At 71.8% G+C, this 99,075-nt stretch carries 79 protein-coding genes (1 of these 79 cut by a window edge); 48 read left to right on the forward strand and 31 right to left on the reverse strand.

What is annotated here, in order from left to right:
* From ABTX78_RS24555 to ABTX78_RS24600, 10 genes are all read left to right on the forward strand, one after another.
* On the forward strand, positions 1–76 hold the 3' end of the coding sequence (locus ABTX78_RS24555; RefSeq protein WP_352208939.1) for an EamA family transporter. The gene continues 875 nt to the left of window position 1, outside the view; 76 of the gene's 951 nt are visible here — the last part of the coding sequence; its start codon lies beyond the left edge, outside the window; the stop codon is at positions 74–76.
* A 503-nt stretch (positions 77–579) separates the two neighbouring features.
* Entirely contained in the window at positions 580–1,371 is a 792-nt protein-coding gene (locus ABTX78_RS24560; RefSeq protein ID WP_352208940.1) for a TIGR03084 family metal-binding protein, read from the forward strand.
* Between the two features lie 80 nt (positions 1,372–1,451).
* Positions 1,452–3,092: an acyclic terpene utilization AtuA family protein gene (locus ABTX78_RS24565; RefSeq protein WP_502993954.1), complete on the forward strand. Its 1,641-nt coding sequence runs from the start codon at positions 1,452–1,454 to the stop codon at positions 3,090–3,092.
* Complete coding sequence (locus tag ABTX78_RS24570) at positions 3,089–4,687, forward strand: acyl-CoA carboxylase subunit beta (protein WP_352208942.1); 1,599 nt, start codon at positions 3,089–3,091, stop codon at positions 4,685–4,687. Before ABTX78_RS24565 ends, ABTX78_RS24570 begins: the two co-directional genes overlap by 4 nt.
* Before the next feature lie 10 nt (positions 4,688–4,697).
* On the forward strand, positions 4,698–6,611 hold the full coding sequence (locus tag ABTX78_RS24575) for an acetyl/propionyl/methylcrotonyl-CoA carboxylase subunit alpha (RefSeq protein ID WP_352208943.1): 1,914 nt from the start codon (positions 4,698–4,700) through the stop codon (positions 6,609–6,611).
* Positions 6,608–7,735, forward strand: coding sequence for an acyl-CoA dehydrogenase family protein (locus ABTX78_RS24580; protein WP_352208944.1), 1,128 nt, complete (start codon positions 6,608–6,610; stop codon positions 7,733–7,735). Before ABTX78_RS24575 ends, ABTX78_RS24580 begins: the two co-directional genes overlap by 4 nt.
* Positions 7,736–7,776: 41 nt before the next feature.
* Entirely contained in the window at positions 7,777–9,366 is a 1,590-nt protein-coding gene (locus ABTX78_RS24585; RefSeq protein WP_352208945.1) for a 4-coumarate--CoA ligase family protein, read from the forward strand.
* A complete protein-coding gene (locus ABTX78_RS24590; RefSeq protein ID WP_352208946.1) occupies positions 9,363–10,097 on the forward strand; it encodes an enoyl-CoA hydratase family protein in 735 nt (244 codons plus the stop codon). Before ABTX78_RS24585 ends, ABTX78_RS24590 begins: the two co-directional genes overlap by 4 nt.
* Positions 10,085–10,672 (forward strand): TetR/AcrR family transcriptional regulator, encoded by a 588-nt coding sequence (locus ABTX78_RS24595; RefSeq protein ID WP_352208947.1) that lies wholly within the window; start codon positions 10,085–10,087, stop codon positions 10,670–10,672. Before ABTX78_RS24590 ends, ABTX78_RS24595 begins: the two co-directional genes overlap by 13 nt.
* A gap of 263 nt (positions 10,673–10,935) precedes the next feature.
* On the forward strand, positions 10,936–11,946 hold the full coding sequence (locus tag ABTX78_RS24600; protein ID WP_352208948.1) for an isopenicillin N synthase family dioxygenase: 1,011 nt from the start codon (positions 10,936–10,938) through the stop codon (positions 11,944–11,946).
* Between the two features lie 39 nt (positions 11,947–11,985).
* On the opposite strand, the gene ABTX78_RS24605 is transcribed toward ABTX78_RS24600, so the two are convergent.
* Complete coding sequence (locus tag ABTX78_RS24605; protein WP_352208949.1) at positions 11,986–13,086, reverse strand: citrate synthase 2; 1,101 nt, start codon at positions 13,084–13,086, stop codon at positions 11,986–11,988.
* A gap of 496 nt (positions 13,087–13,582) precedes the next feature.
* Between ABTX78_RS24605 and pdxH the strand changes: the two genes are divergently transcribed.
* From pdxH to ABTX78_RS24620, 3 genes are all read left to right on the forward strand, one after another.
* Positions 13,583–14,206, forward strand: coding sequence for a pyridoxamine 5'-phosphate oxidase (gene pdxH, locus ABTX78_RS24610; RefSeq protein WP_352209016.1), 624 nt, complete (start codon positions 13,583–13,585; stop codon positions 14,204–14,206).
* A gap of 557 nt (positions 14,207–14,763) precedes the next feature.
* Entirely contained in the window at positions 14,764–16,983 is a 2,220-nt protein-coding gene (locus ABTX78_RS24615) for an NADP-dependent isocitrate dehydrogenase (protein ID WP_352208950.1), read from the forward strand.
* Between the two features lie 232 nt (positions 16,984–17,215).
* A complete protein-coding gene (locus ABTX78_RS24620) occupies positions 17,216–18,607 on the forward strand; it encodes a PAS domain-containing protein (RefSeq protein ID WP_352208951.1) in 1,392 nt (463 codons plus the stop codon).
* An 81-nt stretch (positions 18,608–18,688) separates the two neighbouring features.
* Here ABTX78_RS24620 and ABTX78_RS24625 read toward each other — a convergent pair whose 3' ends face one another.
* The gene (locus ABTX78_RS24625; protein ID WP_352208952.1) at positions 18,689–19,444 is read right to left on the reverse strand and encodes an SIS domain-containing protein; all 756 of its coding nucleotides are present in this window, start codon (positions 19,442–19,444) and stop codon (positions 18,689–18,691) included.
* A gap of 250 nt (positions 19,445–19,694) precedes the next feature.
* On the opposite strand from ABTX78_RS24625, the gene ABTX78_RS24630 reads away from it, so the two are divergent.
* Together ABTX78_RS24630 and ABTX78_RS24635 are read left to right on the forward strand one after the other, a co-directional pair.
* Complete coding sequence (locus tag ABTX78_RS24630) at positions 19,695–20,387, forward strand: iron-dependent transcriptional repressor DtxR (RefSeq protein ID WP_352208953.1); 693 nt, start codon at positions 19,695–19,697, stop codon at positions 20,385–20,387.
* A 1,471-nt stretch (positions 20,388–21,858) separates the two neighbouring features.
* On the forward strand, positions 21,859–22,722 hold the full coding sequence (locus ABTX78_RS24635) for an alpha/beta fold hydrolase (RefSeq protein WP_352208954.1): 864 nt from the start codon (positions 21,859–21,861) through the stop codon (positions 22,720–22,722).
* A 187-nt stretch (positions 22,723–22,909) separates the two neighbouring features.
* On the opposite strand, the gene ABTX78_RS24640 is transcribed toward ABTX78_RS24635, so the two are convergent.
* Positions 22,910–23,365, reverse strand: coding sequence for a subtilase-type protease inhibitor (locus tag ABTX78_RS24640; RefSeq protein ID WP_352208955.1), 456 nt, complete (start codon positions 23,363–23,365; stop codon positions 22,910–22,912).
* 635 nt (positions 23,366–24,000) lie between these two features.
* On the opposite strand from ABTX78_RS24640, the gene ABTX78_RS24645 reads away from it, so the two are divergent.
* On the forward strand, positions 24,001–25,908 hold the full coding sequence (locus tag ABTX78_RS24645) for an NHL repeat-containing protein (protein WP_352208956.1): 1,908 nt from the start codon (positions 24,001–24,003) through the stop codon (positions 25,906–25,908).
* 25 nt (positions 25,909–25,933) lie between these two features.
* Here ABTX78_RS24645 and ABTX78_RS24650 read toward each other — a convergent pair whose 3' ends face one another.
* The 4 genes from ABTX78_RS24650 to ABTX78_RS24665 all read right to left on the reverse strand — a co-directional run bounded on the left by ABTX78_RS24650 (position 25,934) and on the right by ABTX78_RS24665 (position 30,086).
* Complete coding sequence (locus ABTX78_RS24650) at positions 25,934–26,812, reverse strand: hypothetical protein (RefSeq protein ID WP_352208957.1); 879 nt, start codon at positions 26,810–26,812, stop codon at positions 25,934–25,936.
* Positions 26,813–26,860: 48 nt separating this feature from the next.
* Positions 26,861–28,456 carry a transporter gene (locus ABTX78_RS24655; RefSeq protein WP_352208958.1) on the reverse strand — a complete coding sequence of 532 codons (1,596 nt, stop codon included), beginning with the start codon at positions 28,454–28,456 and terminating at the stop codon, positions 26,861–26,863.
* The gene (locus tag ABTX78_RS24660; protein ID WP_352208959.1) at positions 28,453–29,259 is read right to left on the reverse strand and encodes an ABC transporter ATP-binding protein; all 807 of its coding nucleotides are present in this window, start codon (positions 29,257–29,259) and stop codon (positions 28,453–28,455) included. Before ABTX78_RS24660 ends, ABTX78_RS24655 begins: the two co-directional genes overlap by 4 nt.
* A gap of 161 nt (positions 29,260–29,420) precedes the next feature.
* Positions 29,421–30,086, reverse strand: a complete 666-nt coding sequence (locus ABTX78_RS24665) for a bifunctional DNA primase/polymerase (RefSeq protein WP_352208960.1) — start codon at positions 30,084–30,086, stop codon at positions 29,421–29,423.
* A 311-nt stretch (positions 30,087–30,397) separates the two neighbouring features.
* On the opposite strand from ABTX78_RS24665, the gene ABTX78_RS24670 reads away from it, so the two are divergent.
* Positions 30,398–31,780 carry an NsdA family TPR-like regulatory protein gene (locus tag ABTX78_RS24670; RefSeq protein WP_352208961.1) on the forward strand — a complete coding sequence of 461 codons (1,383 nt, stop codon included), beginning with the start codon at positions 30,398–30,400 and terminating at the stop codon, positions 31,778–31,780.
* Positions 31,781–31,911: 131 nt separating this feature from the next.
* A complete protein-coding gene (locus ABTX78_RS24675) occupies positions 31,912–33,588 on the forward strand; it encodes a hypothetical protein (protein ID WP_352208962.1) in 1,677 nt (558 codons plus the stop codon).
* A gap of 234 nt (positions 33,589–33,822) precedes the next feature.
* Here the strand turns inward: ABTX78_RS24675 and ABTX78_RS24680 are convergent, their stop codons facing one another.
* Positions 33,823–35,145 carry an ABC transporter substrate-binding protein gene (locus ABTX78_RS24680; protein WP_352208963.1) on the reverse strand — a complete coding sequence of 441 codons (1,323 nt, stop codon included), beginning with the start codon at positions 35,143–35,145 and terminating at the stop codon, positions 33,823–33,825.
* Between the two features lie 173 nt (positions 35,146–35,318).
* On the opposite strand from ABTX78_RS24680, the gene ABTX78_RS24685 reads away from it, so the two are divergent.
* Positions 35,319–35,765, forward strand: a complete 447-nt coding sequence (locus ABTX78_RS24685) for an SCO4402 family protein (RefSeq protein ID WP_352209017.1) — start codon at positions 35,319–35,321, stop codon at positions 35,763–35,765.
* 77 nt (positions 35,766–35,842) lie between these two features.
* Positions 35,843–36,694 (forward strand): formyltetrahydrofolate deformylase, encoded by an 852-nt coding sequence (gene purU / locus ABTX78_RS24690; protein WP_352208964.1) that lies wholly within the window; start codon positions 35,843–35,845, stop codon positions 36,692–36,694.
* An 88-nt stretch (positions 36,695–36,782) separates the two neighbouring features.
* Here purU and ABTX78_RS24695 read toward each other — a convergent pair whose 3' ends face one another.
* The 3 genes from ABTX78_RS24695 to ABTX78_RS24705 are packed head-to-tail and all read right to left on the reverse strand — an operon-like array spanning position 36,783 to position 42,972.
* The gene (locus ABTX78_RS24695) at positions 36,783–38,069 is read right to left on the reverse strand and encodes an extracellular solute-binding protein (protein ID WP_352208965.1); all 1,287 of its coding nucleotides are present in this window, start codon (positions 38,067–38,069) and stop codon (positions 36,783–36,785) included.
* Positions 38,066–39,265 carry a GlnX family signal transduction membrane protein gene (locus ABTX78_RS24700; RefSeq protein WP_352208966.1) on the reverse strand — a complete coding sequence of 400 codons (1,200 nt, stop codon included), beginning with the start codon at positions 39,263–39,265 and terminating at the stop codon, positions 38,066–38,068. The genes ABTX78_RS24695 and ABTX78_RS24700 overlap by 4 nt, the downstream gene beginning before the upstream one ends.
* Complete coding sequence (locus tag ABTX78_RS24705) at positions 39,262–42,972, reverse strand: tetratricopeptide repeat protein (RefSeq protein WP_352208967.1); 3,711 nt, start codon at positions 42,970–42,972, stop codon at positions 39,262–39,264. The genes ABTX78_RS24700 and ABTX78_RS24705 overlap by 4 nt, the downstream gene beginning before the upstream one ends.
* A 36-nt stretch (positions 42,973–43,008) precedes the next feature.
* Between ABTX78_RS24705 and ABTX78_RS24710 the strand changes: the two genes are divergently transcribed.
* On the forward strand, positions 43,009–43,314 hold the full coding sequence (locus ABTX78_RS24710; protein WP_352208968.1) for a trypco2 family protein: 306 nt from the start codon (positions 43,009–43,011) through the stop codon (positions 43,312–43,314).
* A 34-nt stretch (positions 43,315–43,348) separates the two neighbouring features.
* On the opposite strand, the gene ABTX78_RS24715 is transcribed toward ABTX78_RS24710, so the two are convergent.
* Positions 43,349–44,668 (reverse strand): zf-HC2 domain-containing protein, encoded by a 1,320-nt coding sequence (locus tag ABTX78_RS24715; RefSeq protein ID WP_352208969.1) that lies wholly within the window; start codon positions 44,666–44,668, stop codon positions 43,349–43,351.
* Positions 44,665–45,246: a sigma-70 family RNA polymerase sigma factor gene (locus ABTX78_RS24720; protein ID WP_352208970.1), complete on the reverse strand. Its 582-nt coding sequence runs from the start codon at positions 45,244–45,246 to the stop codon at positions 44,665–44,667. Before ABTX78_RS24720 ends, ABTX78_RS24715 begins: the two co-directional genes overlap by 4 nt.
* 255 nt (positions 45,247–45,501) lie before the next feature.
* Between ABTX78_RS24720 and ABTX78_RS24725 the strand changes: the two genes are divergently transcribed.
* Positions 45,502–45,876 carry an STAS domain-containing protein gene (locus ABTX78_RS24725; protein WP_340477889.1) on the forward strand — a complete coding sequence of 125 codons (375 nt, stop codon included), beginning with the start codon at positions 45,502–45,504 and terminating at the stop codon, positions 45,874–45,876.
* 101 nt (positions 45,877–45,977) lie between these two features.
* Entirely contained in the window at positions 45,978–46,493 is a 516-nt protein-coding gene (locus tag ABTX78_RS24730; protein WP_352208971.1) for an EF-hand domain-containing protein, read from the forward strand.
* A gap of 18 nt (positions 46,494–46,511) precedes the next feature.
* On the opposite strand, the gene ABTX78_RS24735 is transcribed toward ABTX78_RS24730, so the two are convergent.
* Positions 46,512–48,008 carry a class I adenylate-forming enzyme family protein gene (locus ABTX78_RS24735; RefSeq protein ID WP_352208972.1) on the reverse strand — a complete coding sequence of 499 codons (1,497 nt, stop codon included), beginning with the start codon at positions 48,006–48,008 and terminating at the stop codon, positions 46,512–46,514.
* 186 nt (positions 48,009–48,194) lie between these two features.
* On the opposite strand from ABTX78_RS24735, the gene ABTX78_RS24740 reads away from it, so the two are divergent.
* The 4 genes from ABTX78_RS24740 to ABTX78_RS24755 all read left to right on the forward strand — a co-directional run bounded on the left by ABTX78_RS24740 (position 48,195) and on the right by ABTX78_RS24755 (position 52,247).
* Positions 48,195–49,385: an amidohydrolase family protein gene (locus ABTX78_RS24740; protein WP_352208973.1), complete on the forward strand. Its 1,191-nt coding sequence runs from the start codon at positions 48,195–48,197 to the stop codon at positions 49,383–49,385.
* Positions 49,385–50,518 (forward strand): acyl-CoA dehydrogenase family protein, encoded by a 1,134-nt coding sequence (locus tag ABTX78_RS24745; protein WP_352208974.1) that lies wholly within the window; start codon positions 49,385–49,387, stop codon positions 50,516–50,518. Before ABTX78_RS24740 ends, ABTX78_RS24745 begins: the two co-directional genes overlap by 1 nt.
* A gap of 2 nt (positions 50,519–50,520) precedes the next feature.
* Positions 50,521–51,393, forward strand: coding sequence for an acyl-CoA dehydrogenase family protein (locus ABTX78_RS24750; RefSeq protein WP_352209018.1), 873 nt, complete (start codon positions 50,521–50,523; stop codon positions 51,391–51,393).
* Positions 51,394–51,782: 389 nt separating this feature from the next.
* The gene (locus ABTX78_RS24755; protein ID WP_352208975.1) at positions 51,783–52,247 is read left to right on the forward strand and encodes an ATP-binding protein; all 465 of its coding nucleotides are present in this window, start codon (positions 51,783–51,785) and stop codon (positions 52,245–52,247) included.
* 249 nt (positions 52,248–52,496) lie between these two features.
* Here ABTX78_RS24755 and ABTX78_RS24760 read toward each other — a convergent pair whose 3' ends face one another.
* Complete coding sequence (locus tag ABTX78_RS24760; protein WP_352208976.1) at positions 52,497–53,423, reverse strand: cyclase family protein; 927 nt, start codon at positions 53,421–53,423, stop codon at positions 52,497–52,499.
* 82 nt (positions 53,424–53,505) lie between these two features.
* Here ABTX78_RS24760 and ABTX78_RS24765 point away from each other — a divergent pair, with 82 nt between their 5' ends.
* The 3 genes from ABTX78_RS24765 to ABTX78_RS24775 are packed head-to-tail and all read left to right on the forward strand — an operon-like array spanning position 53,506 to position 56,674.
* Entirely contained in the window at positions 53,506–54,417 is a 912-nt protein-coding gene (locus tag ABTX78_RS24765; protein WP_352208977.1) for an SDR family oxidoreductase, read from the forward strand.
* A 56-nt stretch (positions 54,418–54,473) separates the two neighbouring features.
* Positions 54,474–55,628, forward strand: a complete 1,155-nt coding sequence (locus ABTX78_RS24770) for an acyl-CoA dehydrogenase family protein (protein WP_352208978.1) — start codon at positions 54,474–54,476, stop codon at positions 55,626–55,628.
* Positions 55,625–56,674 carry a Zn-dependent alcohol dehydrogenase gene (locus ABTX78_RS24775; RefSeq protein WP_352208979.1) on the forward strand — a complete coding sequence of 350 codons (1,050 nt, stop codon included), beginning with the start codon at positions 55,625–55,627 and terminating at the stop codon, positions 56,672–56,674. Before ABTX78_RS24770 ends, ABTX78_RS24775 begins: the two co-directional genes overlap by 4 nt.
* A 39-nt stretch (positions 56,675–56,713) precedes the next feature.
* On the opposite strand, the gene ABTX78_RS24780 is transcribed toward ABTX78_RS24775, so the two are convergent.
* Complete coding sequence (locus ABTX78_RS24780) at positions 56,714–57,709, reverse strand: GlxA family transcriptional regulator (RefSeq protein WP_502993951.1); 996 nt, start codon at positions 57,707–57,709, stop codon at positions 56,714–56,716.
* A 60-nt stretch (positions 57,710–57,769) separates the two neighbouring features.
* On the opposite strand from ABTX78_RS24780, the gene ABTX78_RS24785 reads away from it, so the two are divergent.
* Entirely contained in the window at positions 57,770–59,116 is a 1,347-nt protein-coding gene (locus ABTX78_RS24785) for an MFS transporter (RefSeq protein ID WP_352208980.1), read from the forward strand.
* On the opposite strand, the gene ABTX78_RS24790 is transcribed toward ABTX78_RS24785, so the two are convergent.
* Complete coding sequence (locus tag ABTX78_RS24790; protein ID WP_352209020.1) at positions 59,106–59,696, reverse strand: flavin reductase family protein; 591 nt, start codon at positions 59,694–59,696, stop codon at positions 59,106–59,108. The two genes, ABTX78_RS24785 and ABTX78_RS24790, sit on opposite strands and share 11 nt — an antisense overlap.
* A gap of 634 nt (positions 59,697–60,330) precedes the next feature.
* On the opposite strand from ABTX78_RS24790, the gene ABTX78_RS24795 reads away from it, so the two are divergent.
* Together ABTX78_RS24795 and ABTX78_RS24800 are read left to right on the forward strand one after the other, a co-directional pair.
* Positions 60,331–62,052, forward strand: a complete 1,722-nt coding sequence (locus tag ABTX78_RS24795) for an acyl-CoA dehydrogenase family protein (protein WP_352208981.1) — start codon at positions 60,331–60,333, stop codon at positions 62,050–62,052.
* A 479-nt stretch (positions 62,053–62,531) separates the two neighbouring features.
* Positions 62,532–63,119, forward strand: coding sequence for a hypothetical protein (locus tag ABTX78_RS24800; RefSeq protein ID WP_352208982.1), 588 nt, complete (start codon positions 62,532–62,534; stop codon positions 63,117–63,119).
* 72 nt (positions 63,120–63,191) lie between these two features.
* Here the strand turns inward: ABTX78_RS24800 and ABTX78_RS24805 are convergent, their stop codons facing one another.
* The 4 genes from ABTX78_RS24805 to ABTX78_RS24820 all read right to left on the reverse strand — a co-directional run bounded on the left by ABTX78_RS24805 (position 63,192) and on the right by ABTX78_RS24820 (position 72,202).
* Complete coding sequence (locus tag ABTX78_RS24805) at positions 63,192–63,914, reverse strand: enoyl-CoA hydratase/isomerase family protein (protein WP_352209021.1); 723 nt, start codon at positions 63,912–63,914, stop codon at positions 63,192–63,194.
* Positions 63,915–63,979: 65 nt separating this feature from the next.
* Complete coding sequence (locus ABTX78_RS24810; protein WP_352208983.1) at positions 63,980–66,211, reverse strand: acetate--CoA ligase family protein; 2,232 nt, start codon at positions 66,209–66,211, stop codon at positions 63,980–63,982.
* 199 nt (positions 66,212–66,410) lie between these two features.
* On the reverse strand, positions 66,411–67,592 hold the full coding sequence (locus ABTX78_RS24815; RefSeq protein ID WP_352208984.1) for a PP2C family protein-serine/threonine phosphatase: 1,182 nt from the start codon (positions 67,590–67,592) through the stop codon (positions 66,411–66,413).
* A gap of 122 nt (positions 67,593–67,714) precedes the next feature.
* Positions 67,715–72,202: an HAD-IC family P-type ATPase gene (locus tag ABTX78_RS24820; RefSeq protein ID WP_352208985.1), complete on the reverse strand. Its 4,488-nt coding sequence runs from the start codon at positions 72,200–72,202 to the stop codon at positions 67,715–67,717.
* Between the two features lie 582 nt (positions 72,203–72,784).
* On the opposite strand from ABTX78_RS24820, the gene ABTX78_RS24825 reads away from it, so the two are divergent.
* Positions 72,785–73,177, forward strand: a complete 393-nt coding sequence (locus tag ABTX78_RS24825) for a CBS domain-containing protein (protein WP_352209022.1) — start codon at positions 72,785–72,787, stop codon at positions 73,175–73,177.
* A gap of 58 nt (positions 73,178–73,235) precedes the next feature.
* Here ABTX78_RS24825 and ABTX78_RS24830 read toward each other — a convergent pair whose 3' ends face one another.
* Positions 73,236–74,387: a flavin-containing monooxygenase gene (locus tag ABTX78_RS24830; protein ID WP_352208986.1), complete on the reverse strand. Its 1,152-nt coding sequence runs from the start codon at positions 74,385–74,387 to the stop codon at positions 73,236–73,238.
* Positions 74,388–74,564: 177 nt separating this feature from the next.
* On the opposite strand from ABTX78_RS24830, the gene ABTX78_RS24835 reads away from it, so the two are divergent.
* Positions 74,565–75,014, forward strand: a complete 450-nt coding sequence (locus tag ABTX78_RS24835) for a DoxX family protein (RefSeq protein WP_352208987.1) — start codon at positions 74,565–74,567, stop codon at positions 75,012–75,014.
* Entirely contained in the window at positions 75,014–75,418 is a 405-nt protein-coding gene (locus tag ABTX78_RS24840; protein ID WP_352208988.1) for a Zn-ribbon domain-containing OB-fold protein, read from the forward strand. Before ABTX78_RS24835 ends, ABTX78_RS24840 begins: the two co-directional genes overlap by 1 nt.
* A gap of 48 nt (positions 75,419–75,466) precedes the next feature.
* On the opposite strand, the gene ABTX78_RS24845 is transcribed toward ABTX78_RS24840, so the two are convergent.
* Positions 75,467–76,135 carry a pyridoxine/pyridoxamine 5'-phosphate oxidase gene (locus ABTX78_RS24845; protein ID WP_352208989.1) on the reverse strand — a complete coding sequence of 223 codons (669 nt, stop codon included), beginning with the start codon at positions 76,133–76,135 and terminating at the stop codon, positions 75,467–75,469.
* Between the two features lie 63 nt (positions 76,136–76,198).
* Here ABTX78_RS24845 and ABTX78_RS24850 point away from each other — a divergent pair, with 63 nt between their 5' ends.
* Positions 76,199–76,780, forward strand: a complete 582-nt coding sequence (locus ABTX78_RS24850; RefSeq protein WP_352208990.1) for a TetR/AcrR family transcriptional regulator — start codon at positions 76,199–76,201, stop codon at positions 76,778–76,780.
* On the opposite strand, the gene ABTX78_RS24855 is transcribed toward ABTX78_RS24850, so the two are convergent.
* Positions 76,777–78,003 (reverse strand): thiolase C-terminal domain-containing protein, encoded by a 1,227-nt coding sequence (locus tag ABTX78_RS24855; RefSeq protein WP_352208991.1) that lies wholly within the window; start codon positions 78,001–78,003, stop codon positions 76,777–76,779. The genes ABTX78_RS24850 and ABTX78_RS24855 overlap by 4 nt on opposite strands.
* Positions 78,004–78,118: 115 nt before the next feature.
* On the opposite strand from ABTX78_RS24855, the gene ABTX78_RS24860 reads away from it, so the two are divergent.
* Positions 78,119–79,312: an acyl-CoA dehydrogenase family protein gene (locus ABTX78_RS24860; RefSeq protein ID WP_352208992.1), complete on the forward strand. Its 1,194-nt coding sequence runs from the start codon at positions 78,119–78,121 to the stop codon at positions 79,310–79,312.
* The gene (locus ABTX78_RS24865) at positions 79,312–79,791 is read left to right on the forward strand and encodes a nitroreductase/quinone reductase family protein (RefSeq protein ID WP_352208993.1); all 480 of its coding nucleotides are present in this window, start codon (positions 79,312–79,314) and stop codon (positions 79,789–79,791) included. Before ABTX78_RS24860 ends, ABTX78_RS24865 begins: the two co-directional genes overlap by 1 nt.
* 217 nt (positions 79,792–80,008) lie before the next feature.
* On the opposite strand, the gene ABTX78_RS24870 is transcribed toward ABTX78_RS24865, so the two are convergent.
* Positions 80,009–80,656, reverse strand: coding sequence for a TetR family transcriptional regulator (locus tag ABTX78_RS24870; protein WP_352208994.1), 648 nt, complete (start codon positions 80,654–80,656; stop codon positions 80,009–80,011).
* A 242-nt stretch (positions 80,657–80,898) separates the two neighbouring features.
* Between ABTX78_RS24870 and kbpA the strand changes: the two genes are divergently transcribed.
* From kbpA to ABTX78_RS24885, 3 genes are all read left to right on the forward strand, one after another.
* A complete protein-coding gene (kbpA, locus tag ABTX78_RS24875; RefSeq protein ID WP_352208995.1) occupies positions 80,899–81,735 on the forward strand; it encodes an AfsK-binding protein KbpA in 837 nt (278 codons plus the stop codon).
* Positions 81,736–81,891: 156 nt separating this feature from the next.
* Complete coding sequence (afsK, locus tag ABTX78_RS24880; RefSeq protein ID WP_352208996.1) at positions 81,892–84,282, forward strand: protein serine/threonine kinase AfsK; 2,391 nt, start codon at positions 81,892–81,894, stop codon at positions 84,280–84,282.
* A 194-nt stretch (positions 84,283–84,476) separates the two neighbouring features.
* Entirely contained in the window at positions 84,477–84,980 is a 504-nt protein-coding gene (locus ABTX78_RS24885; protein WP_352208997.1) for a hypothetical protein, read from the forward strand.
* A gap of 52 nt (positions 84,981–85,032) precedes the next feature.
* Here ABTX78_RS24885 and ABTX78_RS24890 read toward each other — a convergent pair whose 3' ends face one another.
* From ABTX78_RS24890 to ABTX78_RS24900, 3 genes are read right to left on the reverse strand one after another with little or no spacing between them, the layout of a single operon-like run.
* Positions 85,033–85,803, reverse strand: coding sequence for an enoyl-CoA hydratase/isomerase family protein (locus ABTX78_RS24890; protein WP_352208998.1), 771 nt, complete (start codon positions 85,801–85,803; stop codon positions 85,033–85,035).
* The gene (locus tag ABTX78_RS24895) at positions 85,800–86,243 is read right to left on the reverse strand and encodes a Zn-ribbon domain-containing OB-fold protein (RefSeq protein WP_328860956.1); all 444 of its coding nucleotides are present in this window, start codon (positions 86,241–86,243) and stop codon (positions 85,800–85,802) included. The genes ABTX78_RS24890 and ABTX78_RS24895 overlap by 4 nt, the downstream gene beginning before the upstream one ends.
* 1 nt (position 86,244) lies before the next feature.
* Positions 86,245–87,408 carry a lipid-transfer protein gene (locus tag ABTX78_RS24900; protein WP_502993953.1) on the reverse strand — a complete coding sequence of 388 codons (1,164 nt, stop codon included), beginning with the start codon at positions 87,406–87,408 and terminating at the stop codon, positions 86,245–86,247.
* Positions 87,409–87,499: 91 nt separating this feature from the next.
* On the opposite strand from ABTX78_RS24900, the gene ABTX78_RS24905 reads away from it, so the two are divergent.
* A complete protein-coding gene (locus ABTX78_RS24905) occupies positions 87,500–89,104 on the forward strand; it encodes a FadD3 family acyl-CoA ligase (protein WP_352209000.1) in 1,605 nt (534 codons plus the stop codon).
* A gap of 149 nt (positions 89,105–89,253) precedes the next feature.
* Here ABTX78_RS24905 and ABTX78_RS24910 read toward each other — a convergent pair whose 3' ends face one another.
* From ABTX78_RS24910 to ABTX78_RS24920, 3 genes are all read right to left on the reverse strand, one after another.
* Entirely contained in the window at positions 89,254–89,472 is a 219-nt protein-coding gene (locus tag ABTX78_RS24910; RefSeq protein ID WP_352209001.1) for a hypothetical protein, read from the reverse strand.
* Positions 89,473–89,690: 218 nt separating this feature from the next.
* The gene (afsR, locus tag ABTX78_RS24915; RefSeq protein ID WP_352209002.1) at positions 89,691–92,633 is read right to left on the reverse strand and encodes an SARP-family global regulator AfsR; all 2,943 of its coding nucleotides are present in this window, start codon (positions 92,631–92,633) and stop codon (positions 89,691–89,693) included.
* 192 nt (positions 92,634–92,825) lie between these two features.
* Complete coding sequence (locus tag ABTX78_RS24920) at positions 92,826–93,647, reverse strand: polysaccharide deacetylase family protein (RefSeq protein ID WP_352209003.1); 822 nt, start codon at positions 93,645–93,647, stop codon at positions 92,826–92,828.
* A 239-nt stretch (positions 93,648–93,886) separates the two neighbouring features.
* On the opposite strand from ABTX78_RS24920, the gene ABTX78_RS24925 reads away from it, so the two are divergent.
* From ABTX78_RS24925 to ABTX78_RS24945, 5 genes are all read left to right on the forward strand, one after another.
* A complete protein-coding gene (locus ABTX78_RS24925) occupies positions 93,887–95,125 on the forward strand; it encodes an amidohydrolase family protein (RefSeq protein ID WP_352209004.1) in 1,239 nt (412 codons plus the stop codon).
* A 121-nt stretch (positions 95,126–95,246) separates the two neighbouring features.
* Complete coding sequence (locus ABTX78_RS24930) at positions 95,247–95,888, forward strand: pentapeptide repeat-containing protein (RefSeq protein WP_352209005.1); 642 nt, start codon at positions 95,247–95,249, stop codon at positions 95,886–95,888.
* Positions 95,889–96,006: 118 nt separating this feature from the next.
* Complete coding sequence (locus ABTX78_RS24935) at positions 96,007–96,960, forward strand: LLM class F420-dependent oxidoreductase (RefSeq protein WP_352209006.1); 954 nt, start codon at positions 96,007–96,009, stop codon at positions 96,958–96,960.
* Between the two features lie 31 nt (positions 96,961–96,991).
* Complete coding sequence (locus ABTX78_RS24940; protein ID WP_352209007.1) at positions 96,992–97,753, forward strand: SDR family NAD(P)-dependent oxidoreductase; 762 nt, start codon at positions 96,992–96,994, stop codon at positions 97,751–97,753.
* 94 nt (positions 97,754–97,847) lie between these two features.
* On the forward strand, positions 97,848–98,972 hold the full coding sequence (locus tag ABTX78_RS24945) for an LLM class flavin-dependent oxidoreductase (protein WP_352209008.1): 1,125 nt from the start codon (positions 97,848–97,850) through the stop codon (positions 98,970–98,972).
* The last annotated feature ends 103 nt before the right edge of the window (positions 98,973–99,075 follow it).

The following is a 99,075-nucleotide window of genomic DNA, read 5'->3' on the forward strand; positions in this document are numbered from 1 at the left end:
CGCGGTGGCGATCGCGCTGGTCATCGGCGCGAGCATGGGTGCGGTACGGACCCAGATGGCGAAACGGCCCGGGTAGGCCGGTCCCGCCACCGCCAAGGGTAGGCCGGGCCCGCCCCCCATAGGCCGGGCCCGCCTCCACAGGCCAGGCTCACCCCCCCATAGGCCGGGCCCGCCGTGACCCCCGGTAGGACGGGTACGCCCCGGTCCCAGCCCTCGGTAGACCCGCCCCCCACGGCCCCCGTCCCCCGGTAGGCCAAGCCCCCACTGCCCCAGCCCCCAGCAGCCGCCCCGCCCCCCGGGTAGGCCGGGCCTCCACAGGCCGGGCCCGCCGTGACCCCCGGTAGGACGGGTACGCCCCGGTCCCCAGCCCTCGGTAGGCCCCCCCACGGCCCTGCCCCCGGTAGGCCCGGACCCCACGCCCCCAGCAGACCGCCCCGCCCCAGCCCAAGTCGCCGGACCCCGCCCCAGCCGTCACACGGCGGCAGCCCGGCGCAGAATTCAAAGCAAGCACGCTTGATTGTTTCTCTTCGCGCTGCCATGCTCCGGGCACACACCGTCGTGTCCCGAGGGAGCGCCACCGTGTCCGACCCGACCGTCGTCCTGGACGATCTGCGCAACGAGAGCGATGAACTCGACCGGCTCGTCGGGGAGTTGAACGCCGACGACTGGGCGCGGCCCACGCCCGCGCCGCGTTGGAGCATCGCCCACCAGATCGCGCACCTCGCCTGGACCGATGCCGCGGCGCTGCTGGCCGTCACCGACGCCGAGGCCTTCGCCGTCGAGACGGAGAAGGCGTTCGCCGCGCCGTACTCCTTCGTCGACGACGGCGCCGAACAGGGCGCCGCGCAGCCACCCGCCGAGCTGCTCGCCCGCTGGCGCGACGGGCGCGAGCAGTTGCAGAAGGCCCTGCGCGCGGCGCCGGCCGGCAGTCGCTTTCCCTGGTACGGGCCGCCGATGAGCGTCGCTTCCACGGCGACCGGGCGGCTGATGGAGACCTGGGCGCACGGCCAGGACATCGCCGACGCGCTCGGAGCCGTACGCGAGCCGACCGACCGGCTGCGGCACGTCGCGTACATCGGCGTCCGCGCCCGCGACTATGCCTTCTCGGTCCGCTCACTGACTCCGCCCACGGCCGCCATCCTGGTGGAACTGACGTCCCCCGGCGGCCAGTTGTGGACGTACGGCCCGGCGGAGGCGGAGCAGAGGGTCAGCGGGCCCGCGCTGGACTTCTGCCTGCTCGTCACCCAGCGGGCCAACCGCGCCGACCTCGCCGTGCGGGCCGAGGGCGAGGATGCCGACCGGTGGCTCGACATCGCCCAGGCCTTCGCGGGACCGGCGGGAACCGGCCGCGCCCCCAAGGGAGCCCTGTGACCGCCGCCGGCGCCGGTGACGTGCTGCGCATCGGGAACGCGTCCGGCTTCTACGGCGACCGCTTCGACGCCGTACGCGAGATGCTCACCGACGGGCCCCTCGACGTCCTGACCGGCGACTATCTCGCCGAGCTGACCATGCTCATCCTCGGCCGCGACCGGCTCAAGGACCCCGCGCTCGGCTACGCCAAGACCTTCCTCGGGCAGTTGGAGGAGAGCCTCGGCCTCGCCCACGAACGCGGCGTCAGGCTCGTCACCAACGCGGGCGGGCTCAACCCGGCCGGGCTCGCGGACGCCGTCCGCGCCCTCGCCGAGCGCGTCGGCGTGCCCGTGAAGGTCGCCCATGTCGAGGGCGACGATCTGCTCGGCCGCGGCTGGGGCCCGCAGGTGCTCACCGCCAACGCCTACCTCGGCGGCGCGGGGATCGCCGCCTGTCTGCGCGCAGGCGCGGACGTCGTCGTCACCGGCCGGGTCACCGACGCGGCCCTCGTCACCGGCCCGGCCGCCGCCCGCTTCGGCTGGGGCCCCGACGATCTCGACGCACTCGCGGGCGCCGTCGTCGCCGGCCATGTGCTGGAGTGCGGAACCCAGGCAACTGGCGGCAACTACGCCTTCTTCGCCGGTCACGACGCCCGCGTCCTGCGCCGCCCCGGCTTCCCGCTCGCCGAGATCCACGCCGACGGCACGTCCGTCATCACCAAGCACGAGGGCACCGGCGGCCTCGTCGACGTCGGCACCGTCACGGCCCAACTGCTGTACGAGACGGGCGGCGCGCGCTACGCGGGCCCCGATGTCACCGCCCGCCTCGACACCGTACAAGTGGAACAGCAGGGCCCGGACCGGGTGCGGATCTCGGGCGTCCGCGGCGAGGCCCCGCCACCCACGCTCAAGGTCGGGCTCAACCGCATCGGCGGCTGGCGCAACGAGGTCGTGTTCGTGCTGACGGGTCTGGACATCGAGGCCAAGGCCCGGCTGGTGCAGGACCAGTTGGAGGACGCGTTCGGCAAGCACCGGCCGGCCGACGTGCGCTGGGAACTCGCCCGCACCGAGCGGCCGGACGGCGACACCGAGGAGCGCGCCAGCGCCTACTTGCGGCTCGTCGTGCGGGACAGCGACCCCGAGAAGGTCGGCCGCGCCGTCAGCGGCGCCGCGATCGAACTCGCGCTGGGCAGCTATCCGGGCTTCCATGTGACGGCCCCGCCCGGAAAGGGCGCTCCGTACGGGGTGTTCGAGGCGGAGCACGTGGACGCGGCCTCGGTCCCGCACACCGCCGTACTGCCCGACGGGCGGCGCTGCGAGATCCCCCCGGCCGCGTGCACGGCCGGCGTCGAGTCTCCCGGCCCGGCGGCAGACCCCGCAGCCGAGCTCCCCGAACCGCTGCCAGACGGCCCCCGCCGGGCAGCGCCCCTCGGCCTCGTCGCCGGTGCCCGCAGCGGCGACAAGGGCGGGGACGCCAACGTCGGGGTGTGGGCGCGCACCGACGACGCCTGGCGGTGGCTCGCCCACGAACTGACCGTGGACCGCTTCCGGGCCCTGCTCCCCGAGACCGCCGAACTCACCGTCGTACGCCACGTCCTGCCGCGGCTGCGCGCTCTCAACTTCACGGTCGAGGGCATCCTCGGCGAGGGCGTGGCGGCGCAGGCCCGCTTCGACCCCCAGGGCAAAGCGCTCGGCGAGTGGCTGCGCTCCCGGTACATGGACATCCCGGAGGTACTGCTGTGACCGTGCTCTCCTCGGCCGTCGACCCGGCGGCCCCCGAGTTCGCGGCCCGCCGCGAGGCCATGCTCGGCCGACTCGCCGACCTGGACGCCGAGCACGCGAAGGCACTGGCGGGCGGCGGTGAGAAGTACGTCGCCCGGCACCGGTCCCGCGGCAAGCTGCCGGCGCGGGAGCGGATCGAGTTGCTGCTCGACCCCGACACACCGTTCCTGGAGCTGTCCCCGCTCGCCGCGTGGGGGAGCGACTACCCGGTGGGCGCGTCCACGGTGACCGGCATCGGGGTGGTGGAAGGCGTCGAGTGCCTGATCACCGCGAACGACCCGACCGTGCGCGGTGGGGCCTCCAACCCGTGGACCCTGAAGAAGATCCTGCGGGCGAACGAGATCGCGTACGCCAACCGGCTGCCGTGCATCTCGCTGGTCGAGTCCGGCGGGGCGGATCTGCCCTCGCAGAAGGAGATCTTCATTCCGGGCGGGGCGATCTTCCGCGATCTGACCCGGCTGTCGGCGGCCGGCATTCCGACGATCGCGGTGGTGTTCGGAAACTCCACCGCCGGCGGCGCGTACGTCCCCGGCATGTCCGACCACACCGTGATGATCAAGGAACGGTCCAAGGTGTTTCTCGGCGGGCCGCCGCTGGTGAAGATGGCCACCGGCGAGGAGAGCGACGACGAGTCGCTGGGCGGCGCGGAGATGCACGCCCGCACCTCGGGACTCGCGGACTACTTCGCGGTCGACGAGCCGGACGCGCTGCGCCAGGCGCGCAGGATCGTGGCCCGGCTCAACTGGCGCAAGGCGCAGCCCGATCCGGCACCGGCCGAGCCGCCGAAGTACGCCGAGGAGGAGTTGCTCGGGATCGTGCCCGAGGACTTGAAGACGCCCTTCGACCCGCGCGAGGCCGTCGCGCGGATCGTGGACGGCTCCGACTTCGACGAGTTCAAGCCGCTGTACGGGCCGAGCCTGGTGACCGGCTGGGCGTCCCTGCACGGCTATCCCGTTGGCATTCTCGCCAACGCGCAGGGCGTGCTGTTCAGCGCGGAGTCGCAGAAGGCCGCACAGTTCATCCAGCTCGCCAACCAGCGCGACGTACCACTGGTGTTCCTGCACAACACCACCGGCTACATGGTCGGCAAGGAGTACGAGCAGGGCGGCATCATTAAGCACGGCGCGATGATGATCAACGCGGTGTCGAACTCGAAGGTCCCGCATCTGTCCGTGCTGATGGGCGCCTCCTACGGGGCAGGGCACTACGGCATGTGCGGCCGGGCCTACGACCCGCGCTTCCTCTTCGCCTGGCCGAGCGCCAAGTCCGCGGTCATGGGCCCCCAGCAGCTCGCCGGCGTGCTCTCCATCGTCGCGCGCGCCTCCGCGGCGGCGAAGGGACAGCCGTACGACGACGAGGCCGACGCCGGACTGCGGGCGATGGTCGAGCAGCAGATCGAGGCGGAGTCGCTGCCGGTGTTCCTGTCGGGACGCTTGTACGACGACGGGGTGATCGACCCCCGCGACACCCGCACGGTGCTGGGTCTGTGCCTGTCCGCGATCCACACGGCCCCCGTCGAAGGCGCGCGCGGCGGCTTCGGCGTCTTCCGGATGTGAGGGCTTGACGATGATCTCCACTGTCCTGGTCGCCAACCGCGGCGAGATCGCCTGCCGGGTCTTCGGGACCTGCCGTGAACTCGGCATCGCGACGGTCGCCGTGTACTCCGACGCGGACTCCTCCGCCCTGCACGTACGGGAGGCGGACGCCGCCGTACGGCTGCCCGGCGCCGCCCCCGGCGACACCTATCTGCGCGGTGACCTGATCGTGAAGGCGGCGCTCGCCGCGGGCGCCGACGCGGTGCACCCGGGGTACGGATTCCTGTCCGAGAACGCCGCGTTCGCACAGGAGGTGGCGGACGCCGGGCTCGTGTGGATCGGGCCGCCGCCGGCCGCGATCGAGGCGATGGCGTCGAAGACCCGGGCCAAGGAGCTGATGGGCCTCGCGCCCCTGGCCGAGGTCACCGAGGCCGATCTGCCGGTCCTGGTGAAGGCGGCGGCGGGCGGTGGCGGCCGCGGTATGCGGATCGTCCGCTCGCTGGACGCCCTCGCCGGGGAAATGGAGGCGGCACGGGCCGAGGCGCTGAGCGCGTTCGGCGACGGCGAGGTCTTCGTCGAGCCGTACGTCGAGGCCGGCCGCCATGTGGAGGTCCAGATCCTCGCCGACACGCACGGCACGGTCTGGACCCTCGGCACCCGGGACTGCTCGCTCCAGCGTCGCCACCAGAAGGTGATCGAGGAGTCCCCGGCGCCGGGACTCGCGCCCGCTCTGGTGGCCTCGCTCCACGAGGCGTCGGTGACCGCGGCACGCGCCGTGGGATACGTCGGCGCCGGAACGGTGGAGTTCCTCGTCTCCCCGGCGGGCACCGCCCACTTCCTGGAGATGAACACCCGCCTCCAGGTCGAACACCCGGTCACGGAGGCGGTGTTCGGCATCGACCTCGTGGCCCTGCAGATCCGGGTGGCCGAGGGCGAGGCGCTGCCCGCGGACCCGCCGGCCGCGAACGGCCACGCCGTGGAGGCCCGGCTGTACGCGGAGGACCCGGCCCGCGGCTGGGCCCCGCAGACCGGCACCCTGTGGCGGCTCGACGTGGATCCCGGGGTACGCCTGGACACCGGCTACGCGGACGGCGACACCGTCGGCGTCCACTACGACCCCATGATCGCGAAGGTCATCTCCTGGGCGCCCACCAGGCAGCAGGCCGTCCGCCGGCTCGCGCACGCCCTGCGCCGGGCCCGCGTGCACGGGCCGGTCACCAACCGGGAGCTGCTCGTACGCTCCCTGGAAAACCCGGACTTCGTGTCCGGACAGCTCGACACCGGGTTCTACGAGCGGCATCTCGACACCCTCACCCGGCCCGCACCCGACGCCGGGCTCGCCGCCGTCGCCGCGGCGCTCGCGGACGCCGCCGCACGAGGGAGCCGCTTCGGCGGCGCCTGGCGCAATCTCCCGGCGCAGCCACAGACAAAGACCTGGACGGACCGGTCCGGCGAAGAGCACGAGGTCCGCTACCGGCCCGCCCGCGGGGGCGGTTACACCGTCGAGGACATGCCGGGCCTGCGCGTCCTCGACACCGCTCCCGGACGCGTCGTCCTGGAGAGGGACGGCGTCGTACGCGCCTTTGACGTCACCGCGTACGGAGCCACCGTGCACGTCGAGGGCCCCGCCGGGTCCCACACGCTGACCGCGCGGCCCCGTTTCCCCGACCCCGAGGACCGCACCGAACCCGGCTCGCTGCTCGCCCCGATGCCCGGCACCGTCGTCCGCCTCGCCGAGGGCATCGGCGAGGGCTCGTGGGTCGACAAGGGGCAGCCGCTCATCTGGCTGGAGGCCATGAAGATGGAGCACCGCATTGTCTCGCCCGCCTCCGGCACGCTCACCGCGCTCCACGCCGTCACCGGCCGCCAGGTCGACGTCGGCGCCCTGCTCGCCGTCGTCGACGAAGCGCCGGCGGAAGCCACCCAGGAGGTCACCGCGTCATGAACGTCGAAAGCCAGGAGCACAAGGACCTGCGTGCCGCCGTCGCGGCGCTCGGGCGGCGGCACGGCCGCGGATACGACCGGGAACAGCTGTGGGCGGAGGCCGCCAAGCTCGGCTACCTCGGGGTGAACCTGCCCGAGGAGTACGGCGGCGGGGGCGGCGGCATGGCCGAACTCTCCATCGTGCTGGAGGAGTTGGGAGCCGCCGGCTGTCCGCTGCTGATGATGGTCGTCTCGCCCGCGATCTGCGGCACCGTGATAGCCCGCTTCGGCACCGAGGAGCAGAAGCGCACCTGGCTGCCCGGCCTCGCGGACGGTCGCCTGACCATGGCCTTCGGCATCACCGAGCCGGACGCCGGGTCCAACTCGCACCGGATCACCACCACCGCGCACCGCACCGAGGACGGCTGGTCCCTCACCGGGCGCAAGGTCTTCATCTCGGGTGTCGACATCGCCGACGCGACCCTGATCGTGGGGCGGACCGAGGACGCGCGGACCGGCAGCCTCAAGCCGTGCCTGTTCATCGTCCCCCGGGACGCCGACGGCTTCCGCCGCTCACAGATCGACATGGAACTCCAGGCCCACGAGAAGCAGTTCGAGCTGGTCCTGGACGACGTACGGCTGCCGCACGACGCGCTCGTGGGCGAAGAGGACGCCGGTCTGCTCCAGCTGTTCGCCGGCCTCAACCCCGAGCGCATCATGACCGCCGCCTTCGCCATCGGCATGGGCCGCTACGCGCTCGCCACGGCCGTCGCCTACGCCAAGGACCGCCAAGTCTGGAAGGCCCCCATCGGCGCCCATCAGGCCATCGCCCACCCCCTGGCCGCCTCCCACATCGAGCTGGAGCTGGCCCGGCTGATGATGCAGAAGGCCGCCGCCCTCTATGACGCCGGGGACGACATCGGCGCGGGCGAGGCCGCCAACATGGCCAAGTACGCGGCCGGGGAGGCATGTGTGAAGGCGGTCGACCAGTCCGTCCACACGCTCGGCGGCAACGGCCTGACCCGTGAGTACGGCCTCGCCTCGCTGGTCACGGCCTCCCGTGTGGCCAGGATCGCCCCGGTCAGCCGCGAGATGATCCTCAATTACGTATCCCACCAGTCCCTGGGTCTCCCCAAGTCGTACTGACAGAGGCGATTCTGGCCGTCCACACAGCGAGGGGGCCGACCATGCCGGTAACCGTGTTCAGCAGTGAGTACGCAGACGTCCCTGCCGTCAGCGAGCCGATCCACCAGGCGGTGCTCCACCGGGCCGCCGAGTTCGGGGACACCGTCGCGCTGATCGACGGGGTGAACGGCACCACCGTCACCTACACCCAGCTCGACCTCTTCCACCGCCGGATCGCCGCCGCCCTCGCCGAGGCGGGGCTGCGCAAGGGCGACGTCCTCGCCCTGCACAGCCCCAACACGGTCGCGTACCCCGCGGTCTTCTACGGGGCCACCCGCGCCGGCGCATCCGTCACGACCGTCCATCCGCTCGCCACCGCGGAGGAGTTCGCCAAGCAGCTGCGGGACTCCTCCGCGCGCTGGATCTTCACCGTCTCGCCGCTGCTCGAAGTCGCCCGCAGGGCCGCCGAACTGGCCGCCGGCATCGAGGAGATCTTCGTCTGCGACCGCGCCGACGGGCACACCAGCATGCTCGACATGATCGTCTCGGACGCGCCCGACACCGAGGTCGTCATCGATCCCGCCGAGGACGTGGCGGCCCTGCCGTACTCCTCCGGCACCACCGGCATCCCGAAGGGGGTGATGCTCACCCACCGCTCGATAGCGACCAACCTGGCGCAGCTCTCCCCGCTCATCCCCATGAACCCGGGCGAACGCATCCTGGCCGTACTGCCGTTCTTCCACATCTACGGCCTCACCGCGCTGATGAACGCCCCGCTGCGGCAGGGGGCCACCGTCGTCGTCCTGCCCCGCTTCGAGCTGGACACCTTCCTCGCGGCGATCGAGAAGCACCGCATCACCGCTCTGTACGTCGCCCCGCCGGTCGTCCTCGCGCTCGCCAAGCACCCGGCGGTCGCCCAGTACGACCTGTCGTCGCTGGAGTACATCATCTGCTCCGCGGCGCCCCTGGACGCCGAGCTGGCCGCCGCCTGCTCGAAGCGGCTCGGCCTGCCGCCCATCGGGCAGGCGTACGGCATGACCGAGCTGTCGCCCGGCACCCATGTCGTCCCGCTCGGCGCCGAGAACCCGCCGCCCGGCACCGTCGGCAAGCTCATCCCCTCCACCGAGCTGCGTCTCGTCTCCCTCGACGACCCGGGCAAGGACGTCGGACCGGACGAGGAGGGCGAGGTCGCGATCCGCGGACCGCAGGTGATGAAGGGCTACCTCGGCAGGCCGGAGGCGACCGCGGCGATGATCGACGAGCAGGGCTGGCTGCGCACCGGCGACATCGGACGTGTCGACGAGGACGGCTGGCTGTTCGTCGTCGACCGCGTGAAGGAGCTGATCAAGTACAAGGGCTTCCAGGTCCCACCCGCGGAGCTGGAGGCGCTGCTGCTCGGCCACGAGGGGATCGCCGACGCGGCGGTCATCGGCGTGTACGACACTGACGGGAACGAGATCCCGAAGGCGTACGTCGTACGGCAGCCGGGCGCCGAGGAGCTGACGGAGGACGACATCATCGCCTTCGTCGCCGAGCGCGTCGCCCCCTACAAGAAGATCCGCCGTGTCTCGTTCATCGGCGGGGTCCCGCGCGCCGCCTCGGGGAAGATTCTCCGGCGTGAACTGAGGGACCGGGAAAGGGAGAACACGTGACGCTGGTCGCCGTCGCGCACGAGCGCGGCATCACCACCCTGACGCTGGACTCACCCGCGAACCGCAACGCCCTGTCGGCGCGGCTCGTCGGCGAGCTGGCGCAGGCGCTCGCCGACTGTGCCAAGGACGAGGCGGTACGCGCGGTGGTGCTCACCCACACCGGGGGCACCTTCAGCGCGGGCGCCGATCTGAAGGCCCCGCCCAATCCGTACACCTTCGTCGACCTGCTGCGGCAGATCGTCACCCTGCCCAAACCGGTCGTGGCCCGGGTGAGCGGGAAGGCCCGCGCCGGGGGGCTCGGGGTGCTCGGCGCCTGCGACATGGCGGTTGCCTCCAGCGACTCGGACTTCGCCTTCACCGAGGTCCGCATCGGGGTCGCGCCGGCCGTGATCTCGCTGCCGCTGCTGCCGCGTCTGGACCCGCGGGCCGCCGAGCGCTACTACCTGACGGGGGAGCGCTTCGACGCGGCGGAGGCGGCCCGTATCGGACTGCTGACGCTCGCCGCCGACGATGCGGACGAGGCACTCGCGCCGCTGCTCGGCGGGCTGCGCAAGGCCTCCCCGCAGGGGCTGGCCGCGTCGAAGCGGCTGGTCACGGCGCGGGTGCTGGACGCGTTCGAGAGGGACGCGGAGGACCTGGTGCAGCGCTCGGCGTCCCTGTTCGCGTCGGCCGAGGCACGGGAGGGCATGACCGCCTTCATCGAACGCCGGGATCCCGTATGGGAGCTGTAGTCACGCCGAAGGCCCCCAAGCAGGACCGCAGCCGGGCCACCCGGCAGCGCCTGCTGGAGGCCGCCGTCGCCTGCCTGGCCGAGCACGGCTGGGCAGGCTCCACGGTCTCCGTGGTCGCCGAGCGCGCGGGCGTCTCCCGGGGTGCGGCACAGCACCACTTCCCGACCCGCGAGGACCTCTTCACGGCCGCCGTGGAGTACGTCGCCGAGGAGCGGTCCTCGGCCCTGCGCGCGCTGCCGGGCCAGGACCGCGCGGCGGTCGTCGAGGCCCTCGTCGCCCTCTACACCGGGCCGCTGTTCCGTGCCGCGCTGCATCTGTGGGTCGCCGCGTCCAACGAGGAACAGCTGCGCCCCCGGGTCACCGAACTGGAGGCCAGGGTCGGACGCGAGACCCACCGCATCGCGGTCCGGCTCCTCGGTGTGGACGAGTCGCGGCCCGGAGTGCGCGAGACCGTCCAGGGCCTGCTCGACATGGCGCGCGGCCTAGGGCTGGCGAACCTGCTCACCGATGACACCGCCCGCAGGAAACGGGTCGTCGCGCAGTGGGCCGCCCTGCTGGACGAGGCGCTGGGCTGAGGGTGCCGCGCCGGCCCGCGCCCGGTGTGACCCGCGCCACAGGGCTTCGGGGGGCCGCGCAGTATCCTGGGCCCATGCTTCTGCTGGTACGACGCCGTCACGTGGACTACGTCCGCGTCACGAGCATGGGCTGTCGGCGCTCCGCCTGACCTCGGGCCTGTCGCTGCGACAGGCCGCCCATCCCCTTCGCCCCGGCGCACCCGCGGCCCCCGCCACCACCCCCGGCGGCCCCGCGGGCTCCCGTACACCCCGCGGAAGCACTCATGTCCTCTCTTCAGCTCCCCGTCATCGACCTCTCCGCCGCCGACCGCGGTCCCCAGGCCCGCGCGCTGCTGCACGCCCAACTGCACAGCGCCGCCCATGACGTCGGCTTCTTCCAGCTCACCGGTCACGGTGTCACCGAGGCCGAGACGGCCGCGCTCAACAGCACCATGCGCGCCTTCTTCGCCCTGCCCGAGGCCGACCGGCTCGCCATCGACAACGTCAACTCGCCGCACTTCCGCGGCTATACGCGCACCGGCGACGAGCGCACCGGCGGCAGCCAGGACTGGCGCGACCAGCTCGACATCGGCGCCGAGCGGCCCGCCCGCGTCCCCGCGCCCGGCGAGCCCGGGTACTGGTGGCTGGAGGGCCCCAACCAGTGGCCGGCCGCCCTGCCGCAGCTGCGCACCGCCGCGCTCGGCTGGATCGACCGGCTGAGCGCGGTGGCCGAGCGGCTGCTGCACGAGCTGCTCGTCTCCATCGGCGCCCCGGCGGACTTCTACGACCACCTCTTCGGCGACCGTGCCCACATCCACCTCAAGCTGGTGCGCTACCCGGGCAGTCCGGCGGACGGGGGCGGTCAGGGCGTCGGCGCGCACAAGGACTACGGCTTTCTGACTTTGCTCCACCAGGACAGCGTCGGCGGCCTCCAGGTCGAGCGCGAGGACGGCGTGTTCCACGACGTGCCGCCCATGCCGGGGGCCTTCGTGGTCAACCTCGGCGAGCTCCTCGAAGTCGCCACCGACGGCTATCTGAAGGCCACCCACCACCGGGTGGTCAGCCCGCCCGGCGCCACCGAGCGGTTCTCCGTGCCGTTCTTCTACAACCCGCGCCTGGACGCGCGCGTCGAGCCGCTCGCCTTCCCGTACGCGGCGCACGCCCCCGGCGTCACGGCGGACCCCGCGAACCCGCTGTTCGCGGAGTACGGCCGCAACGAACTCAAGGGCAAGCTGCGCGCCCACCCGCTGGTCGCCGCACGTCACCACGCGGAACTGCTGGAGCCGGCGGCCTGACCGCAGGCCGGGGGATCAGCGGGTGATCGGGACGGAAGATCAGCGCGCGATGTCGTCGTAGCCCGTGATCTCCTGCGGGCCGCGCGTGCCCGGGCCCACGTACCGGGCCGAGGGACGGACCAGCCGGCCGGTGCGCTTCTGCTCCAGGATGTGCGCCGACCAGCCGGCGGTGCGCGCGCACGTGAACATCGAGGTGAACATGTGCGCCGGGACCTCGGCGAAGTCCAGCATGATCGCCGCCCAGAACTCCACGTTCGTCGCCAGGACCCGGTCCGGGCGACGGTTGTGCAGCTCCTCCAGCGCGGCCTTCTCCAAGGCCTCCGCGACCTCGAAGCGCGGCGCGTCCAGCTCCTTGGCCGTACGCCGCAGGACGCGGGCGCGCGGGTCCTCGGCCCGGTAGACCCGATGGCCGAAGCCCATCAGCCGCTCGCCGTTGTCGAGGGTCCGCTTGACGTACGCCGTCGCGTCCCCCGTCCGCTCGATCTCCTCGATCATGCCGAGCACACGGGAGGGCGCGCCGCCGTGCAGCGGCCCGGACATCGCGCCGACCGCGCCCGACAGTGCCGCGGCGACGTCGGCGCCGGTGGAGGCGATGACGCGGGCGGTGAAGGTGGAGGCGTTCATGCCGTGCTCGGCGGCCGAGGTCCAGTAGGCGTCGACGGCCTTCACATGCCGCGGGTCCGGCTCACCGCGCCAGCGGATCATGAACCGCTCGACGACGGTCTGCGCCTTGTCGATCTCTTGCTGCGGCACCATCGGCAGGCCCTGGCCACGGGCACTCTGTGCCACGTAGGACAGTGCCATGACGGCGGCCCGTGCGAGATCCTCGCGCGCCTGTTCCGCGTCGATGTCGAGCAGCGGCCGCAGCCCCCACACGGGCGCCAGCATCGCCAGCGCCGACTGCACGTCGACGCGGATGTCGCCGGAGTGGACCGGGATGGGGAACGGCTCGGCGGCCGGCAGCCCCGGGTTGAACGCCCCGTCGACCAGCAGGCCCCACACATTGCCGAACGAGACCTGGCCTACCAGGTCCTCGATGTCGACGCCGCGGTAGCGGAGCGAGCCGCCCTCCTTGTCGGGTTCGGCGATCTCCGTCTCGAACGCGACGACTCCTTCGAGTCCTGGTACGAAGTCGGACATCAGGCGGCTCCTCGGGATGCGTACGGCGGGTGCGGGTCGGCCGGTGCGTGGTCGTGGCCCGGCCACCCCGGTGATGCCCCGGGCGAGGGACGGTCACCCCATCGCCGGGGAGGCAGGCACGATATCCCCTGCTGTCGGGGAGCCACAGTGGCCCGGGCGATATGCCCTTCCCGGCAAGCTCTGCCCCGTCGTGCCACCCTGCACGCACCTCGCCGCGTTGGCCACAAGTCCTGGTAGCTCCGCTACGAGGACTTCCGGCCGCCTTGCGATCGCACGCACCGGACGACACTCCCTGACGGGCAGACATTGCCGGGCACTAGATTTTGGCGGGTCCTGGCGATGCGGGGAAGCGTGACATCCGGCACACTCCCGCGATCCCGGTGCCGGTCCCCTGTCGATTCCGCTGTCAGGATGCCCGGCACCGCGTGCCGGGGAGGAGCGGGCGCTGCGGCAGGATGAGCCCGTGACCGACGACGACTCCCCGAACCCCGCCCTGATGCGCGAGCACTACCGCTCCACGCCGCTGCTGGAGACGGACCTCGCGTCCACGCCCATGGAGCAGTTCGCCCGCTGGTTCGCGCAGGCCGCGTCCGCGGGACTGCACGAGCCGAACGCCATGGTCGTGTCCACCGCCACCCCGGACGGCCGTCCCTCGTCGCGCACGGTGCTGCTGAAGCAGTACGACTCCCGGGGCTTCGTCTTCTACACCAACTACGGCTCCCGCAAGGGCCGCGAGATCGCCTCCAACGCGTATGTCTCGCTGCTCTTCCCCTGGCATCCCATCGCCCGCCAGGTCGTCGTCACGGGCACCGCCGGCCGGATCGGCCGGGACGAGACGGTGGCGTACTTCCGCACCCGCCCGCACGGCTCGCAGCTCGGCGCCTGGGCGAGCGCGCAGTCCTCGGTGATCGGCTCGCGCGAGGAGCTGATCCGTACGTACGAGGAGCTGGCCGCCCGTCATCCCGAGGGTGAGCAGGTGCCCGCGCCGCCGGAGTGGGGCGGCTACCGGGTCGAGCCGGAGACGGTGGAGTTCTGGCAGGGGCACGCGAACCGGCTGCACGACCGGCTACGGTTCACCTCCCGCGCCGGCGGATGGGACATCGAGCGGCTGTCACCCTGACGGGGCGGGCGCACCGCAGGGCGGTCCTCACCGCGGCCGGGATGCCGGTCACCGGGTACGCCACAGGCCGCACCGTGCGCTCCCGGTCCAGCACCGGCACCGCCGGCTTCAGCCGCGGGCCCTGCCCGGCGCGGAACGCCCGGCAGCAGAGCGGGCCGCGCCCGCAGCGTTCTTCCGGGGCGGCCCCGCCGGCGCGTCCGGGCCGCAGGGAACCAGCCGCAGCGGGTCCGGACACGCAGAAACCCGCGGGCTCTGGTTCCTCCTGACGGAGGAGCCGGCCGGATGTACCGGCGAACCCGCGGGTCGGTGACTGCTGGGAATTGCGGCAGGAGGCCTGCCGTCTGTGCACGTCGTGCGACAACGGGCCTCTAGCCCGCAGTCACCTCACGCATCCGAAACGAAACCACTTCCGGATCACCTCCTTTCATCGTGTGCTCCACACCTTAGGAACCGACAGACAGCGGCTCAAGCCATTTAATGAGGGCCCTTCCGGGAACGGCCCGAACCCGGGATATCTTGATGTCGAGCAATGTTGCAGACGTGGAGCGGAGCACCCGGTGACTGACTCGACCATCATCTATACGCACACCGACGAGGCGCCGGCACTGGCGACGTACTCGTTCCTGCCGGTGATCGAGGCCTACGCCTCGACGGCCGGGGTCACTGTGGAGAGCCGTGACATCTCCCTGGCCGGACGCATCATCGCCGGCTTCCCGGAGTTCCTGGAGGAGGGCCAGCGCGTCGACGACGCGCTCGCCGAGCTCGGCGAACTGGCGAAGACCCCCGGGGCCAACATCATCAAGCTGCCGAACATCTCGGCCTCGATCCCGCAGCTGAAGGCGGCCGTCGCCGAGCTCCAGGAGCAGGGCTACGCGCTTCCGGACTACCCGGACGACCCGAAGACCGACGCGGAGAAGGACATCCGCGCCCGGTACGACAAGGTCAAGGGCAGCGCCGTGAACCCGGTCCTGCGCGAGGGCAACTCCGACCGCCGCGCCCCCGCGTCGGTCAAGAACTACGCCAAGGCGCACCCGCACCGCATGGGCGCGTGGACCCCCGAGTCGAAGACGAACGTCGCGCACATGACGGCCGACGACTTCCGCTCCACCGAGAAGTCCGTCGTCGTCCCCGAGGACGGGTCGCTGCGCATCGAGCTGTCGGGCGACGACGGCAGCACCACCGTGCTGCGTGAGTCGGTACCCGTACTGGCCGGTGAGGTCGTGGACGCCTCCGTGCTGCGCGTCGGTGCGCTGCGTGAGTTCCTCACCGCGCAGATCGCCCGCGCCAAGGCCGAGGGCGTGCTGTTCTCCGTGCACCTCAAGGCCACGATGATGAAGGTCTCCGACCCGATCGTCTTCGGCCACGTCGTCCGTGCCTTCTTCCCGAAGACGTTCGCCGAGCACGGCGCCGCGCTCGCCGCGGCCGGCCTGAGCCCGAACGACGGGCTCGGCGGCATCCTCAAGGGCCTGGAGTCGCTGCCCGACGGCGCGAAGATCAAGGAGTCCTTCGAGGCCGAGATCGCCGAGGGCCCCGAGCTCGCGATGGTCGACTCCGACCGCGGCATCACCAACCTGCACGTCCCGAGCGACGTCATCGTCGACGCCTCCATGCCGGCGATGATCCGCACCTCGGGCCACATGTGGGGCCCGGACGGCCAGGAGGCCGACACCCTCGCGGTCATCCCGGACAGCAGCTACGCCGGCATCTACCAGGTCGTCATCGACGACTGCCGCGCGAACGGCGCGTACGACCCGTCCACGATGGGCTCGGTGCCGAACGTCGGTCTCATGGCCCAGAAGGCCGAGGAGTACGGCAGCCACGACAAGACCTTCGAGATCCTTACCACGGGCACCGTGCGGGTCGTCGACGGCAGCGGCAACGCCGTGCTGGAGCAGACGGTGAGCGCCGGCGACATCTTCCGGATGTGCCAGACCAAGGACGCGCCGATCAGGGACTGGGTCAAGCTCGCCGTCACCCGCGCCCGGGCGACCGGCGACCCCGCCGTGTTCTGGCTGGACGCGGGCCGCGCGCACGACGCCAACCTCATCGCCAAGGTCGAGCAGTACCTCCCCGAGCACGACACCGAGGGCCTGCAGATCGAGATCAAGGCGCCCGTCGACGCGATCGCCTTCTCCCTCGACCGGATCCGCCGCGGTGAGAACACCATCTCCGTCACCGGCAACGTCCTGCGCGACTACCTGACGGACCTCTTCCCGATCCTGGAGCTCGGCACCAGCGCGAAGATGCTCTCCGTCGTCCCGCTGATGAACGGCGGCGGCCTCTTCGAGACCGGCGCGGGCGGCTCCGCGCCCAAGCACGTGCAGCAGCTGGTCAAGGAGAACTACCTGCGCTGGGACAGCCTGGGTGAGTTCCTCGCGCTCGCGGTGAGCTTCGAGCACCTCGCGCAGACCACGGACAACGCGCGCGCCCAGATCCTCGCGGACACCCTGGACCGCGCCACGGCGACCTTCCTCGAGCAGGACAAGTCGCCGAGCCGCAAGCTCGGTGGCATCGACAACCGCGGCAGCCACTTCTACCTGGCGCTGTACTGGGCGCAGGAGCTGGCCGGCCAGAGCGAGGACGCGAAGCTCGCCGAGGCCTTCACCCCGCTCGCCGAGACGCTGGCCGCGCAGGAGCAGACCATCGTCGACGAGCTCATCGCGGTGCAGGGCAAGCCGGTCGACATCGGCGGCTACTACCGGCCCGACCCGGCGAAGGCCGCGGCCGTCATGCGGGCGTCCGCGACGCTGAACCAGGCTCTCGCGACCCTGGGCTGACACTCCGCGACACCGTTCCGCCCCGGCCGGCATCCGCCCGGCCGGGGCGGTTTCGTTGTCCGCCGCTCGTGCGCCTCCTGTCCGCCCCGTTGTCGGCCGCCTGTCCGGCATCCGGCGCCCGCATTTCCGGCAGGCAACGATTTGCCGGAACAGCGTGTGTCGTGAGTCACGTTCGAGTTGAATGATCTGACGTGCATCAGCTCGCGCGGACGCGTCCTGCAGGGGGTACAGGATGAGTGCTTCGAAGAGTGAGGCCGCCAACGCGCTCGGGCCCGACGAGCCGGAGCGTGCCGGCACGGGGCCCGAGCCTGTCGCGGTGCCCGGTTCGGAACTGCTCGCGGCACTACTGGACGGGATGGACGCCGCGCTCTGCGCCTTCGACGCGGACGCCACCATCACGCACTGGAACCGCGAGGCGGAACGGATCCTCGGCTGGTCGGCGGAGGAGGCCGTCGGACGGCGCGGCTTCGCCGGCTGGGCGGTGCGGACGGCCGACGCCGGAGAGGTCCAGGGCCGGCTGATGTCCGCCATGGACGCGCCGGGCCGGCAGGTCCACGAGTTCGCCCTGCTGCGCAAGGACGGCGGCCGGGTGCTCGTACGGACCCAGTCGGCGCGGGTGCTCGGCGCCGACGGCGCGCCCGCCGGGGTGTACTGCGCGTTCAGCGAGGTCCATGCGCAGATCGACCTGGAGCGCTCGATCGCGCTGAGCGAGGCGCTGTTCGAGGACGCGTCCTGGGGTGTCGTCCTGGTGGACGTGGACCTGCGGCCGACCGTCGTCAACGGCTACGCGGCACGCGCCCTCGGCGCCGGGCGGACCTCACCGCTCGGCCGGCCGCTGGGCGAGCTGGTCGCGCAGGGCGTGGAGCAGTTGGAGGGCGCGCTGCACCATGTGCTGGCGGAGGGCGCGGCCCGCGGCCTCAGCGAGGTGTGGGTGACGCTGGCCGGCGGCGAGACCGAACGCCGCCGGTGCTGGCGCAGTGGCTTTCTGCGGCTGGCCTCCCCGCTCGCCGAGGAACCGGTCCCGCTGGGCGTGGGCTGGCTGTTCCAGGACGTGACGGAGGCGAAACTGGCGGAACAGGACGCGGACCGCCTCCGCTTCCGCTCCAGCCAGCTGCACCGCGCCGGCCGGGCCGCCGCGGAGTGCGAGGACCCGACGGAGGCGGCGACGGCGTATCTGGACTTCGCGCTCGCCGGGTTCGCCGACCACGCGCTGATCGACCTGATGGAACCGGACGGCCGTCGTCTGGTCCGTACGGCCTCCACACCCTCGGGCGCGCCCGGACCGTGCGTCCCGGTGGCGGGCGGCGGCATCCCGGTCCGCTATCCGCACGGCCACCCGGCGCTCCAGGCGGCCGACCGCAACGGCTCGGTCCGCGCGAGCGCACCGGCGTCGGCGTCGGCGAACTGGTCGACGGACCGCCAGTGGCCGCGCGACATGGTCCACGCCCTGTGCTCGGTGCTGCGCAGCCGGGGCCGCACGCTGGGCGTGGTGACGTTCCTTCGCGGCCCCAGCCGCCCGGCCTTCGAACGCCCGGACGCGGTCTATGCGGAGAGCATGGCGGTCCTGACGGCCGCGGCGCTCGACCTGGCCTCGACGGCGGACGGAGACAAGCCGGGGCACTAGCGCGGCGGGCACCGGCTCACCGGTCCGGCCCGCTCCGGACGACCGGCCCGGTGGACAGCCCTCAGTGCCGGTGGACCGCCCTCAGTGCCGGAAGAAGATCCGGTCGCCGTACTCCGTCATCACACGGCCGTTCCACTCGTGGCCGCCGTCCACGTTCCCCGAACGCAGCAGCGGCGGTTCGATCCCCTTCTCCACCAGTCGTTCCGCCGCCGCCGCCATCGTCGCCTGCATCAGCGCACTGGTCACCACCGTCGACGCGGGGGCGAACGGCGCCTCGATGCCCTCATGGGTGAGCTCCGCGTCCCCGACCGCGATCTTGGAGTCGAGCACGATGTCGCAGTGGTCCTTGAGGAAGCTGTCCGAGGAGTGCCGCGACCTGGTCTCCTGCGCGTACGCGACCGAGGTCACGCCGATGACGGTGAGCCCGAGCGCCCGCGCGTTCATCGCCATCTCGACGGGCAGAGCGTTGCGGCCGGAGAGGGAGATGATCACGAGGACGTCACCCGACCTGGCCGGGCTGGAGTCGAGCACGGCGCCCGCGAGACCGTCCACGCGCTCCAGGGCGGAGCCGAGCGTCGCCGGCATGACGTCGACACCGACGACACCGGGCACGGCCAGCAGGTTCATCAGGGCGAACCCGCCGGCGCGGTAGACGACGTCCTGCGCGGCCAGCGACGAGTGCCCGGCACCGAAGGCGAACAGACGGCCCCCGGCGGCGACGGCGTCGGCGATCGCCTCGCCCGAGGCCGCGATGTTGTCCGCCTCCTCGTCCCGTACCCGCTGCAGCAGACCGATCGCGGCGTCGAAGAACTGACCGGCCAGCTTGCTCTCGCTCATCGCCGAGCCCTTTCCGGGGGTGGAGGTTCCGGGAGTGGGAACAGGCGCGGGAATACCCGCGTCGCGGATCACGTTGCGGTCTGGACCATTGCTGTGTCAATACGGCCTTCCGTACCGACCGGGGACAGGTTTCGCGGAGTTTTTCCACAGGCTCCGCCCGCGGCTTCTCCGCGCACGGCACGGTTGTCAGTGGGATGCGTAAGAATTGACCCGGGGCCGCAGCGCATCACGATTTCATCGAGGGGCACGTATGTCCGGACTGATCGACACGACGGAGATGTATCTCCGCACCATCCTCGAGCTGGAAGAGGAAGGTGTGGTGCCCATGCGCGCCCGTATCGCCGAACGGCTCGACCAGAGCGGACCCACGGTCAGCCAGACCGTGGCCCGCATGGAGCGGGACGGACTGGTGACGGTCGCCGGGGACCGTCACCTGGAGCTGACCGAGGAGGGCAGGCGGCTGGCGACGCGCGTGATGCGCAAGCACCGGCTCGCGGAGTGTCTGCTCGTCGACGTCATCGGGCTGGAGTGGGAGCAGGTCCACGCCGAGGCCTGTCGCTGGGAGCACGTGATGAGCGAGGCGGTCGAGCGGCGTGTGCTCGAACTGCTGCGCCACCCGACGGAGTCGCCGTACGGCAACCCGATCCCGGGCCTGGAGGAGCTGGGCGAGAAGGCGGAGGCGGACCCGTTCCTCGACGAGGGCATGGTCTCGCTCGCGGACCTCGACCCGGGCACGGACGGCAAGACCGTGGTCGTGCGCCGCATCGGCGAGCCGATCCAGACGGACGCCCAGCTGATGTACACGCTGCGTCGGGCGGGCGTGCAGCCCGGCTCGGTGGTGAGTGTGACGGAGTCGGCGGGCGGAGTGCTGGTCGGCAGCAGCGGTGAGGCGGCGGAGCTGAAGGCGGACGTGGCTTCGCACGTGTTCGTGGCCAAGCAGTAGGGCGGTGCGAGGAGAACGGGCCGACCGAGGCGGGTAGTCGGCACGGCCCGCACAAAGGGCGGGCCGGACCCGGTACGACCGATCACAGCGGGGGAAGGCCCAGCAGGGCCACCCGGCCGTCCGAGGGATGGGCGGGCGCGAGCTGTAGTACGGCCGCCCATCGGAGCGTCTGGTCGCGGAAAGCGGTCGGGGCACCGTCATGTCGGCGTGCCGAGTCGCCGGTGCCGGTACGGCCGGTGAGGGCCCGGCAGTCACGGATGGTCGCGCCGGCCGGCGGAGGCGTCCGCTCGGAGAGCGGCTGCGCAGTCGGTCACGACCCAGCGGGCCCGTCAGGGCGGGAGCGTCCGGACGCAGCAGGCGACGCAGCGCGGCCCGGTAGGGCCACCCGGCAGCCGCGGTCAGTCACAGCACGCCGCGCGGGGGCATCCGGCGGCAGCGGGCATGGGGCTACGCGACCGGCGTGCGCGGGGCAGGTCCCGGCGAAGCCGTGCGGGATTCGGACGGCGCTCGCAGCAGCGGCGGCCGGAGTCGGCCGGCTCGGTAGTTGGTGCGTTCGCTCGCAACAGGGGGCGTGTGGTGGCGTGCCGGCGGCACCTGAACGGCTGGGGGCATGGGCGGCACGAGGATGGTCACGTTGACGGCCCCCGAGCGCCGACCAGCGGGGAGGCAGCCGGTCTCGGCCCAGACGCGGAACGCAACAGGCGCGGTCGGTCACGACCTGTCGGTCCGTCAGGGGCGGGGTGACATCGGCGGGGTGACATCGCCAACAGGCCGTACTGCACGGCCCGTTGCGCCCGACTGCTGCACACACGGGGTCCGGCGCGAGCGGTAGAGGCACCGCCCTTGGGGCGCGGCGGGGTACAACAGCGGCCGGCCACCGGCAGCGGCGGCACAGCAGCAGGCCAACGGGCAGGCGTCGGACAGCCGGTGACCGTCGTCAGCCCTCACACGGGGGCGAACCGGGGGCGGACAGGGGCGCGTCCGGCGGCGCGGTGGCGGCCCGTTCACCGCTTCACGGAGACGTTTTCCGCCCGGAATGGCAGCGCCCGGGCGAATCGCGTGCCACGCTGGGGCAGAGGCATATGACCCACGGTCGGGGTGGGGATCCCGCCGGCGAAGGCAGGGGGAGGTCAGGGCGATGCGCCCCTCGTACGTCCCGTGTGCACAACGGCGCAGTCCGTGCGCTCCGGAGCCACAGAGGGGCCCCGGCGCCCGTGAGCGCCGGGGCCTGTCCTCCCCTGTCCTGACCCGGAGCCCCGAGCTCCCAGGGTCAGTCCCCTCGGACCGTCTTCCCCGAGCGGCCCGCCTCCCGCTGAAGATCTCCCCTCGGCGGCGGAAGTCAATCCTTGAGCGTGGTCACTCGAACGAGGGGTGTTGCGCGCCGGAGCGGAATTTTCGAATAGGAGTTCGATAGGCTGGCGGAACTTCGACCGATCTGGACGACCGGGGGAGAGAAGGGGGTGCCAGGCACATGGTGCGACGCATCGATGTGACCGGAGCCGATGGCGTACGCCTGGCTGCCTGGGAGTTCGCGGACCCGCCCAAGGGGAGCGGTGCACCGGAACCCGCGCCGGGGGTCTTACTGCTGCACGGTCTGATGGGCCGCGCGTCCCACTGGGCGTCCACGGCCCGTTGGCTCTCCGACCGGCACCGTGCGGTGGCGCTCGACCAGCGGGGCCACGGACGCAGCGACAAGCCGCCCGAGGGCCCGTTCACCCGCGAGGCGTATGTCGCCGACGCGGAGGCGGCGGTCGAACAGCTGAACCTCGCCCCCGTGACCCTCATCGGTCACTCGATGGGTGCACTCACCGCCTGGCAGCTTGCCGCCAAGCGCCCCGACCTGGTCCAAGCGCTGATCATCTGCGACATGCGGGCGTCGGCGCTCGGGGCGGCTTCGCAGCGGGAGTGGGACGACTGGTTCCGGGCCTGGCCCGTGCCGTTCGCGACGCTCGCGGACGTCCGCAGGTGGTTCGGCGAGGACGATCCGTGGGTGGAGCGGCCGACCCCGTCGCGCGGGGAGTTCTTCGCCGAGGTCATGGCCGAACGGGCGGACGGCTGGCGTCCGGTGTTCTCCCGCCGGCAGATGCTCAAGGCCCGGGAGACCTGGGTCCACGACGCGCACTGGGAGGAACTGGCCCAGGTCCAGTGCCCCACCCTGGTGGTGCGCGGACTCGACGGCGAACTGGGCCGCGCCGAGTCCCAGGAGATGGTCAGGGTGCTGCCGCGCGGGGAGTACGCGGAGGTCGCCGACGCGGGCCACCTGGTGCACTACGACCAGCCGGAGGGCTGGCGCTCGGCGATCGAGCCGTTCCTGGACGGCGTTCGTACGCCCTGATCCGTAGGCCCTGAGCCGTATGCCCTGATCCGTACGGCGCGATCCATACGCCCTGGCCCGTGGGGCCGATTCGTGGGATCGACCGCGCACATGATCCGTCCGGCGTGATCCTGACGCGGCGCCGGCCGCGGCTCCTGGCCGGGCGCCTGGGCGAACGTCCCGCCGCTCGGCGGGATCAGGCGGAGCGTCAGAAGGAGAAGACAGCGCCCTCGGCGAGGCTGCCCTCCATCTCGCAGCGGTTGCCGAACGTCTCCGACCACGACACGTGCTGTCCCTGCCACACGCCGGTCGCCGTGACCACGACCGGGTCCCACTGGCGCGTGCACATCGTGTGCGAAGGCGAAGACTTCAGCGCCGAGAACTCACCGTCCACGGCACGCAGTTCACGGCACGCGGCGGTCGGCGCCGGGTGGCTGCCGTCGGCGCGCGGGGTGCATGTGAGGGTGACCGCACGCTCGATGGTCGCGGTCGCCGCCTGCTCGCCCTTGCCGATGCTCAGCACCAGCGCGGAGGGGGCGTAGAGGCTGTTGGTCCCGGCCGGCTGCGCGGTCGGCCCGGCGGGCGCGGCGTGCGCGGTGGAGAGGGCGGCACCGCTCAGCAGCAGGGCGGCAGTTGTGGCGATCGTGTTGCGGATGTAACGCATCGGTGAATCTCCTGCATTCGGGGGTTGATTGCGGTCGGGAGTCTTGCGCATGCGCACAGTGAACGCACATCCGGCGCTACTTTCCGGCCGCATACGTGCGAACGAGCGTGACCGAATGACCGTTCGGGCAGCTCGCGCCGGGTTCGAGTCCTCGCGCAACGCCGTCCGCCATGTGGATGATCTGTGGTGGTCCAATAGAAAACTACCGCCTGACCTGCTGTTATGTCCTGACGGTACGTTTCTTCGGACAGCAGGCTTTGACTGGAAAGTATTGCCTTCTAAAGACCGTTGACCTCTTTACAAGTGTGGTCATAAGCAGGTGTTTCCCTCGAATACATCAGAAAACGGGATCATTCGTAACCTGTGCCATCCTCCCGCGTTGATCATCCGACGCCCGCAAACGCGAGGCTCGTTCGGCAGCTTCCGCTGTGGAGCCCCGCCAGGCATGGTGTCCCGGTGGTCCGATTCTCTGGGGAGGACGCATGGAACGCAGGCGGTTACTGCAGGCCGGAGCCGGGTTCACCCTGGCATCCGTAGCGGGACAGTTCCTTTTCCCCGCCGAGGCGAGTGCCGAGGCGGCAGACAGAGCAGGCGCATCCGGCACGAGCGAACCCTGCTCGGGCCCCACGATTGCGATGTACGGCGTCGCGTCGCTGACCGCGGCGATCGTCGGCATGACCGTCCTCGGCGACAAGGCGTATGTCGTCGCCCGCGGTCAGAACCCTCCGGTGCTCGGCGAGATCGACCTTCCGTCCAAGACGCTCACCAGGGCCGTGCGGCTCAACCGCGGTGAGGGCGGCTGGGCGACGACGGTCTCGGGCGGGCACGTCTACGCGGGGACGTATCCGTTCCCGGACATCTACCGCTTCGACCCCGCGACCGGCCAGGTCGCGCTCATCGGCACGGTCGGCCCGTCCGGCGGCTTCGTCTGGTGTCTGACGACCGCGCCCGACGGCACCGTCTACGCCGGGACTTCGCCCCGCGGTGAGGTGTGGGAGTACAAGCCCAGCACCGGCACGCTGCGTAATCTCGGTGTGGCCTTCGCCGGCCAGCAGTACGTCCGCGCGATCGCGGCCGACGACCGTTTCGTATACGCGGGAACGCTGCCATCCGGTTACGTCGTCGCCTACGACCGCACCACGGGCGTGAAGACGAACATCACGCCCACCCCGTACGGTGGCGCGGCCGCCATCATCGCCCGTGACGGCCGGGTGATCGCGGCGCTCACCAAGTACCTCGTCGACATGGCCCCCGACGGCAGCGACGCGAAGGTGATCGCCACACCCGCCGGCGAGCGGCTGCTCGACGCGATGACCATGACGGCGGACGGCACGCTGTACTGCGTCGGCCGCCCGACCGGGACCGTCTACCGGCGCGACGGCGACACCCTCGTCCCCGTCGCCGCCCCGACCCCCGGCGACGAACACCGCGCCCTGGTACCGCTGGACGCCACGACACTGCTCGGCGCGGCGGGCAGCGGCCGGCTCTGGTGGCTGAACCTGGAGAGCAAGCAGTCGGAGATAGTGGAACTGATCGACGCCGGTCTGTCCGGGCCCGACCCGGTGCAGTCCATGGCGTACGGATCACGCGGCGTCGTGCACGTCGGCGGGCACTTCTCCGTCACCACCCACCGCACGACCACGCGCGGCACCCGCAGTTCCCGGCGCACCAGCGTCGCGGGGGAGCCCAAACAGCTCCAGGTCGTGGGCAGCAGGCTGTACGCGGCGATGTACCCGAGCACCGAGCTGCTGGAACTCGACCCGGACCGCGGACGGGTCAGGTCGCTCGGCTTCATCGACCACGACCAGCAGCGCCCGACGGACATGGCGCATGTGCGCGACCAGGATCTGCTGCTGGTGGCCTCGGCGCCGGGTGTCGGTCTGCTCAAGGGCGCGCTGACCTCGCTCGACCGGCGACGGCGCACGATCACGGTCTACAAGGACGTGATCACCGACCAGAGCGTGATGTCCCTCGCGCTGGACGACCGGCGGGGCCGCAGGATCGCCTATCTCGCCGGCGACACCTGGGGCGGCGGCAGCGTTCCGCCGACCCGTCCGAGCGCCACGATCGCCGCCTTCGACCTGACGCGGCGTGAAGTGCTGTGGGAGGTCACGCCCATCGAGGGCTACGCGAGCCTCCAGCACGTCGCGGTGTCCGACGGTGTGCTCTACGGGGTCTACAAGCGGCTCGCGGGCGCCTGGTTCGCCATGGACCTGGCCACCCGCACCGTCCTCCAGACGGGCCGGCTGCCGAGCTACGGCGAAATCAGCGTGCACAACGGCCATGTGTTCGCATCGGTCTTCGGCGGTTCCGTCTACCGGCTCGGACCCGATCTGACCGAGGCGCAGTTCATGCTCGGCGGGCTCGGCGACGGCTGGTACAACCCGCCGCAGCTGGCCTGGGAGCGGTACTCCCCGCACGCCTGGGGCGTGGCGGGCCGTGACCTCGCGAGGCTGCGGCTCGACCCGCGCTGCCCGGCGCCGGGCCAGGCCCGCAGGCCCCTTCCGGACACGCGCGTCCTGGAGGGCCTGCTCGCCAACTGACCGGCCGCGTCCGTGCGGAGACCCGTCAGCCGATCGGCCGGCGGGTCTCCTCGCGGACCTTCACCGTCGCCTCGGCGACGGCTTCGAGGTCGATCTCCTCCGGTGACTCGGTGGCCGTCTCGGGGGTGACCAGCGCGACCGACGCGCTGGTGTTGTCGTCCGCCCACGCGCACACCGGAAGCGTGGCCCTGCCGCCGCCGCCCGCCTGCTCGGTCACCACCACCTGGCAGCTCACCGGCACCTCCGACCCCGCCGGAGTGACGTCCTTCGCCGGCACGGCGACGGTGGTGCCGTCGGCGTCCCCGGCACCGGCGAGCAGCTTGTCGCGGGCCGCGTCCGGGTCGGCGATACGGCCGTGCAGACCGGAGATCACCAGCACCCCGGTCCCCGAGGCCGATGTGTACTGAGCCACCGCCGACTTGGCGTCCTTGATGGTCTTCTCGCTCGTGCCCGCCAGCTGGCCCTGCGTCGCGGCGGAGCGGTCGTCGGCGAGCTTGTACTTCCCGTCGAGCAGCGTCGGCGGAACGGTGAGGCGGTACTCCGCGGCCGGGAAGCTCTCGCCGCCGCCGACGACGTTGTTCCCGAACCATGAGAGGCCCAGCACCGCCGCGATGACCGCGAGGGTGATGCCGACGATCAGGCCCGCGTTGTTCTTCTTCTTCGGCGGAGGCGGCGCGCCCCAGCCGCCGGGTCCGCCCGGCCCCGGGTACGGCTGCTGGGCATACGGCGGCTGGAGATGCGCCGGCTGCCCTCCGTAGCCCGGCTGGGGGTGTCCCTGCTGAGGGTGCTGCGGGTACGGAGCCTGCTGCGGGAACTGCGGCTGTCCGTACGGACTTTGCGCCCCGTAGGGGTTCGGGGTCCCGTAACCCCCCTGCTGCGGTGGCTGATGCGGCGGCGTCGACATGGCCGTCACCCTACGTCACGGATGCGAAGCCGCGGCCGTCACCCCCGGTCATCCCTTGCTGACGGCCGACAGGATCTCCGGCAGCCGGTTCGCGGTCTGCGGAGCCGCGACGCGCACGCCTGCCCAGCCGATCAGCAGTCCGTACACCGCCCCGGCGGGGAGCAACACCCACAGGCTCGACTCCCTGTTCGCCGCGTGCATCCAGACCGTCAGGGCGATCACAGGCGCACACAGCACGGCCGCCGAGATCATGCCGCCGAAGATCGAGATCCAGGCCAGCCCTGCCTGTCCGGGCGCCACGTTCTTGTACGCGCTGTCCTGCGGGATGGAGTACGGGAAGCGGGCCGACGACACGGCGCCGGTCGCCAGCATCGCGCCCAGCAGCGCGAAGGACAGGCCCATGACCTCGGGCAGCGCCCGCCAGTTGCCGAGCAGGGCGGCGGTGAGGACGGTGACCAGGGCCGTGTACGGGAGAGTGACCACGAGCAACGCCAGGGCGCGGGCGCGGAGTTCGGCGTACGCGTCCTTCGTGGACGAGATCGTCTGCGCCACCATCCAGAACGCGGAGGTGTCCTGCCCGAACTGGTTGTACATCTGGATGCCGAGCATCCCCGCCGCGAAACAGGCGAAGTACAGGGAGCCGGTGCCCTGGAGGGCGTTGAACACCGGCACGATCAGGCCGATCGCCAGCGCCGTCACCCAGGCCGCCTTCGTCTTCGGGTCCCGCCACACGTAGCGCAGGCTGCGCTGCATCACCGTGCTCGTACGGCCCTCGGGCAGCAGCCGGTGCAGACCGGTCGACGACTCCTTGCGCGTGGGCTCCGAGGCCGCCGCGAGGGTCGAACCGTCCGGCGCCGTCATCAGCTTGGTCAGACTGCGCTGCCAGGACCACAGCAGGACGAACAGGGCCACCACCGACAGGGCGAGCTGTTCCAGCGCCACCGCGTACGAGCCGTCGCTCGCGGAGTCGATCGCCGCGACGGCCGAGGCGGGCGGGATCCACCGGACGATCCCCGCCGCGGGGTCGAGCGCGGAGAGGCCGCCCGACTCGCCCAGCCGCTGGGCGCCGAAGTTGACGACCTGGATGCCGACCGCGATCACCAGTCCGCTCAGCAACGCCAGGTCGCGGCCCTTGCGCGAGGTGAGCAGCCGGATGTTGCCCGCCGCGACCGTACGCGCCAGGGCCACGCACACCAGCAGCGCGAGCGGGACGGCGACGACGGCGACCAGCACGGCGAAGGCGCCGTGGGCGAGCGCGATCGCCGACCCCACCACCAGGCAGACGGTGAACAGCGGGCCGATGCCCACCAGCGAGGCCGCCAGCAGCGCGAAGACCAGCGGCTGCGGCCGCAGCGGCAGCATCACCAGCCGCGTCGGGTCCAGCGTCTCGTCACCGCTCGGGAAGAACAGCGGCATCACGGCCCAGCCGAGGGCCAGGACGGCCGTCAGCAGGACGACCAGCGATGCCGCGTGGTCGGTGCCGCGCAGCAGGATCAGTCCGAGCAGCTGCCCGGCGGCGAGGAGCAGCGTCACCACGAGGGAGGCGACGAAGGCGGCGGTCCGGGTGGAGGACTGGCGCAGGCCGTTGCGCAGCAGCGCCAGCTTCAGCCGGACGAAGATCCGGGAGAGGTGGGCGGTGCTCACCGGGCACCGCCGCCGAGCCAGTCCAGCGACTGCGCGGTGTCGCGGTTGCTCGCCCCGACCAGTTCCAGGAACGCGCTCTGGAGGGAGGGTGCGTCACCGCGTACCTGCGCGAGCGGCCCCTGGGCGACGATGCGGCCGGCGGCCATGACCGCGACCCAGTCGCACAGCGACTCCACGAGCTCCATCACATGGCTGGAGAAGACGACCGTCGCCCCCGAGGCGGTGTACCGCTCCAGCACCCCGCGGATCGTCTGGGCCGAGACCGGGTCGACGCCCTCGAACGGCTCGTCCAGGAACAGCACTTCGGGGTTGTGCAGCAGAGCGGAGGCCAGGCCGATCTTCTTGCGCATACCGGTCGAGTAGTCGACGACCAGCTTGTGCTGCGAACCGGCGAGATCGAGGACGTCGAGCAGCTGGGCGGCACGCTTGTCGACCTCCTCGCCCGGCAGTCCCCGCAACCGTCCGCTGTAGGCCAGCAGTTCACGCCCGGAGAGGCGCTCGAACAGCCGCAGGCCCTCGGGCAGTACCCCGATCCGGGCCTTGACCTCGACGGGATCGCGCCAGACGTCGCTGCCGGCGACCTCGATCCGGCCCTGGTCGGGGCGGAGCAGACCGGTCACCATCGACAGGGTGGTCGTCTTGCCGGCGCCGTTCGGCCCGACCAGGCCGATGAATCTGCCGGCGGGGAGGGTGAGGTCGATGCCGGCGACGGCGATCTGCTCGCCGAACCGTTTCCACAGGCCCTCGACCCGGACGGCGGGCGCCGCCCCGTCGGCGCCTGTTGCCACCTGCTCGTCCGGCATGATCCCCGCCTTTCGGTGTTCCCCGTACGTACGAGGTCCACCATATGTACGGCGGGCAAGGGAGCGGCAGCCGCGCAGCGGCCCCGGTGCCGACGGCCAGGAGGCGGGGCACTGCCGGTTGCTCGTGCCGCTCCGGCACGCTTCGCCGGACGGGACAGCCCTCAGCCGCGGCGGGCGCGCTCCGCGGCCGCCTCGCGTCCGCAGGCGTACGCCAGCGGGCTCAGCAGCTCGTCGACGTCCGGCAGCCAACGGTTCGCGGGGGTGGGGCGGCGGGCCCACTGCACCGCGCCGTGGCCGCCGATCCTGGTCGGCGGGGCCGCGACGTAGTGCCCCTCGCCGCGGGCGACCAGGTCGATGGAGGACGGCGCCCAGCCCAGGGTGCGGACGAGGTCGGGGATCTTGGGGGCCGCGCCCGGCAGGACGAAGAAGAGCATGCGGCGGTCGGGGGTGCAGGTCACCGGGCCGAGGGGCAGATCCATCCGCTCCAGCCGGGCGAGGGCCAGGAAGCCCGCCGACTCCGGGACCTCCAGGGCGTCGAAGGTACGGCCCGTCGGCAGCAGGATCGACGCCCTCGGCGTCTTCGACCACAGCCGGCGCGCGGCGACCGCGCTGCCGGTGGCCTGGTTCGCCCAGTCCGGCCGCGCCGGGTGTGCGCCGGGCGACGGGCAGCCGGTGTCGCCGCACGAGCACTGCTCGCGGCCCTCCACCGCCTCCAGCCAGGTGCCGGGGAACACGTCCCAGTGCCGCTCTTCCGCGTACCGCACGGCATGGTCCAGCAGCTGCTCACCGCGCTGCTGCGGGATCTGGGCGGCTTCGGTGACTCCCATGGTCTCTTCCACGTCACACTCAACTCCCGCCGTCACCTCGGGTTACGGGCGTCCCGCGCCGGGCCGCGGAGCATCGATCCTGCATGCGGGGCGCACGGGTGCACGGACGGGGGCGCGCACGCGGCCGGGCCACGGGGAGCGGGTAGCCACTCGCAGGGGGCCGTCGGCAGGGGGACGCGCCGTCGGCCGGGGGAGCGCGCACCACACGTGTCTTCCGGAAAAAAGAGACCAAGTCGCTCAAGTCTGCATTCTCCGTATATCAGCCGGGCAGTGATCACGGCGTGGATCACCGCGGGCCTCAGGGGGTAGTCATGGCAGCCAGGCCTCTCGTCGCACGACAGCCGAACGAACGCTTGCAGGCACTCATCCAGGAAGCCGGGTGCTCGAATGCGGGGCTGGCACGACGCGTCAACATGGTCGGTACGGAGCGCGGGTTGGACCTGCGCTACGACAAGACGTCGGTGGCGCGCTGGCTGCGGGGCCAGCAGCCGCGCGGCCGGGCGCCCGGGATCATCGCCGAGGCGCTCGGGCGGAAACTGGGACGGACGGTCACGATCGACGAGATCGGCATGGCCAACGGCAAGAACCTCGCCTCGGGTGTCGGACTCCAGTTCTCGCCGACCGTGCTCGGCGCCATCGAGCAGGTCTGCGAGCTGTGGCGCAGCGACGTCGGCCGGCGCGACTTCCTGTCCGGCTCCGCCGTCGCGGCCTCCGCGCTCGTCGAACCGAGCCGTGACTGGCTGATCACCGGAGCGGACACCCAGGTGGCGCGCACCGCCGGCGCCCGTGTCGGTGTCTCGGACGTCGAGGCGGTACGAGCGATGACCGCCGCCCTCACCGACCTGGACCACCGGTTCGGCAGCGGCCATGTCCGTCCGGTCGTCGTGCACTACCTCAACTCCGTGGTGTCCGGGCTGCTGTCGGGGTCGTACCGCGAATCCGTCGGCCGCGAACTGTTCGCGGCCGTCGCGCGGCTGACCGAGCTCGCCGGGTACATGGCCGTCGACACCGGACAGCCCGGGCTCGCCCAGCGCTACTACATCCAGGCGCTGCGGCTCGCCCAGGCGGCCGGTGACCGTGCCTACGGCGGCTATGTGCTGGCCGCCTCCATGAGTCATCTCGCCGCCCAGCTGGGCAACCCGCGGGAGATCGCCCAACTCGCCAGGGCCGCACAGGAAGGCGCCCGGGGCCATGTCACGCCACGGGCCGAGGCGATGTTCCTCGCGGCCGAGGCGCGCGGGCACGCCCTCCTCGGGGACGCCCACACCTGTCACGTGGTGGCCGGCAGGGCGCAGGCGGCGCTGGAGCGCGCCGAACCGCGGTCCGGCGACGACCCGGCGTGGATCGCCCACTTCGACCGTGCCTATCTCGCGGACGAACTGGCGCACTGCTACCGCGATCTGGGCCGGGCCGAAGCGGCCGCGCACCATGCGACGGACGCGCTGGAGGGCCACCCCGAATCGCGGGCGAGGCGGCGGGCCATCGGCCTGGTCCTGCTCGCGACGGCGCAGGTCCAGCAGCGTGAGGTCGAGCAGGCCTGCCACACGGGGACGCGCGCGGTGGAGCTGCTGGGCGGGCTGCGCTCCAGCAGGGGCGCGGAGTATCTGGACGATCTCCAGCAGCGTCTGGAGCCGTACGCGGACGAGCCGGCGGTCCGTGAATTCGGTGCGCGGATGGAGCTACAGGCCGCCTGAGAACCGGAATCAGGGCCTTAACAGCGTCGGGCGGTCGCTTCTTGTTACTGCTTCCACACGTGTGTGCGGGGTGCCTGACGGACCCGGTAGCTTGAACCGACGGTTCCGTAGGTCCACACGTAGGAGTCCCGGTGACGCACAGCGGACAGGGTGACGAGCAGCGGCACACCGCTGCCCGGCCCGCGCACGAAGGCGTCGTGCTGCCCGCCGACGGGTCAGAGCCTTTCATACCAGGTGCCTCCGGCGCCCAGGCGGCTCCGGCCGGCGGGCAGCCGTGGGGCGAGCCCTGGGGTCCGTCGCAGGGGCAGCAGCAGGCGCAGGGCGACGCGTACGGACAGCATGACCACAGGCAGGACCACAGACCCGAGTCGGCCTTCGGGCAGCAGGGCGAGGACCCGTACGGAGCGCAGCGGTACGGACAGGAGCCGCAGGGTCAGGACCCCTACGGAGCCCGGCAGGACCCGCAGTACGGCCGGGACCAGCAGTACGGCCAGGGTCACTACGGGCAGGACCAGTACGGACAGGGCCGGTACGGGGCCGACCAGCACGGCGGTCAGCAGCACGCGCAGGGCCCGTACCGGCCCGACCCGTATGCGCAGCCCGCTCCGCAGCCCTACGACCCTCAGCAGTCCCAGGGGCCCCGGGGCGGCTGGGACGAGGCCCCGGAGGTCACCTACGGCGTCCAGGCACAGCCGCTGCCCCCCGCGCAGCCCTTGCCGGACGCGGTGCCCCCGCAGGCCCTTCCGGCGTCGTCCCCGGGCGTGAGTGCCACGGACGCGACGCAGTTCATCCCGCCCGTCACGGCGGGCGCGCTGCCGCCCGAGACGTCGGCCGAGTCCACCACCTTCCTCGGCACCCGGCCGCTGCCCGGTGCGGGAGCGCGGGCCGGGCAGGGCGGCGCGGGCGAGGCGGCCACCCAGTTCCTGCCGCCGGTACCGGCGGCGCCCAGCGGGGCACCGCTGGGTATCCGGCCCGGAACGCCCGGCGAGCGGCAGCCCCCGGCGGAGTTCGACAGCCTGTTCCGGTCGGACGCCGGGGGCGCCCCGATCGCCGACGCCACACAGCAGTTGCCCCGCTTCGAGAGCGGGCCGCAGCAGCCCTCGTACCAGCAGCAGGCCCCGCAGCAGCGCCGGGCGGCGTCCCACGAGCCGCAGGAGCCGGAGTCGCGGCGGCGCAGGTCCTCACGTGTGCCGGTCATCGCGGCCGTGGTCGTCGGCTGCGCCGTGCTCGGACTCGGCGTCAGCGCGGTGGTGTTCGGCGGTGACGACGAGAAGGGGGCCCCGGACGCTGGCGAGAACGTGGCCGCGTCCTCGTCCGTTCCCGGCGACGACTCCCCGAAGGTCGCGGACGATCCGGCGAAGCCGCAGGCCGAGGCGCTCGACAAGCTCCTCGCCGACAGCAACAACAGCCGTGCGGCGGTGATCCGTTCGGTGGAGAACATCAAGCAGTGCAAGGACCTCGACCAGGCGTCCACGGATCTTCGCGGGGCCGCGGACCAGCGCCGCAGCCTGGTGACCCGGCTGGAAGGGCTGAGCGTCGACAAGCTGCCGCGCCACTCCGAGCTGACGGCCGCGCTCAACGAGGCCTGGAAGTCGTCGGCCTCGGCGGACGACCACTACGCGGTCTGGGCGACGCAGGTCAAGGGCGACAAGGGCTGCAAGGACGGCCGGGCCCGCAACACGGGACAAGCGGCCCAGGGCAACCGGGCCAGCGGTGAGGCCACCAAGGCCAAGCAGGAGGCGTCCCGCCTCTGGAACTCCATCGCGACCAAGTACGAGCTCAGCGAGCGCCGCAGCGACCAGCTGTAGGCCGACCGGCTGTAGGCGAACGGCGGCCCCGGACGGGCGTCCGGCGGGCGGCGGCGAAGGCCGGCGCCGGCCGGATCCGGACGGCCTCGACGATCAGGGCTGTCGGGAGGATCCGTATGGGCCCGGATGACCGGGACACGGGAGCTGTCAGCCGGAGCCGGGCAGGAAAGCCGGACAGGTCTTGATAATTCGGGCAACTCGGTCAGTTCGGGCGGTTCGGGCGGCGAGGCCGCGTCAGCTCGAACGGGTCACGGACGCCGTCAGCGTCTTCGAGACGTCCACGAAGTTGTCCCGCTGCGCCACCAGCCGCCCGTCGCGCACGACCTGGAAGGTCACGCCCCGGTTCACGAGCCGCGGCAAGCCGGAGACGCCCAGCATGTCCTCGTACTCCCAGCGCAGCGCCGGAGTGAGTCCGTCCGTCGACACCCGTACTCCGGTGTCGAGGGCGCGGGAGATCCTCCCGGGCGAGATCTCGTCCGAGTCGAGCGACCGGATGACCGTCTTCAGCACGGTGTAGGCGATCCACGTGGTCTGCACGCCGGCGTCGGCCGGGTCGATGCGGTTGTCGCCGAAGGCGTGCGTGCGGATCACCTTCTTCATCTCGTCCCAGCGCGCGTCGGCCGCGTCCGGGTACCAGCCGGTGAGGAAGGCGCCCTCCAGCGGGCCGTTGCGTCCGCCGGTGCGGTCGATCAGCGACTGGCTGACGCTGCTCAGCACCGAGGAGACCCTGATCTTGCGGTCGTCCTCGGGGAGCCGGCGGAAGGAGTCCATGAAGGTCTCGGTGCGGTCGCCGAGTGCCGCCGTGACGCAGCCGGGGCGGTTGTCGTCGTCCGTCGCGGCTCCCGCGCCCGCCTTGGTGCGGGCTTGTTCGGCCTGCGCGGTGTAGTCGGTCGCGTCCTCCGCCGCCAGGATGTCGGTCGAGGCGCGTCCGCCGGACCCGGCCAGGCCGGCGTTCAGCAGCTCGGGCAGTTCGTCACCGGCCAGCGAGTTGGGCCGTACCAGGGCGACCCGGCGGCACACGTCCGCGAGCTGAAGTCCCTGGCCGGCCAGCAGAGCGGCCTGACCGCCGTTGACGGGATAGGAGAGGTAACTGGTGAACTCCTCCTCCGATATCCCGAAGCCGCCGATGAAGGGGATGCGGGCGGCCTCCAGCGGGGCCATGAAGGCGTCGCCGTGCTGGCTGTAGGAGCCGACGACGGCGTCCACGCCCTCCTTGGCCGCGCGCCGGGCGCAGGTGGCCGCGCCGGTCGGGGTGTTCTGCTCGTTGCAGGAAATGACGCGCAGCTCGTGGCCGTCGATGCCGCCGTGGGAGTTGACCCAGCGGGCGTACGCCTTCGCCATGGCGGGCATGCCGGGCATGTTGGTCGCCTTGGTGTCCTGCGGCGCGAAGGTCATCACCTTGACGGGCTCCCTGGAGCCCCCCGTGCTTCCAGGGAGCACGCCGCACCCGGTGACCAGCAACGTTCCGGCCACCACTGCCACCGCAGGTTTGCGTACGGCGCGAACCCGTGAGGTCCATGAGGGGCGGGGGGAGGAGGAACGTCGCCAACCGGTCATGCTGCGTCACATTTCCGTCTCCCGGGTAACGGAGCAGTGTGCATTGCTCAACGGCGGGTGACCGGGAAGTGAATTACAGGGGCCTGTCGGCCGGGCGGAGAAAGGAACGTACGATCGAAGGCGTGCAGCAAGGTCCTGTCCCCTCTTCCCGTCGCGGGCGTCGCTCCTCCACCATGGGCGACATGCCCCCTACTGACATGCCCTGGTGGCGTTGGCGCAGCAATGTGCGCTCGGCGCTGCACATGCTCTCCGACCCCGTCTTCCATCAGGAGACCTGGCTGGCCGGCCGGGAGGGGTTCGGCGATGTCACCGACGCCGTCTACCGGCTGGTCGAGGACACCTGGCTGGACAACTGGTCCGCCGAGAAGTACGTCGGCACGATCTTCCGCGACTCCAGTGAGGCGGCCCTCGTCGACGTCGCCGTCCTGCGGGTGCTGCGCATCATGCACCAGGTGGGCGCGGACGCCGCCGTCTCCGCCTATATGCAGCACCACGGCTGGCCGGAGGCGGTCCGTGCCGCCCGTGACGCGCATGTACGGCTGGCCGCCAACGACGGCGACGACCCGGACGCGCCGCCGCGCTCGCTGGACGTGCTGCGCATCATGACCCGGTCGGCCTGAGCCGCCCCGCTCGCTCCGGCCGGTCCGTCTGACGGACGGCGTCCGGTGCGCCGTGGCGGATATGGCACCCTACGAGGATGACCGACCAGTACGTCCTGACGCTCTCCTGCCCCGACAAACAGGGCATCGTGCACGCCGTGTCGAGCTATCTCTTCATCACGGGCTGCAACATCGAGGACAGTCAGCAGTTCGGGGACCGGGACACGGGTCTGTTCTTCATGAGGGTCCACTTCTCGGCCGAGGCGCCGGTGACCGTGGAGAAGCTGCGCGCCAGTTTCGCCGCCGTCGGAGACGCCTTCCAGATGGACTGGGAGATCCATCTCGCCGAGGAGCGCATGCGGATCATCCTGATGGTCAGCAAGTTCGGCCACTGCCTCAACGATCTTCTCTTCCGCTCCCGGATCGGCGCGCTGCCGGTGGAGATCGCCGCGGTCGTCTCCAACCACACGGACTTCGCCGAACTCGTCGCCTCCTACGACGTACCGTTCCACCACATTCCGGTCACCAAGGACAACAAGGCGGCCGCCGAGATGCAGCTGCTCACCCTGGTGCACGACGAGAACGTCGAACTGGTCGTGCTCGCCCGCTACATGCAGGTGCTCTCGGACGATCTGTGCAAGCAGCTCAGCGGCCGGATCATCAACATCCACCACTCCTTCCTGCCGAGCTTCAAGGGCGCCAAGCCCTACCACCAGGCGCATGCGCGCGGTGTGAAGCTGATCGGTGCGACCGCGCACTACGTGACGGCCGACCTCGACGAGGGCCCGATCATCGAGCAGGAGGTCGAGCGGGTCGGCCACGAGGTCACCCCGGAACAGCTGGTGGCGATCGGACGCGACGTGGAGTGCCAGGCGCTGGCCCGCGCGGTGAAGTGGCACGCCGAACACCGCATCCTGCTCAACGGCCGCCGTACCGTCGTCTTCGCCTGACGCCTGACGCCTGACGCCTGACGCCTGACGCCTGACGCCTGACGCCCGCCCCTCTGACCTCCGCCCGCGACCCCGGTGCGGCCGGGCCTCACGGTGCCGCCGCCGGGCTGTCGCAGAGGTCGTCCAGGACGAAGGCGTTCTCCTTCTCCTGGAGCTTCCGTTCCGCCTCCAGCTGGTCCAGCAGCCCCGGCAGGACCTTCTCCTTGTCCCCGGCGCCCAGGAACTCCAGGACGGCCCGGTAGAACGCGTCCCGCAGCGTCGGCGGCATGGCGTCCGAGGCGTCCATGCAGATCTGACGGGAGCCGTCGATCAGCCGCTGGACCGCCAGAGTGCTGCCGGACTGCGGGGTGCCGCCGACCGGGGTCCCGGGAAAGAACGGACGCTCGCCCGGCGGCGCTGCCTTCACCCAGTCCTCGCGAGCCTGGCGGGAGGTGAGCCGGCCGAGCAGGTCCCAGGCGGCAGCGCTGGGCCTGAAGACTGCCGCCATGTCGCCCGAGACCTCGTACGCGCCGTCCGCATCCGCCGACTTCATGCCGAGGAACCGGGCGGTCGGGGTGGGCAGCACCGGCGGCACCTCGTCGTCGTAGTGGCGGCGGATGAACGACCCCTGGTGCTCGTAGTCGCACCGGCCGCTCTTCAGCAGCCCGCGGCGGCCGTCCGGAAGCCGCTCGAAGGAGGAGTTGAGCCCCTCCGCGCCGAGGTCCCCCTTGCCGTCCGCGATCAGCTCCGCCCACTTCAGCCAGGCCGGCGCGGTCTTCTTCCACGGCATCCCGCCGGTCGCCCACCGCTCGTACTCCGTCGCGCCCATCTGCTGGAGCAGCAGATCCTCGACCCAGTCGGTGCCCGGCCAGCCCGATGTCGCCCCGGAACCCAGGCCGAGGCACCAGGGGCGCTCCCCGGTCGCCTGCCCGGCCGGCTTCCCGCGGCTCCACACCAGGGACTTGAGGTCGACCCTGACGGGCGCCCAGTAGGCGCGGGTACGGGCCTCGCCCTGCTCGTTCTCGACGGTGACCGTCGGGGCCCACGGCGGGACCGCGGCGCCCGACACCTCCTCCGGCAGCGGGTACGCATCCCCGGCGAGGGCGAACTCGGCCGCGTCCCCCGGGCTGTTGAGGATCGCCATGTCCGGTGGCGCGCCCGCCTGGAGCTGGGCGACGAGCGTCTCGCGCAACGACCGGGTGCCCTTGTACACATAGGTGAGACCCGTCCGCTTCTCCATGCTCCGCAGCACGTCCACGAACGGCTTCTCCTCGCCGTCCGTCCACGAGCCGAGGATGACCAGGGTGCGTTTCTCGGCCGGGTCGGAGCAGCCGCCCGCGGTCACCGCCGCCGCGGTCAGAAGGATGCAGGCGAACAGGGCCCTCAAGCGCTTCATGCGTCCGGGTACTTCCGTCGTGGGCGGGCGGGCGGATAGGGGCGGACGTAGAGGTAGAGGGTCACACCGCAGGCCAGCGCCCCGGTCCCGGCGGCGGCGGACGCGATGCCCGCCGTCAGCGACCAGGTGTCGGGGGTGGCGCCGCGCATCACCGTGTCCGTCCGATGTGCGGTGGCCTCGATCAGACGCGGCGCCTCACGGCCGGCGGTGATCCGCTCCAGTACGCCGAGGTCCCTGCGCACCTGGTCCTGTGCGCCGTGCTCCTCGACCCCGGCCGCCGCGAGCAGGACGGGGGTGACCAGCACGGGCACCGCGGCCGCCGCGAGCTGCACGCTCACCAGCCGCAGCCGGTCGCGCAGGAAGACCGAGGTGCCGACGAGGACGAACGCGAAGAGGGCGGTGGCGAGGGCCGCCGCGGCCGCGGCCGTGAGGGTCAGCGGGCTCCATGCCGCCAGGTCGTCGATCTCGTGGTGCAGGCCCCGCTCCAGCCCGGCTATGCGGTCGAGGATGGAGGTGGGCGGCGACTCGTCACTGTCGGACACCGTGCCCACGCGACCGCGGAGCATGTCGTCGGCGTAGGCGACACCGGCCTTGCGCAGCACGGGTGTCGCGCGGTGCCGCTCGGCCCAGGCGATCTTGTCCCCGTAGCCGACGACCAGGCCGGACACCACCCGCAACTCCTGCTCCTGCGCCTTGCGCAGGGCGCCGGACTGCGCGACGCGGCCGAGGCTCTGGGTGGCTTCCGTGAGCCGGGAGCGGTAGGTCTCGCCGAGCGCGACCATGCCCGGCCGGTCACCGGTGTTCAGCCGGGTACTGGCCTGCTCCTGGGCCAGTTCGAGCGAGGTGCGGGCGCGGGCCAGGTCCACCAGCGCCGGTGCGCACCGGTCCCGCAGCCGTTCCGTACGGTCGTGGATGTCGGTGTACGCGGCGCCCGAGAGCGCGAGGGCGACCACGGCGAGCGCCGGCAGCACCACCATCCGCCGGCGCAGGAATCCGGCGGTGGGGGTGCCGCCGCCCGCCCGTCCCGACGCCCGCAGCCACAGCTCGGGGAACAGCCGCCGCAGCGCGTGCAGCGCACGCACGGCGGCCGGCCGCAGCCGGGCGCGGGCCGCGCGCAGCCGCGGCGCGGCCCGGCTGCCCGGCCGGGACCGGATGGGCGCCTCCTCGGCCGCTTGGGGCGGCCGCAGCGCGGTCATGTCTCCTCCCCGGACGTCCGGGGCCGCCGCACCAGCTGGGGCAACCAGTCACCGGCGGGCCGGCGGGCACGTTCACGGGTGCGCCGGTCCCGCTGATGGCGCACGCCCAGCGGCCGGGTGCGGTACGCGTTGTCCAGCAGCGCCTCGGCCAGCGCGGCGTCCTCCGGGTCGTCGGTGCGGGGCACCTGTTTGGCGAGCCGGCGGTAGCAGGCGGACAGCTGCTCGCGCAGTTCCCGTTCGCTCGCCGGGACCGACGCCGCGGCGGGCAGCGCGGCCCGCAGCTCCGCCAGCGGGTCTACGGCCGTGCCCTTCTCCCGTGCGCCGCGGACCAGTTCGAGCAGCAGCTCCAGCAGTTCCGCGGTGAGCCGTTCGTACGCCTGCCTGTCGGTGAGTCCTTCGTGACTGACCAGCCGGCGCAGGGCGGCGTACGCCCGCACCGCGGACGCGGTGCTCGGCGCGGAGCCGTCCGCGGGCAGGCTCGCGTGGATGCGGACCATCGCGGTGCGGGCCGCGGTGCGGTGCCGGGAGTCCGGCGGGACACCGTCCAGCGAGGCGAGCGCGCGGTCGGGGCTGCGGCGCGCGAGATGGATGCGGGCGAGACCGAACGCGGCGCTGCCGAGAGCGTGGTTGCGCCGCCAGACCGCGTCGTAGAACCGCATGGCCTGCTCCTCGTGGTGGTCGCGCTGCTCCTCGTGCTCGGCGGTGCGCGGTTCGCCGGACCGCCACAGGTCGGCGAGCTTCTCGTGGCAGTAGCCGAGGGCGAGTTTGGGCGCGTACTCGCCGGGGATCGCGCTGTAGACCTCGTCGAAGCAGTTCAGGGCCTGGCGCAGCCGGCCGTGCGCGAGTTCGTTCAGGCCCTGGTGCCAGTCCAGCCGCCAGTCGAAGCGGGCGCGGTCGCCGAGCAGCCGGCGCGCCCGCTCCAGTTCCATCCCGGCGGCGACCAGATGCTTGTCGGGCTGCCGCGCCTGGTCACGGGCGAGCTCCAGATGCAACCGGCAGCGCAGCAGATGCAGTTCGGGCGAGCCCAGCCATTCGTCGCTGAGCTGGAGCAGTCCGGCCGGGTCGGCGTACGAGGTGCGCTGGAGCTCCTTCCAGTTGGGGTCCTCGCGGTCCGCCTTCGGCACCGGGAGCGCGACCGCGACCTCGGCGGGTCCCGGCACGCCCGCGCCGAGCGGCAGGGCGAGGCCGCCGCCGGAGCGCCAGCGCACGAGCGGCGGGGCCTGGCCGAGCTGGCCGTCGAGTGCCGAGGCCCCCGGGTCGAACAGCGGCGACGGCTCGAACGTCTCCTCGCCGAGCCGCAGTGAGCGCAACTCACGCAGGACACCGCGCAGTTGGAGAGACATCTCGTCGGCGGACGCGTAGCGCCGTTTGGGGTCGGGCGCCACCGCGCGGCGCAGGGCCCGCTCCAGCGACTCCGTGCCGAGATCGGCCGGGGGCGCCGGGGCCTTGGTGAGCAGGTCGCCGAGCACGGCGCCGACTCCGTACAGATCGCCCGCGGTGGTCATCTCCCCGCCGGGGCCGGTCTCCGGCGGCCGGTGGCTGACGGGACCCGGATCGCCCGGCTTGCGGACGCCCGCGACATCGATGAGCTTGATGCCGTTGCCGCAGTGCAGCACGTTCGTGAGGGAGAGGTCCCCGTAGACGAGGCCCTCCTGGTCGTGGAGGTAGCTGAGCGCGTCCAGGATCCGCAGCCCGTAGACGACGATGAACTCCCGCAGCCGCGGCCCGGAGAACGGCGGGTCGTGCTGGGCGATGCGTGCCGCGACCCACTCCAGCGGAGCGCCGTCGGCGAACTCCATCACGATGAACTCCGCCGAGGTCGACGGATGCCGGGCGTAGTTGACCACCCGGATGACCGACGGATGGTTGAGGCTGACCAGCCGCAGCCGCTCCCGGTGCGCCTGGAGCACCGCGACGGGATTGCCCGGGTCGAGGATGCCCTTCAGGGCCACCGGGCGATTGTCCAGCAGCAGATCGCGCGCCAGATAGACCTGGCCGTGGCTGCCCTGACCGAGCGGGCCCACCACCTCGTACTGCTGGTGCAGCCGGTCGCCGCCCGTCAGATGGTGTCCGGTGGACGCGATGACGAGCGCGTCCGGGTCGCGCACGGCCACGGACGGCAGATCGGTCAGCCCGTCGCCCGGGAGCTCCACGGCGAAGTCCCGCGGTCCCCGCGGCCCGGCGAGTGCCGCCTCGGCGTTCTCCGCCTCCAGCAGCGCGGTCTCGACGGCGACGGTGAGCTGGAACAGCGCCTGCGGGAGGGCCTTCGTGCCGTGCAGCGGGCCGCCTTCGCGCAGCCGCCGCAGTTCGTCCCGCAGCCGGCGTGACTGTTCCCCGGGAGGACGCGGGTGGGGGAGCGCCGCGGACGGCGGGAGGTGCCGTAAGCGCTGCTCGGTCTCGGCCAGCCTGGTCAGCCGGACCGCCAGCCGCTCGACGCGGGTGCCGGGCCAGCCCGCCTCCAGCAGCTCATCGCGCACCCGCTCCAGCAGCGGGGACTGCGGATCGCTGAAGACGAGGAGCAGCCGGCTGTCGTCCCGGGCGAGCACGGCGCGCAGCAGAGCCACCATCTCCTCGTCCGGCGACGCCGAGCGGTCGACGGCGAGGAACGCGGTGCTCAGCGGCGGGCTCTCCTCGGCGATGCGTTCCAGCAGCGCGGTACGCGAGCCGCCCGGGGACGGAGCCCTGTCGAGGCCGATGCGTTCGGCCGTCAGCCCGGCGAGCTCGTCGGCCGTGCGGTTGGTGGCGTCCACCGCGATGTCGATACCGCCGATCTGCGGCTCCCCCGCCGTGCTCCCGGAGGCGCAGGGCGGGCTCTGCTCCCGGTCGGCGAGGGTGAGGGCGCTGCGGATGGTGAACAGCAGCGCCTGCTCGCCCTCGCCCGCGAACAGCACCTCGACCGGGTCCGTGTCCGGTGCGCCGTCCAGCCAGTGCGTCATCCGGCGGTGCAGCCCCGGCACCCGGCCGGACGCGGTCCGTTCGGGCGCCACGGCGACACCGGCCGAGACGGCCTTGGGCCCGGTGACGGTGATCCCGAGCCGCTCCAGCGGCAGATGCTTGAGCACCGTCTCGGTCGGGATCATGTACGCGTGCTCGCGGCGGACCGGGGCCTTCGGTGTGCCGAACTGATGGGCCAGGATGCCGAGGAGGCGCCGCGACCCGCTGTGGACGACACCGCTGCCGCTGTAACCGTGGCGGACGGTGTAGGGCGCGCCCTCGGGGTCGAGCTGCACCCACTCCGCCCGGTGGCCGGGGCCGCCGCGCCCCATCAGCCGCGCGGTCAGATGCTCGCCGCCCGGCAGGTCCTCCGGGTAGCCGGTCAGATGGACGGGGTTGCCGGGCCCCGGCACCTGGCGGTGCAGCACGGCGTGCGGCACGGCCGGCTCGTGATCGAGCTTGAGCAGCGCGAGATCGCCGGCGAACTCGGTGGTGGGCTCGACCAGATACTCCTGGAGCACCCGCGCCCGCAGCGGCTCGGGCTCCGGTCCCGGGGCGGCCGGCACGTCGACGTACACGGTGTCGAAGGGGATGCGCCTGCCGTCCAGGCCGGGCCGGGACAGCACGGTGTGGGCGCAGGTCAGCACCAGTCCTCCGGGGAGCAGCACCCCCGCACCCAGCGGACGTCCGGAACGGTTCTGCGTACGGAACAGGCAGACCCGCCAACTTTCCTCTTGCGACGATGAGTTGGACGTACGCAACGGCTCCCTCATACTGCTCAACGATAACTACAGCGAACGGGGGGCGCGATGGCTGAGCGTGACGAAGGCGCGGTGGTGGGGCTCGCCGAGGTGATCGGCCAGGTCCGGGACGAGCTGGAGCAGGCACAGCTCGCGGGCGAGGGCCGTGATCTCAAGTTCAGCGTGGAGAGGGTGAACCTGGAGTTCGCGGTGCAGGTGCGGCGCGAGGGCAGTGGCCGCGCGGAACTGCGGATCGGCGTGCTCACCGCGGGCGGCGGTGGATCGGCGGCGCGCGACACCACGCACACGATCCAGATCGAGCTCAAGCCCCAGGGCCGGGGCGGGGACCCGAATCTGATGGTGGGCGGGGAGTAGGGCCCCCCGTCCGCACCTCGCGGTCCGCCGCGACTCAGAGTCTGCTCAGCGAGGCGGCGGCGAACAGGACGTCCCTGATCGCCTCGCGGTCGCCGTCCTGACCCGCGGCGGCCTCCTCCGGTGGCACATGACCGGCCACCAGCCGGCAGAACTCGACCGCGTCGAGCGCGACTTGGGCCACCGCGTGGTCGGGTGAGCCGATGGCGGCGGGGGAGTCCAGGGCGATGTACCAGTTCCCGCCGCCGGCGCCCTCGACCTCCAGATGCAGCGAGCGTCCCGGGGCGCCGGCCGCGACCAGATGTCTGGCCGGCCCGGCGAGACCGGCACGTCTGCGTCCGGCGAGTGCCGCGGGCAGCATCCGGGCCGCGAGGTCGATCATCCGGTTCAGATGGGACCCGCTCGGCGGGTCGTACGGATAGTCCACCGCGTCCGCGATGTCGTCGGCGTGTATCCAGCACTCGAAGGCGCGGTCGAGGAGGGAGTCCCGCAGCGGCAGCGCGAAGTCCCCGTACGACACGGACAGTTCGGCCACGCCGCGGCCCGCGAAGGAAACCGTGCGGATCAGGGTGTGGCTCTGGTCGCGCCACGGTTCGTGGACGGCGCGGGTGGCCGGTTCGTCCGCGCCCCAGAACGCCTCCGTGCGCTCGGTCGGCCCGCCGGCCGGTGTCCACCCCAGCGGATCGTCCAGACCGAGGGCGCCCGCCACCAGGCCGTCGACCGTCATCAGATGCCCGATGACCCCGGCGACGGTCGTCCGCCGGCTCGCCCCGCTCTCGCCCTCGAACCATTTGAGCCGGACCGGCGCATGCCACTCGGACTCGCCGATGTCCCGCAGCAGCGCGTCCAGCCGGGCGGTCTCGGCGTCGTACGGGTTGGCCCACGCCGGCACGGGGATACGGGCGGGCCTGCGGCCCAGGCAGTTCTCCAGCACCCGGAACCGCAGCAGCGGGTCGAGATCGAGGTCGCGGTCGGTGTGCAGCAGTCCGACGGCGTCCCGCAGCCGCAGCGCCTCCTCCGCGCAGGGGGCGCAGTCGCCGAGGTGCTCCTCGACGGCCGCGGTCTCCTCCGCGGAGCAGGCGGACAGTGCCCAGGCACCGAGCAGGGACTTGAGCACGCTGTGGGACAGCCGTTCCTCCGTCTTCTCCCCGCTCTCCCCGCTCTCCCCGCTCTGTCCGTCCTGCCCGGTCTCCGTGGGCGGCTCGGGCCGGGCGTCCTCCTCGGCCGGCGGCACGGTCAGATCCCGCGCCGCGAGGTCGTCCGCGGCCGTCCGGGGCCCGGGTATGCGGGGAGCGCCCCGCACCTCGTCGGGTGCGTCCTCGTCGTCGCCGCGGCCACCGTCCAGGGGCCCGTTCACAGGGAGCGTCCGTATCCGGGCGGGGAAGAGCCCTCCAGAGGGCGGGTGTGGGCGGTCGAGAGCAGTTGCAGGCCGAGCCGCAGCCGGCGCCGGGCCTCGTCCTCGGTGACCCCGAGGTCGGCGGCCGTCTGCCGGTAGTCCCTGCGCTGGAAGTACGCCAGCTCCAGCGCCGCGCGCAGCGGGGCGGGCATGGAGGTGACGATGTAGTCCGCGCGGGCCGCCACGGCCGCCCGGCGCACTTTCTGCTCCAGTTCCTCCGTGGAGCCCTCGCCGGCGTTCACCAGCGCGGCGGCCTCGGTCCGGCGCAGCCGGTGGACGGCCTGATTGTTGGTGAGCTTCGCCACCCAGGACCGCAGAGAGCCCTGTTTGGGGTCGTAGGCCTCCGGGTTCTCCCAGATGTAGCCGAAGACCTCGCGGGTCACCTGGTCGGCGGCGGTGTCGTCGTCCAGCACCCGATGGGCGAGCATGTGCACGAGCGAGGCGAACCTGTCGTAGAGCTCACCGAGCGCGGCGGCCTCGCCCCGCGCCAGCCGCTGCTGCATCCTGCGGTCCCAGCGCGGCGGTGTGTCCTTTGCCATGCGGCCCCCAAGCCTCGCCCCTGCGCACTGCCCCTGTGCCTGTCGCCTCTTCGAATGTAATGCGCCTGCACGAGGACGCACGCCCCTTTGCGTCAAGTGCGCCCCCGACGGGGTCCGCGAATGGTAGGGACTGACACCATCGTGGAACTGCCGCAATCTCGGTGTTTCGGGCCACGGGCGTTGGGAAGGCGGACAGGAAGCTCAGATTCCGGTACCCGCGGTACAGACGCAAGGACACCAGGAGAGGCTCCGATGGTGATGCTGAAGGTGGACGAGGACCGGCAGGGCGCGTGGACCGTGCTGCACGTCAGCGGGGAGCTCGATCTCGTGTCCTCACCGGTGGTCCGTCAGCATGTGCACGAGGCGGTGGCCGAGGGCCACCGGGACGTGGTGCTGGATCTCTCGGGCGTGCAGTTCTGCGATTCCAGCGGAGTGGGCGTACTGATCGCCTCCCGCCGGCTGCTGCACTCCTGCCGCGGCCGGCTGCGGCTGATACTGCCGGCCCGCGGCGCGGAGGAGGGTTCGCACGTCAACCGCGTGCTGGCCGCTCTCGGCGTGCGCCGGCTCTTCGACGTGTACGAGGACACCGAAGCGGCCACCGACGAGAAGGCCGCCCCCCTTTCCGCCTGACCCTCCGCCGACGGCTTCACCCGGGGTCTTTGCGCATGCCGCTTCCACGTAATTGGCCCAGTAGGTGCACACGCCAGCCGTCGGGGCCGTACTCTCCCCGCATGGACAGCGCACAGTACGAGCGCAAGATCGCGTCTCGCTTCGCCGCCTTCGACCAGGACGGCAACGGCTACATCGACCGTGAGGACTTCAGCGGGGCGGCCGCACGGCTGCTCGCCGAGTTCTCCACGACCGCACGCTCGGACAAGGGGCAGGCCTTGTACAGCGGCGCCGAGGCGTTCTGGCAGGGAATGGCGGGAATCGCCGATGTCGACGGGGACCAGCGGGTCACCCGCCAGGAGTTCGTCACCGGAGCGGTCAAGAGACTGCGTGACAATCCGCAGCGGTTCGCGGAGATCGCCCGCCCGTTCCTGCACGCCGTGATCGCCATCGCCGACGAGGACGGTCAGGGAGTCACCCCGTCCGCGGCGGAGCGGGTGATGCGGGTGCTGGGTGTGGACGAGTCGCGTGCCTCGCAGGCCGCGGCCGCGCTGGACGCGGACGCGGACGGACGGATCAGCGAGGAGGAGATCCTCACGGCGTTCGCGGCGTACTACGTCACGCCGGAGCACCCCTAGGGAGCCTGGGGATCCCTCTTACGCGAACCGTTCCCTGAGCTTGTACTTGAGCACCTTGCGCAGGGTCTCGTTCCGGGGGAGGGCGCTCACCACCTCCAGCTGCTCCGGCAGTTTGTACGTGGCCAGACCCTCCCCCCGCAGATACGACGTCACCGCGTCCAGCGTCAGCTCCGGAGCGCCCTCCGCCCGTTCCACGACCGCGCACACCCGCTCGCCGCGGTCCGCGTCCGGCAGCCCGATCACCGCCGCGTCGGCCACGCCCGGATGCCCGTGCAGCAGGTCCTCGATCTCCTGGGCCGAGATGTTCTCGCCCTTGCGGATGATGACGTCCTTCAGTCGTCCGGTGAGCACCAGATGGCCGCTCCCGGTGAGCCGGCCGAGGTCCCCGGTGATCAGGAAACCGTCGTCGTCGAAGACCTGAGCGGTCTGCGCCGGGTCCAGATACCCCTGGCAGACCGCCTCGCCGCGCAGCCGCACCTCGCCGTCGACGATGCGGATCTCCATGCCCTCCGGCGGACGGCCCTCGGTGGTGGCGAGGTTCTCGTCGGTGTCGTCGGGCGAGCCCATGGTGATCATCGGCACCTCGGTCATGCCGTAGCCGTGGGTGAGCCGGCAGCCCAGCTCGCGGACGACGGCGTGGTACAGCTCTGGCGGTTTCGGCGCACCGCCGCCGGCCAGCAGCCGCAGGGTGGGGATCAGCTTCTCGCCCGGCTGTTTGCGCTGCTCGGCGAGGAACATCGAGTAGAACGCCGTCGAGCCGCCCGCCGTCGTCACACCGTGCTTGCGGTAGTCGTCCAGGGCGTCGGGCAGGGCGAACGTCTCGAAGAGCACCGCGGGGAAGCCGTACAGCAGCAGCATCACCAGGTAGTCGGCGCCGCCGATGTGCGCGAAGGGAAAGGCGATGGACCCGACGTCGTCCTCGCTCAGACGCAGTGCGTGGGCCAGGCAGGAGCCGCCCGCGATCAGTGAACGGTCCGTGTGCAGTACGCCCTTGGGGTCGGACGTGGTCCCGGAGGTCCAGTAGATCCAGCGCACCTCACCGCCGTCGGCCGGGGGCGGCGGCAGCACGGCGGGGTCGCCGTCGGGCAGGGTGCCGTAGGCCTCGAAGGCTCCGCGGGCGCCGATCCGTTCCGCCATCGCGGTGTGGTCGAATCCCCGCCACCGGCCCGGTACGGCGAAGTGCTCCGCCTCGGCCGCGTGCAGCGCGAAGGCGACCTCGCGATCCCGGTAGAAGGGGATCACGGGCGACTGCACCGCGCCGAGCCGGGCGAGCGCCATGGAGAGAAGCACCGTCTCGATCCGGGTGGGGAGCTGCCAGGCGACCACGGTGCCGGGCCGCACTCCGCGCTCGGACAGTCCGGCCGCGACCCGTTCGGCCCGGTCGCACAGTCCGCCGAAGGTCAGGGCGCGGTCGCCCTGGATCAGCACCGGCCGGTCGGGGGTGAGTGCGGCCCTTCGCCGCAGGAGGTCCCACAGCGTGCGGGATGCGGCGAGAGCGTGCGCGGTCTCGTTCATGGGGCCGTACGACCTCCAGACCTGACGGGCAGTCAGACAGTGGCGAGAGCGTAGAGCTCTCCGCCTTGTCGGTCCAGGGGTGCGGGGCTAGCCTGCTTTCTGACGAACCATCAGATACGGCATCGGGTACGGCATCGGCTTCCACACCGGACACGGCTTTCTCCCGGGCACGGCGGAGGGGACACCATGGCTGAACTTCCTCGGATCGTCAGCGTCGACGACCATGTGATCGAACCGGCACACCTCTTCGAGACCTGGCTCCCCGCGAAGTACCGCGACCGGGGCCCGAGGCCGCTCACCGCGGGCATCGGCGAACTGGCCTACGTCGCCGGCAAGTACCGGATCACCATGGACCCGGACGGCCCGCCGACCGACTGGTGGATCTACGAGGATCTGAAGTTCCCGTACAAGCGGAACATCGCGGCGGTCGGCTTCGACCGCGACGAGATGACCCTCGACGGCATCACCCGCGCCGAGATGCGCCCCGGCTGCTGGGACCCCAAGGAACGCCTGAAGGACATGGACCTCAACCATGTCGAGGCCTCGCTCTGCTTCCCCACCTTCCCCCGGTTCTGCGGGCAGACGTTCGCTGAGGCGCACGACAAGGAGGTGGCCCTCGCCTGTGTGCGCGCCTACAACGACTGGATGGTGGAGGAGTGGTGCGGCGACAGCGGCGGCCGGCTGATCCCGCTGTGCATCATCCCGCTGTGGGACATCGAGCTCGCCGTCGCGGAGATCAGGCGCAACGCGGCGCGGGGCGTCCGGGCCGTGACGTTCTCCGAGATCCCGACCTACCTCGGGCTGCCCTCGATCCACTCCGGGTACTGGGACCCGTTCTTCGCGGCCTGCCAGGAGACCGGGACGGTCGTGAACATGCACATCGGTTCGTCCTCGCAGATGCCGGCCGCGTCCCCCGACGCACCGCCCGCCGTGCAGGCCTCGCTCAGCTTCAACAACGCCATGGCCTCGATGATGGACTTCCTCTTCAGCGGCGTGCTGGTGAAATTCCCCCGGCTGAAGCTGGCGTACAGCGAGGGCCAGATGGGCTGGATCCCCTACGCGCTGGAGCGCGCGGACGACGTGTGGGAGGAGCACCGGGCTTGGGGCGGGGTGCGCGACCTGATCCCCGAGCCGCCCTCGACCTACTACTACCGGCAGATGTTCTGCTGCTTCTTCCGCGACAAGCACGGCATCGCCTCGCTCGACGTCGTCGGCCGGGACAACGCCACCTTCGAGACCGACTATCCGCACGTCGACTCGACCTTCCCGCACACCAAGGAGGTCGCGCTCGACCACGTCAAGGGCCTCGACGACGAGACCATCCACAAGCTGATGCGGGGCAACGCGATCCGGATGCTGGGCCTGGACCTCGACTGATGGACCTCACGTACACGGCGGAGGAGGAGGCCTTCCGGACCAGGCTGCGTGACTGGCTCGCCACCTCGCTGCCCACCCTGCCGCCCGCGCCGTCCCCGGACGACTGGCCGGGACGGCGGGCGTACGACACCGCATGGCAGCGGCTGCTGTACGACGCGGGCTACGGCGAGGTGCATTGGGACGCGGCCCCGACGCGGCGGCTGATCTTCCTGGAGGAGACGGAACGCGCCGGGGCGCCCTATGTCGGCGCGAACTTCGTGGGTCTGCTGCACGCGGGACCGACGATCGCGGCGGACGGCACGGCCGAGCAGCGGCAGCGCTGGCTGCCGCCGATCCTGCGCGGAGACGAGATCTGGTGCCAGGGCTTCAGCGAGCCGGACGCCGGGTCCGACCTCGCGTCCCTGCGGACGAAGGCCGTCCGCGACGGCGACAGTTACGTCGTCACCGGCTCCAAGATCTGGACCTCGCACGCCGAGGTCGCCGACTGGTGCGAGCTGCTCGTCCGCACCGGCCCCGGCAACCCGAAGCACCGGGGCATCACCTGGCTCGCCATGCCCATGGACGCGCCCGGGATCACCGTACGTCCGCTGCGCACCCTCGCGGGGTCGGCCGAGTTCGCCGAGGTGTTCCTCGACGAGGTCAGGGTGCCCGTCGCGAACCGAATCGGTGAGGAGAACGACGGCTGGCGCGTCACGATGGTCACCCTGTCCTTCGAACGCGGCACCGCCTTCGTCGGCGAGGTCGTGGCCTGCCGCCGCACCCTCGGCGAACTGGCCGCGGCGGCCCGCGGGAACGGCCGCTGGGACGACCCGGCCCTGCGCCGCCGGCTGGGCCGCCTGCACGCCGAGTTCGGGGCGCTGTGGCGGCTGATCCAGTGGAACGTGAGCGAGTCCCAGGCGACGGGCCAAGTGCCGGGCGTCGGCGGGTCCGTCTTCAAACTGCGCTACTCCCATGCGCGTCAGGAGCTCTACGAGGCGGCGGCCGAGGTGCTCGGCCCGGACAGCCTGGATCTGTCCCACGCGTGGACGCAGGAGCGGCTCTCGTCGCTGTCGTACACGATCGCCGCGGGTACCTCCCAGATCCAGCAGAACATCATCGCCGAGCGCATCCTCGGCCTGCCGAAGGGCCGGTGACAGTGGACTTCCAACTCACCTCCGAGCAACGGGCATTGCGGTCGGGCGTACGAGAGGTGCTGTCCCGCCTGCTGCCCGGGGACCCGCTGCCCGCACCCCGGCCGGACCGCGCGCTGTGGCGGGAGCTCGGGCGGGCCGGGTTCTTCTCGCTGCGGCTGGAGGAGAAGGAGGGCGGTGCCGGCTGCGGGCTTCCCGAGGCAGTCCTCGCCTTCGAGGAGGCGGGCCGGACCCTGCTGCCCGGCCCTCTCGTCGCCACCCACCTCGCCGCCGGAACGGTGGAGGGCGCCGCGACCGGCGAGACGGTCGTGACCCGGGTCGACGGAGTTCTGGTTCCGTGGCTGGACGCGGCCGACCAGGTGCTCGGGGACGCCACCGGAGCCGTACCGCTGCGGTCGGTCGATCCGCTCACCCCGCTGCACCGCGTGCCCCGGCCCGCCTCCGCCGCCGAGGGCGCGCACGACGGCGTGGCCGCGCTCCTCACGGCCGCCGAACAGCTCGGCAGCGCCGCGTGCACCACCGATCGTGCCGTACGACACGCCATGCAGCGCGAGCAGTTCGGGCGTCCGGTCGGTGGCTTCCAGGCAGTCAAGCATCTGTGTGCCCAGATGCTCGTACGCACGGAACTCGCGCGCAGCGCCGTCTACGCGGCCGCCGTCACCGGGGACCGGACGGAGATCGCGGGGGCCAAACTCCTCGCGGACGACGCCGCCGTGCGCAATGCCCGCGACTGCGTCCAGGTGCACGGCGGCATGGGCTTCACCTGGGAGGCCGGCCTCCATCTGCATCTCAAGCGGGCGTGGGTCCGGGCGCAGTTGTGGCCGACCGCCGAGGAGGCGGCGGACATCCAGGCGGAGGCGCTCGCCGCGCCGTCGTGATGCGTCACCCAGCGTCGATACCGGGTTGTGTCCTTCGGGTGTCTCGTCACGGGCCGTTGCCGGGCCGGGCCTCCGGTACGCTCCGTCAGATGCGAGTGGTTCCGAGGCGGGGCGGTCACGGTGTTGCCGGTGCGGTGGCTCCGAGCCCGGGAATGTGCGCCGCTCGTCCCCCTGAGGGACGGGTCGCGAGCCTCTGTTCGACTCCCCGCAGCGTGCGTCGCACAGTATGCACCACGGGTACTCCTTCGCGCTGGAATATGCCCGAAGCGCTTGTTGCGGTGACTGTACGTCAACCATGCTGTCTCGTACGTGAGTCACGTTCGGTGACCTGGTCGAGGACCCTGTCGAGGCGCGAGGCGATGTGTCCGCCGGTTCGGATGGTGTGAGCGGTGCAGGTGCTTCAGGTTCAGTTGGAGGTCGGGCCCGATCCCGCGGAGGTGAGCCGGGCCCGTAGATGGGCTCGCTCACGACTCGTCGGATCGGGCATAGGGGACGACGAACCGCTCGCCGACACCCTGATTCTGCTGATCTCCGAGCTGGTCACCAACGCCGTTGTGCACACCGGCTGTCCGGCCGTCCTGCGCATGCTCTTCGGCTCGGGGGTCGCCGAGGCAGGCACGGTGCGGGTGGAGGTCGCCGACATCAGCGCCCGCCCGCCGCAGCCGCGGCGCGCCGAGGGCCAGGACACCGGCGGTCGCGGGCTCGAACTCGTCGACGGGCTCGCCGATCGGTGGGGCTGGCAGCGCGAGGGCACCGGCAAGTCCATCTGGTGCGAGGTCGACCGCTGTGCGGCAGCGGCGCCGGCCGTCCGGTTCGAGCGGGGGGCGCGAGGCTTCGCGACCGCGCAGCAGTAGCGGCCGCTCCGTCGCGGATCGCTTCACGGGCCTCTGTTCACGGGACCTGGTCAACGGGCCTCCGCTCGCGGGGCCCCTGGTTCGCGCAGCTCCCGTCTCCGATGCCCGGTGCGGCATGGCCACGACGCCGGCAGGGGCGCGCTTGCGGCACGGGCGGTGGCTTTCGTACGGCCGCGGGCTCTTTGCACGGTCGCGGTCACCGCACGAACGCCGCCGCCCCCCGGGTCATGAGCACGGTCCCCGGCACGGTCACAGGACGGCGACCGGTGCGACGGGCGTCCCCGTACCGCCGACGAACGGTTCGGGCATCGCGGAGAGCAGGAACGCGTAGCGCTTTTCTTGTGCACAGGCTGTGGACAAACTTTCCAGGTTCCAGTTCTGGCCCTGCAACATGCCCATCTCGACCAGATCGAGGGCGTGCACCGCCAGCCACAGATCCTCGATCTCGGGCGGGAAGATCTCGAAGGTGAGGGTGTCGTTGGCGACGGCCGCGACATCGTGGGCGTGGAACCACTCGGGCGTCCGCACGGACAGCCCCGGTGACGGATACCCGTAGCCGTGCTTGTCTCCGCCGAGGGCGAGCTGGATCTGACCCGTCCGTACGAGCACGATGTCGCCCGCCCGGACGGTGACATCGCCGAAGTCCGCGGCCTCCTCCAGGTCCTCCGGTGTCACGGCGTGGTCGCCGGGCAGCCGGTCAAGCCCCTTCGCGCGGGCGACGTCGAGCAGCACGCCCCGGGAGACGACGTACGGGATCTTGTCGATGCCGCTGAACCGGGCGCGGGTGTGCGCCGTCACGGTGTCGGCGGGCCGGCCGTTGTAGATGCGCCCCGAGTGGGAGGCATGGGTCAGGGCGTCCCAGTGGGTCGCCGCCTGGAGCCCCATCGTCACGACATCGTCGCTGGTCGCGACCGTGCCCGGGCCGAACAGCTCCTGGTTGATCTGGACCATGGCGTGCAGCGGGTTCACCCGGCCCGGGATCAGGCCGGTCTGGATGCCGTCCTGGTGGAGGGGGAGGGCCAGCGGGACGCGACGGCCGGTGCGGACGGTTGCGGCAGCGGCTCTGACGGTCTCGTCGGTGATCAGGTTGAGGGTGCCGATCTCGTCGTCCTCACCCCAACGGCCCCAGTTGTTGACGCGTTTGGCGATCTCGTGGAACTCCGCTGACAGGGACATCGCGCCTCCTGGGGCTTGTGCTCGACCGTCCGGCTGACCGTAGAATCTAACGGACCGTCAGAAACCGCGGGAAGGGGCCGATGTGGGGAACTTCTTGGCAGGCAAGGTCGTCGCCGTGACAGGCGCCGGACGCGGCATCGGGCGCGCTGTCGCACTGGCCGCCGCTACGGAGGGCGCGCGGGTCGTCGTCAACGACCACGGCGTCCCGGTCGGGGGCGGCGAGCCGGAGTCCGAGGTCGCCGCGTCGGTCGTCAAGGAGATCGAAGCGGCGGGCGGTTCGGCCGTCGCCGTGGCCGACGACATCGCCACGATGGCCGGCGGGCAGCGGCTCGTGGACATCGCGCTCGCCGAGTACGGACGGATCGACGGCGTCGTGTGCGTGGCGGGCATCCTGCGCGAGCGGATGCTCTTCAACATGTCCGAGGAGGAGTGGGACCCGGTCGTCGCGACGCATCTGAAAGGCACCTTCACCGTCTTCCGCGCGGCATCGGCCGTGATGCGGAAACAGGGATCGGGCACGCTGATCGGCTTCACCAGCGGGAACCACCAGGGATCGGTGGCGCAGGCGAACTACTCGGCGGCCAAGGGCGGCATCATCTCGCTCGTCCGCAGCGCGGCACTCGGGATGCACAAGTACGGGGTCACGGCCAACGCGGTCGCACCGGTCGCCCGCACCAGGATGTCCGCGAACGTGCCCATGGAACTCAAGGAGATCGGCGAACCGGAGGACGTCGCGGCGCTGGTGGTCTATCTGCTCTCCGAGCGCGCGCGCGAGGAGCGGATCACCGGGCAGGTCTACACGGTCGCCGGCCCCAAGATCGCGGTGTGGGCGCAGCCGAGGGAGCTGCGCGCCGCCTACGCCGACGGGCCGTGGACGCCTGAGCGGATCGCGGACTTCCTGCCGGGGACGGTGGGCGTGGACCCGATGCCGATGCTGGCGCTCCTGGAGGATCAGGCGCGGGCCGCGGCCGAGGGGAAGCGGCCCAACGTGTGAGAGAGCCGGGCCCCTCACCGGCGCCCGGCACGTCGTCGCCACAACGGGAGGTCCGCATGGACGACCAGGCGTTCCGGGAGAAGGCCCGCACCTGGCTGGAGAAGCATCTCGGCGCGGGCCACCCCGAAGGGCGGGCCTGGGAGCGTGAGCTCGGGCGGGACGGCTGGGTCGGGCTCGGATGGACCGAGGACGGGTACGGAAACCGCCGTGCCGGACTCGTCCAGCAGGTCGTCTGGGCCGAGGAGTACGCCCGCTCCCGCGCCCCCTCCCGCGTCGGCCACATCGGCGAGAACCTTCTCGGTCCCACCCTCATCGCCTTCGGCACGAAGGAGCAGAAGGACCGGTTCCTGCCCGCGGTCGCCCGGGGCGAGGAGCTGTGGTGCCAGGGCTACAGCGAGCCCGGCGCCGGGTCCGATCTCGCCGGGGTCCGGACGCGCGCGGTCCGCGAGGGCGGCACGTACCGGATCAGCGGCCAGAAGATCTGGACCTCCCTCGCCCAGGACGCCGACTGGTGCTTCGTCCTCGCGCGGACCGAACCGGGCTCCGCCCGGCACCACGGCCTGTCCTTCCTCCTCGTTCCGATGGACCAGCCGGGCCGCATCCAGGTACGGCCCATCCGGCAGATGACCGGCACGAGCGAGTTCAACGAGGTCTTCTTCGACGGCGCGAGTGCCCGCGCCGAGCATCTCGTCGGCGGCGAGGGCGACGGCTGGCGCGTCGCCATGGGGTTGCTCGCCGTGGAGCGGGGGGTGTCGACGCTCGTCCAGCAGATCGGGTTCGAGGAGGAACTGGGGCGGGTGATCCGGGTCGCCGTGGCGAACGGCGCCGCCTGTGACCCCGTCGTCCGGGACCGTCTCGTACGCCAGTGGGCCGAGCTGCGCACCATGCGGTGGAACGCCCTGCGCACCCTCGGATCGCCGCACGACCGCCCCGGAGCCGCCGCGGCCGTCGGCGCCCCCAGCGTCGCCAAACTGCTGTGGGGCGGCTGGCACCAGCGCCTCGGCGAACTGGCGATGGCGGTACGGGGTGCGGGTGCGGCCATCGGCCCCGGGGACTGGAGCGCCGAGAGCCCCTACGAACTCGACGCGTACCAACGGATGTTCCTCTTCAGCCGGGCCGACACCATCTACGGCGGTTCGGACGAGATCCAGCGCAACATCATCGCCGAGCGTGTACTCGGCCTGCCGAGGGAACCCAGGGAGCCGAGATGAGAGGCGTCGTCTTCGACGGCACACAGCCCCAGGTGGTCGACGATCTGGAGGTACGGGACCCGGGTCCCGGCGAGGTCCTGGTGGCGATCGCCGCCGCCGGGCTGTGCCACAGCGATCTGTCGGTGATCGACGGCACCATCCCCTTCCCCACGCCGGTGGTGCTCGGCCACGAGGGCGCGGGCGTCGTCGAGGCGGTCGGCGCGGGCGTCGCCCACGTCGGGCCGGGGGACCATGTCGCGCTCTCCACGCTCGCCAACTGCGGTGCCTGCACGGACTGCGACCGCGGCCGCCCCACGATGTGCCGCTCGGCGATCGGCCGGCCCGGCAGGCCCTTCAGCCGCGGCGGCGAACCGCTGTTCCAGTTCGCCTCCAACTCCGCCTTCGCGGAACGCACCGTCGTCAAGGCCGTCCAGGCGGTGAAGATCCCCTCCGACATCCCCCTGACGTCCGCGGCCTTGATCGGCTGCGGCGTCCTGACGGGCGTCGGAGCCGTACTGAACCGGGCGAGGGTCGACCGGGGCGAGAGCGTCGTCGTCGTCGGCACCGGCGGTATCGGGCTCAACGTCCTGCAGGGCGCGCGGATCGCGGGGGCGTCCACGGTCGTCGCGGTGGACTCCAACCCGGCGAAGGAGGAGGTGGCACGGCAGTTCGGAGCGACGCACTTCCTAGCGTCGGCCGAGGGCGTACGCCCGATCCTGCCGACCGGCGCCGACCATGTCTTCGAATGCGTCGGCAGCACCGCGCTGATCCGGCAGGCGATCGACCTGCTGGACCGGCACGGACAGGCGATCCTGCTCGGCATGCCGGCGGCGACGGCGGAGGCGTCGTTCGTCCCGGCGGCGATGTTCCTGGACAAGTCCATTCTGGGCTGCCGCTACGGCTCGTCCCGCCCGCAGCACGACATCGCCCTGTACGCCGATCTGTACCGGCAGGGCCGGTTGCTGCTGGACGAACTGGTCACCGAGACCTATCCGGTGGAGGACTTCGCGAAGGCCGCGGACGACGCGCACCACGGACGGGTGGCACGCGGGGTGCTCACCTTCTGAGCGGCGGCGGGCGGTCTCCTTCCGGCCGTCCGCCGTCCCTCAGCCCGCGCCCGTTCCGGCCCGGAACGTCCGCCGGTACACGGTCGGCGCGACGCCGAGAATCGCCTGCAGATGCTGGCGCATCGACTGGGCCGTACGGAACCCGGCGTCCCGGGCCACCTGGTCGACCGAGAGGTCCGTGGACTCCAGCAGATGCCGGGCCCGCTCCACGCGCTGCTGCGTGAGCCACTGGCCCGGACTGACACCGACCTCCTCGCGGAACCGGCGCGTGAAGGTCCGTACGCTCATCGACTCCCTCTCGGCCATGTCCCGCAGCTGGATCGGCTCGTGCAGGCGGCCGAGCGCCCAGCCGCGAGCGGTGGTCGTCGTCGCCGACTGGGCCTCGGGGAGGGGGCGTTCGATGTACTGCGCCTGTCCGCCGTCGCGGTGCGGGGGTACGACGGTCCGGCGCGCGACGTCGTTGGCGACGGCGGTGCCGTGGTCCCGCCGCACGATGTGCAGACACAGGTCGATGCCGGCGGCCACGCCCGCCGAGGTGAGGACGTCGCCGTCGTCGATGAACAGGACGTTCGCGTCGACGCGGACGGACGGGAAGAGCCGCTGGAAGTGCCGGGCGGAGGACCAGTGGGTGGTGGCCGGACGGTTGTCGAGGAAGCCGGCCGCTGCGAGGACGTAGCCGCCGGTGCAGATGGAGACGAGGCGGGTGCCGGGCCGGATGTGCGCGAGGGCGGCGGCGAGTTCCCCGGTGAGCCGGCCCTCCTCGTACACCGGGCCCAGCTCGTACGAGGCGGGGATCACCACGGTGTCGGCGGTGGCGAGTGCCTCGGGGCCGTGCTCGACGTGGATGTCGAAGTCGGCGTCGGTACGGACGGGGCCCGGCCGGACCGAGCAGGTGACGATCTCGTACAGATGACGGCCCTGCGGGTCCTTGGCGCGGCCGAAGATCCGGTGCGGGATACCCAGCTCGAAGGGGAGCAACCCGGTGAGGGCGAGAACGACCACGCGGTGGCGCGGGTGCGCTGCTGCCATGTCCATGGCCCGATCCTATCGAACCCTGTCCTCCGGGCCACTCGTTGCGCCCGGGGCGGCCGTCGGATGCTGTACCGCGTGACCGAGACCTCTCTGCCGCCCACCGGCCCCCGGCTGCTTCGGCCCCGTGTCCACCGCGCCTGGTTCGTGGCCGCCGTCACCTTTGTGACGATCATCGGCGCCGCGGCCTTCGCCTCCCTGCCGGGCCTGCTGATCGACCCGCTGCACGAGGAGTTCGACTGGTCGCGCGGCATGATCGGCTTCGCCGTCTCGGTCAACCTCGCCCTCTACGGGCTGACCGCGCCGTTCGCCGCCGCGCTGATGGACCGGTTCGGCATCCGCCGGGTGGTCGCGGTCGCCCTCACGGTGATCGCGGTCGGCTCCGGGCTCACGGTCTTCATGACGACGTCCTGGCAGCTCGTCCTCTTCTGGGGTGTCCTCGTCGGCCTCGGCAGCGGTTCGATGGCGCTGGCGTTCGCCGCGACGGTCACCAATCGCTGGTTCGTGAAGCGCCGCGGCCTGGTCACCGGCATCCTCACCGCGGCCGGCGCCTCCGGCCAACTCGTCTTCCTTCCGCTGCTGTCCTGGCTGGTGGAGCACCACGGCTGGCGCCCGGCGTCGATCACCGTCGCGCTCTCGGCGCTCGCCGTGGTGCCCTTCGTCTGGCTGCTGCTGCGGGACCACCCGGCGGACGTGGGGACGTCGGCGTACGGCGCGGAGGGCTTCACGCCCAAGCCGGAGCCGGTGCCGGGGGCGGCCCGCCGTGCGGTGACGGTGCTGTTCAAGGCGGCCCGCACCGGGCCGTTCTGGCTGCTGGCGGGGACCTTCGCGATCTGCGGCGCGTCCACGAACGGCCTGGTGAAAACCCACTTCGTGCCCGCGGCCCACGATCACGGCATGCCGATCACGGCCGCCGCGTCCCTGCTCGCGGTGATCGGGGTCTTCGATGTGGTCGGCACGATCGCCTCGGGCTGGTTCACCGACCGCTTCGAGGCACGCCGACTGCTGGCGGTGTACTACGCGCTGCGGGGCGTGAGCCTGCTCTTCCTCCCCATGCTGCTCGCGCCCTCGGTCCAGCCGCCGATGCTGTTCTTCATCGTCTTCTACGGCCTGGACTGGGTGGCGACGGTCCCGCCGACGATCGCGCTGTGCCGGGAGCACTACGGCGAGGACAGCGCCATCGTGTTCGGCTGGGTGCTCGCCTCGCACCAGTTGGGCGCGGCGGTCGTCGCCTTCGCGGGCGGTGTGGCACGGGACGTCTTCGGCTCCTACGACGTGGTCTGGTACGCCTCCGGCGCGCTGTGCGCGGCAGCGGCGCTGATGGCGCTGGTGATCCGGCGCAAGCAACTGCCGGTGCTCACCGCGGTGTCGGTGCCGGCGGAGAAGCCGGCGAGCGACCAGGTCACGGGCTGAACCGGCCGAACCTCCCGCGGTGGAACAACAGCGGCGCGCCGTCCTCGGCCGCGCCGAGCGCCGCGATCCGTCCCACGACGATCAGGTGGTCGCCGCCGGTGTGCACGCTCCGCACGGTGCAGTCGACCCAGGCCGGCACCCCGTCCAGCAGCGGCGACCCGGTCACGGGAGCGGGCCGGTGCGCGACCCCGGCGAACTTGTCCGCACCGCTCACGGCGAACCCGCGGCACAGGAGCCCCTGCTCCTCGCCGAGGATGTTGACGCAGAAGGCCCCGGCCCGGGCGATCCGCGGCCAGGTGGTCGACGTCCGCCCGACCATGAAGACGACGAGCGGCGGATCGAGCGACAGCGAGGCGAACGACTGACACGCGAACCCGGCGGGCCCGTGCTCGTCCCGCGCGGTGACGACGGTGACCCCGGTCGCGAAGTGCCCGAGCACCCGCCGGAACTCCCCGGGCTCTACGGCGAGCCGCTCGTCGTCCCGCACGGCGCGCAGGTCGGGCCGCGGGAGGGCCTCGTACGGCTCGGTGGCTGTGGGCGCGCCGACGGACCGGAGATAACGGACGGCGGTGGCGGCCATGGCTGCGTGTCCCATCACACCTCCATTGAACCTGACGCTCCGTCAGATGTGAACCCTGTCGTCAGGTCGGGCCCGGACGCCTGAGCCTTGGGATCCGGAGCCGAACGCACCTGTTCGGTACGGGTGGGGTGGATGTGTGGAGCTTCGCCCCACGGCCCCGGCCGGCGCGGAGGCTTCGCGCCGCATCCCGTCCTGCTGCCGAACAGGCTCGGCTTCGCGTGTGCCCGCACCGCAACGGGTCTCGTCCTCGACCGCGCGGGAGGGGGCGTGCAGGGTCGGCCCCGCAGGGGATCGGCGGCAACACCCGGGTGCTCAATGCGAGGAACCTGTACGCCGCCGACCCCGAGGAGTCGAGCCCGGAGGGCCCCCGGACCCGACGCCGGACAAGAACCCGAGGCCCAAGCACCTCGCCCGGCCCCCCGGACCCGCCACCGGACAAGCACCCGAGGCCCAAGCACCTCGCCCGGCCCCCCGGACCCGCCACCGGACAAGCACCCGAGGCCCAAGCACCCGCACCCGCCCCCGCATCCCGCGTGACCCGCCTCTCACCCCCGCTTCCCCGCTTGTCTGTGCAACGAGTTGCATAGAAGGATCGGGACACCCTCAATCCCGGAAAGCCCTGGAAGGCGACCCCATGGCCGACGCCCTGCTGTTCAACCCGCGCACGTACGACCCCGCGCACTTCGACCCGGAGACCCGCAGGCTCCTGCGGGCCACCGTCGACTGGTTCGAGGACCGTGGGAAGCGGCGGTTGATCGAGGACTACCGGTCCCGCGCCTGGCTCGCCGACTTCCTCGCGTTCTCCGCCAAGGAAGGGCTGTTCGCCACCTTCCTCACGCCCGCGTCCGCCGCCGGACCCGGGCAGCAGGACCAGCGCTGGGACACCGCCCGGATCGCCGCGCTCAACGAGATCTTCGGGTTCTACGGGCTCGACTACTGGTACGCGTGGCAGGTGACCATCCTCGGTCTCGGACCCGTCTGGCAGAGCGGCAACGCCGCCGCCCGCACCCGCGCCGCCGAGCTCCTCTCCCAGGGCGAGGTCTTCGCCTTCGGGCTGTCCGAGCGGTCCCACGGCGCCGACATCTACTCCACCGACATGCTGCTGACGCCCGACGGCGACGGCTTCCGGGCCAGTGGCTCCAAGTACTACATCGGCAACGGCAACGCCGCCGGACTCGTCTCCGTCTTCGGCCGCCGCACCGACATCGAGGGCCCGGACGGGTACGTCTTCTTCGCCGCCGACAGCCGCCACCCGGCGTACCGGCTCGTCCAGAACGTCGTCGACTCCTCCAAGTACGTCAGCGAGTTCCGGCTGGAGGACTACCCGGTCGGCCCGGACGACGTCCTGCACACCGGACGCGCCGCGTTCGACGCCGCGCTCAACACCGTCAACGTCGGCAAGTTCAACCTGTGCACCGCCTCCATCGGCATCTGCGAGCACGCGATGTACGAGGCCGTCACCCACGCGCACAATCGCATCCTCTACGGCCGTCCCGTCACCGCCTTCCCGCACGTGCGCCGCGAGCTGGCCGACGCCTACGTCCGGCTCGTCGGCATGAAGCTGTTCAGCGACCGCGCCGTCGACTACTTCCGCTCCGCGGGCCCCGACGACCGCCGCTATCTGCTGTTCAACCCGATGACGAAGATGAAGGTGACCACGGAGGGCGAGAAGGTCATCGACCTGATGTGGGACGTCATCGCCGCCAAGGGCTTCGAGAAGGACACGTACTTCGCCCAGGCCGCCGTCGAGATCCGCGGACTGCCCAAGCTGGAGGGCACGGTCCACGTCAACCTCGCGTTGATCCTCAAGTTCATGCGCAACCACCTGCTGGACCCGGCCGCGTACGAGCCCGTCCCCACCCGCCTCGACGCGGCCGACGACGCCTTCCTCTTCCGGCAGGGACCGGCCCGTGGACTGGGTTCCGTCCGCTTCCACGACTGGCGCACCGCCTACGACGCCTACGCCGCGGTGCCGAACGTCGCCCGCTTCCGCGAACAGGCCGACGCGCTCTGCGAGTTCGTCGAGACCGCGGGCCCCGGTGAGGAGCAGAGCCGCGACCTCGACTTCCTGCTCGCCGTCGGCCAGTTGTTCGCGCTGGTCGTGCACGGACAGCTGATCCTGGAGCAGGCGCGTCTGACGGACGTGGACGAGGACGTGCTGGACGAGCTGTTCTCGGTACTCGTACGGGACTTCTCCGCGCACGCCGTCGAGCTGCACGGCAAGGACTCCGCGACGCAGGAGCAGCAGCAGTGGGCGATCGGCGCGGTCCGGCGCCCGGTGGTCGACGAGGCCCGCTCGGCGCGTGTGTGGGCGCGGGTGGAGGCCCTGGCGGGCTCGTACGAGATGGCGCCGTAACGACGTGTCACGCAGGCAAGCCACAGCGGCGCGGGGGGACTGGGAGTGCCGGGCGGGGCGGCGCCCGGCACGGGGCCGCAGCGGCGCGGTGCGCGGATCACCGGCCGGGCAGAGCACCCCGGCCGGCACCGGGACCTGGTACGCCCGGCCCGGGACCCAGCCGGAACGCCGAGCGCTGCGCGACCTCACTCCCGCCCGGCCCGCTGCTCGGCGGGGCGAGGGTCTCGGCCTAGCTCGGCTCGGAGTCCAAGGACGGTGTCCCGCAGGCTGTTCGGCGTCGGTGGCGACCGCAACTCTCACGGCCCTTCCACAACAGACAACTGACGCTCCTTGCGGGGCTACACCTAAAATGCCGTCCACAAGCGGGCACCGCCGGGGAAAGGAAACTCGTGGTGCGGGAGTGCTGGTTCTGCCGGGAGGCCACACCGCCGTCATGGCACGACCGCGTCCTGGGGTTGCACAAGGACCCCGAAACCACCATGACCCCATGGATCGTCGTCCTGCGCACCACCTGGCGTCAGACCATCGTGTCCGTGCCACGCTGTGCCCGCTGCCACACCGGACACCAGCTGGAGCAGACCGCGGCGGTGCTCTCCACAGCCGCGTTGATCGCCTACGCCGCCAGCGGCCGGCTGGACCGGCTGCTCGGCATTCTGTCGGCTTCGGCCGGAGAGCGGACAGTCGCGGCGATCTGGGCGGCCGTGGCCTGCCTGCCGGGGCTCGCATGGATCGCGATCCGGCAGGGCCGGCTGCCGTGGCGGCGCCTGGCGCCCCGCCGTCTGGGCTACGCCCGCCACCACCCGGAGTATCTGCGGCTCCGGGAAGAGGACTGGAAGCCCAGGTCGGGTCCCCTCCACTACTGGGGAAGTCCGCCGAACCCCCATCACCCTCCGCCGCCGAGCCGTTCCAGGCGGCTGGTCGGGGGCTTCATCGAGTTGGTCGGGGCAGCCTGCGCCATCGCCATCCCCATCGCCTACTTCCAGGGCTACGAAGAACTGGCCGGAGGTTTCATCGCGGCAACGGCGGGGCTGTTCCTCGTGTCCTCGAAGATCAAACCCGAGAGCTGATCGCCGTGGTGGAGTCGCCCCCGTCCGGCGAGGTGTGCCGGGGCGGGAGCTGAGTCGAACTCAGAACATGCCCTAGCACCCCCGGAACTCCGCCCCCCGCCGCTCCACGAAGCTCGCCACACCTTCGTTCGCGTCCCGCGTCGTCATGTTGATCTCCTGCGCCGCCGCCTCCGCCGCGAACGCCGTCGCCCGGTCCGCGTCCAGCGAGGCGTTCACCAGCTGCTTGGTGAGCGCGAGCGTCCGCGTCGGGCCCTGTGCCAGGTGCTCCGACCAGGCGCGGGCCGTCTTCGTCAGGTCGTCGGCGGCGACCACCCGGTTGACCAGGCCGAGGCGTTCGGCCTCCCGCGCCGGGAGGGAGTCGCCGAAGAACATCAGCTCCTTCGCCCGCTGCGGGCCGATCAGCCTCGGCAGCAGATAGGCCCCACCGCCGTCCGGGACCAGGCCCCGGCGGACGAACGCCTCGATGAACGTGGCCCCTTCGGCCGCCAGCACCAGATCGCAGGCGAGCGCGAGGTGCGCGCCGAGACCCGCCGCCGTACCGTTGACCGCGGCGATCACCGGCTTCTCGCAGTCCAGCACGGCCGCGATCAGACGCTGTGCCCCCAGCCGTATCGTCCGGGCCACGTCCCCGGGGATCCGGTCCCGGCCCGTCGACGGGGCGCCGCGCAGGTCCGCGCCGGCGCAGAAGCCCTTGCCGGTACCGGTGACGACGACCGCCCGGATCACGGGGTCCTCGGACGCGGCGGCGAGCAGCTCGATGATCCGTTCGCGCTGGTCCCAGGTGACGGCGTTCATGGCGTCGGGACGGTTCAGCGTGATCCACGAGACGCCGTTGTCGACGGAGTGCAGCACGGAGGCGTTCACCGGCACACCGCCAGCGCGTCCAGCGCCACCGCGCCCTGGCCCCGGGGCAGCACCATCAGGGGGTTGATGTCGAGTTCGGACAGTTCGTCGCCCAGTTCCAGCGCCATCCGCTGGACCCGCAGGACGACCTCCACGAGCGCGTCGACGTCGACCGGCGGGCCGCCGCGGATGCCCTCCAGCAAGGCGCGGCCGCGCAGGTCGCCGAGCATCGCGCGCGCCTGGTCCTCGCCGAACGGCGGCACGCGGACCGCGACGTCCTGGAGGACCTCCACCAGGACGCCACCGAGCCCCACCGTCACCGTCGGCCCGAACAGCGCGTCCTGGGTGACGCCGACGACCATCTCCACGCCGCGCTCGACCATCTGGCACACCAGGATGCCGTCCAGGTCGACGCCTTCGTAGCGGGCGATGTCGGTGAGGTCGCGATAGGCGTCACGGACCTGGCTCGCGGAGGTCAGTCCGACCTTGACCAGGCCCAGTTCGGTCTTGTGGGCCAGCTGCGTGCCGGACGCCTTCATGACGACGGGATAGCCCACCAGCCCGGCCGCCCGGACCGCCGCGGCCGCGCTCGTCACCAGCTGCTCGCGGGGCACGCGGATGCCGTACGCCCGCAGCAGCTGCTTCGCCGCGTGCTCGCTCAGCTGCTTGCCCGGCCGCATCAGCGCCTGGGCCTTGCGGAACGACGGGGAGGGCGTGCGCGGTGCCTCGTCGAAGGGGGAGCGGTAGCCGGTGGTGAAGCGGTGGTGGTCCAGGAAGGCGCGGACCGCGGTGATGCAGTTCCCGAAGGTACGGAAGGTGGCCACCCGCGACGACCCGAGCAGCGTCTCGCGGTACGCGGCCTCCGTACCCACCGGCGACCCCCACACCACGCACACCAGCTTGTCGGTGGCCTCGGCAGCGTCCACCAGGTCCTGGGCGAGCCGGTCGCTCATCGGCGGGAAGGGGCCGGTGATCGGGCAGATCAGCACCCCCACGGAGGGATCGGCCAGGATCGCGTCGATGATCTTGCGTCCGCGCCAGTCGCCCACCGGATGACCGCCGTTGTCGACCGGGTTGGCGACGTTCAGGTACTCCGGTATCCAGGTGTGCAGCTCGGCCTGCTTGGCCTCGGACAGCCGTGGCAGCCGCAGCCCCGCCGCACACGCGAGATCGGAGAAGTGCGCGCCCGTGCCGCCGGAGATCGAGTAGACGACCACGCCCTCGGCGGCCGGCGGGCGGGCGCGCGCCAACAGGGCCGCGGTGTCCTGGAGTTCGTCGAGGCCGTCGACGCGGATCACTCCGTACTGCCGCATCGCGGCGTCCACCACCTGGTCCGCGCCGGTCAGTTTGCCGGTGTGCGATGCGGCGGTCCGTGCCCCGGTCTCGGTGCGGCCGACCTTGACCGCGACGACGGGCACCCCGCGCCGGGCGGCCCGGTCGGCGGCGAGCAGGAAGGACCGTCCGTCCTTCAGCCCCTCGACGTAGCAGGCGATGGCGCCGACCTCGGGGCGCTCGGCGAAGTAGGAGATGAAGTCCGCGGTCTCCAGGTCGGCTTCGTTGCCGGTGGGCGCCCAGTGGGAGAGCCGTACGCCCAGGTCCTGGAGGGTGAACACGGGCCGCCCCTGATGTCCCGACTGGGTGATCAGGGCGATCGCGGGGCCCGTCAGGTCGTCGCGGAACCGCTCGAAGGCGTTCAGGTTGGTGTTGGGGCCGAGCAGTCGCAGCCCGGCCCGTTCGACGGCTGCGGCCAGCCTCGTCTGCGCCACCGCGCCCACATCCCCGGTCTCCGCGTACCCGGAGGCGAAGGCGACGGCGAACTTCACCTTGGCCTCGGCCAGTTCCTCGATCACCGGTAGCGGATCGCCGACGAGCAGCACCGCGAGGTCGACCTCCTCGGGCAGGTCGGCGACGGAGGGGAAGCAGCGGAGGCCGAAGACGTGTTCCCGGGTCGGATGCACGGGATGGAGCCGTGCGCCGACCCGCTCGGCCCAGTCGACGAGCTGACGGGTGATGCCGGTGTTGGGCCGTCCCTCACTGTCGGACGCTCCGACGACGGCGACGGACGACGGCCGGAAGAACCGGTCGAGATCCGGCACGGGTGCGTACAACGGCCGTCCGCTGACGTCCATGGCACCGTCGGTCGCGGTGATCGAGGCGGTGTCGTGGACGGCCTGCCGGGGCTGTTCGCCGCAGGCCACCACTCGTGCGCGGAGGTCGGAGGTGAGGGTGCCGTGAGTTGATCCAAGCATCGCTGAGCCCCGCTCTGCTCGTTGCCACCTTAACTGACGCATAGTCAGATTACCGAACTGACTACCTGTCAGGAACAGTCGTGCAGGCAAAGCGTGAGCGCGGACCCCACGGAACGGGCCCCCCGCCGAGCCCCGCGCCCCGCCCGCCGCCGAGCCCCCCCGCCGCGCCCCGCCCCGCCGTCGCGGGGCAGGTCCGTCCTCAGCGGTTGCCGCGCCATTCGCAGAACAGGACCGTCGCGTCGTCCTGGAGCCTGCCGTGGTGATCGAGAACCGTACGGATGAGGCGGCGGAGTGTCTCGGGCACCGGGAGGCCGTCGGCCTGGTGGCGGATGATGAAGTCCACGAAACGCTGACGGCCGAACTGCTCTCCGTCCGCGTTGCGTGCCTCGGTGACACCGTCGGTGTACAGCAGCACCCGGTCGCCGGGCTCCAGGTGTTCGTGGCGCAGGACGACGGGGAGCCCCAGATCCGTCCCCATCGGATGGGTGGGCGGGCTGTCCAGCGTCGCCGCCCAGCGGCCACCCCGGACGAGAACGGGAGGCAGATGGCCGCTGTTGACCCAACTCAGCGTGCCGGTACGCATGTCGAGGTCAGCCATGATGCCGGTGACGTAGGAGTCGTGGTGGAACTGCTCCAGCAGGACGGTTTCGATGGCGGCGCACGCGCGGGCCGGGTCGGCGCCCTGGCGGCGGAGGCTGCGGCTGGTGGCGACCGCCAGATTGGCGGTCAGCCCCGCGGTGGTGTCGTGGCCCATGGCGTCGAAGACGGCGATGTGGGCGGTGTGCTCGGCGATCGCGTAGTCGAAGGCGTCTCCGGCGGTGTCGTAGGCCGGCTCCATGGCACAGGCGATGGTGACCCGGTCGTTGGAGAAGGTCCTCGGAGGAATCAGGGTCCACTGCATCTCCGCGGACACGGACATGGGACTGCTTCTGGTGAGCCGGGCGAAGGAGTCGCTGTTCGGCCGCTTGGAGACCAGCATCAGGCCCATCAGCGAGGCGAGGCCTCGCACGACCTCGGCGGCGTCGGCGGTGTCGTCGGCTTCCGCGTGCATGACGCCGAGACGTTCCGTCCCGTCCAGGAGCGGCAGCCAGTACTGGTGGCCGCCGCCGTTCGACGACGACAGCTCCTGCGTGTGCATGAAGCTGCGGCCCGCGACGGTGGAGTCGACCCGCAGCTCCAGCCCTCCGGCTCCCGCGTCGAGGCCCACGCCGGTCACCTCCCGCAGCACCTCCTGCTGAAGGTCCGCCACGTACAGCCGCGCGTTCCGCACCCCGACACGTGAGGCGCACTTGAGCAGCAGGGCGGGCAGCTCTTCGAACGTCGCCGAGTGGCTGGCCCGCAGGAGTTCACTCAGGACGAGGCCGGACCGGGCGTGTGTCATGTCGGGGCCCGTCGTCGGGGGACACCCGTGTCCGCCCGTCGCGCCCCGCGACAACCGGGGGCACCTGCTTCTCGGCAGACAGAACGGCAGACAAATACGAGAGGCCCAGAGGCAACCTGACTTCACCCTACGCCTGCGGACCCCGCCCGGGTCGTCCCCTCCGAGCCCGCCCTGTCCGCCGTCGCCGCCCGCCACGCGTTTTCGCGGGAGGCGAGCAGCGGCGGCAGGAAGTGGCCGATGACGGTGGCGGCGGTGATCGCGCTCAGGGTGATGCCCCAGGCGATCGGCCCGAGTGGGGTGCAGCCGAAGAACTGGCTGACGCCCGGGGTCTGGATGATGGCGACGAGGACGGCCGCGGAGCCGATTCCGGCCACCAGGACGTTGCGGTCGGCACCGCCGGTGGTGAGGGTCTGCGCCAGCTGGGTGCCGACCACGGCGGCCAGCGAGACGGTGGACGCCCGCCGGCCGCGGCCGGTGACGCGGGCCATCGCCCACGCGAGACCGGCGCCGATGGCCGTGACGATGCCGCGCAGCAGCATCTCCTGCGTCAGCGCGGTGCCCAGCGAGCGGTGCGGGCCCTCCGCGAGAAGGCGCTCGCCGGTCTGGCCCGAGGGCTCGCGCACCGCGATGGCGAGCGAGGGGGCGAGGTCGGTGAGGAGGTTGACGAGCATGATCTGGCGGGCGTTCAGCGGCGTCGTGCCGGTGACGGCGGAGGTGAGGACGCTGAAGGTGACCTCGCCGAGATTGCCTCCGATGAGGATGGCGAGCGCGGCGCGGACCGAGGTCCACATGGCCCGGCCCTCCATGAGCGCGGAGACGATGGTCTCCAGCCGGTCGTCCGTGACGACGAGGTCCGCCGCGGCGGTCGCGGCCGGAGTGCCGCGGCGCCCCAGGGCGATGCCGACGTCGGCGAGGCGGATGGCCGGAGCGTCGTTCGCCCCGTCGCCGGTCATGGCCACGACCCGGCCGATGCGCTGGTAGGCCTGGACGATCCGGACCTTGTGGCTCGGGCTGCAACGGGCGATGACGTCGACGGTGGGCAGCAGTTCGTCCAGGGCGTCGTCGTCCAGTTCATCGATCTCCGGTCCGGTGCACACGGTCGGCTGCTCCACGTCACTGATCGTGGAGGCGATGGCGTCGGCGGTCGCCGGGTGGTCGCCGGTGAGCATGACGGTGTGCACGCCCGCCTCGCGCAGCCGGGCGGTGGCGGGGGCGGCACTGTCCCGTACGGGGTCGGCCAGCGTGACGAAACCGAGGAAGACGAGGTCGTGGACGGCTTCGTCGGTGAGTTCCTCGCCCTTCTTCATACGTCGTTCGGCGACGGCCAGGACCCTGCGGCCCGCTGCGGCGAGTTCTTCCGCCGCGCCCGCGAGAGTGCTCCTCGCCGCGTCGTCCAGATCCACCGAGCCGTCCTGCCGCCGGCGCCGGCCGCAGCGCTCGATGACGTTCTCCGGCGCTCCCTTGACGCTGAGCAGGACACCGCCGCCGGTGTGCCCGACGGTCGCGTGGTACGCCCGGGCGGGCTCGAAGGGGAGGGCGTCCGTGCGCCGCCACCGGGGGGCTCCGGTGTGGGTGGTGACGTTCGCGCGGCGTGCGCCCTCGACGATCGCCCGGTCGGTCTGATGGACCATCGGTTCGGCCTGCCGCGCGGGCGGCGTGGCGCGCAGCGCGGCGGCGAGGATCTCCTTGCGGCGGGTGTCGAGCCGGTCCAGGGCCGAGACGCTGTCGCCGTCGCTGACGCCGGACAGCTCCAGGGTTCCTTCGGTGAGGGTGCCGGTCTTGTCGAAGCAGAGGATGTCGGCGCGGCCGAGCGCCTCGATGGTGCGGGGGTTGCGGACGAGGGCACCGATGTCCGCCAGCCGGCGCGCGGCGGCGAGCTGAGCGGCGTTGACCAGGAAGGGCAGTCCCTCGGGGACGGAGGCGACGGCCAGATTGACGGCCGAGGCGAGGTTGTCCGTGAGGGGCCGGCCGTGGAGCAGGCCGGAGAGGGCGACCGCGACGGCGGACCCCAGGGCGATGGGCATGCTGGCGCGGGTCAGTGAGGTCAGCCGGGCCTCGACGCCCGTTTCCGGTGCGGCCTGCCGGGCGGTGGCGAGACTGCGCCCGGCTTCGGTGGCCGAGCCGGTCGCCACGACGACGGCGACGGCTCGTCCGGCCGAGATCGTGGTGCCCTCGTAGAGCATCGAGCGGCGGTCCGTGAGGTGGGCGGCGACCACGGGCGCCGGGTCCTTGCTCACGGCCAGGGACTCGCCGGTGAGGGAGGACTCGTCGACTTCGAGGCCTTCGGCCTCCAGGAGGCGGCAGTCCGCGGGCACCACGTCCTCGGGGCCCAGGGCGACGACGTCGCCGGGGACCAGGTCGCCCGAGGTGACCAGATGCTCCCGGCCGTCGCGCCGCACCCGCGCCCCGATCGCCGACTCGGCGAACAACTCGGCCAGCGCGTGATCCGTCCGCACCCGCTGGAAGCCCCCGACCAGTGCGGAGACACCGGTGATGACGGCGACCAGAGCGGCGTCGGTCCGTGATCCCACAGCGGCGGCGAGAGCGGCTCCCGCGGCAAGGATCGGGGTCAGGGGATTCGACAGCTCCTCGATGAAGGCGTACGGGAGGGTCAGCTTCGCCGGCTGCCCGGTGTGCGCTTCGGCGCCGCGGGAAGCCGCCTCCTGCGCGGTGAGGCCGTCCTCGCGGGTACGCAGCCGTTCCATGACCCGGTCCGCCGGCATGAGGTGCCAGGGAATGCTGGTCGCCGGTGGTGTGAGGGGGCGGCTCAGCAGTTGCCGGGCGCGCCAGGCTCCGAGACAGAAGGCCATGGCGCCGGCCGTGTTGCTCACCGCCAGCACCCGCGCGGTGGCCCGTCCGGCGGGCCCCTGGAGCGCGGCGACCGCGCCGATCCCGCTGCCGCCGGCGGCCAGGTGGTGGCTGTCGCGGTCCACCACCGCGGCGGTTCCCACGGCGTCGACGATCAGGCCGGCCGCCTCCAGGTCCGTTCCGACCAGGACGTGCGCTCCCCAGGGTGTGTGCTCCGCCTCGCCGTGCACCCCGATCGCGCAGTCCGCCGCGCCCAGCGCCGTACGGTTCCCGGAGATCAGCAGGACGACGGCCCCGTCCGCCTGGAGGTCGCGCACCGAGGCAGCGAGACGGTCGCCCGCCGGGACCACGGCGTCGGCGAAGGCGGGAGCGGGTCCTTTCCGGTCGGAGGCGACGACCACCCGCGCTCCGGCCCGTCGCGCCGCGGCCGCCACGGCCTCGGACCCCGGAGCCGACTGGGTGCCGAGCCCCGCGACCGCCAGGAGCCGGTGCCCCCGGGCCAGTCCGAGGAACTTCTCGGCGCCGTGCTTGCGCAGCCGTTTGACGGCCTTGCCGCCGCTCCGCCCTTTCAGGTGGAGCTCGTCCAGCGGTCCGAGTGACCAGTCGCCGTCCCGTTCGAGGGACAGGGGCTCATGGGAGTCGAAGAGCGCGAAGAGACGTTCGGACAGCTGCTCGTGGTCGGTGTCCTCGAACAGCTCCAGATCCACCAGCTCGTACTGGTCGCCCCGCAGGGCCTCTTCGTCGAGGAGGATCGTGTCGACCTGCCCCAGGCGCCTCAGTGCGGTTCGGTCCATCGTCACCACACCGCGCCGGGCCAGGTCCCGTCCGAGACTGGTGGCGAAGCCCTCGCGTCCCGCGCCGGGAGCCTTCGGCACCGAGGCGACCGCCACGGCGATCGCCTTGCGGACGCCGGCGAACGGCAGGGTGGCCACACCGGCCGCGAGGCCCGCCGCCATCGACCGCTCGGTGTACCGGTCGGCCGCGTCCTGGGGCGTACGCCCGGGCCGTGGCACGGTGACCGCGTCGGCCGAGGCCTCCTCGGGACCGCGGACGAGCTTCGTCTCGCGCTCGCTCCATGCCGCGCCCTCCGCACTCGCCTCCCGCCACACCGCCAGACGCTGCAGCACGTCGAGGGCAAGGCCCCCGCCCCCGGTGGCCACGCCCTGCACGAGCGCTGTGACGACCGGGAGCAGCGAGTCGGCATGTCCGTTCGGGCCGACGTCCCCCACCAGATGCCGAAGCCGGGGATGGTGACGGATCGCGTCGATGGCGCCGGCGACCTCCGGCGGCAGCCCGAACCACGGAGCGATCCGCCGGACGGTCACCAGGGCCAGGCCCAGCGTGTCCGCCACCAGGGCCGGCACGGCGGGGAACGGCGGTCCCTCCGCGGGGTGATGCGGCTCCGGCTGCCACTCGTCGTAAGCGGCAACCTCCGCGGCATGGTCGCCCTCGGCCCGTTCCACCAGCGCGACCAGCTCGTCCTGCGGCGGAGCGGACGGGCCGACCGCGATGATCACCCGTTCCATGGGCGCGTTCACCCGCGCCCACAGCACTCCCGGGTGCTCCTCCAGGGCCTGTTCCACCCGGCGGGCGACGGCCTCGCCCCCGGGACCGTGCACACCGGACACCGCGATGTAGCACCGCCCGGCCGTCCACGACACCTCACGGCCGGGCCCGTGCAGAAGACTCTCCGCCGCCTCCCGGACCAGCCGGGCACCGGCCGCGGTCTGCGCGGCGACGCCGGAGACGAGGGAACTCAGGAAGGGAGGAAGCCCGAGGGCGGAGGCCTGTTCCGGCGGCATGCTGCGTGCCTCCTTGCATCAGGACGAGCGGTTCGGGTGCGTCGTCAGAGGCAGTCTGGTCGAAACTCATAAATGCGGCTATTTCGGATAGACCTATCGGTGAGACAGAAAGCTCGTGACCGATCAGGCGAGGCGATAGCCATGGCATCCACGCCGCGAACGCACTTCCCCTCCAGCACCGGGACGGAACCGGGTGAGCCCCGCGCCGAGGGCACCCCGCGGACGGAACCGGCCGAGCCCCGCGCCGAGGGCACCCCGCAGTCGTCGCGGGGCAAGCACGCCCCCACGATGCCCTCCGCCGGACAGATCGCCGGCGGGGTGCTGAACGCGGCCATGCTCCCCGTCGCCGTCGCCCGGCAGGTGCTGCCCGCCAAGAAGGGTCTCCCGCTCTACCTGGGCCTCGGAGCTCTCGGCGCCGCGGAGGTCCTGGAGTGGCCCGTCGCCCTCGGCATCGGTGTCGGCTACGCCGTTCTGCGCCGCGGGGACGGGGCTTTCGGCACTCCGCCGGCCTCCGCCGCCGTCGGGCGGCCCGCCACCTCCGCCGGGGCCGGTGAGGAGACCGCCGTGACCGCGCGGGAGATCATGACCCCCGATGTCACATGCGTCCGCTCCAAGGAAACGGCACTGGACGCCGCGAAGAAGATGAAGGATCTCGGCGTCGGGGCCCTGCCCGTCTGCGGAACCGACGAACGGCTCAAGGGCATGCTCACCGACCGCGACATCGTCGTGAAGGTCCTCGCGACGGGCAGGGATCCGGCGAAGGTGACGGCCGGTGACCTCGCCCAGGGCGAGGTGGTGACCATCGGCGCGGACGACGACGCCGAGGAGATCCTGCAGACGATGAGCCGGCACCAGGTCCGCCGGCTCCCCGTGATCGACGGCCACATCCTGGTGGGCGTCGTCGCCCAGGCCGACGTGGCGCGCGCCCTGCCGGACCCGAAGGTCGGCGACCTCCTGGAAGCGATCAGCGCCTGAACCGCCGGCGCCGGCGTCGGCAGCCCGGCGCCGGCCGCCGGGAGCCCGGTGCCGGGCCCTAACTCTTCGCCAGCGACCGCGTGATCTTCTGCGCGTCGATCGCCATCTCCCGGAACATCCCGCTGATCGGGTTCGTGAACCCGGTGAAGTACAGCCCCGGTGCCTGCGGCAGCGTCCGGCCGCCGTGGGTGAGCGGCCTGCCGCGCTCGTCCAGTACGCCGAGATGGCCGACGAGGTCCTCCAGCGCGCGGTGGTAGCCGGTCGCCGCGATCACCGTGTCCGGGGAGACGCGGGTGCCGTCCGCGAGGACCACCTTCTCCGCCTCGAACGAGTCCACGGCGGCGACCGGTTCGACCGTGCCCTTGCGCACCGCGTCGATCAGGCCCACGTCCTGGACCGGGATGGCGCCCTCCTTGACCCGTGAGTACAGGCCGGTGTCCGGGCGGGGCAGGCCCTGCGCCGCGAGGTCGGGAACGGCGATACGGGACATGGCCCTGCCTGCCCTGTCCACCAGGCCCACGGGCAGCCTGCGCACGAGGATGCCGGTGCGCTGGGCGGGCCACCCGGCGGTGGAGCGGCGGACGATGTGCGGGACCGTACGGACGGCGAGGCGCACCCGGGCGGCGCCGCCCTCCACCAGGTCCACCGCGATCTCCGCACCCGTGTTGCCGACGCCGACGACGAGGACGTCCTTGCCGTGGTACGGCTCGGCGTTGCGGTAGTCGCTCGCGTGCAGCAGTTCGCCGGTGTACGCCTCGTGGCCGGGCCAGGAGGGCTGCCGCGGGGTGTGATTGAAACCGGTGGCCACGACCACCGCGCGTCCGGTGAGCCGGCGGCCGCCCGTGGCGTGCAGCAGCCAGTCGGAGCCCGACGCCTCGATCTTGGAGACCTCGACCCCGGTCACGATCTCCAACTCGTGGAACTCCGCGTACTTCTCCAGATAGCGGACCACGTTGTCGCGGGAGACCCAGCGCCCGAACGAGCGCGGCATGGCGAGCCCGGGCAGCCCGGACAGCTTGCGGGTGGTGTGCAGATGGAGCCGGTCGTAGTGGCGGCGCCAGGAGGCGCCGACCGCGTCGGACTTCTCCAGCACCACGGCCCGTACGCCCCGCTCGCGCAGCGCGGCGGCAGCGGCGAGCCCGCCCGGACCGCCGCCGATGACGTAGGCGGGTCTGTCGTCCGTGCGGTCGATGTCCTTTTCGTCGGCCATATCGCGTGAGCGTAATCGCGCGTTCACTTGATGGGTCTCAGTCAAGACGGGAATCGGTTGCGAATTGATCACGTCCGCAGACCCCTTGCGCACGGGTAGTGACATCCGCTGAACTGACATGCCGTCAGAAATCCTGTGCGGAAGGCCTGGGGACCGCCCGGGGAGAAGGAGGTCCGGATGGAGACCGTCTGGCTCACCGGCGCCGAATGGCTCGCCGTTCTGCGCATCGGCCTCGGTCTGTGGTGGCTGGAGAGCTGGCGTCACAAGGACAAGAAGGGCTGGTTCGAGCGCGGCACCGGCATCGCGTGGGCGGCGGACGTGGCCGGCCGGCACCGCTGGCCCTTCGTGACGAAAAGCTTCCGCGCGGTGGTCGAGCCCCGCCCGCGGGCGATGGCCCACCTCGTCGTCTACGCCGAACTCGCCCTCGGTCTCGGCCTGGTCGTCGGTTTCCTGACGCCGATCGCCCTCGTCGGCGGACTGCTGCTCAATCTGCTCTACCTGGTGCTGATGATCCATGACTGGGCCGAGCAGGGGCAGAACGCCCTTATGGCGCTCATCTCCCTGGTCGCCCTGTTCGCCATGTCCTGGCAGACCTGGTCCCTCGACAGCGCGATCGGACTCTTCTGATGACCGCGACCCCGGAGGCCGACGCCTTCACCCGCCCGTTCTGGGAGGCGGCCGCCGAGGGCAGGCTGCTCATCCGCCGGTGCGGTGCCTGCGGCCGGGCTCATCACTACCCGCGGGAGTTCTGCCCGTTCTGCTGGAGCGAGGACGTCCACTGGGAGCAGGCGTCCGGGCGCGCCACGCTCTACACATGGTCCGTCGTGCACCGCAACGATCTGCCGCCCTTCGGTGACCGGGTGCCGTACACCGCGGCCGTCGTGGACCTTGCCGAAGGGCCACGCATGATGACCGAAGTCGTCGGCTGCTCGCAGGAGTTGCTGCGCATCGGCATGCCGCTGCGGGCCGCCTTCCGGGCCGACGGCGAGATCGCCGTACCCGTGTTCCGTCCGGAGCCGCCGTCCTGCTGATCGAGGCCGGTACCTCCGTCCCGCACTCCATCCCGCACTCCGTCCCGATCAGGGCCAGAGCAGCTCGGTCCGCCATCCCTCCTGGGCGCGGCGGTAGCGCAGCCGTACGTGCTGCCGTTCACCGTCGCCCTGGAAGAACTCGACCTCCCCGGGGGCGAGTACGTACCGCGTCCAGGTCGGCACGGGCGCTTCGGGCTCCGCCTGTGCACGCTCCCACGCGGCCCGCGACGCGTCCGCCAACTCCTCACGTGAGCCGAGGACTTCGCTCTGCCGCCCGGTGAGCGCCGCCGCCAGCGCACCCGTCGAGCGGGCGTGCAGAGAGGCCTGGCTCTCCGCCGGACCGGCCGCGGTGACCCGGCCCCGGACCCGGACCTGCCGGCCCTGCGCGGCCCAGTAGAAGCCGAGCGCCGCGTCGGGGTGCGCCGCCAGCTGCCGCCCCTTCGCGCTGGTGACGTGCGAGGCGAAGTGCCAGCCCCGCTCGTCCGCGTCGTGCAGCATCAGCGTCCGTACGTCCGGGCGCCCCTGGTCGTCCACCGTGGCCAGCGTCATGGTGTGCGGCTCGCTCTGGCCGGCCGCCACCGCCTCGCCGAACCACCGGTGGAAGAGCGGGAGGGGCGCCGGGGGCGCGTCCCCGGGGTCGAAGGCCGGGAGGGTGATGTCCCAGACCCGCTGCGCGTGGAGCAGAGCGCGGAAGGTCTCCTGCTGTTCGTTGCCCATGGTCGCAAAGTACTACACTCGCAGTGGTATCGCTGGCGGACAGGGTGAGCGGAAGGATCGCGGATGAGGCAGAACCTGGCCCGGCGCGCGGCGCTGGTGGACGCCGCCATCGAGGTGCTGGCCCGGGACGGCGCGCGAGGGCTGACCTTCCGGGCCGTGGACGCCGAGGCGGACGTGCCCAAGGGCACCGCGTCCAACTACTTCAGCAACCGCGACGACCTCCTCAACCAGGCCGGCGGCCGCATCTACGAGCGCATGCGGCCCGACGACGCCACGATGGAGGCCATGCTCACCGGCCCCACCACCCGGGCCCGTACGGCGGAGCTGGTACGGGAGGTCGTGGAGCGGGTCACCGCCTTCCGCACCGGTTACCTCGCCCTGCTCGAACTGCGCCTGGAGGCCACGCGCAGGCCGGAGTTGCGCGCGGTGCTCACCGCACGGGTCAGCGAGGACGTCGAGGCCAATGTCGACCACCATCTCGCGAGCGGTCTGCCCGGTGACGCGGACGCCGTCAGGATGATCTACCTCGCCACCAACTGGCTGGTGGTGGAGCGGCTCACGCTGCCCGACGTGTTTCCCGAGAAGCAGGCGGGAGACCTGATCACACAGCTCGTCGAGCGGCTGCTCCCGCCGGACGAGGGCTAGCGCACCCCAGACCCGGCGGCGCGTGCGGCGGGCCGCGCGCCGGGTCGGTCCCGGCCGAGCACCACCGTTCCCGACGAGCAGAACCAGCCGCCCGTCCCCGAGGCCACGGCCAGCCGCGGCGGGCTGCCGTCCGGCAGGTGCACCTGGTGTCCGCTCGCCTCACCGCGCAGCTGCCGTACGGCCTCCACCAGCAGGAACAGCCCGCGCATCCCCGGATGGCAGGCCGAAAGGCCGCCGCCGTCGGTGTTCACGGGGAGTTCGCCGGTGCGGCTGATGCGGCCCTTCTCGACGAACGGGCCGCCCTCACCCTTGGCGCAAAAACCGAGATCCTCCAGGGTCACGAGGGTCATGTAGGTGAAGGCGTCGTAGATCTCGGCGATGTCCATGTCGGCCGGGGTGAGGCCCGCGCGCTCGAAGGCGAGCCGGCCCGAGACGGCGGCGGGGGAGACGGTGAAGTCGTCCCACTCCGACATCGTGGCGTGCGAGACGTGTTCGCCGGTGCCGAGGATCCACACCGGGGCCTTCGCGGTGTCCGCGACGTACTCCTCGGCCGCCAGCAGCACCGCGCAGCCGCCGTCGCTGCGGATACAGCAGTGCAGTTTGGTGAACGGGTCGGCGATGAGCGGACCGTCGAGCACATCGTCCACGGTGATCGGGTCGCGGAACATGGCCTCCGGGTTGGCGGCGGCGTTCGCCCGCGCCTGGACCGCCACGGAGGCGAGCTGCTCCAGGGTGGTGCCGTACTCGTGCATGTGACGGCGTGCGGCCATCGCGTACTTGGCGATGAGCGTGTGCCCGTACGGGACTTCGAACTGGAGCGGCCCCCGGCCGCCGAAGGACAGCCCGGCGGTGCGCCGGCGCGCTCCGATATCGGCGCGGGCGGTCGATCCGTAGACCAGCAGAACGGCGTTGGCGTGGCCGGCCGCGATCGCGTCGGCGGCATGGGCCGCCATGACCTCCCAGGTGGCGCCGCCCACGGAAGTCGAGTCCACCCAGCGTGGCCGCAGGCCCAGATACTCGGCGACCTCGACGGGGGCGAGCATGCCGAGGCCGGCCGAGGCGAAGCCGTCGACGCATTCGCGTCCGAGTCCTGAGTCGGCGAGTGCCCGTCGGGCCGCCTGGGCGTGGAGGGCGTAGGGCGTGGGGCCGTCGAGGCGGCCGCAGTCCGAGAGGGATATGCCGACGATGGCGACCTTGCGTGCGGCGCGCGTTGAGGAAGGCATGAATCTGACGGTACATCAGATTGCATCCGTGCAGGGGTGTGCTCATGGCGCACGGGGCTGTGCATCTGGAGGGCACCCCCTTAACATGACGACCCGTCAGACAGGGAGTGCTGCCATGGACACCGCCGCCACCGCGGAGCAGGACGACATCCGCCGCACCCTGCGCGAGCTGCTCGCCGAACGCGCCGGTCCCGACGAGGTCCGGGCCGCCGTCCGCACCGCCGACGGGCACGACCCGGCGCTGTGGGGGCTGCTCTCCCGGCAGCTCGGACTGCCGGGTCTCGCGCTGCCCGCGTCGTACGGAGGTGTGGGCTGCGGCCTCGCCGAACTCGCCGTCGCCTTCGAGGAGACCGGACGGGCCCTGCTGCCCTCGCCGCTGCCGGCCACCTCGGGCCTCGCCGCACCTCTGATCGCCGCGCTCGGCACGCCGGCGCAGCGCGACGAGTTCCTTCCGCGGATCGCCGACGGTTCGCTGACCTGCGCCCTCGCCGTGGCCGGCGGGAGCCTCGCCGTCGCGCTCGGACTCGTCGGGGACAACGCGACGGGGGAGTGGGCGGGCGGCGGCCGGGCCGGCGGGGTGCAGGCGCGGTCCAGGGCGGACGGCGGCCAGCTGCTCTACGGGGAGGCCCGCCAGGTGCTCGACGGACACAGCGCGCCCCTGCTGCTCGTGGCCGCCCACACGGGAGGGTTCCCGCGCAGCCGGACCCTGCTCTTCCTGGTCCGGGCGGATGCCGAGGGGCTGACGCGGGTACGGCAGACCTCGCTCGACGAGACCCGGCCGCAGGCCCGCGTCGAGCTGCGCGACTGCCCGGCCGAGCTGCTGGGGGACGACGACACGGCGGACGTGGCGGGGGCCCTCGCCGCGGTCGGCGCGGAGGTGGCCGCGCTGCTCGCGGCGGAGGCGGTGGGCGCAGCGGCGAGTGCGCTCGACCGGACCGTGCAGTACGTGCGCGGACGGGAGCAGTTCGGCCGGCCGATCGGCTCCTTCCAGGCGGTGAAGCACCGGCTGGCCGATCAGTACGTACGGGTGCAGGCGGCCCGCTCGGCGGCCTACTGGGCGGCCCGGCACCCGGCCGAGGGAGGGCTGGCGCTCGCCCAGTGCCTGGAAGCCCTGCGCGAGGTCACCGCCGAGGCCGTCCAGCTGCACGGCGGCATCGGGTTCACCTGGGAACACGAGGCACATCTCTACTTCAAGCGGGCCGCGTCCGACGAACTGCTCTTCGGCCCGGTGCACCGGCTGCGGGCCCACGCCGCCGAGACCGCGGGCCTGTTCGCCGGCCGCACGGCACGGACGGAGGTGGCGGTCTGATGGCGAGGACACCGGCAGGTGTGCGGCTGGTCCGGAAGGTGTCGTCGACCCGGCTCTTCGCCAAGGTCGCGCCGCATGTCATCCCGGCGATGGACCGTGCGGTGCACCGGCTGACGCGGGGAAAAGTGCTGCTCAGCGCACAGATGCTGCCCGGATTGATCCTCACGGCCCGGGGAGCGCGGACGGGCCGGCTGCGGGTGACACCGCTGGCGTGCATGCCGGAGGAGTCGGGCGACTGGATTCTGATCGGCTCCAACTTCGGCCGTGAGGGCCATCCGGCCTGGACGGCGAACCTCCTGAAGCATCCCGAGGCGGAGGTGAGCTGGAAGGGCGAGGACATCGCGGTGCGCGCCGTCCTGCTGGAGGGTGAGGAACGGGAGCGGGTGTGGGAGGAGGCGCTGCGGTTCTGGCCGCCGTATGCCACCTACCAGTCGAGGATCACGCGTCAGATCCGGCTGTTCCGCCTCACTCGGCGTTGAGGACGCTCGTCACGCGGCGTTGAGGAGGCTCGTCACGCGGCGCTGAGGAGGCTCGTCACGCGGCGCTGAGAACGCTCGTCATGCGGCGCATGCGGTTGGGGTCATATGGCACTGGGCGCACGGGCGTTGCGGTCAGCGGGGACAAGAGCGCCGACGGCGGTCACCCGGGAAGGGACCGCCGTCGGCGTGACAGGACGTGTGGGTGGGACGTGAACGGCTACCGCGTCGGCTTCTTGCCCGTGATGCCCAGATGCACCAACAGCGCCAGATTCGGCTTCAGTTCGGACTGCTTCACACCCCAGGTGGTGAACCCCTTCTGGTGCGAGGCCACCGCGGCCAGCATCGCCACCAGGGAGCCCGCCACGGCGGCGGGGCTCACGTCCTTGTCGACCCTGCCCTTGGACTGCAGGTCCTTCACCGCGTCGGTCAGGGAGTTGGTGACCGAGTTGAGGATCTTCATGCGGATCTTGTAGAAACGCTTGTCGCCCTCCGCGGCGCCGAGGTCGACCACCCGGAGGATCGCGTCGTGGCGTCGCCAGAAGTCGAGGAATCCCTCGACGAGTTCCTCCGACGCCTGCCAGGCGGCCTTGCCGACCCAGGTGCGGCCGGAGACGAGTTCCGTCAACCTGGTGCCCTCCTTGGCCATTTCCTCGGCGAGTTCGAGGACGGCACCCTCGACGTCGGGGAAGTACTGGTAGAAGGTCGCGGGGGAAGTGCCCGCCTTCCGGGCCACGTCGATGACTTTGACGTCCCGGTACGGCGAGGAGCTGAGCATCTCGCTGAGGCAGTCGAGCAGCTTCTGCCGCGTCGCCTGTCCGCGTCGTCCGGCCACTCGGCCGTCGACGGTGCGTACTTGTCCTGTCATGCCGTCAGCTTACCGAGGGGTGATCGGCGCGCGATTCGGCCGACTGCAAATGGGGTGCGGCAATAGTGTTATCAACAGCCTGTGGACAACTTTCGTGGACAACTCAACAATTCCGGTCCTCTCGAAGCCCGGTGATCGAAATAGGTCATATGTTCGGTTGGGGCCCGGTGTGCCCGCTGTCGCCCGCTGTGCTGCGACGTTAGCGTGAAGGTGACGGGCATCACACGGAAGGAACGACGTCCATGGCCGCATTCCCCGAGGGCACGCCGTGCTGGGTGGACGCAGCGCTTCCCGACGTCGAGGCCGGCAAGCGCTTCTACGGAGAACTGTTCGGCTGGACGTTCGCGCCCGGGGAGGGTGCGCAGACCGACGCCTTCAGCGACGGAAAGCTCGTCGCCGCCCTCACGCCCAAGGGCGACGGCCGGATGCCCACCGTCTGGGGCGTCTACTTCGCCACCCCCGACGCGTATCTGCTCTCCGGACGCGTCAGCGACGCCGGCGGCCAGGTGATCGTGCCTCCGCAGCAGATGGGGACCACCGGCATCGTGGCGGTCGCCGCGGACCCGAGCGGCGCCGTCTTCGGCCTGTGGCAGGCGGCCGAACGGGCGGGATTCGAGGAGCAGGGCAAGCCCGGCTCGTACTGCTGGACCGAGGTCTACACCCGGGACAAGGAGCGGGCCGACGCCTTCTACGAGACGGTCTTCGGCTTCCTGGGGACGGACCTCGAGGACGGCTCGGCCGACTTCCGCCTGTGGTCGCCGCGGGGCGCGGAGCCGGGCCCGGACACCGCCATCGGCGGACGCAGTGTGATCACCGGCGCCTTTCCCGCCGAGATGCCGGACCATTTCCTCGTCTATTTCTGCGTCGAGGACTGCGATGCCGCGGCCGCGACGGTCACCGCTCTCGGCGGCCGCGTCCAGGCGCCTCCGTTCGACATTCCCTATGGGCGAATCGCCGTACTCACCGACAATCAGGGCGCCACTTTCGCCGTACTGGCCGAGCCCGCGGACGAGAACACACCGCACGATGGGGCGGAAGGTACCGATGCGACCCCGGCTCCCGTGCCCGAATCCGGGTGAGACACCCCGATCCGCCCCCGGGTTCGCAACCGCCGCCTCCGACAGGAAGAATCAGGGTGCGCACCGCTGAGGGTCTCGGCGGTGAGACGCTGCACGGGGCTGTAGGGAACGGGCCCATTTCGATCTGGGGCCCGTACGGGGAGGTGGCAGGCAGGTATGGAGCAGCTGACGCAGCATGACCCGAGACGGATCGGTCCGTTCGAGGTGCTGGGGCGGCTCGGAGCCGGCGGCATGGGACTGGTCTATCTCGCACGGTCGGCGTCCGGTCGCCGGGTGGCGATCAAGACCGTGCGCACCGAGCTCGCCGAGGACCAGCTGTTCCGTGTCCGCTTCACCCGCGAGGTGGAGGCAGCCCGTGCGGTGAGCGGGTTCTACACCGCCGCCGTGGTGGACGCCGACCCGCGTGCGGCGGTGCCGTGGCTGGCCACCGCCTACGTCCCGGCCCCCTCGCTCGAGGAAATAGTGAATGAGTGCGGGCCGATGCCGGCCCAGGCCGTCCGCTGGCTCGCGGCGGGCATCGCCGAGGCGCTCCAGTCCATCCACGGCGCCGGGCTCGTCCACCGCGACCTCAAGCCGTCGAACGTGCTGGTCGTCGAGGACGGCCCGAGGGTGATCGACTTCGGAATCGCGTCCGGCGTCTCCAACACCCGGCTGACGATGACCAACGTCGCCGTGGGCACCCCGGCGTACATGTCGCCCGAGCAGGCCCGTGACTCACGCAGCGTGACCGGGGCCAGCGATGTCTTCTCGCTCGGCTCCACCCTCGTCTTCGCGGCGACCGGTCACGCGCCCTTCCACGGCGCCAACCCGGTCGAGACCGTCTTCATGCTGCTGCGCGAGGGCCCCGACCTGGAGGGACTGCCGGACGAACTGCGGCCGCTCATCGAGTCCTGCATGCAGATGGAGGCCACGCGGCGGCCGACGCCGGAGGATCTGCAGGCCCAGCTCGCCCCGCATCTGTTCTCCTCGGGCAGCGACGACAGCGGCACCGCGTCGGCCTGGCTGCCGACGCGCGCCACCGCGATGATCGAGCTGCGCCGCGGCGGCGGCCGGACCGCCCCCGCCCAGCGCCAGGAGCCGACCCCGCCCCCGCCGCAGCCGCAGGCGCCGCAGAGGCGGCCGAACGCCGACTGGGACCCGCCGCGCCACGGCGGCGGGGACCCGCGCACCGACCATGCGCCGGTCGGCGCCGCCGCGTCGGCCGGTGCGATCAGGCTGCCGGGCGCCAAGGTGCCGATCGGCCCCGGGCCCCGGGTCGCCGACGCGGGCCGCGGTCCCGTCGCCGACGCGGGTCCGGCCACCGGCTGGGTCCGCCCGCCGGCGGGCCTGAACGGTTCGGAGGCCGCGACCAGTGCCGTTCCGGCAGCGCCGCCCGTGCCCGTCCCGCCGCCGTCCTCGCCCCCGGACGGCCCGGCGCACTGGCGTCCGTGGCGCTTCCGGATGTCGAACGACGTCTGGGGCACCCCGGTGGTCGACGGCGATCTGCTCTACGTGACCTCCTTCGAGGTGCACGCACTGGACGTGGCCAGCGGCCGCCGCCAGTTCAAGACCCGTGACGTGGCCTGGGCGATGGCCGTCGCGGGTGGCCGTATCCACGCCTCCGACGGCCCGACCCTCTACGCCCTCGACTCGACGACCGGCCAGGAGCGCTGGCGCCTTCAGACCGATGCCTGGGTGTACTCCCTCAAGGTCGACCGCGGCACCGTCCTCACCGGGACGCGCGGCGGCGGGGTCCAGGCGTGGGAGGCGTCCAACGGCGAGAAGCTGTGGGAGCTGACCGGCGCCCAGACGGACTTCGAGACGCCCGAGGCCGGGCCCGCCATCTTCGACGACACCGTGTACGTGTGGAAGGACGCCCGCCTGCGCGCGGTGGAGACCCGTACCGGCGTGGAGCGCTGGTCCTACCCCGTCGGGGACGCGGCCTCGTGCGGCAATGTGCCCGTCCGAGTGCAGCCCGCGCCGGACGGGCACGTCTATGTCGCCGCCGGCACCCGCGTCCTGGCCATCGACATCGCGAGCGGTCTGGTGCGCTGGCACTTCGAGTCGCCGGCGGTCTTCCTGTCGGCGCCGGCGTTCGCGCCAGGGCCCGCGGTGACGGGCGGCGGTGTGTATCTCGCCGACTATCTCGGCACGGTGTACGCCCTGGACGCGATCACCGGCAAGGACCGCTGGCGCATCGCCACCGAGTCGCGCCAGTCCATCGAGCCGGTGCTGGTGGCGGGCGGCAATGTGCACGTCGGCAGCGGCAGCGCGCTCTACACCCTGGACGCGGTGACCGGTACACCCATGTGGCGCTTCGCGGCGGGCGGCGAGGTCGTCGGCGCCCCCGTCGTCGCCGACGGCCGTGTCCACTTCGGCTCGGCCGACCATGTGCTCTACACGCTGGACGCCAGCGGCGGCCAGTTGCGCTGGAAGCTGGCCACGGGCGGCGAGATCACGGGTTCACCGGTGGCGCGCGGCGGGGTCGTCTACGCCTGCAGCAAGGACCGCTGCGTCTATGCCCTGGACGCGATCAAGGGCACCGCGACGGGCCGCGGGGGCCGCTGACCCCCGGCCCGCGGGGCCCAAATGGCGCAGTGCACCCCGCGGGCGTAGCGTCAGGTCAGGACGGCCGCCGTATGACGCCCCTTCCGTGTTGCTTACGACGGCCGTCACGCATGTCGTGACGATTCCGACTGCTATGGTGACGTGCGCTCGTCAAAGCGAGCCGCAAGTACCGCGCTTTCAACGGGGGTTGAGAAGTGAAGATTCGTCATGTCCGAGCCGTGGCCGTGTTCGGCATCGTCCTGGTCGCGCTCACCGGAGCCCGGGGTTCCGGCGGTGGCGGCTGTGGTGGCAGCAGCAGCAGCGGAAGCAGCAGCTCCGGCGGAAGCCACGACAACGACAGCGACACCACGACGTCCGGCGGTTCGACCGGTTCGGTGACGGGCGGCTCCAGCGCGAACAAGGCCCTGCGCGACGTCACGATCGACTCGTGCGGCCTGGACGCCGCCGGCAAGAACCTCACCGCGAAGATCACCGTCAACAACAGTGACTCGCTCGCCTACGCCTACGACGTGAACCTGGAGTTCAAGGGCGACCTCGGGGACTCCACGGTCACCAGGGCCACCGCGCGGATCGACGACCTCCAAGTCGCGGCCGGTACGTCGGCGAAGGGCGAGGCGACGACCGCCTACCCCGGCAGCGGGAACGGCTCCGAGTACAAGAAGTGCGAAGTGGTGAGCGCGAGCCGTACGGCGAGCTGACCCACGCGAAAGCCCCCGGACCCGCCGAGCGAGGTCCGGGGGCTTTCGCGTCCTACCGCAGCCGGTGCGGTCCGCCCCGGGCCCGGAACAGCTCCGCCTGTTCCCTGGGCGCGAGATTCCCGAGGGACACCAGGTGCGGGGCGAGCGCCAACGCCTGGGTCCGGGCCGCCTCCCGGGCGGCCCACACCGCGCGGACCGTGCCCTGGACCGCGGCCGGCGGGTAGGAGGCCACCACCTCGGCCGCCCGCAGCGCCGCTGCCACCGCCTCGCCCGGTGCGGTGAGCTCGGAGACCAGCCCGGTCTCGTACGCCCGGACGGCCGAGACCCGCTCCGCCGTCCCCATCAGTGCCATCCGCGCCACTTCGCCGACCGACATCCGCTGCGCCAGCAGGATCGTCTCGTAGGCGCTGACCATGCCGTACGTGGTGTGCGGGTCGAAGAAGGTCGCCTCCCGTGAGGCCACCACGAACTCGCTCTCACCCAGCAGATAGAACGCTCCACCGCACGCCATCCCCTCCACCGCGGCGACGACCGGTTTCCACAGGTCATTGGCCTTGGGGCCGATCCTGATCAGTGGATCGTCGACCGAGTACGGCGACGACGGCTGCGGCACGTCGACCGACCGGTCGATGCCGGTGCAGAACGCCTTGGTGCCCGCGCCGGTCACCACCGCCGCCCGTACCGAGTCGTCGAACCGGAACTGCTGCCACACATCGGCCAGTTGATCCGCCGTGGCCAGGTCGATCGCATTGTGCTTCCCTGGCCGGTCCAGCGTGACGAGCGCGACGCCCGTGCTCCTGTCCGGCTCGACGCCGACGCTCATGACCGCTCCAGCAGCCAGCGCGGCATCCGTACACCCGCCCCCACCGCGGGCGCGAACGCGACCCGGACGCCTGCCCCGATCCGCAGCCGCCCCGGATCCACGGAGTTCAGCGGCGCGTCCGGCGCGGAGACCACATTGCCGACCAGCCGGATGCGGGGGGCGTCCAGCAGTTCGACGACGACCGCGTTGTACGGGGCCTGTTCGGCGTAGGCGGGCAGCAGCGGCGGATGCGGGATCACATACGACCAGATCCGGCCGCGCCCGCTCATCAGCCGCCACTCGCTGTCGAAGGACCGGCAGTGCGGGCAACAGGGCCGCGGCGGGAAGCGCAGCTCACCGCAGTCGGCGCAGGCCTGCACCCGGAGTTCGCCCCTCGCGGCGTACTCCCAGAACGGCGCGCCGTCGTCGTCGACGACGGGCGGCAGCAGGGCGTCGGGCATCTCAACTCCTCAGCAGTACGGCGGATGTGGGCACTCCCTCGCCCGCGGTGACCAGGCAGGTGGCGGCGTCCGGGACCTGGGCCGTGGAGGTGCCCCGCAGCTGCTTCACGCCTTCGTTGATGAGGTTGAAGCCGTGGACGTAGGCCTCGCTGAGCCCGCCGCCGCCGGTGTTCAGCGGCAGCCGGCCGCCGATCTCCAGCGCGCCGCCCTCGGTGAAGGCCGCGCCCTCACCGCGTGCGCAGAAGCCGTAGCCCTCCAGGGAGAGCGGGACGAGCGGGGTGAACGCGTCGTAGATCTGAGCCACGTCGACGTCCTGCGGTTCGAAGTCCGCGGTCTTCCACAGCTGCCGGGCGGCCGTCCAGGCGGGGCCGGTGAGGGGGTCGTCGTTCCAGTAGTTGACCATGCCGTGGTGCTGCGCGGGCAGGCCCTGGGCCGCGGAGTGCAGGTACACGGGGCGGTGGCGGCAGTCGCGGGCCCGTTCGGCCGAGACGATGACACAGGCCAGCGCTCCGTCGGTCTCCAGGCAGTTGTCGAACAGGCACAGCGGTTCGCTGATCCAGCGGGAGGTCATGTACATCTCGCGCGTCAGTGGCCGTTCGTACATGATCGCGGCCGGGTTCTGATTGGCGCGGTTGCGGCAGGCCAGGGCCACGTTGAAGAGATGGTCGCGGGTGGCGCCGTACTCGTGCATGTAGCGGCGGGCCAGCAGGCCGATCTCATCGGCGGGCCGCAGCAGTCCGAAGGGCCTTGTCCACTGGGCGGGCGTGGGGAGCTGCACGGCCGTGTTCTTCCACGGTCTCGGCCCGGAGCCGCGTTTGCGGGAGCGCCAGGCGACGCCCACACTCGCCTGGCCGGTCGCGACGGCCGCGGCGAGATGGGCGAGCGTGGCGCAGGAACCGCCGCCGCCGTAGCCGACCTTGGAGAAGAAGGTGACGTCGCCCGCGCCGATGGACTTGGCGACCTCGACCTCGTCCGTCTCCTCCATCGTGTACGAGGCGAAGGCGTCGACCTCCGAGGCGTCGATGCCCGCGTCGTCGAGCGCCGCGAGGATCGCCCGGCACGCCAGGGTCTTCTCGGACTCGGGCAGGTGCCGGGCGAAGGCCGTCTGGCCTATGCCGACTATCGCCGTCGCGTCCTTGAGGGAGACAGTTCCGAGTCCGGCCACGGGCACCTCCGCCGTTCGTCCCCACTGCTGACAGCGCGTCAGGCTACAGCTAATCTGACGGCTAGTCAGCTACTGTGGCGGGAGGCTTTCCATGCGCGGCGACCTGGAATGGGGCACCGTCCCGAAGCTGGTGCGGGACGCGGCCGAGAGGTACGCGGAACGCGAGGCGGTCGTCGAGGGCCGCACCCGCGTCAGCTACGCCGAACTGGGCGAGCGCGTCGAACGGGCCGCCGCCGCGTGCATCGCCGCCGGCGTCGAGAAAGGTGACCGCGTCGCCGTCTGGGCGCCCAACACCCTCGACTGGATCGTCTCCGCGCTGGGCGCGGTCACGGCCGGCGCGGTCCTCGTCCCGCTCAACACCCGCTTCAAGGGCACCGAGGCAGCCTGGGTGCTGCGCCGCAGCCGCGCCCGGCTGCTCTTCGTCACCGGCACCTTCCTCGGCACCTCCTACGTCGCCTCCCTGCGCCGCGCGGACGTCGAACTCCCGCAGCTGGAACAGGTGGTCGTCCTCGCGGACAGCGCCCCCCAGGACTACCGCACCTGGAAGGACTTCCTGGCGGGCGGCGACGCCGTTACGGCCGAACAGGTCCGCACCCGCGCCGACTCGGTCGAGCCGTCGGCCCCCTCGGACATCATCTTCACCTCCGGCACCACCGGCAGCCCCAAGGGCGCGGTGATCACCCACGCCCAGACCCTGCGCTGCTACGACGTGTGGAGCGAGCTCGCCGGACTGCGCGAAGGCGACCGCTATCTGATCGTGAACCCCTTCTTCCACACCTTCGGCTACAAGGCCGGCATCATCGCCTGCCTCACCCGCGGCGCGACGATGGTGCCGCAGCCGGTCTTCAACGTGAACACGGTCCTCGCCAACATCGCCTCCGAGCGCATCTCCGTTCTGCCCGGACCGCCCACCCTCCACCAGTCGCTGCTGGATCACCCCACCCGCGACCAGCACGATCTGTCCCCGCTGCGGCTCGTCGTCACCGGCGCGGCGGTCGTGCCGCTGCAACTGGTCGAACGACTGCGCAACGAGCTGCACATCGACACCGTCCTCACCGCGTACGGACTCTCCGAAGCCAGCGGCATCGTCACCATGTGCCGCCGCGGCGACGCTCCCGAGACGATCTCCTCCACCTCCGGGCGCGCGATACCCGGCACGGAGCTGAGGGTGCTGGCGGAGCCGGGCATGCCGGGCGAGGTGCTCGTGCGCGGACACCATGTGATGCAGGGCTATTTCGAGGACCCGGACGAGACGGCGCGGGTCATCGACGAGGACGGCTGGCTGCACACGGGTGACGTCGGCGTCCTGGACGAGGAGGGCAACCTCCGGATCACCGACCGGATCAAGGACATGTTCATCGTCGGCGGCTTCAACGCCTATCCCGCGGAGATCGAGCAACTGCTCGGCCTGCACCCCGATGTCGCGGACATCGCGGTCATCGGGGTCCCGGACGCGCGCCTCGGTGAGGTGGGCAAGGCGTATGCGGTGCGGCGCGCGGGCTCGACGCTGACGGCTGACGATCTGATCGCCTGGTCACGGCGGGAGATGGCGAACTACAAGGTGCCGCGGGAGGTGGAGTTCGTGAGAGAGCTCCCGCGGAACGCGAGCGGGAAGGTCCTGAAGCGGGAACTGCGGGTCCGGCGCCGAGAAGGTCCTGACACGGCGGGTGCGGGTTCGGCGCCGAGAAGGTCCTGACGACGGGAGCCGCACAGCGTGGCGCCCTGAGAGACCCCGTGCATGCCGCGACCGCGGCGGCTCCCCTCCGCGCCGCCGCGGCCGCAACCCGTCGATCAGGTCCTGAATCCTGTTCCACGGATCAAGCACCGGGTCCTGTCCCCGAGTTCTCAGATCTTCGGCGGAGCCGGAGTGTGGTGGTCACCCTGCGCCGTCAGCCCGCCGTCCTTGGGCGGAGCCGGCGTGTGGTGGTCACCCGTCGTCGTGATGGCGTCCTTGGGCGGGGCGGGCGTGTGGTGGTCGCCCATGGTGGTGATGGCGTCCTTGGGCGGGGCGGGCGTGTGGTGGTCGCCCATCGTGATGATCTCTTCCGCGTTCTTCTCAGTCATGTCTCTGTCCCCCATGGGATCGCGCGGCACGAACTACAGGTGGCCTTCCGCCCGGCGACTCCCCCGAGGGTCGCCGGACGAAAGGCCGAAGGACTCGCACTCGCCCCCCGGAGAGGTACGGGCCCAGGTGATCCGCCTGCCCCCCGACGCGACGGATCGACTGCTTGAAGCATGTCGGACGAGCATAAACAATCGATGAACGTCCTGGCCGCGGACTGTCACGCCGCACTGAGCGGGGACAGCAGCCCCCGTACCTCCTCGGCCTCCGCCGCACCCGTCTGCTCGTGCAACGTCAGTGCCTCGCGCCAGCAGGCCCGGGCACGATCCGCCTGGCCCAGCGCGGACAGCGCCCGCCCGAGCGTGATGAGGACGTTCGCCCGGGTGCGGTCGCCACCGATGCAGCCGATCGCGAGCGCCTGCTCGGCGTGCTGTGCGGCGCGCGCCGGACGCCGGGCGGACAGATGGGCCTGGGCGATCCGGAAGTACGTCGTCCCCTCCCACAGTCGCTGCCGGTTCGCCTCGAACCGCTCCAGCGCCTCCAGGAGCTGCTCCAGCGCGTCCGCGTGCCGGCCGGCCTCGGTGAGCGCTACCCCCAGCGCGTAGCGGCCGTTGGCCAGGCGCAGTGCGTGGCCTATGTGGTCGTAGATCTCCACGCCCTGCTCCGCCAGGGAGATGGCCTGCGGGACCCGGCCCATGGAGAGCTGGATACGGGAGAGGTTGCACAGGGCGCTCGCCTCGCCGGGGAGGTTGCCGTCCGCGTGGGAGCCCTCCCGGGCCCGGCGCAGATGCTCCTCGGCCTCGGCGTACCGCCCCTGGTTGAAGGCGATGATGCCCCGGTCGTTGTCGGACCAGTAGACGGGCGCGGGGTCGTCGGCGGCCCGGGCGAGCGCGGCGGCCTGCTCGGACTCCTCGTCCGCGGCCTCGTAACGCCCCGCCACCAGATGCACATTGGTCATCGACGTCCGCGCGCGCGCCTCGGCCCGCACGTCCCCCGCCGCGCGGGCCGCGTCGCGCACGGCCACGGCCGCGGCCTCGTACAGCTTGGAGTTGGCACCGGACTCCGCGAGGTTCTGCGCCGCCCACAGCAGATCGGCGGCCAGGCGCAGCCGTACGCCTCCGGAGGCCTGACGCGCGCTCGCGAGCAGACTGTTGGCTTCGGCGTACAGCCAGTCCTGGGCATCGTGCCGGTCGGCGAAGTCGAGGCCGGGGTGGGTGGTGGGACCGACGTGGTGGACCAGCCGGTCGCCGGGACGCTCGATCCCGAACACCCGGGCCGCCGTCGCCAGATAGAAGTCGAGGAGCTTCGTCAGCGCCGCCTCGGCGTCCGCCGGCTGCTCGTCCCGCTCGGAGCACGCACGCGCGTAGAGCCGGACGAGGTCGTGGTAGCGGTACCGTCCCGGCGCCGCGGACTCCAGCAGCGAGGTGTCCACCAGTGCTTCCAGCAGGTCCTCGGTCTCCTGGAGCGGCAGCGAGAGGACCGCGGCCGCCGCGGCGAGCGAGATGTCCGGGCCGTCGGCGAGGCCCAGCAGCCGGAACGCGCGTGCCTGGGCCGGCTCCAGCTGGCCGTAGCCCAGCTCGAAGGTGGCCTTCACCGCCAGGTCACCGGCCTGGAGTTCGTCGAGGCGGCGCCGTTCGTCGGCCAGCTTCGCCGCGAGGACGGACACCGTCCAGGTGCGCCGGGCCGCGAGCCGTGAGGCCGCGATACGGATCGCGAGCGGCAGGAAGCCGCAGGCCGCGACCACGTCGAGAGCGGCCTTCCGCTCGGAGGTGACCCGCTCGTCTCCGACGATCCGGGTGAACAGCTGGAGTGCTTCCTCGGGGGACATCACATCGAGGTCGACGAGATGGGCGCCCGCGAGGTCGACCATCCGGACCCGGCTGGTGACCAGGGCCGCGCAGCCGGCGGTACCGGGCAGCAGCGGGCGGATCTGGGCGGCGTCGCGGGCGTTGTCCAGGAGGACGAGGATGCGGCGGCCGGCGAGGGTGGAGCGGTACAGCGCCGCGCGCTCGTCCAGCGAGTCCGGGATCGCCGAGTCCGGGGTGCCGAGGGCACGCAGGAACGCGCCCAGTACGGCGTCCGGTTCGGCCGCGCGATGGCCGGCGCCCTGGAGGTCGACGTAGAGCTGGCCGTCCGGGAAGCGCGGGCGGGACTCGTGGGCGACATGGACCGCGAGCGTCGTCTTGCCGACGCCGCCGATGCCCGCGAGTGCCGAGACCGCCATGACGGAGCCCTCGGCGGTGGCGAGCCGGTCGCCGAGCTCCCTGACGAAGGCGGCGCGTCCGGTGAAGTCGGGCACGGTCGCGGGGAGTTGGGCCGGAAGGGTGACCTGGGGTGCCGGTTCCTGCTCCTCGCTGGGCCTGGCCAGTTCGGCGTCGGCCTGGAGGATGCGCTGCTGGAGCCGGGAGAGTTCGGGCCGAGGGTCGACGCCCAGTTCCTCGGCGAGCAGCCGGCGGGTGTCCGCGTACACGGCCAGCGCCTCGGCCTGCCGTCCGCTGCGGTACAGCGCCAGCATCAGCAGCTCGCGCAGCCGCTCCCGGAGCGGGTGCGCCGCGGTCAGCGCCGTCAGTTCCGAGACGGCCTCGGCGTGGCTGCCGACCTCCAGGTCCAGGTCGAGCCGGGTCTCCAGCAGTTGGAGGCGCCATTCCTCCAGGCGGGCGCGCTGGTTCTCGGCGTAAGGGCCCGGCACATTGGCCAGCGGTTCGCCGTCCCACAGTCCGAGGGACTTGTTGATCAGCACCCGGGCCTGGCCGCGGTCGCCCGCGGCGCGCGCCTTCTCGGCCTCGGCGGACAGTTCCTGGGCCACGGAGAGATCGAGGGCCTCGGGCCTGATCCGTATGGCATAACCGCCGGACTCGCTGACGAGGGCGTTGGCGCTGAGGATCTTGCGCAGCCGTGAGGCGTACGTGCGGACGGCGGCGAGCGCCTGTGAGGGCGGGTCCTCGCCCCACATGCCGTCGATGAGTTCGGCGGCGGTCGCGGTGCGTCCGTCGCGCAGCAGGAGGGCGGCCAGCAGGGCGCGTTGCTGGGGTGAGCCGGAGGGCAGAGCCTCGCCGCCGCGCCAGGCCCGCACCGGTCCGAGCACACTGAAGCGCAGGTCGACGACGCCGCTGGGCACCGGTAGACGTTGCTCCGGTACGCGTGCCCCGCGGTCACGGTCCATAGCTGCCCCCTGCCCCCGAACTGCCGGATCGCCATCGACAGTCTGCCTTGTGCATGGCGGCCGCGTCAGCAGCGGGGCGTCTACTCCTCGCCCCTCCCCATGCCCGGCTTCACGCTAACCTCTTCCGGCGATCTTCCTCACGGCCTCCTCACTGCCTCCCCGAGGTCTCTTCCGTGCCTCTCCAGATCCTCTTCACGGCCGGTACACCGCCCCCGGCTCGGCCTTTGCCGGTGCAAGGAGCTCGGGCACGGTGACGAAGGTGTAGCCGCGCTTCTCCAGTTCGTCGATGATCCCGGGGACCGCGGGCACCGTCCCGTCGTAGATGTCGTGCAGCAGAATGATGCCGTCACGTCCGGCCTGGTCGAGTATCCGGGTCTTGATCAGCTCGGAGTCCGTCGTCGAGTAGTCCTTGGCGGTGGCGCTCCACAGGATCTGGGCGAGTCCGAGCTCCTTGCTGACCTCGGCGACGTCGTCGTTGATCCGTCCCTGGGGCGGGCGCATCAGGGTCGGCCTGCGGCCGGTGATCTTTGCGATGGCGTCCTGCGTACGGGAGAGCTCCTCGCGTATCTCGTCGCGGCCGAGCTGATCGAGCCGCCGGTGGGACCAGGTGTGGTTGGCCACCTCGTGACCCTCGTCGGACAGGCGGCGCACCAAGTCGGGACGGGTGACGACATGGTTCTTGCCGAGCAGGAAGAACGTCGCGTGAATGTTCTTCTCCCGCAGGATGTCGAGCAGTCGGGCCGTGTGCTCGCCGGGGCCGGCGTCGAAGGTCAGGGCGATGCACTTCGCGGTGGCGCAGTCCGTACGGGCGGATGCTCCGCGCCCCTTGCCCGCTCCTGTGGCCGGGGCCTGGGCCGGCCGCCCGGTGCCGGGCCCGGCATCGGAGGCCGCGCGGGCGCGGGCGTCGGCCGGTGACTGCGTCTCCATGGAGCACCCACCGAGGCTCAGCGCGAGGGTGGCCGCAACCGCCGCGGCGACCGCCGTGAGCGTGGACTTCTTCATGTTCTCGGGCATGACGGACAACCCCATCGACGGGAGGCGGGCGCACGGGACGAGCACTGCGCCGCAGGTCGGCGGCGAGCGCCATCGCACTATACATACGGTGTATACCTCGTGTGTATAGTGGGCCCGGCGGGTCCCCGCGGGGCCGGGGGAGGGTCGAGGCGGGAGTGCGGGGCGCGCGGTGTCCCGCCGGGCGGTCCGCGGTGTGCGGATAGCTGACGAACCGTCAGATCGGCGCTACGGTAAGACGTATGGAGACCTTCCCGAAGATCATCTCGGTGGACGACCACACGGTGGAGCCGCCCAACGTCTGGCGGGACCGGCTCCCGTCGAAGTACCAGAACACCGGCCCCCGCGTCGTCCGGGCGCCCCTGAAGGAAATGACCTTCATGGGGGGCAGGTTCGCCCCGGTCATGGGCGCGAAGGGCGACGACGGCCCCATCGGCGACTGGTGGGTCTACGAGGACCTGCACCGCCCGCTGACCCGCCTCGACACCGCCGTAGGCTACGACCGCGACGAGATCAAGCTGGAGGTCATCACCTTCGAGCAGATGCGGCCGGGCTCCTTCAGCGTCCCGGAACGGCTCGCGGACATGGACGTCAACCACGTCCAGTCGGCGCTGTGCTTCCCTACCTTCCCCCGCTTCTGCGGCCAGACCTTCACCGAGGCGAAGGACCGTGAGCTGGGCCTGCTCGGGGTGCGCGCCTACAACGACTGGATGGTGGAGGAATGGTGCGGCCCCGAGGCGCAGGGCCGGCTCATCCCGCTCACCCTCATCCCGCTCTGGGACGCGGAGCTCGCCGCCGAGGAGGTCCGCCGCAACGCCGCCCGCGGGGTGCGCGCGGTCGCGTTCTCCGAGATACCCCCTTATCTCGGTCTGCCGTCCGTCCACTCGGACGACTGGGACCCGCTGCTGCGCGCGTGCGACGAGACGGGGACGGTGATCGCCATGCACATCGGCTCGTCCTCGAAGATGCCCTCGACCTCGGCGGACGCACCGCCGGCCGTCGGTTCGACGATCACCTTCGCCAACTGCTGCTTCTCGATGGTCGACTGGCTGATGAGCGGCAAGTTCGAGCGCTTCCCGAACCTGAAGATCATGTACGCGGAGGGCCAGATCGGCTGGATGCCGTACGTCCTGGAGCGCGCGGACGTGGTCTGGGAGGAGAACCGCGGCTGGGGCGGCGTCGCCGACAAGGTGCTGCGCCCGCCGTCGGAGCTGTTCGCCGAGCACGTCTACGGCTGTTTCTTCGACGACGCCTTCGGCCTGAGGAACCTGGACGCGATCGGTGTCGGCAACGTCCTCTACGAGACGGACTACCCGCACTCCGACTCGACCTGGCCGAAGTCCCGGGAGGTCGGCGAGTCCCAGATGGGCCATCTGCCGCCGGACGTCGTGGACCGCATCGTGCGGGGCAACGCGATCGAGCTGCTCGGCCTGACGGCGGAAGGCCTGTGGGCGGGGGCCGTGACGCAGCGGGGGGCGTGACGCAACGGCGGGGTCCCGCCGCCGGGACGTACGGGTGGGGCCCTCCGGCAGGGCGCGGCGCCGGCCGTTCCACCTCGCCGCGAGCGGGCCGCTGTCGGTGGCGCGGTGTTCAATCGGAGACATGTCCCCCAGGCGTGAGCGTGACCCGATCGACCCCCTCTCCGGCCGTCCTGCGGTCCCGGACGACAGAGCCGTCGTCCGGGACGAGGACTGGTACGGAAGAGATCTGTCCGGCGAGCGCCGCACCGGCCACACGTTCTACGACACCGACTGGACCGAGGTGGAGAACGACGGCGGGATCTTCGACGAGTGCACCTTCTCCGGGGTGAAGTTCAACGCCTCGCGGCACACCAACGCCGCCTTCACCAACTGCACCTTCAAACGGTGCTCCTTCTTCGACACCCGCTTCGACCAGTGCAAGGCCGTCGGCAGCGTCTTCCAGCAGTGCACGTTCAGCATCCTCCAGGTCCACGGCGGGGACTGGTCCTTCGCCGCACTGCCCGGCGCCGATCTGCGCAGCGCCCTCTTCGAGGGCGTGCGGATGCGGGAGGCCGACCTCAGGGGGGTCCGGCTGGAGGGCGCGACCGTGACCCGTGTCGATCTCTCCGGCTCCCTGCTGCACGGCGCGAAGCTGTCCGGCGCCGATCTGCGCGGCAGTGACCTGTCCGCGCTGGACCCCCTCACCGTGGAGCTCACCGGGGCGAAGATCGACCTGGAGCAGGCCGCGGTCGTCGCCGCCGCGCTGGGGTTCGATGTGACCTGACCCGCCCCTCCCCTTGTCTGACGCGCCATCAGATACCACGATGGGTCTCCGGCACTCGTAATTGACGGTTCGTCAGTTCAATTCGGGTCACGTCGGCGTCCGAGGTGGAGGAAGCGGCATGGCGCATGTGCAGGTACTGCCCGAAGGGCGGCTGTCGTACGGGATGCAGCTCCCGGTCCAGTCGCAGAGCACCATCTACGCGGAGTCCTGGGAGACCGTGGCGGGCGCTGAGGATCTCGCCGAGATCGCGAGGGCCGCGGACAGGACCGGCTTCGCGTACGTCGCGAGCTGCGACCATGTCGCGATCCCGCGCCGGCTCGCCGACGCCATGTCCACCGTCTGGTACGACCCGGTGGCCACGCTCGCCTTCCTCGCCGGCATCACCGAACGGGTCCTGCTGCTCAGCCATGTCGCCGTCGTCGGGCTGCGGCACCCGCTGGTGAGCGCCAAGCAGTACGCGACCCTGGACCATCTCTCCGGCGGGCGGCTCGTCCTCGGCGTCGGGGCCGGGCATGTGCAGGAGGAGTTCGACGCACTCGGCGCCGACTTCGCCGGGCGCGGGCCGGTCCTGGACGAGACGATCGACGCGCTGCGGGCCGCGCTCGGGCCCGAGGAGTACCCCGAGTTCGCGGGGGAGCGGTTCTCCTTCTCCGGACTCGGCCAGCGGCCCCGGCCCGTCCAGTCGCAGGTCCCCGTCTGGGTGGGCGGGTCCTCGCCGGCGGCCGTGCGCCGGGCGGCCCTGCGCGGCGACGGCTGGTTGCCCCAGGGCGACCCGCGCGGAAAGCTCCCGGGCCGGATAGCCCGGTTGCGGCAGTTGCGCGAGGAGGCCGGGATCGACGACCCCATCGAGATCGGCGCCATCACCGAGCCCCTGTACGTGGGGGAGCCGGACTGGGAGACCGGCCGGCGGACCCTGACCGGCAAGCCCGACGCCATCGCCGAATCGCTGCGCGCGTACGCGGCCATGGGCGTGCGGCAGATCCAGGTGCGCTTCCGCAGCCGCAGCCGCGGTGAACTGACCGACCAGATGGCGGCCTTCGCCGCCGACGTCGCCCCGCACCTCAACAGCTGAGACCGCTTTCGACGGCTCGAGGGAGTCATCCATGGGAAAGCTCGACGGACGCGTCGTCCTCATCACGGGCGCGGCGCGCGGACAGGGTGAGCAGGAGGCGCGGCTGTTCGCGGCCGAGGGCGCGAAGGTGATCCTCGCCGATGTGCTCGACGACCAGGGCGAGGCGCTCGCCAAGGAACTGGGCGAGGACACGGCCGCGTACATGCATCTCGACGTCGGCCAGGAGGACGGCTGGACCGCGGCCGTCACCGCGGCCAAGGGCGCTTTCGGCAGGATCGACGGGCTGGTCAACAACGCGGGAATCCTGCGCTTCAACGAGCTGGTGAGCACGCCGCTGGAGGAGTTCCAGCAGGTCCTCCAGGTCAACCAGGTCGGGGTGTTCCTGGGGATCAAGACGGTCGCGCCCGAGATCGAGGCCGCGGGCGGCGGCACCATCGTCAACACCGCCTCGTACGCGGGCCTGACCGGGATGACCTGCATCGGCGCTTACGCGGCGAGCAAGCACGCGATCGTCGGTCTCACCCGGGTCGCCGCCCTGGAACTCGCGGCGAAGGGGATTCGCGTCAATGCCGTGTGCCCGGGGGCGGTGGACACCCCGATGAGCAATCCGGAGGGCACGGACCCGGGTGCGCTGGACCAGCTCTACCGGAAGCTGGTGCCGCTGGGGCGGGTGGGGCGGCCGGACGAGGTGGCGCGCCTCGCCCTGTTCCTGTCCTGCGAGGACTCCTCGTACATCACGGGGCAGCCGTTCGTGATCGACGGCGGCTGGCTGGCCGGAGTCAGCGTTCTCTGAGGCACCGTCAGCTATTGACGCTCGAAGCGGGCGGTGGAACAGTCGACGCATTCGATCTGACGGTCCGTCAGGAACAGAGGGACGGTGAACCCCCTTGGAATTCGGGCTCTTTGTACAGGGATATGTCGGCAAGCGCGCCGAGACCGACCCGCTCGCCGAGCACAAGGCGCTGATGGAGGAGACCGAGTACGTCATCCAGGCGGACAGGAGCGGGTTCAAGTACGCCTGGGCCTCCGAGCACCACTTCCTGGAGGAGTACTCGCACCTCTCGGCCAACGACGTCTATCTCGGCTACCTCGCGCACGCGACGGACCGCATCCATCTGGGCTCCGGCATCTTCAACCCGCTGGCGCCCGTCAACCACCCCGTGAAGGTCGCCGAGAAGGTCGCCATGCTCGACCATCTCTCCGAGGGCCGCTTCGAGTTCGGCACCGGCCGCGGTGCGGGCAGCCACGAGATCCTCGGGTTCATGCCGGGCATCACCGACATGAACCACACCAAGGAGATCTGGGAAGAGACCATCGCGGAGTTCCCCAAGATGTGGCTGCAGGACGAGTACGTCGGCTTCCAGGGCAAGCACTGGTCCCTGCCCCCGCGGAAGATACTGCCGAAGCCGTACGGCACCTCCCACCCGGCCATGTGGTACGCCGCCGGCTCCCCGTCCTCGTACGCGATGGCCGGCAAGAAGGGCCTCGGCGTCCTCGGCTTCAGCGTGCAGAAGGTCTCCGACATGGAGTGGGTCGTCGAGTCGTACAAGACGGCCGTCAAGGAAGCCGTCGCGATCGGTGACTTCGTCAACGACAACGTCATGGTGACGTCCACCGCCATCTGCGCGGAGACGCACGACAAAGCGGTCGAGATCGCCGTCGGCGGCGGGCTCAACTACCTCCAGTCGCTGCTGTTCCGCTACCACGACACCTTCCCCCGGCCCGAGGGCATCCCCGAATGGCCCGAGCTGCTGCCCGAGTACAGCGCGGAGATCATCGAGCTGCTCATCGCCGAGGAACTGATGATCTGCGGCGACCCGGGTGAGGTGCTCCAGCAGTGCAAGCGCTGGGAGCAGGCCGGGGCGGACCAGCTGTCGTTCGGACTGCCCATCGGGATCTCCTACGAGGACACGATGAACACCATCAAGCTGATCGGTGAGCATGTGATCCCGCAGATCGACACGGATCCGGTCCACCGGACCACGCGCTTCCGCGGGACCGCGGGAGCATGACCGGTTTCGGCGCGGGCACTTCGCCCATCCACAGGAACGTGTACGCGGCCTTCATGGTCGACGTCCTCGGCATCGACGTCGTCCTCGGCCGCAAGACCGCGCG

This window comes from Streptomyces sp. NPDC096193 (assembly GCF_040302905.1).
Lineage (GTDB): Bacteria > Actinomycetota > Actinomycetes > Streptomycetales > Streptomycetaceae > Streptomyces.

Bases quoted from the DNA above. Each gene is read 5' to 3' on its own strand.
- ABTX78_RS24565 (WP_502993954.1), top strand. From the start codon at position 1,452: ATGCTCACCGACGGGCCCCTCGACGTCCTGACCGGCGACTATCTCGCC.
- ABTX78_RS24575 (WP_352208943.1), top strand. From the start codon at position 4,698: ATGATCTCCACTGTCCTGGTCGCCAACCGCGGCGAGATCGCCTGCCGG.
- ABTX78_RS24580 (WP_352208944.1), top strand. From the start codon at position 6,608: ATGAACGTCGAAAGCCAGGAGCACAAGGACCTGCGTGCCGCCGTCGCG.
- ABTX78_RS24585 (WP_352208945.1), top strand. From the start codon at position 7,777: ATGCCGGTAACCGTGTTCAGCAGTGAGTACGCAGACGTCCCTGCCGTC.
- ABTX78_RS24595 (WP_352208947.1), top strand. From the start codon at position 10,085: ATGGGAGCTGTAGTCACGCCGAAGGCCCCCAAGCAGGACCGCAGCCGG.
- ABTX78_RS24600 (WP_352208948.1), top strand. From the start codon at position 10,936: ATGTCCTCTCTTCAGCTCCCCGTCATCGACCTCTCCGCCGCCGACCGC.
- ABTX78_RS24605 (WP_352208949.1), bottom strand. From the start codon at position 13,086: ATGTCCGACTTCGTACCAGGACTCGAAGGAGTCGTCGCGTTCGAGACG.
- pdxH (WP_352209016.1), top strand. From the start codon at position 13,583: ATGCGCGAGCACTACCGCTCCACGCCGCTGCTGGAGACGGACCTCGCG.
- ABTX78_RS24620 (WP_352208951.1), top strand. From the start codon at position 17,216: ATGAGTGCTTCGAAGAGTGAGGCCGCCAACGCGCTCGGGCCCGACGAG.
- ABTX78_RS24625 (WP_352208952.1), bottom strand. From the start codon at position 19,444: ATGAGCGAGAGCAAGCTGGCCGGTCAGTTCTTCGACGCCGCGATCGGT.
- ABTX78_RS24630 (WP_352208953.1), top strand. From the start codon at position 19,695: ATGTCCGGACTGATCGACACGACGGAGATGTATCTCCGCACCATCCTC.
- ABTX78_RS24635 (WP_352208954.1), top strand. From the start codon at position 21,859: ATGGTGCGACGCATCGATGTGACCGGAGCCGATGGCGTACGCCTGGCT.
- ABTX78_RS24640 (WP_352208955.1), bottom strand. From the start codon at position 23,365: ATGCGTTACATCCGCAACACGATCGCCACAACTGCCGCCCTGCTGCTG.
- ABTX78_RS24645 (WP_352208956.1), top strand. From the start codon at position 24,001: ATGTACGGCGTCGCGTCGCTGACCGCGGCGATCGTCGGCATGACCGTC.
- ABTX78_RS24650 (WP_352208957.1), bottom strand. From the start codon at position 26,812: ATGTCGACGCCGCCGCATCAGCCACCGCAGCAGGGGGGTTACGGGACC.
- ABTX78_RS24660 (WP_352208959.1), bottom strand. From the start codon at position 29,259: ATGCCGGACGAGCAGGTGGCAACAGGCGCCGACGGGGCGGCGCCCGCC.
- ABTX78_RS24665 (WP_352208960.1), bottom strand. From the start codon at position 30,086: ATGGGAGTCACCGAAGCCGCCCAGATCCCGCAGCAGCGCGGTGAGCAG.
- ABTX78_RS24670 (WP_352208961.1), top strand. From the start codon at position 30,398: ATGGCAGCCAGGCCTCTCGTCGCACGACAGCCGAACGAACGCTTGCAG.
- ABTX78_RS24680 (WP_352208963.1), bottom strand. From the start codon at position 35,145: ATGACCGGTTGGCGACGTTCCTCCTCCCCCCGCCCCTCATGGACCTCA.
- ABTX78_RS24685 (WP_352209017.1), top strand. From the start codon at position 35,319: ATGGGCGACATGCCCCCTACTGACATGCCCTGGTGGCGTTGGCGCAGC.
- purU (WP_352208964.1), top strand. From the start codon at position 35,843: ATGACCGACCAGTACGTCCTGACGCTCTCCTGCCCCGACAAACAGGGC.
- ABTX78_RS24695 (WP_352208965.1), bottom strand. From the start codon at position 38,069: ATGAAGCGCTTGAGGGCCCTGTTCGCCTGCATCCTTCTGACCGCGGCG.
- ABTX78_RS24700 (WP_352208966.1), bottom strand. From the start codon at position 39,265: ATGACCGCGCTGCGGCCGCCCCAAGCGGCCGAGGAGGCGCCCATCCGG.
- ABTX78_RS24705 (WP_352208967.1), bottom strand. From the start codon at position 42,972: ATGAGGGAGCCGTTGCGTACGTCCAACTCATCGTCGCAAGAGGAAAGT.
- ABTX78_RS24710 (WP_352208968.1), top strand. From the start codon at position 43,009: ATGGCTGAGCGTGACGAAGGCGCGGTGGTGGGGCTCGCCGAGGTGATC.
- ABTX78_RS24720 (WP_352208970.1), bottom strand. From the start codon at position 45,246: ATGGCAAAGGACACACCGCCGCGCTGGGACCGCAGGATGCAGCAGCGG.
- ABTX78_RS24730 (WP_352208971.1), top strand. From the start codon at position 45,978: ATGGACAGCGCACAGTACGAGCGCAAGATCGCGTCTCGCTTCGCCGCC.
- ABTX78_RS24735 (WP_352208972.1), bottom strand. From the start codon at position 48,008: ATGAACGAGACCGCGCACGCTCTCGCCGCATCCCGCACGCTGTGGGAC.
- ABTX78_RS24740 (WP_352208973.1), top strand. From the start codon at position 48,195: ATGGCTGAACTTCCTCGGATCGTCAGCGTCGACGACCATGTGATCGAA.
- ABTX78_RS24745 (WP_352208974.1), top strand. From the start codon at position 49,385: ATGGACCTCACGTACACGGCGGAGGAGGAGGCCTTCCGGACCAGGCTG.
- ABTX78_RS24760 (WP_352208976.1), bottom strand. From the start codon at position 53,423: ATGTCCCTGTCAGCGGAGTTCCACGAGATCGCCAAACGCGTCAACAAC.
- ABTX78_RS24770 (WP_352208978.1), top strand. From the start codon at position 54,474: ATGGACGACCAGGCGTTCCGGGAGAAGGCCCGCACCTGGCTGGAGAAG.
- ABTX78_RS24775 (WP_352208979.1), top strand. From the start codon at position 55,625: ATGAGAGGCGTCGTCTTCGACGGCACACAGCCCCAGGTGGTCGACGAT.
- ABTX78_RS24780 (WP_502993951.1), bottom strand. From the start codon at position 57,709: ATGGACATGGCAGCAGCGCACCCGCGCCACCGCGTGGTCGTTCTCGCC.
- ABTX78_RS24785 (WP_352208980.1), top strand. From the start codon at position 57,770: ATGCTGTACCGCGTGACCGAGACCTCTCTGCCGCCCACCGGCCCCCGG.
- ABTX78_RS24790 (WP_352209020.1), bottom strand. From the start codon at position 59,696: ATGGCCGCCACCGCCGTCCGTTATCTCCGGTCCGTCGGCGCGCCCACA.
- ABTX78_RS24795 (WP_352208981.1), top strand. From the start codon at position 60,331: ATGGCCGACGCCCTGCTGTTCAACCCGCGCACGTACGACCCCGCGCAC.
- ABTX78_RS24800 (WP_352208982.1), top strand. From the start codon at position 62,532: ATGACCCCATGGATCGTCGTCCTGCGCACCACCTGGCGTCAGACCATC.
- ABTX78_RS24805 (WP_352209021.1), bottom strand. From the start codon at position 63,914: ATGAACGCCGTCACCTGGGACCAGCGCGAACGGATCATCGAGCTGCTC.
- ABTX78_RS24810 (WP_352208983.1), bottom strand. From the start codon at position 66,211: ATGCTTGGATCAACTCACGGCACCCTCACCTCCGACCTCCGCGCACGA.
- ABTX78_RS24815 (WP_352208984.1), bottom strand. From the start codon at position 67,592: ATGACACACGCCCGGTCCGGCCTCGTCCTGAGTGAACTCCTGCGGGCC.
- ABTX78_RS24820 (WP_352208985.1), bottom strand. From the start codon at position 72,202: ATGCCGCCGGAACAGGCCTCCGCCCTCGGGCTTCCTCCCTTCCTGAGT.
- ABTX78_RS24825 (WP_352209022.1), top strand. From the start codon at position 72,785: ATGACCCCCGATGTCACATGCGTCCGCTCCAAGGAAACGGCACTGGAC.
- ABTX78_RS24830 (WP_352208986.1), bottom strand. From the start codon at position 74,387: ATGGCCGACGAAAAGGACATCGACCGCACGGACGACAGACCCGCCTAC.
- ABTX78_RS24835 (WP_352208987.1), top strand. From the start codon at position 74,565: ATGGAGACCGTCTGGCTCACCGGCGCCGAATGGCTCGCCGTTCTGCGC.
- ABTX78_RS24840 (WP_352208988.1), top strand. From the start codon at position 75,014: ATGACCGCGACCCCGGAGGCCGACGCCTTCACCCGCCCGTTCTGGGAG.
- ABTX78_RS24845 (WP_352208989.1), bottom strand. From the start codon at position 76,135: ATGGGCAACGAACAGCAGGAGACCTTCCGCGCTCTGCTCCACGCGCAG.
- ABTX78_RS24850 (WP_352208990.1), top strand. From the start codon at position 76,199: ATGAGGCAGAACCTGGCCCGGCGCGCGGCGCTGGTGGACGCCGCCATC.
- ABTX78_RS24855 (WP_352208991.1), bottom strand. From the start codon at position 78,003: ATGCCTTCCTCAACGCGCGCCGCACGCAAGGTCGCCATCGTCGGCATA.
- ABTX78_RS24860 (WP_352208992.1), top strand. From the start codon at position 78,119: ATGGACACCGCCGCCACCGCGGAGCAGGACGACATCCGCCGCACCCTG.
- ABTX78_RS24865 (WP_352208993.1), top strand. From the start codon at position 79,312: ATGGCGAGGACACCGGCAGGTGTGCGGCTGGTCCGGAAGGTGTCGTCG.
- ABTX78_RS24870 (WP_352208994.1), bottom strand. From the start codon at position 80,656: ATGACAGGACAAGTACGCACCGTCGACGGCCGAGTGGCCGGACGACGC.
- kbpA (WP_352208995.1), top strand. From the start codon at position 80,899: ATGGCCGCATTCCCCGAGGGCACGCCGTGCTGGGTGGACGCAGCGCTT.
- afsK (WP_352208996.1), top strand. From the start codon at position 81,892: ATGGAGCAGCTGACGCAGCATGACCCGAGACGGATCGGTCCGTTCGAG.
- ABTX78_RS24890 (WP_352208998.1), bottom strand. From the start codon at position 85,803: ATGAGCGTCGGCGTCGAGCCGGACAGGAGCACGGGCGTCGCGCTCGTC.
- ABTX78_RS24895 (WP_328860956.1), bottom strand. From the start codon at position 86,243: ATGCCCGACGCCCTGCTGCCGCCCGTCGTCGACGACGACGGCGCGCCG.
- ABTX78_RS24905 (WP_352209000.1), top strand. From the start codon at position 87,500: ATGCGCGGCGACCTGGAATGGGGCACCGTCCCGAAGCTGGTGCGGGAC.
- ABTX78_RS24910 (WP_352209001.1), bottom strand. From the start codon at position 89,472: ATGACTGAGAAGAACGCGGAAGAGATCATCACGATGGGCGACCACCAC.
- afsR (WP_352209002.1), bottom strand. From the start codon at position 92,633: ATGGACCGTGACCGCGGGGCACGCGTACCGGAGCAACGTCTACCGGTG.
- ABTX78_RS24920 (WP_352209003.1), bottom strand. From the start codon at position 93,647: ATGCCCGAGAACATGAAGAAGTCCACGCTCACGGCGGTCGCCGCGGCG.
- ABTX78_RS24925 (WP_352209004.1), top strand. From the start codon at position 93,887: ATGGAGACCTTCCCGAAGATCATCTCGGTGGACGACCACACGGTGGAG.
- ABTX78_RS24930 (WP_352209005.1), top strand. From the start codon at position 95,247: ATGTCCCCCAGGCGTGAGCGTGACCCGATCGACCCCCTCTCCGGCCGT.
- ABTX78_RS24935 (WP_352209006.1), top strand. From the start codon at position 96,007: ATGGCGCATGTGCAGGTACTGCCCGAAGGGCGGCTGTCGTACGGGATG.
- ABTX78_RS24940 (WP_352209007.1), top strand. From the start codon at position 96,992: ATGGGAAAGCTCGACGGACGCGTCGTCCTCATCACGGGCGCGGCGCGC.